Here is a 115,343-nt window from a genome sequence, read left to right as displayed (position 1 = left end):
CAAATGTCCACCATCCAGCTGGACTTCAATCTTCCCGAACGCTTCGAACTGGAATACCAGGCGGCCGACGGAACGCGCCAGCGTCCCGTCATGATCCACCGGGCGCTCTTCGGTTCTGTTGAACGCTTCATGGGTGTGCTCACCGAACACTATGCCGGGGCCTTCCCGGCCTGGCTTGCTCCGGTCCAGGTAGTTGGCATTCCCGTGGCCGAGGCATTCAACGACTACATGTTTGACGTCGTCGGGCAGTTGAAGGCTGCAGGCATCCGTGCCGAGGTGGACATTTCCTCGGATCGCTTCCCGAAGAAGATCCGTACAGCCAGCAAGGACAAGATTCCCTTTGTATTGATTGCCGGCGGTGAGGATGCCGAAGCGGGCGCCGTGTCATTCCGGTTCAGGGACGGCAGCCAGGATAACGGTGTTCCCGTGGAAGAAGCGGTCCGCAGGATAGTCGACGCCGTAAAGAACCGCGAGAGCTGACGGAACGGAAAAGTGACGGTGCAGGAGAACACAGGCGCGGCAGCTGACCTTCCGGGCGACGCAGACGTAACCGATGATTTCGGACTCGCAGGCGTTCCGGATGCGTTTCAGCGCCTGTGGACTCCCCACCGCATGGCCTACATCAAGGGCGGGCAGGATCAATTCAAGAACAAGGATGACTGCCCGTTCTGTGTAGGGCCGACCCGCTCTGACGAGGAATCGCTCATCGTCCACCGGGGAAAGACCTGCTACGTGGTGCTCAACCTGTTCCCGTACAACCCGGGCCACCTGCTGATTTGCCCCTACCGCCACGTCCCCGACTACACGGATATTACGGTGGAAGAGACAGCGGAGTTCGCTGATCTTACCCAGACCGCCATGCGTGTGCTCCGGAAGGTTTCGAATCCCAGCGGTTTCAACCTGGGCATGAACCAAGGTGTTACCGGCGGGGCGGGCATCGCTGCCCATCTTCACCAGCACGTAGTTCCGCGCTGGGGCGGGGACGGCAATTTCTTCCCCATCATCGCCCAGACCAAAGCCATCACGCAGACCTTGGACGAGGTCCGGAAACTAGTGGCCGAAGCCTGGCCGGGGGAGTCGAATGCTCAATAGGCATGCGCGCGGCTTCTTCACTTCACTCTTTACCCCTTTGGCGCGCTGGCTCCTGAGGATCGGCGTGTCACCTGACGCGGTCACTATTGCGGGCACCGCCGGCGTCATCCTGGGCGGACTCATCCTCTACCCCTTGGGCCACTTGTGGTGGGGTTCTGTGGTGGTTGCGTTCTTCGCTTTCTCGGACGTCGTGGACGGCATCATGGCCCGGCTGCAAGGCAGAAGCGGCGGTTGGGGAAACTTTCTTGATTCCACGTTGGACCGCCTGGCCGACGGCGCCATTTTCGCGGGCCTCACTATCTGGTTCTTCACCGGAGGCAAGGACACCGCAATCGGGACGGCCGCCGTCGTCTGCCTTGTCCTCGGCATGGTTGTCTCTTACGCGAGGGCCAAAGCCGAATCACTTGGCTACCACGCCAGCGTTGGGATTGCAGAACGGGCCGAACGACTCGCATCGGTCCTGTTGATTGCCGGGCTCACGGGCCTGGGACTTCCACCCGTGGTGCTGTTTGCAACCCTGGTCCTGCTGGCACTGGCCAGCGTTGTCACGGTAGTCCAAAGAATGGCTACAGTCCGCAAGCAGGCCATGGCAGAGGCCGAGGGAACTGGCATCTGACCAGAGTCGGCTCCCGCCGATTGTGCAGGTGTCCTACCACACCCCTGTTTGTTGCCCTGCAAGGCGGTAATGAATGTACTGCCGCCATGCAACGTGCGACTACTATTACTAGTACTTGGTCACCTTGACCTGAAACCCGGTGTGCGCTGAACGCGGTCGTGTGCTGCGCGTGCCTCCGGCAAGAAGGTCGTTTATCTACCCATAGGGGTTTTTGTGTCTACACCAGATGTAAGCAACGAAGCCGGTTCGTCCGCGAACAGCGTCACGGGCAGCAGCCGCGTTAAGCGGGGCATGGCTGAGATGCTCAAGGGCGGCGTCATCATGGACGTCGTTAACGTCGAGCAGGCCCGCATCGCCGAGGATGCCGGTGCGGTCGCCGTGATGGCGCTTGAGCGTGTCCCGGCTGATATCCGCGCCCAGGGTGGCGTGTCCCGCATGTCCGATCCGGACATGATCGATCAGATCATCGCTGCCGTGTCCATCCCGGTGATGGCCAAGGCCCGTATCGGCCACTTCGTCGAAGCCCAGGTCCTGCAGTCCCTCGGTGTTGACTACATCGATGAGTCCGAGGTCCTGACCCCGGCGGACTACATCAACCACATCGACAAGTGGAACTTCACTGTTCCGTTCGTCTGTGGTGCCACCAACCTGGGTGAGGCGTTGCGTCGCATCAACGAGGGCGCGGCGATGATCCGGTCCAAGGGCGAAGCCGGTACCGGGGATGTTTCCAACGCCACCGGTCACATGCGCAAGATCCGTTCGGAGATCGCCAAGCTCGCCGCCCTTCCCGAGGACGAGCTGTATGTTGCGGCCAAGGAACTTCAGGCCCCGTACGAGCTGGTCAAGGAGATCGCTGCCACGGGCAAGCTTCCGGTGGTGTTGTTCACTGCCGGTGGCATCGCGACTCCGGCTGATGCTGCGATGATGATGCAGCTCGGCGCCGATGGCGTGTTCGTCGGTTCGGGTATCTTCAAGTCCGGCAACCCGGCAGAGCGTGCCGCCGCCGTCGTCAAGGCCACCACGTTCTACGATGACCCCGATGTTATTGCCAAGGTCTCCCGCGGCCTGGGCGAAGCGATGGTGGGCATCAACGTCGACGAAATCCCGCAGCCCCACCGCCTCGCAGAGCGCGGCTGGTAACAGCTAACCGTACGGCGGCGGCCGGCCACCCCCCAAGGGTGGTCGGCCGCCGTCGTTCCTAGTCGAGGCCGCGGCGCTTCAGGAGTGGTGCCAGTTCGGCGTCGCGTCCGCGGAACAAGCGGAATGACTCCAGAGGGTCACGGCTGTTGCCCCGGGAGAGCAGTTCGGACCTGAACCGGTCACCGTTGGCGCGGGTCAACCCGCCGTTTTCCTTGAACCATTCCACCGTGTCCGCATCGAGGACCTCACTCCAGATGTACGAGTAGTACCCGGCTGCGTAGCCCGCTCCGGCGAAGATGTGCTGGAAATAGCCGCTGCGGTAACGCGGCGGGATCAAAGGGTGGGCAATGGATGCCTCGGCAAGAGCCTTGGCTTCGAACGCCAGGACATCCCCGGGTACGTCGGCTTGGGAAAGCACATGCCAGGAAAGGTCAAGCAAAGCGGCGCCCAGGTATTCTGTCGTCGCGAAGCCTTCGCCCCACAACAATGAGTCGTTGAGCTTATCCACGATGACTTGGGGGAGCGCTTCCCCGCTGCTGTGGTGCCGGGCGTAGTTGGCCAGGACCTCTGGCCACATGATCCACATTTCGTTGACCTGCGACGGGTATTCCACAAAGTCCCGGGGCACGGATGTCCCGGAGAAGCGTGAGTACGTAACACTGGAGAACAGGCCGTGCAGCGCATGGCCGAATTCGTGGAACACTGTCCGGACCTCATCCAGCGACAACAGCGTGGGCTCGCCTGGAGCGGGCTTGGTGATGTTGAGGTTGTTGATCACCACGGGGCGCGTACCCAGGAGGCTGGATTGTTCAACGAGGGAGTTCATCCACGCCCCGCCACGTTTGCTCTCCCTGGTGTAGTAGTCGCCAAGGAAGAGGCCGAGGCCAGTCCCGTCTTCGTCGCGGACTTCCCACACGCGCACGTCGGGATGGTATCCCTCGAGGTCTTCGCGTTCATGGAACGTAATGCCATACAACTGGGTGGCAGCGTGGAAGACGCCGTCGTTCAGCACGCTTTCCAGGGCGAAGTAGGGGCGGATCGCCTGCTCGTCCACCTGGAATTTTTCCTTCCGGACCCGGGCTGAGTAGTAGGCCCAGTCCCACGGCTCGAGGTGATGTCCCGCGGTTCCGGCCAGGGCGTCGGCCTCGGCTTGTGCGTTGCGGACGGCTGCGGGTGCCAACCGGCGCAGCATGGCCTGGACATCGCTGAAGTCCGGCGCGGTCTGTTGGTCCACCACGAGTTCGGCAAAGTTGGCGAAGCCGAGCAGGGCCGCCTTTTCCGCACGCAACCGCACGGTCGCCGTCACAATTTCCCGCACGTCCAGTGGTCCGCCATCAGTGCCGCGCGACAGGGACGCTTCAAACAAACGACGGCGGATGGTCCGGTTTTCGAGGGACGCGAGAGCGGGCTGGTTGCTGGGTTGGATCAAGGTGAGGAGGTACTTGCCGTCGTGACCGGCGGCCTTCGCAGCTTCAGCGGCTCCTGCGACGTCCTCTTCCGGCAGACCGGCAAGGTCGGCCGGGTTGTCGAGAAGCAGGGCGGAGGCTTTCATGGCTTCCTTGGTCCGCTGGCCGAATTCAGTGCCCAGCCGGGAGAGTTCGGCGTTGACTGTACGGAGCCGGTCCTGTCCGGCGTCATCGAGCTGGATGCCGGATTGGCGGAACTCCTTGAGGTATTCCTGCACAAGCCGGACGGACTCAGCATCGAGGCCGTCGACGTCGATGGCAGAGAAGCGTTCGTAGAGGCCGCGGTTCATGTATACGGCGTCCTGGTGGGCCGAAAACCTGGGGGAAAGTTCAGTTTCAAGCGCCTTGATGTCATCGCCCGCATCCGCTGAGACGAGGGTGAAGAAGGCCGCTGCTGCCCTGTTCAGGAGAAGGCCGGAGCGCTCCATTGCCACCGCTGTGTTCAGGAAGGTGGCAGGGTCCGGATTGCCGGTGATCGCGTCTATCTCCTCGAGGTGAGCTGCTAGCCCGGCCTCCACTGCCTCGGCATAGTGGGCCGCAGAGATGTGCGCAAAGGGCGGCAGTCCGTACGGCAGGGGGCTGGGGTCAAGCAGGGGATTGGTCATGAAGTGACTCTTTCACGTAAGAATCGTGTCCTCAAGAGCGGCACGCCTGCTTCGGCACGACTTCGCCGTAGGATGAAAATCATGGGGAATCTCACATCTGCGACGAGATGGATCCGGCTTCGCCGATTGGCAGCGCCTGCCATAGTGGTCGCCCTTGCGATGACCCTTGGCGCCTGTGGCGTCGTAGCCGAGAACACAGATCCGGACCGGAGCACCGCAGCAACGTCGCCCGCGGCGGAGTCGCCGATGCCCACACGTACGCCCGCTCCGAATCCAACTCCAGGCAAGGGACCTGCCTGCCCTGAACTCCGCTGTACCTCCATCACCGTGACGGGCGACATGCTGGTCCACACCCAGTTATGGCAGCAGGCAAGGGCAGACGCCGCCGCCGCTGGCTTGCCCGGCTACACCTTCGTCCCGCTCCTCGAAGGACAGCGGCGCTACGTCAACAGCAGCGACCTCGCCATCTGCCACCAGGAGACTCCGGTGGCAACGCCCGAAGGGCCTTTCTCGGCCTACCCGTCGTTCAATGTACCGCCGCAGATTGTCACCGCTTCGAAGGACATTGGCTACCAGGCCTGCACCACCGCGAGCAACCACACCATTGACCGCGGCACTGAGGGTCTGCTCAGGACCCTTGATGCCCTCGATGCCGCAGGGCTGAAGCACACCGGTTCCTACCGGACGGAGGCTGCCTCCAAGGATATCCTGATGCTCCAGACCGACGCGGCCAAGGTCGCGGTCATCATCGGAACCTATGGCCACAACGGACAGATTCCGGAATACCCCTGGCTTGTGGACGAACTCGACCCTGCAACCATGATTGCCAAGGCAACCCAAGCCAGGGCCCTCGGTGCTGACATTGTCCTGGGAGTCATGCACGCGGGTGACGAATACGCGAGCGAACCCAATGCCCAACAGCAGGATGTGGCGCATGCACTCGTGGACAGCGGGCAGTTCACCATGATCTATGGGCATCACACCCACTCCGTGCTGCCCATCGAGAACTACAAAGGCACCTGGATCGTGTACGGGCTAGGCAACGGCATCACGGAATTGTCACCGTGGTACGTGGTCAACAACGAAGGGCTGCTGGTCAGGGCACAGTTCAGCCAAAACGCTGCAGGCACCTGGACTGCCTCCGACCTCGCGTGGGCGCCCTCGGTGATTGTCCGGGACCCCTACCGTTGGTGTTCAGTGGCCAGCGATGCCCCGCAAGGCGTGTGTGCCACACCCGCGGCCGACGCCGAAACCCGCCAGAGGACCCAAACCGTTGTCGAATCCATGGGCGCAGCCAGTGCAGGTGCACATGAACTGCTGATCACCAAGGAGAAATAGCCCCTAGCGGGGACGGCGGGCGGCGTGTTCCCGCGCGAGGCGGGCGTAGTCGTCGTCGGGCGATCCCGGCACGAAAGTGCCGAACTTGCGCTCCGCAGCCGTGCGGATCAGGAAGTCGGCGATGGCCGGGTTCTTTGGCAGCAATGAACCGTGCAGGTAGCTGGCCACGACGTTGTTGTACCTGGCGCCCTCATGGCCGTCCTTGCTGTTGTTGCCCGCACCTTTGGTCACTGTCCCCAGAGGTTGTACGCCAGGACCCAAGGTGGTCTGACCGCTGTGGTTCTCGTAGCCCATGATGTCGCCGAATTCGGCGGACTTCATGATCACGTTGCCGATGAGGCGTTCATCCGTACCCTGGGTTTCGACATCCAGAATCCCGATCCCGGGGATAGTGGGTCCGGTGCTGGTCTTGAAGAACTTTCCAAAGAGCTGGTAAAGGCCGCAGATCACCAACATTGGGGCGCCGTTGTCGGCCAGCTCCCTCAACTGCTCCGCGCGCGCCTGAAGGTCATCCTGGATGACAAGTTGGCCGCTGTCCTGCCCGCCGCCGCCCACAATGATGTCGACGTCGTCCGGGAAATCATCTCCCACGTTGTACTCCAGCAGCTCCGGCGTGTAGCCATGCCACTTGATCCGTTGCTTCAGCACCAGGGCGTTGCCCCAGTCGCCGTAGATGTTCATTTCGCGCGGGTACAGCTGGAGGACGCGGATAGTGCCCTTGGTGGACTGGACGCTCTCCTCCGGTGAATGGGCGGTGGGCTGGGTTTCCGAGGTCATGAGACCACCTCAACTATGGTGATTTTGGCGAGTTCGCGGCGGATGGCCAGCATTGATGTGTACGTGCAGAAAATGCGCTTGGGCTTGCCGCGGGAGCCGTCGATAAAGGTCCGAAGTGCTGCTGTTATATCCGGCTCCACGGCGCCGAAGGGCACGTCGTCGTACTGCAGCCGGAGGGCCATGTCGTAGGCCCTGACCCCCGTAAGAACCTCTACTCCGCCTTCGCGCAGGGACTCGAACTCCACGTCCCACAGCCACGACATGTCCCTGCCGTCGGCATAGTTGTCGTTGATCGCGATCATGGTTGCGTAGCCGCCGGCCGGGAACGACTTCAGGCCGAGCCGGAAACCGCTGGGATTCTTTACCAGCACGAGTTCGAGCGGTTGGCCATCCACCGTGAGGCTTTCACCGCGTCCGAATGCAGGGGCGACGTCGCCAAGGGCTTTGACGAGCTTTGGGGTGTCAATGGGGCCGGTTCCCAGAACTGCGCGGGTCAGCGACAACGCCGCGGCAGCGTTGAAGATGTTGTAAACGCCGCGCAGCTTCATGGTTGTGGTCACGGTCTTGCCGTCGAACTCAAAGTCTGCGTCCTGGGCACCTACCCGGCGAAGCACGACGTCGGCATCCGGCAAGTCGACTGCCTCACCGGACGCTGCGGCCACGGACGTGCCGGACGGGGAGGGCCCACTGCCTGTTCGCATTTCGTCGTCGTTCGGGAAGGTGCTGCGGAGTGACTCGTCCAGACCGAAGTACCGCACCTCGGGGTGATGAACGGCATCGAGGCTGTTGACGATGTTGGCTATCCGCGCAACGCGGGGGTCTTCCCGGTTCAGGACGACGGTGTCGGTGGTCTTGGATGCAATGTGCTCCAGGAGTCGGGCCGTTTTGTCGATCTCGCCGAACCGGTCCAGCTGATCCCTGAGGACATTCAGCAGCAGGCTGTAACGGGGAGGAACCTTGTTAACGAAGTGGACGGCATGTGCTTCGTCGAGTTCAAGAATGGCGATATCGGCGTCAAGCCGTCCCCGCCAATCGACCTCTCCGAGCAGGGACGCAGCTACTCCGCGGGTGAAGTTGCTGCCCGAACGGTTCGTGAAGACCTTCAGGCCCTGGCTTTCGAGGAGTTCCACCACCATCTTGGTAGTTGTGGTCTTGCCATTGGTGCCGCTGACAACGGCGACACCGTGCGGCAGTGACGCCAGCGTTCGCTGCATGAACCGGGGGTCGATCTTCTCGACCACAAGCCCGGGAAACGCCGACCCGCCGCCCCGCAGCCGGGACAGAGTGCGGACCAGCTTGCCGAGGGGAACGCTGAAGGAAAGCATGCTCTGTAATATATCCCAGACGCGGCATGGAACCCGGGTCGCCTCAGGTCGCAGAGCACTGACCGAAGCCGGCTGTGCGGGCGGGAGCACTATGATGGTCCAATGACCAACCCCCTTTCCGACGCTTCGTCACGCGTGGGTACAGGCCTCCGGATCGGCGTCCTGGCACTCCAGGGCGATTTCCGTGAGCACATTCATGCCGTCGAGTCCGCTGGAGCTGTAGGCGTGGGTATCCGCCGGCCTGCCGAGCTGGACGGGATCGACGGCCTGATCATCCCCGGTGGCGAATCCACCACCATCGACAAACTGTCCCGGATCTTTGAACTCCGTGATCCCATCCAAAAGCGGATAGCCGACGGCCTTCCGGTCTACGGGTCCTGCGCGGGCATGATTCTGCTGGCCGAAGAGATCGCAGACCCTGCCACCGACCTGCAGGGAAACCCGCAACAGACGTTCGGCGGCCTGGATATCACCGTTCGCCGCAACGCTTTCGGACGGCAACGGGAATCCTTCGAAACGGACCTCGATTTCAAGGGACTGGAGTTCAGCGCCGACGAGGACGGAGTGGACCCTGTCCATGCCGTGTTCATCCGCGGACCTTGGGTTGAGCGGGTAGGTCCTGGAGTAGACGTCCTGGCACAGGTCGATCCTGACCATGCCGGCCACACCGCCGCTTTGCATGGAGTGGCTAGAATTGTTGCAGTGCGCTCCGGCCATTTGCTGGCCACCTCCTTCCACCCGGAAGTGACAGGGGAGAAGCGTGTGCATGAACTCTTTATTCGAATGATCAGAGGAGAAGCGTAAAGCATGTCAGGCCACTCCAAATGGGCGACCACCAAGCACAAAAAAGCCATCATTGACAGCAGGCGTGCAAAGTCGTTCGCAAAACTGATCAAGAACATCGAAGTTGCTGCCCGCATGGGTGGACCGGACCTGGCCGGCAACCCGGGCCTGGAACTCGCCGTTACCAAGGCCAAGAAGACATCGGTGCCCAACGACAACATCGACCGCGCCATCAAGCGTGGCGCCGGCCTCACCGGCGAGGTCGTCGACTACACCGAGATCATGTACGAAGCCCGCGGACCGCAGGGCTCGGCCTTGTTGATCGAGTGCCTTACCGACAACAAGAACCGTGCGGCCTCCGAGGTGCGCCTGGCCATCTCGCGCAACGGCGGGACCATCGCAGACCCGGGATCCGTCAGCTACTTGTTCGCCCGCAAGGGCGTGGTGGTTCTGCCGAAGAACGGTCTCAGCGAAGACGACATCCTGATGGCCGTCCTGGACGCCGGTGCGGAGGAGGTCAAGGACAGCGGGGACAACTGGGAGATCCATTCCGAACCCTCGGACCTCCAGGCCATCCGTGATGCCCTCAAGGAAGCCGGGATCGACTACGAAACCGACGAAGCAGAGTTCGTTCCCTCCATGCAGGTGGAGCTGGACGTCGATGGTGCCAAGAAGTTCATGAAGCTCGTCGACGCGCTCGAGGACCTGGACGATGTCCAGAACGTCTACAGCAACGCGGACTTCAGCGAGGAAGTGCAGGCTGCCCTCGACGCCGAGTAGGCGTGGCAGCACTCGATTTTGATGACAAACAGGAAGGCCCGGACTTGACTCTTCGCGTATTGGGAGTCGATCCGGGCCTTACCCGTTGCGGTATCGGTGTAGTAGACATCGAGCGGAACCGGCGGGCCACCATGGTCGCCGTCGGAGTGGTGGGTACGTCCGCTGAACTAACGCTGGACAAGCGCCTGCTGGTCATAGCCCACGCCATCGATGAGTGGCTTGACCTGCACAAGCCGGACGTCGTCGCCGTCGAACGGGTTTTCTCCCAGATGAACGTCAGCACTGTCATGGGCGTTGCGCAGGCCTCCGGGGTCGTCATTGCCGCCGCGGCCCGCCGCGGCATCCCTGTGGCGTTGCACACCCCGTCGGAAGTAAAAGCCGCGGTGACCGGCAGCGGTACAGCCAACAAGGACGCAGTGACCAAGCTGGTGACCAAGATCCTGCGTCTGGACGCCCCGCCCAAGCCGGCAGACGCCGCGGACGCACTCGCGTTGGCTTTGACGCATGCCTGGCGTGCAGGCAACGGAATGGGTGCTGCGTCCGGCACCGGATCCCTGACGCCGGCGCAAAAAGCATGGGCAGACGCCGAAGCGAAAGCGCGCCGCAAGCGGTGATTGCCGGCTGCGCTTGCTAGGGTATTCGTAGATATGTTCGGATAGTCCGCTTTAGCCGCAATAACGCCGCAATAACTCAGGAGCCGGGTCTTGATCAGTTTTCTTCGTGGAACCGTTGCCCACGTTGGTTTGTCCACCGCCGTCATTGACCTCAACGGTGCCGGCATGAGCGTCTACGCCACACCACAGACCTTGAGCCACCTCCACGTGGGCACTGAAGCCAAACTTTTTACCTCCATGATCGTCCGGGAAGACTCCCTCACGTTGTTCGGCTTCGCGGACGACGACGAACGCGAAGTTTTCGATGTCCTGCTTAGTGTCAGCGGGGTCGGCCCGCGTTTGGCCCTCGCTGTTCTGGCGGTGCACGAGCCCGAAGCCATCCGCGTCGCGGCGCATACCGGCGACAGCAAGGCCTTCACCAAGGTGCCGGGCATCGGACCCAAGGTTGCGGGCAGGATTGTCCTTGAACTTGCCGGGAAGCTGGTCCCGCACGGTACCGGAAGTGGTGCTGCTCCGGAATCCGCCATCAAGGCTGAGTGGAAGCCGCAGGTTGTTGCTGCGATGACCAGCCTGGGATGGTCGGAGAAGGACGCCACCGGAAGCATCGACAAAGCCATGGCTGATTCGCCCGAACTTGTGGAGGCCGGCAACGTCGCGCAGATCCTCCGGGCCACCCTGCGTTGGCTTGGCCAGGACGGCGCACGCGCCGGTAACCGCGTAGGCTCCCGTGGCTGAGCAGTCACTGGTCAGCGGGGGAGAGGAGCCGGAAGAGCGGGTCATTGAGGCCGCGCTCCGTCCGAAGAACCTGCATGACTTCGTGGGCCAGCACCGGGTCCGCAAACAACTTGCCTTGGTACTCGAGGCGTCCAAAATGCGTGGACGCAGTGCCGATCACGTGCTCATGTCCGGTCCACCGGGCCTGGGCAAGACCACCTTGGCCATGATCATCGCGGCGGAAATGAACGCGCCGCTGCGTATCAGCAGCGGTCCGGCCATTCAGCATGCAGGTGACCTGGCGGCCATCCTTTCCTCCTTGTCGGAGGGCGAGGTGCTGTTCCTTGACGAAATCCACCGTATGTCCAGGCCGGCAGAAGAAATGCTCTACATGGCCATGGAGGATTTTCGTGTGGACATCGTGGTCGGAAAGGGTGCCGGCGCTACCGCCATCCCTCTGGAGCTGCCGCCCTTCACCCTGGTGGGTGCCACCACGCGGGCAGGGCTTCTCCCCGGCCCGTTGAGGGACCGTTTCGGTTTCACCGGGCACCTCGAGTTCTATTCCGTGGCTGAACTTGAGCTTGTCCTCCGCCGGTCGGCCGGTTTGCTGGACCTCAAGGTCAATTCGGCCGGGTTCACGGAAATAGCAGGCAGGTCACGCGGTACACCGCGTATCGCCAACCGGCTGCTTCGCCGGGTCCGCGACTGGGCTTTGGTCCACGGTATTGATCAGATCGACGCCCGGTCAGCGTCCGCTGCATTGGATATGTATGAGGTGGACCAGCGCGGCCTCGACCGCTTGGACCGTTCCGTCCTGGAAGCCCTGATCACCAAGTTCAACGGCGGCCCCGTGGGACTATCCACCCTGGCGATCGCTGTTGGTGAAGAACCGGAGACTGTCGAGACAGTGGCGGAGCCGTTCCTGGTGCGGGAAGGGCTGCTGGGGCGGACGCCGAGGGGCCGGATCGCCATGGCTTCGGCCTGGACCCACCTGGGGTACGCGGTACCGACCGGCGTGTTCGGACAAGAGACGCTTGCGCTCTTTGACGAGGACGAAAACCACGCCGAAAGCATCGATACAGCCGGTTAACACGCTGTGTTCAGCTTTTCCCTCTAGACTGGTATGACGCTCGGCACGTTCGAGTCCTTGATCCATGCGCCAGCCTCGCGGATCTGCCAGGGACGTTGCCGTGGACCAAAACGTAAGTACAGAACGGAACTTCCCTGTGGATCCAATGACCATATTGCTGTTCGTCATGGTTGGACTTTTTGTCTTCATGATGTTCCGCCGCAACAAGAAGACCCAGCAGCAGCAGGCTGAGATGCAGTCCAAGTTCGCTCCGGGCGTCGACGTCATGACCAGCTTCGGCCTTTTCGGCCGGATCGTGTCCATCGACGAAGCGGAAAACAAGGTCGTTATCGAGCTTTCGCCGGGCAACCAGGCCACAGTCCACCGCCAGGCTGTCACCAAGGTGGTTGAGGCTGCTCCTGAGGAAGCCCCGGTGGTTCCTGATGACGCTTCTTCCTTGACCGTTGCGGGTACTGAAACCCCTTCGGCAGTCGAGACTCCGGAAGAGACCATCGCGCGCCTCAACAAAGAGGACAAGAAGGACAACTAGCACCGTCAGTCGCGGCATCACCGCGCAAGGAAACTTCTACGGCAGCGGAGAGCCGCCGGCAGACGCTTACCAGCTTCCGCCGGCGGCTGTCCGGCGATAACAGGAAGATCGATAATGGCACGGACCGGCCCCAAAAACTCAGCCCGCAGGGTGCTGACCTGGCTTGGAGCAATTTTCGTTGTACTCACCGCTGTCCTGGCTGGCGGGGTGATGACCGGCCATGCGAGCTGGGCGCCCAAGCTCGCATTGGACCTCGAAGGTGGAACCCAGATGATCCTGGCACCCCGGGTGGAGGGTGCAAGCGACATCAATGAGGAGCAGCTGAACCAGGCTGTGGCGATCATCCGCCAGCGTGTTGACGGTTCCGGCGTCGCCGAGGCCGAGATCAGCACGCAGTCCGGCCGCAATGTGGTGGTCAGCCTGCCGGGCACTCCCTCAAAGGAGACCCGGGACCTCATCCAGGCATCCGCGGACATGAACTTCCGCCCCGTTATCGCCGCTGGTGACCCCGCCGCCGTTCCCGCAGAACAGCGGACACCGGATGACAAGCTGCCCAAGCCGACCGCAGAGCCGGCCAACGCCAGCGACAACAACTGGGTCACGGGCGATGTCGTCAAGGAATTCGAAGCGCTGGATTGCGTCAATCCCTCCACGGAGAAGCGCGACCGCTCCGATCCAGCCAAGCCGCTGGTGGCCTGTGAGCCTGCCACGGATAAGACTCCCGCCGTCAAGTACATTCTTGGCCCGGTAGAGGTCAAGGGCCAGGACATCAGCGATTCCACCTTCTCCCAGGTTCAGGGTGCACAGGGTTCGGTGACCAACTCCTGGGGTGTGAACATCGTCTTCAACGGTGACGCCACTGCGAAGTTCAAGGCAGTCACCGAACGACTCAACCAGTTCTATGTGGCCGCACAGGCGCAAGGCACGGAAGACCCGAAGTCCCAGTTCGCCATTGTCCTCGATGACAAAGTGATTTCAGCACCGCGTGCCCTTGCCGTCATCACCGACGGAAAGCCGCAGATCACCGGCAACTTCACCCAAGCCAGTGCCAAGGCCCTGTCCGACCAGCTGCGCTACGGTGCCCTCCCGATCAGTTTCGAGATCCAGTCCCAGGAGCAAATCTCGGCCACCCTTGGCGGGGACCAGCTCCGTCTTGGCTTGCTTGCCGGCATGATCGGCTTGCTGCTGGTGGTTGTCTACTCGCTCTTCCAGTACCGGGCTTTGGGACTCGTTACCATCGCTTCCCTGGTAGTGGCCGGGTTGCTGACGTACCTTGCCATCGCAATCCTCGGCTGGACCGAGAACTACAGGTTGTCCCTGGCAGGTGTCGCAGGTCTGATTGTGGCTATCGGTCAGACCGCCGACTCGTTCATCGTCTACTTCGAACGTATCCGTGACGAACTGCGCGACGGGCGCGGACTGGTGTCCGCCGTCGAGAACGGCTGGAAGCGCGCCAAGCGCACGGTCCTGGCTTCCAAAGCCGTCAACCTTCTGGCCGCGCTGGTCCTGTACTTCGTGGCTGTCGGAAACGTCCGTGGCTTTGCCTTTACCTTGGGCCTGACGGCCCTTGCCGACCTCCTTGTTGTGTTCATGTTCACGCACCCGATGCTGCAGGTCCTGGCCCGTACCAAGTTCTTCGGCGAAGGACACCGGTTCTCCGGACTGTCGCCCGACCGTCTGGGTGCGGTACCGCTGTACCGGGGGGCCGGACGGCTCCGGACCCCGGATGACAAGCCGACGCCGGTCCGCCCCCGCAACGCCGGGGCGGCCGCTGAAGCGGAACGACGCATGACCATCGCCGAACGGCGGCTTGCCGCGAAGGGCCAACTGACTGGTTCTTCCAACGGCAGCAAGGAGGAGAAGTAATGACTACGAGCTTCGCAACCTTCGGCCATGAGCTCTACACGGGCAAACGTTCCTACAACTTTGTCAATTCAAAGAAGATCTGGTTCATCATCGCGGCCGTCGCCGTGGCGTTGTCCATCCTGATCCCGGTGGTCAAGGGTGGCTTCAACCTCGGTATCGAATTCCGCGGCGGTTCGGAGTTCACGGTTTCAAACGTGAGCACCACAGACGCAGCGCTGGGGGAGCGGGCAGTCCACGAGGTCGTGCCTGATGCCATTCCGCGTGTCGCAAACGTGGCCGGCAACACCATGCGCATCCAGACGGACCAGCTGACCGATGACGAGACCAACCGCATCAAGGACGGGCTCACAAGCGCCTATGGTGTGACGGAGAACGAAGTCACCTCCAACTTCGTCGGACCGACCTGGGGCCAGGATGTGACCCGTCAGGCCCTCATCGGCCTGGTGGTCTTCGTCGGTTTGGCCGCGGTCCTCATGGCCCTGTATTTCAGGACCTGGAAGATGTCCTTGTCGGCCCTCGTCGGCATGCTCGTCACGATGTTCACCACTGCGGGCGTCTACGCCCTGAGCGATTTCGAAGTGACGCCGTCGGCGATTATCGGCTTCCTCACCGTCCTGAGCTACTCGCTCTACGACACCGTCGTGGTCTTCGACAAGATCCGCGAAAACACGTCGGACATCACAACGTCCACCCGCCGTACCTTCGGCGAAGAGGTCAACCTGGCCGTCAACCAAACCCTGGTCCGATCCATCAACACCATGATGGTGGCTGTCCTTCCGGTGGCCGCGATCCTCTTCATTGGGGCAGGACTCCTGGGCGCGGGCACCCTGCGCGACCTGTCGCTGGCCTTGTTTGTGGGTATCCTCATTGGCACCGCGGCAACCATCTTCATCGCGGCCCCGCTCTACGCCTGGCTGCGCCAGGGTGAGCCCGAGCTCGTCAAGCAGGCCAAGAAGGTAGCCCACCGACGCGCCGAAGCCACCGTTTAGGCGGCAACGGAGCTGTATTTGTCCAAGGGAGCCGGTCACCGCCACAGTGCGGTGGCCGGCTCTTTGACTTGCCGGCCCGATCGTCATGTGCTGTCCAGTTGCAGAAGCATTCGCTTCCGGGAATAGACTGGGAGAATTAAATCGGTTGTGAGGGGTACTTCTGTGGAAGAACGTGCGACGTCGGCACCACCGGCGGGCGGGGAAGACGACCGCAAAGCTGTGGCGGTCCCTGTAACGGGCGTGCCCGCCCGGGCCTCCGGAGCAGTGCCGGTGGACATGCCGGGAGCCCGTCCCACGTTTCCGGGCCGGCGGGAACGCACGCGTTCGCGCCTCGCGCGCCTGACCGGGCGGGGCGTAGCTCCGTACTCTCCGATCCTCGAGCCGCTGTTGCGGACCGTCAGGGCCAACAACCCCAAAGAAGATTTTGACCTGATCCAACGGGCGTTCGCAGTCGCCGAGCGCAGCCACCAGGGACAGAAGCGCAAGAGCGGTGATCCTTACATCACCCACCCGGTGGCCGTGGCGACCATCCTGGCTGAACTTGGCATGACAGGCACCACGTTGGCCGCTGCCCTCCTCCATGACACCGTGGAGGACACTCCATACACCCTGGCGGACCTGACACGGGATTTTGGCCCTGAGGTTGCCATGCTGGTGGACGGCGTTACCAAGTTGGACAAGGTCAGCTTTGGCGAGGCAGCCCAGTCTGAGACCGTCCGCAAAATGGTCGTGGCCATGGCCAAGGACATTCGGGTCCTCATGATCAAGCTGGCCGACCGCCTGCACAATGCACGCACTTGGCGCTTCGTTTCAGCCGAGTCTTCCTCCCGCAAGGCACGTGAAACGCTGGAGATCTTTGCCCCGCTGGCTCATCGCCTGGGCATGAACACCATCAAGTGGGAGCTTGAGGACCTGTCGTTCGCAGCCCTCTACCCCAAGGTGTACGAGGAAATCGTCCGGATGGTGGGGGACCGCACGCCGGAGCGCGAGAAGAGCCTGAGCGTCATCCGGAACCAGATCGCCGACGATCTCCGGACTGCCAGGATCAAAGCGACCATCACGGGCCGTCCCAAGCACTACTACTCCATCTACCAGAAGATGATCGTCAGGGATAAGGATTTCGACGACATCAACGACCTCATGGGCGTCCGGGTGCTGGTGGACTCCGTCCGCGACTGTTACGCGGCCCTTGGCACCCTGCATTCGCGCTGGAACCCGCTGCCAGGCAGGTTCAAGGACTACATCGCGATGCCGAAGTTCAACATGTACCAATCTCTGCACACCACGGTGATCGGTCCGGGCGGCAAGCCTGTTGAGATCCAGATCCGCACGCACGAGATGCACCGCCGCGCAGAGTATGGCGTGGCCGCCCACTGGAAGTACAAGGACCAGCCCAACCGGACGGCACAGGGCCCGGGCAGCCCGCGCGACGGCGACATGGGCTGGCTTCGTTCCCTGGTGGACTGGCAGCAGGAGACCTCCGATCCGGGCGAGTTCCTGGATTCCCTGCGTTACGAGATCAACGCCCGCGAAGTCTTCGTTTTCACACCCAAGGGCGAAGTCATGGCGCTGCCAGCGGGTTCAACCCCTGTGGACTTTGCGTACGCCGTCCACACGGAAGTGGGACACCGCACCATCGGTGCACGGGTTAACGGCAAACTGGTGCCGCTGAACAGTGAACTGAACCATGGCGACTGGGTGGAGATCTTCACCTCCAAGGCCGAAGGTGCCGGTCCGAGCCAGGATTGGCAGCACTTCGTCAAATCCGCGCGTGCCCGCAACAAGATCAGGCAGTGGTTCACCAAGGAGCGTCGCGAAGAAGCGATCGACCGCGGCAAGGACATGCTCACCCGCGCCATGCGGAAGCAGAACCTTCCCCTGCAAAGGCTCATGACCCATGATGCTTTGTCTTCCGTCGCCGAGGATTTCCACTACGTCGACATCTCCGGACTGTATGCGGGCGTTGGTGACGGTCATACCTCGGCCCAGTCAGTCATGGAAAAGCTCATGGAGCAGTTGGGCGGCCATGAGACTCCGGATGAGGATCTTGACGAAGTCAGCATCCCGACCCAGGTAGCGAAGTCCAAATTCTCGGACTCTGGCGTCATCGTCAGGGGCGTGGGCGACGTATGGGTCAAGCTGGCCCGGTGCTGCACACCTGTGCCTCCGGATCCCATCCTTGGCTTCGTGACGCGCGGTTCCGGTGTCTCCGTGCACCGGACAGACTGCACCAATGTCTCGGGGCTGCGTGACCAGCCTGACAGGATCGTCGACGTCGAATGGGCACCTACGCAGTCCAGCGTGTTCCTGGTGGAGATCCAGGTCGAAGCACTGGACCGCAAATCGCTCCTTTCGGATGTGACGCGGATCCTCTCGGAGAACCACGTCAACATCCTTGCTGCATCGGTCCACACGTCCAGCGACAGGGTGGCGATCTCGAAGTTTGCCTTCGAGATGGGTGATCCCAAGTACCTTCACCACGTGTTGAATGCTGTGCGCCGCATTGACGGTGTTTTCGACGTCTACCGCACCACGGGTAACCGCCGCCGGAGCTAGCGGTTTGCTGCTAGCCGATAGCATTTGCCGGCATCAACTGTGCCAGGGTGGCCAGGGCGCGCTTCTTGTGGGGGACCCGGGGAGCTGCCTCGACTGCCAGGACAAGAAGTCTTAGCCGTACGCCCAGTTCCTGTCTGTCCAGGAGCCGACGCAGCACCGGCAGGGCACGTTCAGACTCGACGTGGAGCGCAATGTCCGCCGCGGTACGCAGCGGGGTGCTCACCAGCATCCCGCCGAGACTGACGACATCCATCTGCCCCAGCCGTACTTCATGGAGGCTGCAGGGCAGGGTGCCGCGAAGGCTGGAAATGCGGTGCTTGGCATCCACAAGCAGGGACAACTTCTCCGGCGGTTTGGCACAGCCATAGATCCAGGCGGCAGTGAGCCTGCCGGCCACAACTTTGGTGCGGATACGTTCAGGCACGCTCAGTGCGGCTGCGCGGGCGCGCAGCCGGTGGGTGATGGCCACACCAGGGGAGGAATAGTTCTTGCCGTAGAGGGGCATCAGGATGCCGTCGAACGCCATGCCCTGCAGTTCATTCCACGTGAAGATGCGGCCAGGGGCATAGAGCTCCGGAATAACCGGGTCCAGCAATTGCGGGGATGTGAGAGCGGGGACCATCCACCGATCATTTCGTGGGGCCCCCTACGAGTACAGGCTCCGATCCGGCTATGTGGATAACCGGATCGGAGCCTGCAACAGCGTCAGAAGGAATTATGCGAGGTCGCTGGCCGAACGCTGGATCTGGTCGAGCCAGGCCTGGCGTGCTTCCAAAGCTTCACGAGCAGCCTTGATGCGTCGCTGGTCGCCGGCCTTTTCAGCCTTGTCAAGGTCGTCCTTGAGGCCCGCGATGGCTGCTTCGAGCTGCGTCAGGGCACTGTTCGTGCGTGCCTTGGTTTCCGGGTTGCTCCGGCGCCACTTCTCTTCCTCGGCTTCACGGACAGCATCCTCCACCTTGCGAAGGCCTGCCTCGATCCGGCCCATGTCAGCACGCGGGACCTTGCCGGCATCTTCCCAGCGATCACGGATGGACTGGAGGGCCTTCTTGGCGGCGTTGAGGTCCTTGATGGGCAGCAAGCCCTGGGCCTCGACCACGAGTTGTTCCTTGACGGCCAGATTCGCTGTGTATTCCTGGTCAATCTGGTCATTGGCGGCCTGGCGATTGCTGAAGAAGACATCCTGGGCGGCACGGAAGCGGCCCCACAAGGCGTCGTCATCCTTGCGGCTGGCGCGCGGGGTGGCCTTCCACTGGTCCATCAGCCTGCGGTATTCACCGGCGGCGTAGCCCCAGTCAGTGGACGAGGAAAGAGCCTCGGCCTCTGCGATCAGGGCCTCTTTGGCGGACTTGGCAGCAGAATTGTTGCTGTCCAGCTGGGAGAAGTAGGCGCGGCGGTGGCGGTCGAAAACGGTGCGGGCCGAGCGGAAGCGCTTCCAAAGTGCGTCCTCGTTGCTGCGGCCGAGCCGGACGCCGCTCTTCTGTGCGGACTTCCAGGATTCGAACAGCTCGTTCATCCGCGCGCTGGAGGTCTTCCATTGGATCTGCGCAGGATCCTGACCGGCAATGGTCTCCGCCTCGGCCACGATGGCCTCCCGCGCGGCAAGCTCACTGGCCCGAACGGCCTCGTGGGCAGCCTTCTCAGACTTCTCCAATTCCACGATCTGCGTTGACAGGGCATCCAGGCGGGCCTCGGCGGAACGGATATCGCCCACCATGTTGCGCTCGGCCAATTGCTCGCGCAGGTGCGTGACCGTCTTCTGCATGTCTGTTGCCGGCGCCTTGGACTCCACCCGGTGCTCCAGGAGGACTACCTGGGCGATGACGTCGTCGAACTTCCGGGCGAAATAGCCCAGGGCTTCGTCAGGGCTGACTCCCGGGTACTGTCCGACGGCGATTTCCTCACCATCGAGCGTGAGGAAGACGTGGCCGTCGCCTTCTGCCCGTCCCCACTTTGCTGCTTCTGCCAGCGACGCGGCAGATACTGCGGGTGCGGCAGGAACAACAGCAGCGGGTGCCTTGGGGCGTGCCGCAAAAGCCGCGGGCGACGGCGCTGCCGACGGCGCGGGGCGGGGTGCCGCGGGTTCATTGGGAGCCGAAGCGGGGGTTGCTTCGGGGGAAGCGCCGGCATCCGTGGCTTCGATCACCTCGACCGCTTCATCGTTGGCCACTGCTGCTGTTTCGTCGGATTTCTGACTGTCTGTCACCGCTAAAAGTCTTTCGCTTGGAGGGACTGCTAAGGCAATGCACCCCGGGCCTGGGCCCGGGGCTGGTTACTTCAGAGAAAACGAGTCTATCGTGACAGGTGCCACAGGGGCGCCGTCGCTGCTGTTTCCGCCGGCTTTGAGGCCGGCAGCGGCGATCTTCGTCACGACGTCCAACCCGCTGGTGACCTTGCCAACAACGGTGTATCCGCCAGCCGTGTCGGCTGGGATGGTGGTGTCCTTATAGACAATGAAGAACTGGTGCCCGTTGCCGTAGGCATTGTTGCCCGTACGGGCGACGGCGATGGTTCCGGCAGGGTACTTGTTGTCTGCCGGCGTGTTTTCGAGTGGACCCCAGCGATAGTTGGGGTCGTCTGCGCCGTCCTCTGATTTAGCGCCGCACTGCAGGAGGCCAAAGGTCTCGGAAGTGGTCAGCCGGTGGCAGTTGGCCCCTGTGTAGTAACCGGCATCAGCGAGCGACTTCAGGACAGCAGCCGCCTGCGGTGCCGCTGTACCGTTCAATTCGACTCCCACGACGCCGCTGTTCAAGGCAAGCTCGCCCGTGAACGTTTTGCCGGCTGCTGTATCCGGGCTGGGAATGTCGGCACCGTTGGACGCTGCCGGGGATGCCGACGGCGAATTCAGGCCCGCCTCTGCGGCAGCGAACTCGTCTTCCGTGGGGTTGGAGCTGAAGACGGTCAGCTGGAGCACCACGGCAAGGACCACGGAGGCAGCACCGGCGCCGATGGCAATGATGTTGTCGCGTTTGCGGCGCTTTCCCTGTTCCTGCCGCAGGGCGCGCTTGGCTTCCATTTGCCTGATGCGACGTTTCGCTTCGCGGTCATCCCGCGACCTTGTTGCCAAGAGTCCTCCTGATTGTGTCCGCTTCGGATGGCTGCCGACAGGAACCCGGCATGCTGCATTAGATGTGCACGCGCGGAAAGCATAAACTGGCTGCCGCACATAGTTTATGCATGACCGGCTGGACGCCCGCCCTCTAAACGCCGAACGGGCGTTTAAAGCATGGCGCCGAGGCCCGGGTCAGCTTTCTTCGAGGAGACAATTCCACCATGGCACGTACCGCCTCCCTGTCCGGATTCCCCGAGTGGCTTCCCCAGGAACGGTTGGTGGAACTCCATGTGCTGGATACGCTCCGGAAGACATTCGAGTTGCATGGTTTCTCTTCCATTGAGACACGCGCGGTCGAAACGGTCGGCCAGTTGCTCCGCAAGGGCGAGATCGATAAAGAGGTCTATGGCCTGAGCCGTCTCCAGGATGATGAGGGCGAGGCTGCGAAGCAGGGCAGTTCCGATAAGTCCGACCCCAACGCGCTTGCACTGCACTTCGATCTGACCGTTCCGTTTGCGCGCTATGTCGTGGAAAACGCCGGGTATCTGGCTTTCCCGTTCCGCCGCTACCAGATCCAGAAAGTGTGGCGCGGTGAACGCCCCCAGGAAGGCAGGGCCCGCGAGTTCACCCAGGCTGATATCGATGTGGTAGGCGACGGCGAACTGCCGTTCCGCTATGACGTTGAGATTGCGCTGGTCATCGCTGAGGCCCTGAGCGCCCTTCCCATTCCGGACTTCCGGCTCCGGATCAACAACAGGAAGCTGGCCGAGGGTTTCTATCGCGGCATTGGCCTGACGGACACCGCCGGCGTGCTGCGCAGCATCGACAAACTGGAAAAAATCGGTGCCGACAAGGTAGCCGGTTTGCTCAAGTCTGAGCTCGGCGCCACGGATGAGCAGGCGGCCCTGGCCCTGCAACTCGCCACGATCCGCACCGAGGACACCTCCTTCGTCGAACAGGTCCGCGCACTCGGGGTGAAGGATGACCTCCTCGAAGAAGGCCTGAGCGAGCTTCAACAGGTCATCGAAGCAGCCGTTCAGCGTGCCCCGGGCAAGGTGGTCGCTGACCTGAGCATTGCCCGTGGCCTGGATTACTACACCGGCACCGTCGTCGAGACCGTCCTTGTGGGACACGAGCAGCTCGGTTCGATCTGTTCCGGCGGCCGATATGATGCCCTGGCGAGCAAGGGCAACCGCAAGTTCCCCGGCGTCGGGCTTTCGATCGGCGTGACGCGCCTGGTGTCCCGCATCCTCAGCCAGGAACTTGCCACGGCCTCACGCGCTGCGCCGACTGCAGTGCTGGTTGCTTTGAATAGCGACGACAGCTGGTCTGCGGCCCAGGACATCGCGGCCCAGTTGCGTGGCCGCGGCATCGCTACCGAGGTCGCAGCCAAGGCCGAGAAGTTCGGCAAGCAGATCAAGTTCGCCGACCGGCGCGGCATCCCCTTCGTCTGGTTCACCGATAACGACGGAAAACATCAGGTCAAGGACATCCGTTCCGGCGAGCAGGTTGATGCCGATCCCACGACCTGGACTCCTCCGGAGGAAGACCTCCATGTCCGGGTGACCACGGCCTGATCCGACCATAGCTTCTCCCGCCCTTGGCGGGAGCCGCGGCCGGGGCGGGTAAACTCGGACGGGACCGCCTTTGCAGCGGTCCTTCTAAATTTCATGCTGAAAGGAATGCTGTGCTGCGCACACATGACCTCGGATCACTTCGTTCCGAGCACATTGGACAAACCGTTACCCTTGCCGGCTGGGTGGGCCGGCGCCGTGATCACGGTGGCGTTGCATTCGTTGACCTGCGCGACGCGTCCGGCGTTGCCCAAGTGGTTGTCCGTGAGGAGGAGGTCTTCCACGGCCTCCGGAACGAGTACGTCCTCCAGGTGACGGGCACGGTCAACAAGCGTCCCGAAGGCAACGAAAACCCTGCCCTGGCGACGGGTGAAATTGAGGTCATCGCCGACAACGTGGTTATCCTCAACACTTCCGAGCCCCTTCCGTTCCAGATCGACGAGCACGTTGAGGTTGGCGAGGAAGCACGTCTCAAGCACCGCTACCTCGACCTCCGCCGCCCCGGCCCCGCACGCAACATGCGCCTCCGTTCGGAAGCCAACCGCGTAGCGCGTGAGCTCCTCCACCAGCGGGGTTACGTCGAGATCGAAACACCCACGCTGACGCGTTCGACGCCGGAAGGCGCCCGTGACTTCGTTGTTCCGGCCCGCTTGGCCCCGGGTTCCTGGTACGCCCTCCCGCAGTCGCCGCAGCTTTTCAAACAGCTTCTCCAGGTGGGTGGCTTCGAGAAGTACTACCAAATCGCCCGCTGTTACCGCGATGAGGACTTCCGCGCAGACCGCCAGCCGGAGTTCACCCAGCTGGACATCGAAGCCAGCTTCGTGGACCAGGACGACGTCATTGAACTCGGCGAAGCAATCGTCAAAGCACTGTGGCAGCTGATCGACGTCGAAATCCCTACGCCGATCCGCCGCATGACGTACCTGGACGCCATGGCCAAGTACGGCTCCGACAAGCCGGACCTGCGTTTCGGTGTTGAGCTGACTGAACTGACCGACTTCTTCAAGGACACCAACTTCGGCGTCTTCAAGGCCCCTTACGTTGGTGCTGTCGTGATGCCGGGCGGCGCGTCCCAGCCACGCCGTACCCTGGACGGCTGGCAGGAATTTGCCAAGCAGCGCGGTCACAAGGGCTTGGCCTACGTGCTCTACAAGGAAGACGGCGAACTGGCCGGTCCGGTCGCCAAGAACCTCACCGAAACCGAGCGTGCAGGCCTGGCGGACGCTGTTGGTGCGAAACCGGGAGACTGCATCTTCTTCGCAGCCGGCGAGAAGTCTGCCGCCCGGGCACTGCTCGGTGCCGCGCGCGTTGAGATCGGGCACCGTACCGGCCTCATCGATCCCAACGACTGGGCCTTCGTATGGATCGTGGACGCCCCGATGTTCGAGCCGGCCGCCGCTGCTGTCGCTTCCGGTGACGTGGCAGTTGGCGGTGGCCAGTGGACAGCAGTGCACCACGCCTTCACCTCGCCCAAGCCCGAATTCCTGGACACGTTCGACAAGGACCCGGAGTCGGCCCTGTCCTACGCCTACGACATCGTCTGCAACGGCAACGAAATCGGCGGCGGTTCCATCCGTATCCACGACCGGGCCGTGCAGGAACGGGTGTTCCAGCTCATGGGCCTGGACAAGGAAGACGCTGAGACGAAGTTCGGCTTCCTCCTGGAGGGCTTCAAGTACGGCGCACCTCCCCACGGCGGAATGGCGCTCGGCTGGGACCGCGTCGTCGCGTTGCTCGCCGGTGTGGAGTCCATCCGCGACGTCATCGCCTTCCCGAAGTCGGGCAACGGCTATGACCCGCTGACTGCTGCGCCTGCTCCGATCACGGCGCAGCAGCGCAAGGAAGCAGGCGTCGACTTCAAGCCGGAGGCCAAACCTGCGGCCAAGCCGGCAACCGCGTCCGAGTAAAGTCCTGGCCAAAAGGCTCTCCACCATGGTGGGGGGCCTTTTGGTGTTCGTGCCACAATTTCCCGCATATGAGAGGTGCCGCAGATGATGGAGCAAGCACTCCTTGAAGACCTCATGGATAAGGCCTGGCCTGCCCTTGACCGGGAGGAGACGGGGGAGTGGGTGCTGCGCGCTTCGGAGGGAGTGACGCAACGGGCAAACTCAGTGTGGCCCAGGGTGTCCGTCCAGACCGGACACGACGGCATTAGCCGGTCGGTCCAGGCCGCCGCGCGCTGGTACCGGGACCGGCGGCTTCCCCTGATCTTCCAGGTCTTCAACGATCCCCGCAGCGAAGCCCTCAATACCGTCCTGGACGAGCAGCGCTTCACCCGGCAGTCAGAAACCAGGATCATGGTCAGGGACGCTGCCGGGACATCCGCGGCTGCCCCCGGGCCCGCCGTGGAACTCAACGACCATCCCACCCGGGAATGGTTGGACCTGTGGTGGTCGGTGGATGGCCGCGGCGGCGAGGCAGAGCTGTCGGTCGCCCACAGAATCCTTGCCGCCTGCCCCTCGCTCTACGCCCTGCTGAGGGACGACGACGGCGTTCCCGCCGCCGTCGGGCGTCTCGCCTTGGTGGACGGCTGGGGCGGTATCTACAGCATGGCGACATCGCCGGCGCACCGCAGGCGTGGATACGCGACAAGGATTCTGGATGCGTTGTTGCGCGCCGGAAGCCAACGGCGACTCGAAGGGTTCTGGCTGCTGGTTACCGCGGCCAATCAGGGAGCCCGGGACCTCTACTTGCAGGCGGGTTTTACTGACCAGGGTGGCTATCTTTATCGTCAGGCGCCGCTGAAACGAGCGCCCGGCGGCTGCTGAGGCGGTTGCTGAACAGGTGCATCCGACACCGTAATCCGGACGGAGCAGGCGTCAGCTGCAGCTTTTGGCAGTACGGCTGACTTCGGTTCCTGTACATCCAGGAAGGTGAGCCTTGTCCGGCCGGCAACTGCCTTGAGGGATGCGTGGGCGAGGACCTGGTCCACCAATGTCCGGTCACCGCCGGGAACGATGTACTCAATCCTGTGGCCGGAGAAGATCCGTGCGGCGTGTTCCGCCGTGGTTTTGGCGTCGATAAAGCGCGAACCGCTTTTCGAGGCCAAGATGGTGGAACCGCTGGCAGCAGCCAGGGCGTAGCCACCCCTCCGGACCAGCAGCAGCCCGAGACCGCGCTCCTGGGTTGCGAGCGAGGCGAGCCGGTCCAGCTCTGTCGCCCCGCGCCCCGGCCTGCCGTCAGCCGGCCACGGCGGTCGCAGCAGGGCCTCACTTCCGTCGGCCGCCCGCAGCAGCAAGCCGCCGTCGTCCAGGTCTTCCTCAACCGGGCCGTGGCTTGAGGCGAACCGGGCCACCCACCCCTGCAGCCTTTCCCCGGGCACTAAGGCGGTCCTGCTGCCGCCCCTGCGTTGCGGGGCCGATGCTGGGCGGTGCACGTCGATGTCTCCTTTGCTGGAACTATGAGTAGCCTATCCATGTGGAAGATCTCTTTGGTGCCGGCGCAGTGGACGACGACGAGTCGGAGGAGCAGCCTGCCGCAGGGGGACCCTCGGACGCCAACTGGATGGCGTCCCAACGCAGTCCGCTGGCGGTGCGGATGCGGCCACGGACCTTGGACGACGTTGTGGGACAGCAGCACCTGCTCGGGCATGGTTCCCCGCTCCGGCAACTGGCGGCCGGCGCGGAGGCTGCCGGTCCGGCCGGCCCCAGCTCGGTGATCCTTTGGGGGCCGCCTGGAACAGGAAAGACCACCCTGGCGCATGTGATCGCCCGCGGTCCCGGCCGGAAGTTTGTTGAGTTGTCTGCGATCACCGCCGGCGTCAAAGACGTACGCCGGGTCATGGACGAGGCCCTGACGGCCCGTGACCTGTACAAGAAGACCACTGTCCTGTTCCTGGACGAGATCCACCGCTTCAACAAGGCCCAACAGGATGCCCTCCTGCCGGGGGTTGAGAACCGCTGGGTCGTGCTGGTGGCAGCAACCACGGAAAACCCGTCCTTCTCGGTGGTCTCGCCCCTGTTGTCGCGTTCGCTGCTGCTGACGCTGAAGCCGCTGACTGACGATGACATCTCGGGACTGCTGCAGAGGGCAGTGTCCGACGCCCGCGGACTCGCAGGCCGCGTTGAGCTCAGCCCGGAAGCGCTGGATCATCTCGTGCGGCTGTCCGGAGGCGACGCCCGGCGTGCGTTGACGGCATTGGAAGCCGCTGCCGGGGTAGCTTTCGGTGACTCAACCGCCGTCGACGACCCGGCCGCCGTCGAAGGCGAAGCGCCGGACGCCGCGGTGCTGGTGGAACTCCGCCACACGGAACGGGCCTTGGACGCTGCGGCGGTGCGCTATGACCGCGCGGGGGACCAGCACTATGACGTCGCCAGCGCGTTCATCAAGTCCATCCGCGGCTCGGATGTGGATGCGGCACTGCACTATCTGGCCCGGATGCTCGAAGCCGGGGAGGACCCGCGCTTCGTGGCCCGACGGATCGTGATCTCCGCCGCCGAGGACATCGGCATGGCCGACCCCACCGCATTGCAGACCGCCGTGGCAGCGGCGCAGGCAGTGCAGTTGATCGGCATGCCTGAGGGCCGCATTGTGCTGGCCGAGGCCGTGGTGCACCTTGCAACGGCGCCTAAATCCAACGCCGCCTACATGGGCTTGAACAAAGCGGTGGCGGATGTGCGTGCAGGCTATGGCGGCGGCATTCCGATGCATTTGCGGGATGCCCACTATCCCGGTGCCAAGCAACTGGGCCACGGCACCAGCTACAAATACGCCCACGATGAGCCGCACGGGATAGCCACCCAGCAGTACCCGCCGGACGACCTCGTCGGCAAGGACTACTACCAGCCCACCAACAACGGCGCGGAGCGGGATATTGCGGCCAGGTTGGAGCGGCTCCGGAAGATCGTCCGCGGCGAGTAGCGGAGGCGGGGCGGTTCCAACGCCCGTGGTAGGATTGATCCTTGTCTGGCATGACCCGACGCCAAATCCCTTGAAGATTTCTTCAACGGTGCTGCGCGCCCGGGCCAGTAGCAAGAGGCAGCGGTTGGCCGATGCTCTCCCTGATGGAGGCCAGTAACACAGATACACCGCAGTAATTGGAAGGACACAAGTGGCTAACAACACTCGTGCTCGCCGTACCGCACGCCTTTCGCGTGCACTCGGCATTGCTCTGACCCCTAAGGCCGCCAAGTACATGGAGCGCCGCCCGTACGGCCCCGGTGAGCACGGCCGTGCCCGCAAGAAGCAGGACTCCGACTACGCCGTACGTCTGCGCGAAAAGCAGCGTCTGCGCGCCCAGTACGGTATCCGCGAAGCCCAGATGACCCGTGCCTTCGAAGAAGCACGCCGCACCAAGGGCCTGACCGGTGAAAACCTGGTCGAGCTGCTCGAAATGCGTCTGGACGCCCTCGTGCTCCGTGCAGGCTTTGCCCGCACCATCGCACAGGCACGCCAGCTCGTCGTGCACCGCCACATCATGGTTGACGGCGTCCGCGTGGACCGCCCGTCCTTCCGCGTTGGCGAAGGCCAGCTCATCCACGTTCACAGCCGCTCCGAGGTCATGGCACCGTTCCAGGTCGCCGCTGCGGGTGCACACGTCCTGAACAACGTGCCCGCATACCTGGACGTCAAGATCGACGCCCTGCAGGCACGCCTGGTTCGTCGCCCGAAGCGCTCTGAGGTCCCCGTGATCTGCGAAGAGCAGCTCGTCGTCGAATTCTACGCTCGCTAAATTCAAGCAGCACAGACAAAGAAGCCCGTGGCAACCGCCGCGGGCTTCTTTGTCTATAAGGTACCGGGCCACTATAGGTAAGGTACTGGGGGAGGCCTTGGCCAAAGCCGCGATGCGGCTGGTGCAAGGCAGCGCAACGATCCTAGGAGAAGTGTTCTATGTCTGGTGGCGACATTGCCGGTCTCATCGCAGCAGGAGTCTTCGCGCTCCTGGTTCTGCTGTTGGCTGTGCCCATTCTGAAGTTGGGCGGCGTTTTCGATGAGGTCCGCACCTCCATCCGTTCCATCAGCGACGGCGCCACGCCTTTGATGGACGAAGTGACTGCCACGGTCACTACCACCAACCAGCAGCTGAAGAAGGTCGATGGCATCGCCTCCAACGTCTCGGACGCGTCAGCCAACATCTCCGCGCTGTCCTCGCTCGTGGCCGCCACGGTTGGGTCGCCGCTGATCAAGGTGGCTGCTTTCAGCTACGGAGTCCGCTCGGCTTTCGCCGCACGCCGGACCCCTTCCTCCGGCCGTCGCAGCCGCTGAATCAACGGGAGACCATAAACCGATGAAGAGAATTGTTTGGATGGGCATTGGCGTCGCAATCGGCGTCATCGCCTTCCGTAAGATCACCGAGGCACAGGCAAACCTGGGCCCCGAAGGTTTGAACCGTGCGGTTGGCCGGATGGCTGACGGGCTGTTCGACTTCGCCGACGCAGTGCGGACCGGCATGCACCAGCGGGAAGAGGATCTCCGCGCAGCGCTTGGAATTGACGACGCCGTAGCAGGCGGACGGTAGCGGAGCGGTTCGCTCCCAGGCCCTCAACAGGGCAGAATGGAAAGCTGCGGAACGGCACCAGCCGGTACCGCGCACATCGTGTGCAGTGAATTGAGAAGGGTAAGTAATCAGCTAATGAAGTCGCAGGAGATCACCAAGCGCTGGGTGGACTTTTTTGTCAGCAAGGGCCACACCGCCGTTCCCTCCGCGTCGCTCGTTTCCAGCGACCCGTCACTTCTCTTCACTGTGGCCGGAATGGTGCCGTTCATTCCCTACCTGACCGCCCGCGAAGAGCCGCCCTACAGCCGTGCCACGAGCGTCCAGAAGTGCATCCGCACCGGTGACATCGAGGAGGTAGGCAAGACTGCCCGCCACGGAACGTTCTTCCAGATGTGCGGCAACTTTTCCTTTGGTGATTACTTCAAGGAAGATGCCATCAAGTTCGCCTTCGAACTGCTCACCACCAGCGTGGACGACGGCGGTTACGGACTGCCTGCCGAGCGCCTCTGGGTGACGGTCTACGAAGAGGACGACGAAGCCAAGGAACTGTGGCTCAAGAACACCGGCATCCCGGCTGAGCGTATCCAGCGCATGGGCAAGGCTGACAACTACTGGTCCACCGGGCAGCCCGGCCCCGCCGGCCCATGCTCGGAAATCTACTACGACCGCGGCCCGGCGTACGGCATCGAAGGCGGCCCGCTGGCCGACGAAACCCGGTACATCGAAATCTGGAACCTTGTGTTCATGCAGTACCAGATCGAAAACGTCCGTTCCAAGGTGGACTTCGACATCGTCGGCGAGCTGCCGAAGAAGAACATCGACACCGGCCTGGGCATGGAGCGCCTGGCGATGATCCTCCAGGGCGTCGAGAACATGTACGAGACCGACCAGGTCCGCCCGGTCATCGACAAAGCTGCCGAACTGTCCGGCCGCGAGTACACCTCGGCCGAGTCGCCGGAGGACCCGCACCACACCGATGACGTCCGCATGCGCGTCGTCGCGGACCACATCCGGTCCGCCCTGATGCTCATTGCCGATGGTGTGGCGCCGTCCAACGAAGGCCGTGGCTACGTGCTGCGCCGCCTCATCCGCCGGGCTGTGCGCGCCATGCGCCTCCTCGGTGTCGAGAAGGCATGCCTTCCTGACCTTCTTCCCGCCTCCCGCGACGCCATGAAGGGCGTTTACCCGGTGGTGGAAACCGACTTCGCGCGCATCAGCCGCATTGCTTACGCCGAGGAGAAGGCCTTCCTCCGCACCATTGCTTCGGGAACGGCCCGCCTGGAAGACGCTGTGGCCGAATCGAAAGCTGCAGGAGTTCCGTTGTCCGGCGCCGATGCCTTCGCGCTGCACGACACCTACGGCTTCCCGATCGACCTGACCTTGGAAATGGCCGAAGAAGCCGGCCTCAAGGTTGATGAGGCAGGCTTCCGCGCGCTCATGCTTGAACAGCGCCAGCGCGCACAGGCTGATGCCAAGGGCAAGAAGGGCGGCCACGCCGACCTCAGCGCCTACCAGGAGCTTCTCGGCAAGGGTGAGACCGTCTTTACGGGCTACGACGAACTTGAGGGCGAAGCAAAGGTCCGGGGCATCGTCAGCGCAGGCCGTGCTGTCGCACATGCCTCCACGGGTGACGAAATTGAGCTTGTCCTCAACGAAACCCCGTTCTACGCCGAAGCAGGCGGCCAGTCAGCAGACACCGGCCTCATCACCGGTGACGGCTTCGTGGTGGAGGTCCTTGACGTCCAGCGTCCCATCAAGGGCCTGAGCGTCCACAAGGCCATCGTCCGCGAGGGTGAGATTGCCTCCGACGCACTGGTGCGGGCCGCCGTCGACCGTGAACGCCGCCACGCCGCAGAGCAGGCCCACACCGGAACGCATATTGTCCATGCCGCCCTCCACCAGATCCTTGGGCCCGAAGCTACCCAGCGCGGCTCCTACAACAAGGCCGGCTACCTGCGCTTCGACTTCGCCTGGGGTGAGGGCCTCAGCCCCGCCACGCGTTCCGAGATTGAAGAAGTCTCCAACATCGCCATCCGGAACAACTACCGCGTTGACACCAAGGTGATGGGCCTGGCAGAGGCCAAGGCGCTGGGCGCCATGGCCCTCTTCGGCGAGAACTACGGCAGCGAGGTACGGGTCGTCGAGATCGACGGCGCCTGGTCACGTGAGTTGTGCGGTGGCACCCACGTATCCAACACCTCCCTCATCGGCAGCCTTTCGCTGCTGGGCGAGCAGTCCGTTGGTTCGGGAAACCGGCGCGTCGAGGCCTTCGTGGGCCTGGACGCGTTCCGTCACCTTGCCGCGGAGCGCGCACTGGTGACTGAACTGACCGAGCTTTTGAAGGTCCCGTCCGGCCAGCTTGCCGATCGCATCTCGAGCACGCTGAACAAGCTCAAGGCCACGGAGAAGGAACTCGACCGCCTCCGCAAGGAACAGCTCACGGCAGCGGCCGCCAACCTCGTCGGAACGGCAAAGGACGCAGCCGGCGTGCGCGTAGTTGCCCATGACGCCGGCCAGGTGGGCGGCGCAGATGACCTGCGGAACCTTGCCCTGGACCTGCGCAGCCGTCTCGGTTCGGACGCCGCGGCAGTGGCCGTTGCCGGGGTCAGTAACGATCGCCCGGTCATCCTCATCGCCACCAACGAAGCCGCCCGCGAGGCCGGAGTGAAGGCCGGTGCGCTGGTCCGCCTGGCTGCAGGCATCCTCGGTGGCGGTGGTGGCGGCAAGGACGACGTCGCTCAAGGCGGTGGCACCGACGCTGCGAAGGTCTCTGAGGCCCTCACAGCGGTGGTGGACGCGATTGCCAAGCGCTGACGGTGTCCGCCCGTACTAACGATGACGTCTACCCCCGGGGTATCAAGCTGGGGGTAGACGTCGGTACCGTCAGGGTCGGCCTTGCCCAGTGCGATCCTGACGGCATTCTCGCCACGCCGTTCAAGACGGTAGGGCGCGATGCCAAAAAGAACTCCGATGTCCGTTTGGTGGTCAAACACGCCGCTGAGCTGCCTGCGGTGCAAATATTTGTGGGCCTTCCCCGCACCATGAAGGGGGAGGAGCGCGGCTCCGCGGCCATGGCTGCCGAGTACGCATTGCTCCTTGTGGAAGAGCTGGCCCGCGCCGGTCTGGACATTCCCGTGAACCTCGTCGATGAGCGGCTTTCCACTGTTACGGCACACCGCAACCTGCACGAAGCTGGCATGAGCAGCAGGAATCACCGTAAAGTGGTTGATCAGGTTGCTGCTGCTGGAATACTCCAGCACGCGATCGACATGCAAAAAGCCAGAGGAACGGACATCGGCCGCCGAGTGCAGGCACCGGCGGAGTCCGAAAAGCCCAGCAGTGCCCCAACGCTGCAGGCTGCCTCAGGCAGTGAACCCGATACTTCAACGAGGGGACTGCAACTGTGAGCCCGGTCAACAACGACCCCTCCAGCGGTACCGCCGGCGGCGGCATGCCGCTGACCCGCAAAGAGCTGCGGGCGCGGGAACGATTCCTCGCCACGCAGAACCACAACGTCGTACCCGTTCCCGAAGCGACCCCCGGCGAAGATTCCTTGTCGGTCGAAACAGAGGCGGAACTTCCACGTCCCGTTCCTGCTGTTCCAGCTCCACGCGTCCCCGAAGCGCCGCCGGCATCTGCAGCCCCGCCTGCCGCCAACCCTCCGGCTGCAGCCGCCCCGCCGGCAGCACCTGCCGCCCCGCCGGTACCCGCCCAGAAGCCGGTAGCCGAGCTTCAGAATGAGCGCGGGAATGCCGAGCATGATGACGTGGTGCACGCGCCGGTCACCCCCGAAGCAGCCCCTGCGCCCCAAGAACACGCACCGGACCATGAGCCTGCACAGGACCACGAGCCTGCGCCGGACCATGAGCCTGGGTCGATCGACCATGACGGGTTCGACCACCCCCATGCCGGGCATGGTGAAGGGGAACTGGTCCACGCTGAGCATTCCGCGTTACCCCTCGAGGCCCATGAGTACGCCGAGCATGACGCGCACTACGGCGTAGCAGCCCATGATGGCTTTCACGACGGGCTGCACCCGGATGAGCTCCATCACGACGTACTCCATCACGACGAGCTCCACCACGATGAACTCCACCACGACGATCATCCCCACGAGTTGTTGGCGCCTGCAGTGACCACGGCGGCGGCCAAAGCCGCCGCGAAGAAGGCGCGCCGCCGTCGTCGTGTCCTTGCCCTCCTCCTGACGCTGGGAGTGTTCGTCGCTGCCATCGCCGTTGGCGCGCAGTTCCTGAAGCCCTTGCTGGGAATGGACAAGGTTACCGACTACCCGGGACCCGGCACGGGTTCCGTCGTCGTCACGGTGCCCCAAGGCTCTGGACCCAAAGCTGTAGCCAACGACCTCGTGCAGAAACATGTTGTGGCGGACGCCGATTCGTTCGTCAAGGAGTTCGCGAGCCAGGGCGGCGAGTTGTCGCCAGGTGACTTTACGTTCCGGACTGAGATGAAGAACTCGGACGCCGTTGCGGTCCTGGTGAACAAGGACACGTCCAAGGTCATGTACTTCGCGTTGAGCGCTGGATTGCGTATCACCGAGTCCCTGGAAGCCATTTCCAAGGGCTCAGGCATTCCGATGGAGCAGCTCAACGCCCTCAACCAGGCTCCTGGACAGTTCGGCGTTCCGGCCAAGGCCAAGAACCTCGAAGGCTTCCTGGCACCGGGGGAGTATCGCTTTGAACTCGGCACTTCCGCCAAGGACATCATCCAAAAGCTTGTCACCACCACTTTGGATGAACTCAAAGCCCAAGGAATCACCGATCCCGCCAAGCAGTACGACACCGTGACCATCGCCAGCATCGTGCAGGCGGAGGGCGGACAGGCGGACTACGGAAACGTCGCGGGCGCCATCTACAACAGGCTCAAGCCCAACAACGTCGAAACCAGCGGGCTCATCCAATCCGACGCCACGGTAACCTACGGGCTGGGCAGGAAGTCCTTCCATGTCACGGAAGAAGAAAAGGCTGACAAGTCCAACCCGTACAACACGTACGCAAATGTGGGTCTGCCGGTGGGTCCCATCGGTTCTCCGGGCAAGACCGCGATCGATGCCGCGGCCAAGCCGACGCCCAACGACTACATGTACTGGGTAACGATCAACCTGGATACCAAGGAGACCAAGTTCTCCAAGACGCTGGCTGAGCACAACACCTATGTTGAGCAATACAACGCATGGTGCCAGGCCAACGCGGGACGGTGTGTGTGAGTCGTCGGGCTGCGGTCCTTGGCCATCCGATCTCCCACTCGAAGTCTCCGGCGCTGCATACTGCTGCCTACGCCAAGCTGGGTGTGGACATCGGGTACTCTGCCATCGATGTCACCGTTGCCGGCCTTCCGGCCTTCATGGAATCGCTCCGTGCAGAAGACTCCTGGTGTGGCCTGTCCGTAACCATGCCGCTGAAGTCGGCCATGGTCCGTGAAGTCGATGAGGTCCGGGGCGCCGGCGCCCTGTTGGGCGTCATCAACACAGTCGTTTTCGAGTACGACGGCGGCGCGGTGCGTCGGGCGGGATACAACACAGACGTCGCGGGCATCGTGGAGTCGGTCAGGTATGCCGGCGTAGCCACCACCCCGCACGCCGCCATCCTCGGTGGTGGCGGTACTTCCGCTGCTGCGGTCGCCGCCGTCCATGAACTTGGCGCGGACCACGTGGACGTCTTCGTCCGCGACGCCGGTCGTGCCGGTGACGCCGAAGCCGCCGCGGCCGCCGTCGGGATCTCCCTCTCCGTCAGGCCGCTGACGGAGGCCGCCACGGCTGTAGCGGGCACGGACCTGGTGATATCGACCTTCCCGCCCCGCGCAGCTGACGATTTGGCCGAGGAACTGGCGGCACTGCCGGGAACCGGGGCCGGTGTCCTGCTGGATGTCGCCTACGATCCTTGGCCAAGCCGCATTGCGGAAGCCTGGCGCGGCCACGGGGGAGCGGTAGTCCCGGGGCTGGAGATGCTGATGTACCAGGCGGCAGAGCAGATACGGCTCTTCAGCGGCTGTGACGTTGATACCGCCGTCATAGATGTGATGTGCGACTCAGTCGGGCTTCCCCGGCGGGTGTTCTAGAGGCCCTACATGGCAGGATTGGTTATATGTTGCGTTGGTTGACTGCCGGTGAATCCCACGGTCCGGCTCTGATCGGAATTGTTGAAGGCGTGCCTGCCGGTGTTGAACTCACCAGCGGGCAAATTCGTGACGCGCTGGCGCGTCGCCGCCTCGGCTACGGACGTGGCGCCCGCATGAAGTTTGAACAGGACGAGGTCACCATCATGGGTGGCGTCCGGCACGGGCTCACCCAGGGTGGGCCGGTAGCCATCCAGGTTGGAAACACCGAATGGCCCAAGTGGGAGCAGATCATGTCTGCCGATCCGGTGGACCCGGAGGTCCTCGCCGACCAGGCCCGTAACGCCCCTTTGACCCGTCCCCGCCCCGGGCACGCGGACTTCACGGGTATGCAGAAGTACGGCTTCGACGAAGCCCGTCCGGTGCTTGAACGCGCCAGTGCACGGGAGACTGCCACCCGCGTTGCCCTCGGCACCGTCGCTGCGCAGTTCCTGAAGCAGCTGGGCGTGGAACTGGTGAGCCACACTGTGTCGATTGCCAGCGTCACCGTTCCTGAAGGCAAGCCGTTGCCCGGACCCCGGGACGTGCTGGCCCTCGACGCCGACCCCCTTCGTTGTTTTGACCGCGAGACATCCAACGCGATGGTCGCCGAGGTGGATGCAGCCCACAAGGAAGGCGAAACCCTCGGCGGCGTGGTTGAAGTACTTGCGTACGGCCTGCCGCCCGGACTGGGCAGCTACGTCCACTGGGACCGCCGTCTTGACTCGCGGCTTGCTGCTGCGCTTATGGGCATCCAGGCCATCAAGGGCGTTGAAGTCGGCGACGGGTTCCTTACGGCTGCCCGCCGCGGCTCGGCAGCCCACGATGAAATCGTCAAGGACGACGACGGCCGGATTGTCCGCCAGACCAACCGTGCCGGTGGCATCGAAGGCGGCATGAGTATCGGGGAAGTGCTGCGTGTTCGTGCAGCCATGAAACCGATCGCTACTGTTCCGCGCGCACTGCGCACCATCGACGTGAGCACGGGCGAGCCTGCCAAGGCGCACCACCAGCGTTCCGATGTTTGTGCTGTTCCCGCCGCCGGTGTCGTTGCCGAAGCCATGGTTGCCCTGGTTCTCGCGGAGGCTGTTGCCGAGAAGTTCGGTGGCGATTCCGTGGCGGAGACCCAGCGGAACCTGCAAAGCTATCTTGACAGCATTCCGGCCACCTTGGACTCGGTCGGCCGGTAGTGGTCCGCTCTGTCCTGGATGGCTGCTCCGCCCGTCCCGTTGTTTTGGTGGGGCCCATGGCTGTTGGCAAGTCGGCCATAGGCCAGCAGTTGGCCCAGCAGCTTGGTCTTCCGTTCGTGGACACCGACGCAGTGGTGGTTGCTGCCCATGGGAGCATTGCGGACATCTTCGCAGGACGCGGCGAGCACGCCTTCCGGGAAATCGAAGCCAGGGCAGTGGCGAAATCGATCGAGTCCGCCAAAGCACAGCCAGCGATCATTTCCCTGGGCGGCGGAGCAGTCCTTGATTCCGGAACCCAGCAACTGCTGGGGGAGTGCACCGTGGTTTACCTGGAATGCGACGCGGAAACCGTGGCGGACCGGATCGCGCGAAACACGGGAAGGCCCTTGCTGCAGGGGGACGCAATGGCCCGGTGGGAAGCACTCTTTGCCACCAGGCGTCCCGTCTACGAACGGCTCGCAGACATCGTCATGGATGTGCGTTCAGGATCCGTGGCGGAAATCGGCCTCCATTTGGAGGAACGGCTGCGCCAGCATGCAGCCTTGAAAGAGGAAGTTGAAAAGTGAGCAACGAAGCAACTGTCATCAAGGTGACCGGCCAGTCAGTCAACGAAAACTACGACGTCGTGGTGGGCCGTGGCCTGTTGCAGACCCTTCCCGAAAAACTCGGTGAACGCGTCCGACGGGTCCTGGTCATCCACCCGCGGGCCCTTCGGCTGACGGGCGACACCGTTCGCGACGAGCTGGAGAGCGCCGGATTCACCGCGCTTACGGCCGAAATCCCGGACGCGGAGGAAGGCAAGCACATCCAGGTTGCCGCGTTCTGCTGGCAAGTGCTGGGCCAGAATGACTTCACCCGTTCGGACGCCATTGTGGCTGTCGGCGGCGGCGCTGTCACCGATCTCGCGGGCTTCGTGGCAGCCACCTGGCTGCGCGGTGTCAAGGTCATCCACATGCCCACGAGCCTCCTGGGAATGGTGGACGCCTCGGTTGGAGGCAAGACGGGCATCAACACCGCCGAGGGCAAGAACCTCGTGGGGTCATTCCACCCGCCGGCTGCCGTCCTGGCCGATCTGGATACTCTCCAGACTTTGCCGAAGAACGAGCTCATCTCCGGCATGGCGGAAGTCATCAAATGCGGATTCATCGCCGATCCCGCGATCCTCGAACTGATCGAGAAGAACACGGACGCCGTGATGGATCCCGGTTCCGATGTCGTCCGCGAACTCATTGAACGCGCCATCGCTGTCAAGGCCAATGTCGTATCCCAGGACCTCAAGGAATCCGGCCTGCGCGAAATCCTGAACTACGGCCACACCCTTGGCCATGCCATCGAACTGGTGGAGCGGTATTCCTGGCGCCACGGTGCTGCCGTTGCCGTGGGCATGATGTTCGCTGCCGAGTTGTCCCGCAGTGTCGGCCGTCTGTCGGATGCCGATGCCGACCGGCACCGCACCATCCTCGAAAGCCTTGGCCTGCCCATTACCTACCGAAGGGACCGCTGGCAGGGTTTGCTGGACGGTATGCGCCGGGATAAAAAGTCCCGTGGTGACCTCCTCCGCTTTGTCGTCCTCGACGGAGTGGCCAAGCCCGGCATCCTGGATGTCCCCGATACTTCCCTTCTCTTTGCTGCCTATCAGGAGATCGCATCATGACGATTGCCTTGCGCGAAGGGGTCAGTGACTGGCCAACAGCCGGGTTCCCCGGTGTCCGGATGAACCCGGACACACTCCTGCCCGTGGTGGTCAATGAGGAAGTCATGGAGACTGCTCTCGCGGCTTCGGATGATCCCGCGGACCGGATCATGGCCCTCCTGCTTGAAAACCAGCCAAAAGAGGCAGCTGAACTTCTGGCAGAGGCCCGCTATAAGGATCCTGAGTCCTTCCGGCTCAGGATCTTTGAGGCCGAAGTCCACCGTGCCACCAACCGCCATGACCGTGCCGTCCAACTGTTCCGCCACCTGCTGCACGAGGTCCAGGGAACGTCCAAGGAAGCAGTAGTACGCCAGTATCTTGGCCGCGCCTACTTCGTGGGCGGCAACGCGTTGGCCGCAGCCGAGGAGTTCTCCAGGGCACTTGACCTGAGGGTGGCCATGGCCGCCGATGCGGCACTGATCTACTCGTCCGCTGTGGCCCTGCAACGGGCCCGGGATGTCCTGGAAGTTGCTTCCTGAGAGCTGCCTGTAACGCTGCCCGCAAGGTCATGCCGCATTTGCCGGTAGAATGGTTTTTGGATTTTTGATAAATACGCGCTGGCGCGCCGAAAGGCACGCCTGCTTGGCATAGATAGCTGGCAGCTAGAACCAGTGCGATTAACCAGAGGATACGAGTGGCAACCACAAACGACATCAAGAACGGGACCGTACTGAAGCTCGAGGGCCAGCTCTGGAACATCATCGAGTTCCAGCACGTCAAGCCGGGCAAGGGCGGTGCCTTTGTCCGCACCAAAATGCGCAACGTCATGTCCGGCAAGGTGGTCGACAAGACCTTCAACGCCGGCCTGAAGATCGAAACCGCAACGGTTGACCGCCGCGACTACCAGTACCTGTACCAGGATGGCGAAGACTTCGTCTTCATGGACACCCAGGACTACGACCAGATCACCGTTTCCGGTGCAACAGTCGGCGACGCCACCAACTTCATGCTCGAGAACCAGATGGTGAACATCGCCATCCACGAAGGCACTCCGCTGTACATCGAGCTGCCCCCGAGTGTCGTTCTCGAAATCACCTACACCGAGCCCGGCCTGCAGGGCGACCGCTCCTCCGCCGGAACCAAGCCGGCTACGGTGGAAACCGGCTACGAGATCCAGGTGCCGCTGTTCGTTGAGCAGGGAACCAAGGTCAAGGTCGACACCCGCGATGGCAGCTACCTGGGCCGGGTCAACGACTAGTGAGCGCACGCGGTAAAGCCCGTAGCAGGGCCTTGGAAGTACTTTTCGAAGCGGAGCAGCGCTCAGTTTCGGCTTTCGATGCAATGACAGCGCGTCGGGAGAAGACAGACCTCGTCATCAACCCCTACACGGTGGAAATAGTGGAGGGTGTTGTCTCCATGCAGGCAACCATTGATGAGTTCCTGGAGACCTACGCACAAGGCTGGACCTTGGAGCGCATGCCCTCCGTTGACCGCATCATTCTTCGTATCGGTGCGTGGGAACTTCTCTACAATGATGAAGTTCCGGACGGAGTGGCCGTAAGCGAAGCCGTGGCCCTCGCCAAGACGATGTCCACTGATGAGTCCCCGGCCTTCATCAATGGCTTGCTGGGCCGTCTGCAGAAGCTCAAGCCGTCGCTGCTGGCCTAGCCGGTAGGGCAGTATTCGAAAATGGACCCTCCTCCCCGGAAAACCGGAGAGGAGGGTCCATTTTTTCGGGCAAATACCGGAACTGCCCCGGGACCTAATGGAGGACAGCGGCCCTCAGTGCGGGGATGAGCCGGAGGTGTTCGATTTCGTCGTGTTGGTGCACGGGGACGTCGCGGCCACTGAGTATCCGTTGGCGTGTGAAAGCCAACGCGGTTGCCCCCTTGATGAATGCCTTCATCTGCCCGCCCCGGCCCCTCGATGCAGCCCAGCGAAGTGCCTGGCGCCTGCCCCGGGAGGTAGCCAGCATCTCCACCTCTGCCGGCGTGAACCAGCCGGCGCGGGCGTATTCCAGAAGCCGTTGACGGGTCAGCTTTCCCTCGGCGACGCGAAGCAGGATCACGCCGACGACGGCAACCAGGAAGATTGGTACCTGCACTGCGAAGTACTCCACCAGGAAGTTCTGCCCCATGCTGTTCCAGCGGTTGTGCAGGAACATTGCCGGCAGCAGGCCGATGAAGAAGGCCAGGACCGCATATCCTGAGTGCCATTTCCTGGCAGCGAATCCCATGATCAAACCGGTCGTGCCCGTGAATACTGCGTGGGCAAAGGGAGACATGACGCCACGAAGGATGAAAATGCGTACCAAATCGGTCCCGGGATCAGTGGAAGAAGCGATTTCGCGCCCGAAGTAGAGGATGTTCTCAGTGAAAGCGAACCCCGCCGCAATGGTGAACGCGAACACCACGCCATCCACGGGACCGTCGAAGTACTTGCGGGCTGCCAGGATCAGGACCAGGAGTCCCAGTGACTTCGTGAATTCCTCCACGATCGGGGCCTGGACCGTCGCCATGAAATAGGCGAAGGCCTCTTCGCTCCCGGTGGGAGCGGCAAGCGCGAAAAGCGGTTGGATCAACAGCGTGCCGGCTATGGAAACGGCCGCACCCCACGTAAAGGCGAACCAGAGCAGCCGCGGCGGTTCGGGCTCCCACCGGTCTATGACGCGCACCGTCAACAGGACGATGGACAGTGGGATCAATGAGACCAGGAAGCCGATGATGAACCCTGCGATCCCCGTATTTCCCAAGAGGAACGGCACTACCAACAGAAGACTACCCAGGGCCAGGACGGTGCCGACGATCAGCAAGGGAAGGGTGCCCCAGCTCCGGCGTGCAGGCCGTGCCGGTGGCGTGGCCCAGTTTTGCTGTGGCAGGGACGCCGGGTTTCCCGGGGCTGCCTGGTAGTTTCCCGGCTGAACGCGACCGATCCACGTGGGGTTGGCACCTGGCTCCAGGTAAGGCCTTGGATAAGGATGTCCGCCGTGCTGACCGGGCTGGTTCATGCTCATGAGAAAGAGCCTATTCCACGCTCGGAAATGTGAGCTTAAACTCACCCACCTGCCAAGGACCCGCGCGGTCGTCCCATGGCCGCTGTGATACTTTTGGAGAGCAAATATTCCTTTTTTAATTCCGTCCCGTGAGGCGGGGAAAGGGGAGACGAGCGATGACTGAAGTCACTTCTGCGCACGTGCCGTCGCGGGTTGTCCTCAACCAGGCGGATATCGATCGTGCGCTTACTCGTATCGCCCACGAGATCCTCGAAGCCAACAAAGGCTCGCAGGACCTGGTTCTGTTGGGCATTCCCAGCCGCGGTTATCCGCTGGCCGTGCGGCTCGCCAATAAGATCGCCGCAGCCGACCCCACGGTTAACGCCGGGGCCATTGTCGGCCAGCTGGACGTCACCATGTTCCGTGACGACCTCTCCCACCAGCCCACCCGGCCTCCGCACCACACCCGGCTTCCGCTGTCCGGCATCGACAACAAGGTTGTTGTGCTCATTGACGACGTCCTCTACTCGGGACGCACCATCCGTGCAGCCCTGGACGCCCTTGTCGATCTCGGCCGTCCACGCATCGTCCGCCTTGCGGTCCTGGTAGACAGGGGCCACCGCGAACTTCCCATCCGCGCCGACCACGTGGGTAAGAACCTGCCGACCTCCTCTGCGGAAAAAGTCCGGGTACACCTCGAGGAAACTGATTCCGTAGATGGCACACCCGTCAACGAGGTAGTAATCGAGGCGGGCAAGTGAAGCACCTTCTTTCCACGGAAAACCTGGTCGCATCCGACGCCATCCGCATCCTGGACACCGCGGAAGAGATGTCCGAAGTGGGGGACCGCGAGGTCAAGAAGCTCCCCGCGCTCCGCGGCCGCACCGTAGTGAACCTATTCTTCGAGGACTCCACGCGAACCCGGATCTCCTTTGAAGCGGCGGCCAAGCGCTTGTCCGCCGATGTCATCAACTTCGCAGCCAAGGGATCCTCCGTATCCAAGGGCGAGTCCCTCAAGGACACCGCGCAGACCCTCGCGGCCATGGGCGCGGACGCCGTCGTCATCCGCCACTGGGCTTCGGGCGCGCCGCACCGCCTGGCCGCTACGGACTGGATCGATGCCGCGGTGATCAACGCCGGCGACGGTACTCACGAGCACCCGACACAGGCACTTTTGGACGCCTTCACCATGCGCAGGCACTGGTCGAAGCTCAACGGAGTCGCATCCACGGGAGCGGACCTGGCAGGCATGCGGGTCGCCATTGCGGGGGACGTGCTGCACTCGCGCGTGGCCCGCTCCAACGTCTGGCTGCTGAAGACCCTGGGTGCCGAGGTCACCTTGGTTGCGCCACCCACCCTGCTGCCCATCGGCGTCGAGCACTGGCCCTGCAAGGTCAGCTACAACCTGGACGAAACGCTCCAGTCCGGTATTGACGCCATGATGATGCTGCGCGTCCAGGGTGAGCGGATGAACGCCTCGTTCTTCCCGTCCACCCGTGAATATTCGCGCCGCTGGGGCTTCGACGACGCCCGCCTCCGCGCCTTGGATGACCTGGGCATGAAGGACACCATCATCATGCACCCCGGCCCCATGAACCGTGGCCTGGAGATTTCATCCGCCGCCGCCGACTCGCCCCGTTCCACCGTGCTTGCGCAGGTACGAAACGGCGTTTCGGTCCGCATGGCGGCCCTGTACCTGCTGCTGTCCGGAGATACCCGCGAAGCAGCCCCACTGAACATTGTCACACCGGCTTTCGCAAGCCCGTCCAGCAAGGAGAGCAACTGATGGCCGAGAACACTTACTTGATCCGCGGGGCCGCCGTCCTCGGTGGCGAGGCCCAGGACCTGCTGATCCGAGACGGCGTAATTGCCGCCCGGGGTGCGGACCTTTCCGATGAGGGCGCCACCGTGATCGACGGCAAGGGCCTGGTGGCCCTGCCGGGCATGGTGGACGTCCACACGCACCTGCGTGAACCCGGTCGCGAGGACGCCGAAACAGTGGAGACCGGCACCCGGGCTGCTGCCCTCGGTGGCTTTACGGCCGTCCACGCCATGGCCAACAGCAACCCCGTGGCTGACACCGCCGGTGTCGTCGAGCAGGTCCACAGCCTGGGCCGTGCGTCCGGCTGGGTCGATGTGCGTCCTGTCGGCGCAGTCACCGTGGGTTTGGCCGGCGAGCAGCTCGCCGAGCTTGGCGCCATGGCCGACTCCCGCGCGCAGGTGCGGATGTTCTCCGACGACGGCATCTGCGTTCACGACCCGGTACTCATGCGCCGCGCGCTTGAGTACGTCAAAGCGTTCGACGGCGTCGTGGCCCAGCACGCGCAGGAACCCCGCCTTACCGCCGGGGCACAGATGAACGAGGGCACAGTCTCCGCAGTCCTGGGACTGACCGGCTGGCCGGCCGTTGCCGAGGAAAGCATCATTGCCCGAGACGTCCTGCTTACCCAGCACGTCGGGTCCCGGCTGCATGTGTGCCACGTTTCCACTGCCGGGTCTGTTGAGATCGTGCGCTGGGCGAAGGCCCGTGGCATCAACGTCACCGCCGAAGTGACCCCGCACCACTTGCTCCTGACGGACGAATTGGTCCGCAGCTACGACCCCGTCTACAAGGTCAACCCGCCGCTGCGCACGGATGCCGATGTGCAGGCCCTGCGTGAAGGACTGGCCGACGGCACCATCGACGTCGTCGGAACCGACCACGCCCCGCACCCCAGCGAGCACAAGGAGTGCGAGTGGGCGCAGGCGGCCATGGGCATGACGGGCCTTGAAACGGCGCTCTCGGTGGTTCAGGAAACCATGATCGAAACCGGCCTCATGACCTGGGCCGACTTCGCAAGGGTCACCTCGTTCACCCCCGCCGTCATCGGCCGCGTGGCCGACCAAGGCCGTCCGCTGGAAGTTGGCGAGCCGGCCAACGTCATCCTGGTGGACCCGGCTGCGCGTTGGACGGTCGACCCCCATAAGATGGCAACCATGGGCCGCAATTCACCGTTCAAGGGCAAAGAGCTGCCCGGATCCGTGGTGGCTACCTTCTTCAAGGGCCACCCCACGGTCCTCGACGGCCGGCTCAACACGCCCTACCAGCACCCGGCAGTCAGCAACTGATGAGCAACCAGACATTGACTGTGCTCACCACGGTGCCGCTGATCGTTGCCGTACTGGTGATGATCTGGCTCGGGTGGCGGAACCGGCTGAGGCGACAAGCCGACGTCGAACGTCTGCCTGCGGTGCCGGAACAGCTGACGCCGGCGAGCGTCGTCGCTGATGGCCAGTACGTGACCACCACGACGGCGGGCGACTGGCTCGACCGCATAGCGGCCCAGGGCCTGGGCATCCGGACCAACGCGGAACTGAGCATCCACGCCGAAGGCGTGTTGTTCGACCGCTCCGGTGCCGCCCCCGTCTTCATCCCGCGGCGGTCCCTCGTGGACAGCCGCGAAGCCAACGGCATGGCCGGGAAGTTCGTCGAAAAAGACGGCCTCCTTGTCATCAGCTGGAGGCTTGGCGCCCGGGAACTCGATACCGGATTCCGGTCCCGGCACTCAGCCGACAAGAAGCTCCTCCTTGAAGCCCTCCAGGAATTGATCTCCGCAGCCCCTCAGGCAGATGCCGATAGTGGAAAGTAATAAAGTGACGGAAAGTAACGCAGCCACCAAAACCACCCCCTCCGCAGCAGTACTGGTGCTCGAAGACGGCCGCATGTTCCGCGGCCGCAGCTACGGCGCCCAGGGAACCGCACTGGGAGAGGCCGTCTTCGCCACCGGCATGACCGGCTACCAGGAGACCATCACCGACCCCTCGTACGCCCGCCAGCTGGTCGTCCAGACTGCGCCGCACATCGGCAACACCGGGGTCAACAGCGAAGACGCTGAATCCCGCCGCATCTGGGTGGCCGGGTACATTGTCCGTGATGCCGCGCGCCGGCCTTCCAACTGGCGCTCGGAGCGAAGCCTGGACGAGGAACTCGTCGAACAGGGCATCGTGGGCATCCAGGGCGTGGACACCCGTGCCATCACGCGCCACCTCCGCGAGCACAAGACCATGCGGGCCGGTATCTTCTCCGGCGAGGCCGCCCGGGCCACCGACAAGGAATTGTTGGACGCCGTCCTGGCCAGCGCGCCCATGGAGGGCGCAGCCCTTGCCGAGGAAGTCTCCATCGACGAGGCCTACGTGGTCGAACCCAAGGACCACGGCTGGGAAGGCGAACCCCGCTTCTCCATCGCCGCTGTGGACCTCGGCATCAAGGCAATGACTCCCGTGCGTTTCGCCGAGCGCGGCGTGCGCGTGCACGTCCTGCCTGCCACGTCCACGCTTGAGGACGTGAACGCGGTCAAGCCCGATGGCTTCTTCATGTCCAACGGCCCCGGCGACCCCGCCACTGCCGACCACCAGGTTTCCCTGCTGCGTTCGGTGCTGGACGAGAAGCTGCCGTACTTCGGAATCTGCTTCGGCAACCAGATCCTGGGCCGCGCCCTGGGCTTTGGCACGTACAAGCTCCGCTATGGCCACCGCGGCATCAACCAGCCCGTGATGGACCGCCGTACCGGGAAGGTGGAAATCACCTCCCAGAACCACGGCTTCGCAGTGGACGCGCCGCTGAACGGATCCACGGTGGCGCCGGAGGAGCGTTACGGCCGTGTGGAGGTCAGCCACGTCTCGCTGAACGACGACGTCGTCGAAGGCCTCGCCTGCCTCGACATCCCGGCCTTCTCGGTCCAGTACCACCCGGAGGCAGCCGCCGGCCCGCACGACGCCGCGTACCTCTTCGACCGCTTCATCGACCTCATGGCCGATACCAAAGCCGCCGCTCCCGCAAAGAACAACGACTCCAAGACTGAGGACAAGAAGTAATGCCCAAGCGTACAGATCTCAAGAGCGTCCTTGTCATCGGTTCCGGTCCTATCGTCATTGGCCAGGCGGCCGAGTTCGACTACTCCGGCACCCAGGCCCTCCGGGTCCTGAAGGAGGAGGGCCTCCGGGTCATCCTGGTCAACTCGAACCCGGCCACCATCATGACGGACCCCGAGTTCGCCGATGCCACCTACGTTGAACCCATCACCCCTGAGGTGGTGGAGAAGATCATCGCCAAGGAGCGCCCGGACGCCATCCTGCCCACCCTTGGTGGCCAGACGGCCCTGAACACGGCCATCGCCCTGGATAAGAACGGCGTACTGGAGAAGTACAACGTCGAACTCATCGGTGCCAACATCGCCGCCATCGAACTCGGCGAGGACCGCGAGAAGTTCAAGGGCGTCGTGGAGCGTTGCGGCGCCGAGTCGGCACGCAGCCACATCATCCACACCATGGATGAAGCTTTCAAGGCAGCCGAAGACCTGGGCTACCCCATGGTGGTCCGGCCGTCCTTCACCATGGGCGGGCTGGGTTCCGGCCTCGCGTACAACGAGGACGACCTCCGCCGCATCGTCGGCCAGGGCCTCCAGTACAGCCCCACCACCGAGGTCCTGCTTGAGGAGAGCATCCTCGGCTGGAAAGAATACGAACTCGAGATGATGCGCGACAAGAACGACAACGTCGTTGTCGTCTGTTCCATCGAGAACTTCGACCCCGTCGGTGTGCACACCGGCGACTCCATCACGGTTGCTCCTGCCTTGACCCTGACGGACCGCGAGTACCAGAAGCTGCGCGACGTCTCCATCGCGGTTATCCGCGAAGTCGGCGTCGACACCGGTGGCTGCAACATCCAGTTCGCCATCGACCCCGCCACGGGCCGTGTGGTGGTCATCGAAATGAACCCGCGCGTTTCCCGCTCCTCGGCGCTGGCCTCGAAGGCAACCGGTTTTGCCATCGCCAAGATCGCCACGAAGCTCTCCCTGGGATACACCCTGGACGAGATTCCGAACGACATCACCCAGAAGACCCCGGCTTCCTTCGAGCCGACCCTTGACTACGTGGTAGTCAAGGTTCCGCGCTTCGCTTTCGAGAAGTTCCCGGCAGCAGACAACACGCTGACCACCACCATGAAGTCGGTGGGCGAAGCGATGGCCATGGGACGCAACTTCACCGAGGCCCTGCAGAAGGCCCTGCGTTCATTGGAGCAGAAGGGCTCCCAGCTGGACTTCAGCTCCGTCCCGGAATACGAAGTGGCAGAGCTCATCGAGAAGGCCAAGCGGCCTACCACGGAGCGTCTGCACCAGGTACAGCGGGCCCTCCTTGGCGGTGCCACCGTTGAGGACCTTTTCGAAGCCACCAAGATCGACCCCTGGTTCCTGGACCAGCTCCAGCTGCTCAATGAGACTGCCCAGGAAATCCGCAAGGCCGGCGTTCTCACCGAGGAAATGCTGCGCAACGCCAAGCGCCACGGCTTCTCCGACGAGCAGATCGGTGCCTTGACGCACAACAACGAGGCCGTGGTCCGCGGTGTTCGCCAGGCCCTGGGCATCCGCCCGGTCTACAAGACGGTGGACACCTGCGCCGCCGAATTCGCCGCCTACACCCCGTACCACTACTCCTCCTACGATGAGGAGGACGAAGTAGGCCTGCACTCCAAGCCCTCCGTCATCATCCTCGGCTCCGGCCCCAACCGCATCGGCCAGGGCATCGAGTTCGACTACTCCTGCGTCCACGCTTCCATGGCCTTGCGCAAGGCCGGCTACGAGACCGTCATGGTCAACTGCAACCCGGAGACTGTGTCCACGGACTACGACGTTTCCACGCGTCTGTACTTCGAACCGCTGACCCTTGAGGACGTCCTCGAGGTCATCGCTGCGGAGGAGCGCACGGGCGGCGTCATGGGCGTCTTCGTGCAGCTTGGCGGCCAAACCCCCTTGAAGCTGGCACAGCAGCTTGCCGACGCAGGTGTTCCCATCCTGGGCACCTCGCCGGAAGCGATCGACCTCGCCGAACACCGTGGCGCCTTCGCCCGGGTCCTGGACGAGGCCGGCCTGACCTCCCCGAAGAACGGCACCGCCGTTTCCTTCGAGGACGCCAAGAAGATCGCCGACGAAATCGGCTACCCCGTGCTGGTCCGCCCGTCCTACGTGCTGGGCGGCCGCGGCATGGAGATCGTCTACGACGAAGCAAACCTTTCCCGCTACATCGCGAACGCCACCGAGATCACCCCGGATCACCCGGTCTTGATCGACCGCTTCCTTGAAGACGCGGTGGAGATCGATGTCGATGCCCTCTTCGACGGCACCGACATGTACCTCGGCGGCATCATGGAGCACATCGAAGAGGCCGGTATCCACTCCGGTGACTCCGCGTGTGTCCTGCCTCCGATCACCCTTGGCAACAACGTGATCGAGCGCGTCCGGACGGCAACCCGTGCGATCGCCGAAGGCGTGGGCGTACGTGGCCTCATCAACATCCAGTTCGCCCTTGCCTCCGACGTCCTGTACGTCCTGGAAGCAAACCCCCGCGCCTCCCGTACCGTTCCGTTCGTCTCCAAGGCAACGGGCGTGCAGATGGCCAAGGCCGCTGCCTTGATCGGTACCGGCGTCACCATCAACCAGCTCCGCAGCGCGTACAAGATGCTGCCGGAAAGCGGCGACGGCTCAACGCTGCCGCTGGATGCTCCGGTTGCCGTGAAGGAAGCCGTGCTGCCGTTCAGCCGCTTCCGTACGCCGGAAGGCAAGGTCGTCGACTCCTTGCTCGGCCCGGAAATGCGCTCCACCGGTGAAGTCATGGGTATCGACAAGCACTTCGATACCGCCTTCGCCAAGAGCCAGGCAGCAGCCAACAACGCGCTGCCTACCGAAGGCAAGATCTTCGTTTCCGTGGCCAACCGGGACAAGCGTTCGGTGATCATGGGCGTCAAGCGGCTCTCGGACCTTGGCTTCGAGATCGTCTCCACCGGTGGCACCGCCGACGTCCTGCGCCGCAACGGCATCCAGGCGACTCCGGTCCGCAAGGTTGCCGAGGGAAGCAGCGCCGAAGGTGAGGGAACCATCGCGGACCTCGTAATCGCCGGTGAGATCGACATGGTCTTCAACACGCCTTCCGGTGGCGAAGCCCGCAGCGATGGATACGAACTCCGCGCCGCAGCGACCTCCATCGGCATTCCATGCATCACCACCGTTGCTGAGTTCAACGCGGCAGTTCAGGCGATCGAGGCCCTGCGGACCTATGAATGGTCGGTGACCAGCCTGCAGGAGCACGCAGCCAACCTGTCGGCAGCCATGGAAGCCGCACATGCCTGAGACTGCAGCATCACAGCAGGCGCAGCAGCCGGTCCGGGAGTCTTTCGGCTCCCGGCTGGCTGCCGCCATGGCCTCCCGCGGTCCGCTGTGCGTCGGGATTGATCCGCACCCGCAGCTCCTGGCGGACTGGGGTTTGAACGACGACGTCGAGGGGCTGGAGCGCTTCTCGCTCTCGGTGGTTGAGGCGGTGGCTTCCCTCGCTGCCGCGGTGAAGCCGCAGGTGGCGCTGTACGAACGCCACGGTTCGGCCGGCATGGCTGTGCTGGAACGAACGCTTGCGGCCTCAGCGGACGCCGGGGTGCTCAGCATTGCTGATGCCAAGCGTGGCGATATCGGTTCCACCATGGCGGCCTACGCGGATGCCTGGCTGCGGGATGGGTCGTCGTTGGCTGCGGATTCGGTGACGTTGAGTCCGTACCTGGGATTTGAGTCGCTGCGTCCCGCCCTGGATCTTGCAGCCCGGAACGGCCGGGGGGTGTTCGTGCTTGCGCTGACATCGAACCCCGAGGGAAAGTCGGTTCAGCACGTCGGAGGCGAACACTCCGTGGCCCGCAGGATCGTGGCCGCAGCCGCTGCGGAGAACCAGCGTTATGAGGGTGCACTGGGATCGGTGGGCCTGGTGGTCGGTGCCACTATCGGCTCGGCCCTGACAGATCTGGGCATCGAGCTTGGCCCGGTCCGCGGAGCTATCCTTGCGCCGGGACTCGGAGCCCAGGGCGCGACGCCTGCCGACCTCCGTGCGACCTTCGCTGACGCGTATCCGCAGGTCCTGGCCACCTCCAGCCGGGGAATCCTGGCAGCAGGTCCGTCCATTCCGGCTTTGCGCGCCGCAGCCGGGGAGACCCTGGCCGGGCTTCGTTCCTGAGGCAACGCGGGGTCACTTTTGGCCCATGATGGGGCTGACTACCGGCCATAAGTGACCCCGCGTTGGTCCAACGCATTGCGCAACTGCGCCCCTGGCGGTAGGTTCAGGATCAGTCGCGTGATCTGCATCACAAACTCGATCTGACAGGGGTTCGGCAGTGGGCCTGAAAGAGCTGACACCGCAAGAGCGTGCCGATGCGTTGGAAAAGGCTGCCAAGGCCCGGGCCGTGCGGGCCGCGGCCAAGGAGCGGCTGAAGCGTGGAGAAGTGAGCATCGCGGAGTTGATCTCCTCAGGCGCCACTGACGAAGCGATCGCGCGCATGCGTGTGGTGGAGTTGCTGGAAGCCCTGCCGGGGATTGGTCCCGTCCGGGCGGCCGGGATCATGGCGGATATCGGCATTGCCGGATCCCGGCGTATCAGGGGGTTGGGAATCCACCAGGCCCGGGCGCTGGTAGATTTTATGGATACCCAACAAAGCGTTTGACGCATCTCCCCGAAGGAATCCGTGAGCAAGAATCCTGGACTGACCGTCCTTGCAGGCCCCACTGCCGTTGGCAAAGGAACCGTATCCACGTACATCAGGGACAACTATCCAGAGGTTTGGCTTTCGGTTTCAGCCACCACCAGGGCCGCCCGTCCGGGTGAAAAGGATGGTGTCCATTACTTCTTCAAGTCAGCCGAAGAGTTCGATGCCCTGGTAGCCGACGGCGAACTGCTGGAGTGGGCCGTAGTTCACGGCCAGAACCGCTACGGCACCCTTCGCAGCACCGTCAACGCTGCGATCGCCGAAGGTAAGTCCGTCCTCCTCGAGATCGACCTCCAGGGGGCGCGGCAGGTCAAGGCGGCTGTGCCCGACGCCAACTTCGTCTTCCTGGCCCCGCCCAGCTGGGACGAAATGGTCCGCCGGCTGGTTGGCCGCGGCACGGAAACCGCGGAGGAACAGCAGCGGAGGCTGGAAACCGCTAAACTGGAACTTGCTGCTGAACCGGAGTTTGACCACACCGTCATTAATGACGACGTTCGCCGGGCAGCGGACGAGCTTGTTTCACTCATGGGGCTTACCCCGCACGGGCGCTAAAGCGCCTGTTTGTTGGCCCGCTAGAATTTGGAGAATTCGTGTCCACGAACCTTGAAGGCATCATCAACCCGCCGATCGATTCGCTGCTTGAGGCTGCCGATTCCAAGTACGGCCTGGTGATCTTCGGCGCCAAGCGTGCCCGCCAGATCAACGCTTACTACGCCCAGCTGCACGAGGGCCTGTTCGAGTACGTCGGTCCCTTGGTTGACACCAAGCTGAACGAGAAGTCGCTCTCGATCGCCCTCCGCGAGATCAACGAAGGCCTTCTGGTTTCCACGCCGATCGAGCCCGCAGAATAAAGCAGACTGCCTGTTGACGGAGGTCACGTGCGCATAGTCCTCGGAGTCGGGGGAGGGATTGCAGCCTACAAGGTTGCATCGCTCCTCCGGCTTTTTACTGAAGCCGGCCATCAGGTGACGGTCATTCCCACGGAAGCAGCCACCCGTTTTGTCGGGGTTGCCACGTGGGAGGCCCTCTCCGGCAACCCGGTGAGCAACAGCGTCTTCGACGACGTCGACAAGGTCAACCATGTGCGCCTGGGGCACCAAGCCGACCTGATTGTCATTGCTCCCGCCACCGCCGATCTCCTGGCCCGGGCGGCCACCGGGCAAGCAAACGACCTCCTCACCAACACCCTGCTGATGGCCCATGGCCCGGTACTCTTCGCGCCCGCGATGCACACCGAAATGTGGCAGCACGCGGCGACCCAAGCCAATGTGGAAACGTTGCGCAGCCGGGGAGCAACGGTTCTGGAACCTGCTTCCGGGCGACTCACGGGTGCCGATTCGGGTCCGGGCAGGCTCCCGGAGCCGGACGCCATCTTTGCTGCGGCCATTGCCTTGGCAGAGGCCTCCGGTACGTCGGATAGTGCCCCACCGACGTCGGCGACGCACGCATCACTCGTGGGCAGGACAGTTACGATTTCCGCCGGTGGAACCAGGGAAGCCCTGGACCCGGTCAGGTTCCTGGGCAACCGTTCCTCGGGCAAGCAGGGCGCTGCCTTGGCCGCCGCTGCCTTGGCCGCCGGCGCCAAAGTCCGTTTCCTGGCCGCGCACATGGACGTAGAGCCGCCGGCCGGCGTCGAGCTTGTCCGCGTTGAGTCAGCCCTGGAACTGCGCGAGGCCGCGCTGAAAGCAGCAGTGGATTCCGACGTCGTCATCATGGCTGCGGCGGTTGCGGATTTCCGTCCGGCTGAGGTTTCGGACACAAAAATCAAGAAGGTCGACGGCGAGGACGCACCTGTTGTGCGCCTGGTCCGGAATCCTGACATCCTGCGCGAGCTTGTCCAGAGGCGGACCGCTGAAGGCGGCCGGCAGTTGATTGTCGGCTTTGCGGCGGAAACCGGGGACGCGCAGGGCGATGTACTGGAGCATGCGGCAGCCAAACTCAAACGCAAGGGCTGCGACCTCCTCGTTGTCAATCAGGTGGGTGTTGGCCGGGTCTTCGGGCAGGACGACAACTCTGTGGTCATCCTTTCCGGCCATGGCGCTGAGCCGCAGTCCGCTGCCGGGTCCAAGACAGACGTCGCCGCCGCAGTGATTGACCGGGTTGGCGCCGAACTCGCACAGGTCTTCCCGGCCATGTGACTGAGCCCACGCCTGAATTCTTCGCAAAGGGACACACGGCAGATCACGTGATCCCGCAACCCAGTAAGGTGGTCGAGTGACTTTACCGCTGCACCATGAACACCATGGCACCCCGTCCAAGCTCCGCCTCTTCACTTCCGAGTCGGTTACTGAAGGGCACCCGGACAAGATCTGCGACCAGATCAGCGACTCCATTCTTGACGCGTTGCTGGCCGCGGATCCTGAATCCCGCGTGGCCGTTGAGACCATGGCCACAACCGGCTTGGTGCATGTGGCCGGCGAGGTCACCACTGATGCTTACGTCGAAATTCCGCAGATCGTCCGTGAGACCATACTCGGAATCGGCTATGACTCCTCGGCCAACGGTTTCGACGGCGCCCGCTGTGGCGTTTCGGTCTCGATCGGCCAGCAGTCCAACGACATCGCGGGCGGGGTCTTCAACTCGCTTGAGGCCCGTGAAGGACGCCAGGAGGACGACTACGACCTCCAGGGTGCCGGCGACCAAGGCATCATGTTCGGTTACGCCAGCGATGAAACGGCGTCCTACATGCCGACTCCCATCTGGTTGGCGCACCGCCTTTCGGAGCGTCTGACCGAAGTCCGCAAGAACGGCGAACTTGCCTACCTGCGGCCCGACGGCAAGACCCAGGTGACGGTAGGGTACGACGGCGACCGGCCGGTTTCCGTTGAAACCGTTGTGATCTCCAGCCAGCACGCTGAGGAAGCAAGCCTAGATCAGCTCCGCGCGGACCTCGCAAGCTACGTCATCGAACCCGTGCTGGCAGCGTCAAACCTTGACCTCTCCCGCACGGCCAACATCCTGAACCCTGCAGGCGCTTTCGTCATCGGCGGCCCCGTCGGGGATGCCGGTCTGACCGGGCGCAAGATCATCGTGGACACCTACGGCGGATTCTCCCGCCACGGTGGCGGTGCGTTCTCCGGCAAGGATCCGTCGAAGGTGGACCGTTCTGCTGCCTACGCCATGCGTTGGGTCGCCAAGAACGTCGTGGCTGCCGGTCTTGCCAAGCGCGCCGAGATCCAGATCGCCTACGCCATTGGCCAGGCCCGGCCCGTGGGTACCTACGTTGAGACCTTCGGCACGGAGACTGTGGACCCTGCCCGCATCAGCGAAGCGATCGACGAACTCTTTGATCTCCGTCCCCGCGCCATCATCGATGCCCTGGACCTCAAGCGGCCCATCTACGCCAAGACTGCTGCACACGGCCACTTCGGACGGGATGAGCCCGACTTCACCTGGGAGCGGCTGGACCGCGTTGCGGACCTGAAGGAATACTTCAACGCCTGATGTGTCCCGCGGACTGCCTCGATGTTGTTTTGTCGGTGGTTCGTGATTGGCTTTAGCCAGAGAGATGCCCGCAGCGGGTCAATCCCGCTGCGGGCATCTCTCGTTGACAGTGAAGCGGTCTTCCGTGTGATGAGTTGGAGGTGACGGGCATGGCAGCACACGATGTCCAGCCATCGTTGCTCCAACCCTCGCTGTTGCAGGGTTTCCCCGACCGGATGCCGGCCAATGGACCTCCGCTGGCTGCGTCGAATCCGGTAGCGCGCGTCATCCTGGAGTCATCCCTGCCCCATTTGGACAGGCCCTTTGACTACAGCGTTCCCGCCGAACTCGCTGATGCGGCTTCTCCAGGCGTCCGGGTGAAGGTGAAGTTCAACGGCCAGGAACTCAACGGCTACATCATCGAGCGCCGGGGGTCCTCGGATGCGGCCCACCCGCTCATAGCCTTGCATAAGGTTGTGTCCCCGGTAGCGGTCCTGACCCCAGCCGTCTCCGAGTTGGCGGCCACCGTGGCTGCACGCTACGCAGGTACCCTGAGCGACGTTCTCCGGACAGCTGTGCCTCCCCGTGTGGCCAAGGTGGAGAAGGAACTTCTGGCCGGGGATTTGGACGCCGATGTCGCGGAGCTGAAGCCGTTCACGGACGCTCACGCCTGGGCGGCGTACTCCAACGGCAAGTCCTATCTGCAGCACCTCGCCAGTGGCGGTTCGCCCAAGGCTGTCCTGACGGCCCTCCAGGGTTTCGGAGCGGCTGGCTGGGCGGCCCTGGTCGCATCAGCTGTAGCCACAGTCCGCTCCTCCGGACGGGGCGCGGTGGTGGTGGTTCCGGACTACCGCGACCTTGAGCAGTTGGAGTCCGCCCTGGCCAAGGTCCTGCCGTCGTCTGACGTAGCCAGGCTCACCGCGGACGATGGGCAAACGCCCCGTTACCGGAATTTCCTGCGGCTCCTGAGCGGTGCGGCCGGGGTGGCTATCGGCACCCGCTCTGCTGCCTACGCACCGGTCAAGGATCTGGGCCTGGTGGTGTGCTGGGATGACGGCGACGACCTCCACATCGAGCAACGCGCTCCCTACGCCCATTCCCGTGAGGTGTTGTTGCTCCGGGCCGAGCAGGAGGGCGCGGCTTGCCTCATGGCCTCCCACAGCCGCAGCACAGAGTTGCAGCGACTGGTGGAAATGCAGTGGGCGGCGCCGATCGAAGCGCCCCGCACCACAGTCCGCTCCACGGTGCCGCGCGTCCTCAACACCGCTGACAGCTTTGAGCAGGAACGCGACCCCCTGGCCCGGATCGCCCGTTTGCCGGGTGCGGCATGGCGGGCGGCCAAAGAAGGCCTGGAGCGCGGCCCCGTCCTGGTGCAAGTGGCCCGCGCGGGATACGCGCCGTCCTTGGTGTGTGAGACATGCCGTGAGCTGGCCCGCTGCAACGCCTGCCAGGGGCCGTTGGCGGTCTCCAGCAGTTCGGCCATGCCGGCGTGCCGCTGGTGCTCCACACCGGCTCCTCAGTGGCGCTGCACGCACTGCAACGGAACCAGGCTGCGCCGGGGAGCCGCAGGTGTCATGAGGACCGCGGAGGAGCTGGGCCGGGCGTTCCCCGGCAAGCCGGTGGTCACCTCGTCCGGCGAGAACATCAAAGCCATGGTCCCCGATACTCCTGCCTTGGTGGTGGCCACGGTCGGCGCAGAGCCGGTTGCTCCCGCCGGATATGCCGCAGCCCTGTTGCTCGACGGCAATTCCTTGCTTCGACGGGAAAACCTGCGTGCGGGGGAGGACACCGTTCGCCGCTGGTTCAATGCCGCTTCCCTCGTGAAGCCTTCCGGCCAAGGCGGACTGGTAGTGATCACCGCGGATGACACCGCGGCCACGGGCGCACTTTTGCGCTGGGACGCTGCAGGATATGCCTCCAGGGAGCTCGCGTTGCGCAGAGAGCTCCAGCTACCGCCCGCGGTCCGAGTGGCTTCCGTCACCGGCTCAAGGGCCGACGTCGGGCATTTCTCCGAGGCTTTCGAGGCCAGCGCTCCGCTGGCCTCCGGCGCCAAACTCCGCAGCGCTGGACCGGCCCCGGTGCAATTGTTCACCGGCACGTCCCCCTCTGCGGCCGAAGAAGCCGATGCTGATGTCAGGACGCTGTACTTCATTCCGTATGCCGAAGCCGCAGAAACGACTCGCGCCATGCGTGCTGTCAAAGCCGCGAACGCTGCCAAGCGCACGGCCGGGCCGGTGCAGCTGCGCCTGGACGGTGTCGACGTCCTCTAGGCGCCAAGGTGCCGGACTCAGTACAACCGAGACTTGCGCCGGCGCAGGTTGACGACTTCTTCAGCCGCGGCGAGAAGTTGCCGTGCCGACTCGTCCCAGTTGAACTTCGATGCCCGTTCCACCGAAATGCGGGACCGCTGCTGCCACAATTCCCCGTCACCGAGGGCGGTTACTGCAGCAGAGAAGTCAGTGGGCGATTCAGGATCAACGTAACTGACGGCCTCGCCACCGACCTCCCTGAAGATCGGGATATCGCTGGCAATCACCGGGGTACCGAGGGCCATGGCCTCCACCAGCGGCAGCCCGTATCCTTCAGCGCGCGAAAGGCTGATCAGTGCGGTTGCCCGGAGCAGGAGGTCGTCGTATTCGGCGTCGGTTACACCGTTGTGGAAGATGACCTTGGCGCCGGCGGGAACGATGGCTTCCAGTTCTGCCCGGCGGTCCGCAGTGATGCGGCTCAACAGGTGCAACGTAAATTCCGGCAACCCGGCCATTCCCCGGATCATGGTTTCCACGTTCTTGTAGGGCATGAACGAGCCCATGTACAGCAGGGTCTTGTCGGCACCTGCTGCCGGATCCCGTGGTGTTTGTCCTGGCTGCGGAGCATTACCCACAATCCGGACCGGCCGCTTGGTCAGCCTGTATTTGGCCATCAGGGCTTCGGTGGTGTGGCTGATGGTGGCGACGATATCGGCCCGGTTCAAGAGCAACCGTTGGGGCCAGAAAGCCTTGTGGTACAGCCGCCACAGGAGGCGGACCGGGGCGGGAAGGAAACCCGGGGGAGCGGGGTGTTCGTAGTAGATGAGGTCGTGGAGGGTGAGAACCAGTCCGTACTTGCGCCCCAACGTGCCCATGGTCTGCATCGGGCAGACCACCACATCGGCGCCCAGGGGGTTGACCTTCCGGGCAACGAACAGCTCCAGTGGGGAAAGGGGGCTGTTGACCATCACATACGGAACGTCAGGCAGCAGGGCGAGTTGGCGCTTGTCGCTGACCAGCATGGTGACGTCCGCGAGTTTTGACGTGGCGGCTATGAGGCTGGAACCGTAGCGGCTGATGCCATCGTGGTGGTCCGTTCTGGTAAAGCGGGCGTCGATGACAATTTTCACGCGGGGTGTTCCTCCAGGAAGGTGCGGATCGCTGCTGCTGCGGGGGCCGGGGTTTCGTAGTGGATCAAATGCCCGACGTCGGGAATCACTTCCAGCGTTGCGTCCGGCAGCCGCTCCATCAGCTTGTGCTGGTTCGGAAGGGTGGCGATCTCATCCTTTTCCCCGGCGACGAGAAGGACCGGGAGCTTCAGTTGTTCGGCTACTTCTGCTACGTTGCCCGAGACCGACGCCTTGAAGGATTCGAGCAGGCTTTTCCTGTCCGCGAAGGCGCTGAAGTAGGCATCGTGCTGGCCGTGGATGAAGCGGCGGAGTGCTTTGTCCTTGGTCTTTGCCATGGTGATGCTCATGACGCGGACGATCAAGCGGTTTCGGAGGACAGCGAGTCCCACTCGGCGGGGAAGCCTGGCGGATGCCTGGTAGTACAGCACGGCAAGCTTGGTCATGATGCCCTTGGGACCTTCCAGGGCCGGAGCGGCAATGGGGTTGATCAGGATCAACGGGTAGATGGCTTCGGGATGCGAAGCAGCGAAGTGGCTGGCCACGATCGAACCGAAGGAGTGGCCCAGCAGGACGGTCCTGGGACCCAAGCCGAGCGCGGTCATGAAGCTGGAGATGAATTGCCCGTAGCGCTCAACGGTGTGTTCATCATCCACGAACGGCTCCGAGCTTCCGAACGCCGGCAGGTCGGGCATAATGATGCGCATTTCCGGAAGCTGGTCCACTACGCGCAATAGACCGTGATGGTCTCCCCTGAAGCCATGGATGACCAGGATGGTGCGGGTCGTGGACGTGGCCTTGGCTGGTTCGTACGTCCAGTAGGCGACCGTGCTGCCGTCGACTTCGATATCCGAAGCGGTAGTCCGTCCGGCGAGGGCTTCACTGAAGAATCCATTGGGGGCCTGCGAGCCCTCGGGGGAGTGCGCGGTGTCCACTTTTTGCATGGAGGTATTCCCTAGTTCACGTTGTCCGGGTGTGAGCCGGTTCGATGGTGTCGTTCGAGTCCTGCCATGCCGTCCATGTCGGAGGGATCCAGCTCAAAATCGAATACGTTGAAGTTTTCCTTGATCCGTCCCGCAGAGCTCGCTTTGGGGATGACGAGGTTTCCCAGTTGGAGATGCCACCGGATGATGACCTGGGCAGGAGTTTTTCCATGCTTTTCGGCGAGCGAGATGATGGCAGGGTCGGCCAGGACCTGCCCGCGGCCGAGGGGACTCCACGCCTCAGTGGCTATTCCCAGCTGCTGGTGGAGTGTCCGTAATCTGCTTTGCTGCAGCCAGGGGTGCAGCTCGATCTGGTTTACTGCCGGGACGACTTCGGCTTTTTGCATCAGTTCGTCGAGATGGCCGGGCTGGAAGTTCGATACCCCGATCGCCCTTACTTTGCCCTCGCGATAGCGGGTTTCCAACGCCTTGTATGTCTCCGTAAAAAGTCCGCGTCCGGCGCACGGCCAGTGGATGAGGTAAAGATCCACGTAGTCAAGCCCGAGGTTCGCAATCGAGGTGTCGAAGGCCCGGAGTGTGGACTCATAGCCTTGGTCGTCGTTCCAGACCTTGGTGGTCACGAACAGGTCCTCACGGGAAAGGGCGTGCACGGATTCCCCTGAACCACCCGTGCCGCCGTTCGCCCGGGCAGCATCGCCAATGGCGCCGCCGAGCGCTCGGCCGACGCCCACCTCATTGCCGTACATCGCTGCTGTGTCGAAACGCCGGTAGCCCTCGCCCAGAGCGGTCGCAACCAAAGCTTCGGCGTCTTTGGGCGGTACCTTGTAGAGCCCGTATCCCAAGCGTTCCATTTGTACGCCGTTGTTCAATGTCAGCCGGACCGGGAATCTCATAGCAAAGACTCTACCCATTTCCTGCACGAATGCTTCAGGAGTGGCCATTGAAACTGACCAGGCGTCGCGCGGAAGCTTCGTCCAGGATGAGGTCGGTGGCCAAACCCGCAGCCAGGGCTCCCTGCAATCCGTTGATCTTGGAGGCGCCCGACACCACGCAGATCCTGCGCCGGACCTGCCGCAACTGTTCGTGGCTGGGTCCTGTGGAGCGCTCGTTCAGCGTGATGCCGTCCGAGGAGCCGTCACTCCGGAAGAACACAGTCGCCACGTCGCCCACCACGTCGTCCGCTGCCAGCATGGAGAGGTCGCGTTCATCCAGGTAGCCGCCGGCATACACGTGGCTCGGGTAGTCCGAATCAACGGATCCGACTCCGAAAATAGCTATGCTCATGCGTGCCTGCAGATCAAGGATTCTTTGAACGCTGCGCTCATTCCACATGGCGGTCTTCGTGGCGGCGTGGTCGAAAAAGGCGGGAACCGGGAACTGTTCAACCCTCGCTCCGTAGGCACTGCCGAAGCGCCGCATGATGTCGCTGGCGTAGGTAATGCCGGTCGTTTGCATGTTTCCGGCACCGTTGAGCTGGACCACGATACTGTCATGGGTCACCTTGCGGGTGAGGTGACGGCTGACGGCGCTGAGCGTGGCGCCCCAGGCAACGCCGATGATTGCATTCGAATCCACCAAGGGCCCTATGGTCCTGGCAGCCTGCATGGCGACGCGGTCCAAGGTCTCCGCTTCATTCAAGGTGTCCAGCACCGGAACGACGTGGACGTCCACGCCGTACTGGTTCCTGATCTGGCTCTCAAGCTCAGGACCGGTATCGAACGGACTTCGAATCTGGACCTGCACCAGGCCTGTCTCGCGGGCTGAGGACAACAGCCGGGACACTGTGGACCGGGACGTCCGCAGCTCGCGGGCGATCGCATCCATGGTCAGATCCTGCAGGTAGTACATCTGTGCAGCCCGGAGCGCATCCGAGTGACGTGATCGTGCCATCTCATTTCCTTACTGCACGTTTGTGCAAATAGCTTGACTCCATTTTCCACCTTCGCAAGATTAGTGGTGAACGGTGCAGCAGCGAGTGGCGCGGCGCACGAACCAAGCCCAAGGGAGCAGTTTTGGGACACAACAGGAATTCCGGTACTTCACAGCACGCACAGCAGCGTGACTCCGTCGTTGCACTGCAGGAGCGGCCCACGGCGAAGGTCCTCATTATCGGCGGTGGCATCAATGGTGTCGGAACGTTCCGCGACCTCGCGCTCCAGGGCGTCGACGTCGCCCTTGTTGAACGCGGTGATTTCTGCCAAGGCGCCAGCGGCGCTTCCTCCCACATGATCCACGGCGGCATCCGCTATCTCGAGAACGGCGAATTCCGCCTGGTCCAGGAATCCGTGGTCGAACGCAACCGACTCCTGCGCATCGCCCCGCACTACGTCAAGCCGTTGCAGACCACCATCCCGATCTTCAGCACTTTCTCCGGCATCCTTTCCGCGCCCACGCGTTTCCTTACCCACAAACAGGGCAAGCCCAAGGAGCGCGGCGCGTTCCTCATCAAGGTGGGCCTGAGCATGTACGACTTCTTCTCCCGCGACGGTGGCAGCGTTCCGCGCCACCAGTTCCGCGGCCGGACAAAGGCCTTGGCTGAACTTCCCAAGCTGCACTCCGGAATCAAGTACGCAGCCACCTACTTTGATGCATCAGTCCACAACCCCGAGCGTCTGACCCTGGACGTCCTGCAGGACGGCGAGAAGGCCGGCCGCGGGGGTGGGCTTCCCGGAGGCACTGCCCGCGCCAGCAACTACGTCTCGCTCGTATCCATGGGTACCAACGGGGTCCGGCTCCGTGACGAGCTGACCGGCAAGGAATTCGACTTCCAGGCAGACGTCATCGTCAACACCACCGGCGCATGGGTTGACCTCACCAACCAGGCCATGGGCGCTGTGAGCAAGTTCATGGGCGGCACCAAGGGTTCCCACATTGTCCTGGACCACCCCGAACTCCTTGCCGCGTGCAACGGCCGGGAGATCTTCTTCGAGCACACCGACGGCCGCATTGTGCTGATCTACCCGATGGGAGACCGCGTGCTGGTCGGTACCACCGATGTCGACGCCGACATGTCCGAAGACGCCGTCTGCACGGAAGAAGAAATCGACTACTTCTTCGACCTCGTTGGCCATGTGTTCCCCACCATCAAGGTGGAGCGTGACCAGATCGTCTACAGCTTCGCCGGCGTTCGTCCCTTGCCCCGCCACGATGAAACCCAGCCGGGTTTCGTTTCCCGGGACTACCGCATCGAACGTAACGTCCGCACCGGTGACGACGCCGTGACAACACCAGGCGGCAAGGCCGCCGTCGTACTCAGCCTGGTAGGCGGCAAGTGGACAACCTTCCGTGCGTTGGCTGAACACATGACCAATGATGTCCTCCGCGAACTGGGCATGGAGCGCAAAGTCTCGACGGCGAAACTCGCCATCGGCGGAGGTGCCGGCTTCCCGGATACGGAACAGGGCGAACAGGAATGGATCAAGAATCACATGGGCCCGGGCCTGGATGCCGACCGGGTTGCCGTCCTGCTGACCCGTTACGGGACTCGTGCGGAAGAGGTCATTGAGTACCTCAACGCCGGCCAGGATCAGCCGCTGCGGTCAACCCGCGAACTCAGCGTTCGCGAACTGGCCTTCATGGCCGAGCACGAGCAGATCGGGCACCTGGTCGATGTCCTGATCCGACGGACGTCACTTGCCTTCCGTGGCCTGGTGACCGGGGAGCTTCTCAATGAGATCGCCGCGGCCCTTGCCGAGCCGCTTGGCTGGGATGCAGCAACCCGTGAAGCCGAAATCCAGCACGCGCAGGATGTCCTGCAACGCTTCCACAAGGTTGACGTCCACAGCCTGGTGGCCTGAGGCCGGCAGCGGAAACAGCTTGACCGTCCCGGAGCGCGGCAGGGACGGAATGGGGTAGGTGGGCCCGACAGGGGCCCACCACACCGGGGCGGTTCCGGAGACAACGGAACCGTCCCAACAGCCTCTTCACCCGCGATGAGGCTGACAACAGAAAATAGAGGAGTCAAAGATGTCTCTTGGAATTGTTTTCCTTTCCGAAGTATTCGGAACCATGATGCTCACCCTGCTGGGTTGTGGCGTCGTGGCCAACGTTGCGCTCAAAGGCACCAAGGGCAACAACGCTGGATTCTTGATGGTGACGTGGGGCTGGGGTATTGCGGTCTTCGCGGGCGTTTTCGTGGCCGCCAAGTCCGGTGCGCACCTGAACCCGGCAGTCACCTTGGGCCTGTTGGTCAATGGAAAGGCGGAGTACGCGCCCGACGTGGCCGTAACGTTCGGCTCGACCCTGACCTATTTCGGCGGTGAACTGCTTGGTGCTTTCCTTGGCGCGGTGGTCTGCTGGCTCGCCTACAAGCAGCACTTCGATGAAGAGCCCTTGGCGGCAAACAAGTTGGGCACTTTCTCCACCGGCCCGGCCATCCGCTCCACCCCCTGGAACCTCATCACCGAAATCATCGGCACGTTCGTCCTGGTCTTTGTCATCCTGACCTTCGGAGGAACCCCCTCCGGCCTCGGCCCGCTGGCCGTAGCGCTGCTCGTTGTTGGTATCGGCGTGTCCCTCGGCGGTCCCACCGGTTACGCCATCAACCCCGCACGTGACCTCGGCCCCCGCATCGCACACGCCGTCCTTCCCATCAAGGGCAAGGGCTCCAGCGACTGGGCGTACTCCTGGATTCCGGTGGTTGGACCGTTGGTTGGCGGTACCTTGGCCGGGCTCGTTGGGCTGCTGGTACCCGGCATCATGCCTGCGCTTGCAGGCTGACCCTGCCCACAACAATCTCCCTTATCCGCACACTTCAGACCATCACTGATTAACCAACAACACCAGACAAGGACGTCACCATGAATCAATACGTCATCGCCATTGATCAGGGCACCACCAGCTCGCGCGCCATCGTCTTCGACCACTCGGGCAACATTGTGTCCACCGGCCAAATGGAACACGAGCAGATCTTCCCGCAGGCGGGCTGGGTTGAGCACAACCCCGCAGAGATCTGGAACAACACGCGCGAGGTCATCGCCTCAGCACTGTCAAAGGCGAACCTGACGCGGCACGACATTGCCGCCGTCGGCATTACCAACCAGCGTGAAACCGCGGTTGTCTGGGACAAAAACACCGGTGAGGCCGTCTACAATGCGATTGTCTGGCAGGACACCCGCACCCAGCCGATCGTTGACGAGCTGGCACAGGACGGCGGGCTTGAGCGGTTCAAGCAGAAGGTTGGCCTTCCCCTGGCCACATACTTCTCCGGAACCAAGATCAAGTGGATTCTGGACAACGTCGACGGTGCCCGTGAAAAAGCCGAGGCAGGCGACCTTCTCTTCGGGAACACCGACGCGTGGGTCCTCTGGAACCTGACCGGCGGTGTCGACGGCGGCGTGCACGTCACGGACGTCACCAACGCTTCCCGGACCCTGTTCATGGACCTTGAAACATTGCAGTGGGACCAGGAGATCCTGGACGTCTTCGGTGTTCCGGCTTCCATGATGCCCACCATCAAGTCCTCCTCCGAGGTCTACGGCCATGTCCACACCTCGCAGTTGCTCCGCGAGACCCCCGTGGCCGGAATCCTGGGCGACCAGCAGGCAGCTACCTTCGGTCAGGCGGCATTCCAGGCCGGTGAAGCGAAGAACACCTACGGCACGGGCTGCTTCCTGATCTTCAACACCGGCGAGGACATTGTCCACTCCAAGAACGGTCTTCTCACCACCCTCGGCTACAAGCTGGGTGACGCCAAGCCGCACTACGCCCTCGAGGGTTCCATCGCCGTCACCGGTTCCTTGATCCAGTGGCTTCGCGACAACCTGGGCATGATCAGCTCCGCGCCGGAAGTTGAGGAACTCGCCGCCGCGGTGAAGGACAACGGAGGCGTCTACATCGTTCCTGCGTTCTCCGGCCTCTTCGCCCCCTACTGGCGTGCGGATGCGCGTGGCGCCATCGTTGGCCTGACACGTTTCGCCAACAAGGGCCACATCGCCCGTGCGGCGCTGGAAGCCACCGCCTTCCAGACCCGTGAGGTGCTCGACGCCGTCAACGCCGACTCGGGCGTTCCGCTCACCGAGCTTAAGGTCGACGGCGGCATGGTCGCCAACGAGGCACTCATGCAGTTCCAGGCGGACATTCTCGGCGTGCCTGTGGTTCGCCCGAAGGTCGTCGAAACCACGGCTCTCGGTGCTGCCTATGCGGCCGGTCTGGCTGTCGGCTTCTGGAAGGACCTGGGCGAACTGAGCGCCAACTGGAACGAAGACAAGCGCTGGGAGCCGCAGTTGCCGGCAGAGGAGCAGGAGCGCCAGCTGCGTCTCTGGAAGAAGGCAGTCACCAAGTCCATGGACTGGGTCGACGAGGACGTTAAGTAGCCTGACCTGACGTTGACGGCAGCCGCGCCTGCCCCGCCCGCTTCGCGGTGCCCACCACACCCGGGCGAGGCGCGGCTGCCGTCAACTCAACCATCAGTCCTGTAAGCCGCTCGATGCGACTTGGGAGTTTGATCGTGCGCTATTGTAGATCTATGCGTGCGATCCTTCTGCTTAGCTAGCCGCCCGGCTTTCAACAGCCGTGCGGCCGCCCCTCCATTGTTGAGGGGCTTTTGTGTGTCCGGGGGTATCCGGGACCGCAGCAGGAGGTAATACCGCCATCGAAGAACAGAAGAGGGCAGCAGTGAGCGTTCAGCCGGAGACAGAGACCGGAACAGCACAGACAGCCGCAGCCGAAGCGCCTGAAGAAGGCGTCTACAGCTTCGCTGCGATGGAAGCCAAGTGGCCGCAGGTCTGGGAAGACCTCAAAGTCTTCACGCCTGCCGACGACGGCTCGCGTGAACGCCGCTACGTTCTGGACATGTTCCCCTACCCCTCGGGCGACCTTCACATGGGCCACGCCGAAGCGTTCGCCATGGGCGACGTCGTCGCCCGTTACCTGCGCCAGAAGGGCTTCGACGTCCTGCACCCGATCGGTTGGGACTCCTTCGGCCTGCCCGCCGAGAATGCGGCCATCAAGCGCAACGCGCACCCCAGCGAGTGGACGTACGCGAACATTGAGACCCAGGCGGCGTCGTTCAAGCGATACGCCATCTCGGCTGACTGGTCGCGGCGCATCCACACCTCCGACCCTGAGTACTACCGGTGGACCCAGTGGCTGTTCAAGCGCTTCTACGAGCGCGGCCTGGCATACCGCAAGGACTCTCCGGTCAACTGGTGCCCCAAGGACCTCACTGTCCTGGCCAACGAGCAGGTCGTCAATGGCGCTTGTGAACGTTGCGGCACGCCGGTCACCAAGAAGTCCCTGAATCAGTGGTACTTCAAGATCACCGACTACGCCGACCGCCTGCTGGAAGACATGGACCAGTTGCAGGGCCATTGGCCCGAGCGCGTGCTGGCCATGCAGCGCAACTGGATCGGCCGGTCCGAAGGCGCACATGTCAGGTTCGTCATCGAAGCCACGGACGACCGGGCTGAGCGCGAAGTCACCGTGTTCACCACCCGTCCCGATACTCTCTACGGCGCAACGTTCTTCGTCGTTGCAGCTGACGCGCATCTGGCGCTGGATCTGGTGACCCCGGAACAGCACGACGAACTCATGGCCTACCGCGAGAAGGTCAAGGCCCTGTCCGAAATCGAGCGCCAGTCCACCGAGCGTGAGAAGACCGGCGTCTTCACAGGCCGTTACGCGATCAACCCGCTCAACGGTGAGAAGCTCCCTGTCTGGGCTGCGGACTACGTGCTGGCCGACTACGGCACCGGGGCGATCATGGCCGTGCCCGCGCACGATCAGCGTGACCTCGACTTCGCCAAGGCCTTCAACCTCCCGGTGCGCGCCGTCCTGGAAACCGGGGGCGAAGACCCCGCTGAGACCGGTGTGGCCACCGCCGGCGAAGGCAAGCTCAAGAATTCGGGTGAGCTGGATGGGCTCTCCAAGGCCGAAGCCATCCCCGCTGCCATCCAGATCCTGGAAAAGCTGGGAACCGGCGAAAAGTTCGTCAACTTCCGGTTGCGTGACTGGCTGCTGAGTCGCCAGCGTTTCTGGGGCACGCCCATCCCGATCATCCACTGTGGTGAATGCGGCGAGGTACCCGTGCCCGATGACCAGCTGCCGGTCAGGCTGCCCGATAACCTGCGAGGCGAAGCTCTGGCCCCGAAGGGGACCTCTCCGCTGGCCGCCGCCGTCGAATGGGTCAACGTTGAATGCCCCAACTGCGGCCGCGCCGCCCAGCGTGACACTGACACCATGGACACTTTCGTGGATTCGTCCTGGTACTTCCTGCGCTTCGTTTCCCCCGACTACACCGAGGGCCCGTTTGATCCCGAGAAGATCAACGAGTGGATGCCCGTGGGCCAGTACGTGGGCGGTGTGGAGCACGCCATCCTGCACCTGCTGTACGCCAGGTTCTTCACCAAGGTCATCAAGGACATTGGACTGATCGAGGCCAACGAGCCGTTCTCTGCGCTGCTGAACCAGGGCCAGGTGCTCAACGGCGGCAAAGCCATGAGCAAGTCGCTCGGCAACGGCGTGGACCTGGGCGAGCAATTGGACAAGTTCGGTGTCGACGCCGTCCGCCTCACCATGGTCTTTGCCTCCCCACCAGAAGACGACGTCGACTGGGCGGATGTTTCGCCGTCAGGCTCAGCGAAGTTCCTGGCCCGCGCCTGGCGCCTCGGCCAGGACGTCAGCAGCGAGCCCGGCGTCGACCCGGCCACTGGTGACCGCTCCCTGCGGACCGTGACGCACAAGACCATCGCCGATGCCGCTGAACTGCTGGACAACAACAAGTTCAACGTCGTTGTGGCCCGCCTGATGGAGTTGGTCAATGCCACGCGCAAGACCATTGACTCCGGTGCAGGCGCTGCGGACCCCGCTGTCCGGGAGGCCGTGGAGGCTGTTGCTGTCATTCTGAGCCTGTTCGCTCCGTACACCGCCGAGGACCTCTGGAACACCCTGGGACACCCGGCATCCGTGGCGAACGCCGGTTGGCCCGCCCACGACGAAGCACTGCTGGTGCAGGACACCGTCACCGCCGTGGTCCAGGTCCAGGGCAAGGTCCGGGACCGCTTGGAAGTCTCCCCGGACATTGCCGAAGACGAGCTGCGTGAACTGGCCTTGGCTTCGGAGAATGTTCAGCGGGCATTGGACGGCCGCGGCATCCGTACTGTGATTGTGCGTGCACCTAAACTGGTGAACATCGTTCCTGCCTAGCAGGGACTGTGAGGCCGCCGGCACTGTGCCGGCGGCCGGCCATCATCTATGGAGGTTGCGTGCCTGAGCGAGAACCACCGGCTTGGATATGGCTCAAGGAAAGAGTGGCGCGTCTTCGGCAACCGGCGGCGCCGGTTACCGCCGTCGATCAGCCGCTTGCCGCCGTCGTCAGGACTGCTGTCGTCACCGATTCCGCGGCCGCGTTGCCCGCCGAGTGGGTTTCCGCTTTTACCGCTGACGGTCGTTTGGCTGTTGTTCCCATGCCTGTGATGGTCGGCAATGAAATTTACGGCGAGGGCGAAGACGACATCACCCGGACATTGTCGCTGGCACTTGCTTCGGGAGCTTCCGTCAAAACCTCCCGGCCATCACCGGGCCAGTTCGAGCAGGCGTACTTGGCAGCCCAGCGGCGCGGTTTTGAGGCTGTGGTCTCCATTCACATTTCGTCCGAACTCTCGGGGACGGTGGACGCCGCCAAGCTGGCCGCTGAACGTGTCTCGATACCGGTCGAAATTGTGGACTCCCGCACTGTCGGCATGGCTCAGGGAATGGGCGTCCAAAGCGCGGTCGTTGCCGCAGCGGACGGGCGCGGACCGGCCGAAGTCCGCGGCTTCGCGGAACAGCGCATGGAACGCACCAAGGTGTACTTCTACGTTCCAAGCCTGGAACAGCTGCGGCGGGGTGGCCGTATAGGGGCGGCAGCGTCCCTCTTGGGGACAGTTCTGGCTATCAAACCCATCCTGGCGGTCGACGGCGGCAAGATCGTGCCGCTCGAAAAAGTACGTTCCGCCGTTCGCGCCATAGCCCGCCTCGAAGAAATTGTCGCCGCCGACGTAGCGTCCAGGCCGGCCGGACAGCAACGTTTGGCGGTCCACCACTTTGGAAACCAGATCGAGGCCGAAGGCTTGGCAGCCCGTCTGAACGAGACCTGCCCGGACTGCCCGGCACCCCAAATCAGTGCTTTGCCGGCTGTCTTGGCCGCGCATGCCGGGCTCGGAGTTCTTGCGGTCATCGTGGGGGAGAGCAGTACTCCGGCGGGCTGAGCCTGGACCTCCGGATTCAGCCTCATGGACTGGATGAGGGTAGTGCGCCGGCGTGCCTGGTCTGCTTGCATCTGAGCGCAGCCACTTATCCACATAGCCATGGAAGCTCGTCCACGTGCCGCGCCGCCGACCGTAGGCTCGATTCATGCCACGCCGGAGCCGGGACCTGTCCCCAGATGCCGCAGCGCAGGCCGCGCGGGAACGGTTCGCCGCACGGATGATCCCAGACCACAGCAGTCGGCCGCTGCTGGATCTATCCGGTGATTCAGGCGCAGAAACAGATGATCTGGCGTCACTCTTCGCAGGCGAGGCAAATTCGCTTCCGGCTGTCGCCCGGCTGCGTTGGCGGACATCGTGGAGGGTAGCTGCGCTGGTTGCCGTGGTGGCGGCCGTGCTCATGGCGTGGTTTCTCTGGCGACTCGCGGACGGTCGGGCAACGTCTGAGCCCCTGGGTCCCTCCGTATCCGCCGGCCGCTCAGATGGTCCTGATGCCGTAGATCCTCCGGCCGAAGGCGTGCAGCCCGCAGAAGTTGCTGCTCCGCCTGCGCAAGGTGGGCCAGGAGTGGTCATGGTGCACGTTGCCGGTGCGGTGGGTAAGCCCGGTGTCGTCTCATTGCCTCAGGGGAGTCGCGTCTTCCAAGCCATCGATGCGGCTGGCGGGGCGGCGCCCGGCGCCGACCTTACCGCCCTCAATCTGGCGGAAGTCCTCACCGACGGAATCAAGGTGTACATACCCGTTGTCGGAGAGACACCCCCTCAGAGCTCGCCGGTTGCGGGTGCTGGCGCAGTTTCCGGAGCGGCCAGTGGAACAGCCGGTCCTGCCGCGGCAGGTGCCAAGGTCAACATCAACACAGCCTCGCTGGAGGAACTCGGGACATTGCCCAGGGTCGGACCGGTAACAGCCCAACGCATCCTGGACTGGCGGAAAGAGCACGGAGCATTCACGTCCGTGGATGAACTTGACGCTGTGGACGGCATAGGGCCCAAGCTTATGGAGTCACTGAAGGATCTTGTGACGGTGCAAGGTGGCTGACGCCGGCGCCGGAGCGGGGTCGGCCGGACGTACTGACCTCAGGTTGGTTCCTACTGCAGCCACTGCGTGGGGAGCGGCGTTCGCAGGCACCTTCAATGAGGCTGTTTCGTCCTGGGCTGCGGCAGGTTTCCTGTTGATCGCAGGCGCGGTCTTGCTGTTCAGTGGGCGGCAGCGGCGGTGCGCCGGGGTGCGGGCCCGGACAATGCCCGCCACTTTTGCTTTGGCATGTTTCTTCGGGGCCACAGTTGCGGTCCATTGTGCAGCCATGGCAGTCCAACGGGAGGAGGGACCGCTGGCGCAGGCGGCTGCGGACCATGACGGAGTCGCCATCGAGATACGGATTACGGGAAGCCCGGCCGCATCGATGGCACCTGGCCAGTCCGGAGGGAACAGGTGGACTGTGACAGCCGAATTGTTGGCCGTAACGGCGAAGAGCACTGTTGCGCGGGGGACGGCGGATGTCCTGATCGCCGGCGGCGATGGTTGGGACAAGGTACAAGCGGGCCAAGTGGTCAGAACCACCGGGACCCTCAAGGAAGCCCGCGACGGCCAGGGCCAGGATGCGCTCCTGTCGGCGTCCTCGTGGCCGGTGGTGCTCGACTCCCAACCCGATGTCCGGCAATCCGCCAGCGAGCTTAAGCATGGCTTCAGTGCCGCGACAAGGTGGTTGCCTCCCGATGCAGCCGGGCTGTTGCCAGGCATGGTCACGGGAGACACAAGTGCCTTGCCGGAGAGTCTCGAAACAGACATGAAAACGACAGGGATGACACATCTGACAGCTGTCAGTGGTGCCAATTGCAGCCTCGTTCTGGGAGCATTCATTCTGCTGGCCCGGTCACTTCGGCTATCTCGCCCGTTGGCGGCCGCCATTGCTGCATGTGGCCTGGCTGGGTTCGTCCTCATGGTCGGTCCTGACCCGAGCGTCGTGCGTGCCGCCGTCATGGGAGCTGTAGGGTTGGCCGCCATGGTGGGCGGCCTTCGGGGGCGTTCCCTGACGTTCCTTTGCGTCGCCACAGCGATTCTGTTGCTTCTTGACCCGACCATGGCAGCGAACGCGGGATTTCTCCTGTCCGTACTGGCAACGCTCGGGATAGTACTCCTGGCCAGCCGCCTTGCTTCCTGGATACCCTCGCGCGTTCCCCGATGGATGGCTGCCGGAGTGGCCGTTCCGTTCTCCGCCCAGCTGCTATGCGGGCCCGTCATTGTGGCACTTCAGCCACAATTTACTCCGTATGCCCTCATCGCCAATGTCGTGGCCGGTCCTTTGGTTGCCCCAGTGACCATCATGGGAACGCTCGCTGTGCCGTTGGCGGTGATGGCGCCTTGGTTGGCAGTGGTGCCCGTCGCGGTGGCTGGCGGATGTGCGGCCACTGTTGCGGGAGTGGCCAGGTTCTTCGCGGGTTTGCCCGGCGCAACAATGCCTTGGGCCGAAGGCCAGGCCGGTGTCGCCGCCATGGTGCTGTGCTCGGGCGTCAGCATTACGCTGGTCTGGATGGTCCTGCAATCGGAACGGGTTCTGGTGCGGGTTGTGGCTTTGCATGCCGGGGTGGAGCTGTTCCTGGACCGCATGTCAGGGCGCAGGCATGGCAGACTTGATATCTGCAAGGAATCATCCGGAAGGAAACACCAGTGGCTGCTGCCCAAAACACCCGGGCCAAGAACGCCGCGGCGAACACCGTCAGCTGGCGGGACGCAAGCCCGGCCGCCGTAGTACTGATCACCGGGCCGGAAGAATACCTTGGTATCCGTGCCATGGATCGGATCCGCACGCAGGTGCGGACTGCCACGCCGGACGTGGAACTCAGCCGTCTCAACGCCGGCTCCTACGAGGCAGGGACGCTGGCGATGACAGTGACTCCGTCCCTCTTCGGGGAAGGCAAGCTCATTGAGGTCGAGGGCCTCGAAGCCATGAATGACGCGTTCCTGGCGGATGGCCTAACGTATCTTCAGCACCCTGACCAGGACGTCGTCCTTGTTCTTCGCCACGGCGGTGGAGTACGCGGTAAGAAGCTGCTTGATGCCGCGAAGGCCGGGGGATGGCCCGTCATCGACTGCCAGCCCCTGAAGAAGGACTCGGACAAGACCGCCTTCGTTGTCTCGGAGTTCAAGGCGGGCGGACGCCGCATTGAAGGCGAAGCCGTCCAGGCCCTGGTAAACGCGGTCGGTGCCAATCTTTCAGAGCTCGCATCAGCGTGCGGCCAGCTCATTGCCGATGCTACTACTGCCGTGACGGCAGAGACCGTGGAACGTTACTACGGAGGGCGGGTTGAAGCCACAGCCTTTAAGGTGGCAGATGCTGCCATGGCAGGCAACGGGCCAGTAGCACTTTCCACTCTCCGGCATGCCCTGGCCACCGGCGTCGATCCCGTTCCTCTCGTAGCTGCCCTGGCAGCCAAACTTCGGACCCTCGCCAAAGTAGCCGGGGCCAACGGGTCTTCAGCCACCATCGCCAGGAATCTGGGAATGCAGCCATGGCTGGTGGAACAGGCCCAACGTGACGTTCGCCGGTGGACCCCCGAAGGCCTCATCCGTTCCATCCAGGTCATTGCCGAGGCGGATGCCCAGGTGAAGGGCGAATCGCGTGATCCCGTGTACGCAGTGGAGCATGCGGTAACGGTAATCGCCACGTCAGCCAGTCGTCGCTGAAGTCGGCCTAAGAAGTACCCGCCGGAGAAATGCCGGCCGTTAAACCCAAAGGCCGGCACCCAATGGGTGCCGGCCTTTTGATCAGCTCAGTCGAACTGGAAAAACCTTAGAGTGCGTTGACCTTCTTGGAGATCGCCGACTTGCGGTTTGCAGCGTTGTTCTTGTGAATAACGCCCTTGCTGACAGCCTTGTCCAGCTTGCGGCTGGCAGCAACAAGTGCAGTTCCAGCAGCATCCTTGTCAGCAGACTCAACGGCGGTGTTGACGGCGCGGATGGCCGTCTTCAGCTCGGACTTGACAGCGTTGTTACGCAGGCGAGCCTTCTCGTTGGTGAGGATGCGCTTCTTCTGGGACTTGATATTAGCCACGTATGAACTCTCTTTTTAATGCGGAAATGGTCTAGAGGGTTTTCAGGTTGGCCATCGACTGAGCGGCGTGGGGATGCCTATGGCAGCCAACCATGAGTGGCCGTCGACCTGCACGGACACACAGCTATAAAGGATAGCAGATACTCACGGATAACGGAGACCCGCAGTTCAGCGCACGCTTTGATAGGCCCTGAGGCTCCGTGAAACGTCCTGGAATTGCCGCTTGCCCAAGACCGCGCCTTCACGCCGCACGGCCCGGGGGTCCAAGCGGATGATGCGCTGTACATTGACCTCGCTGGGCCGGCCCTGTCGGTCCCAAGGGCCGGCGCCAATGTCGACGTAGCCATCCGCGCGTGCTCCGTTGTCGTGGTCTTTCGAGGTCAACATCAACCCAAGCAACCATTCTCCGTCCCGCCCGATAAGAAGAACGGGGCGGTCTTTGCCCTGCGAGTGGTCCTCTTCATAGGGGACCCAGCCCCACACAATTTCGCCAGGATCCGGCCTGCCGTCCGGCTTGGGGGAGTAGCTGGGCTTGACGGCTCCGCGGAAGTCGCCGGGGTAGCGGCCCGGTGACTGCCCGACGGCGGTACGCCGGGTGGGTTTGCCCGCCGTCGCCGATGGCGCGGCCGGCTTGGAGCTGCCGCCTCGCAGCGCCTTGAGTGAACGCAATAGAAATTTCCCCAGGGGGCGCACGTCAAAAGCCATAGGAACACGCTACATCCGACGTCGCCGGACAGCAGGGCGCGCGATGTACGGCGAAGCGCCGGTTCGTGGGAGACTAGAGGATCAGATGCGCGGCATGTTCGGGCTGGCTTATGCCCAGTCCGGGTAATTGCCGTGTGAGTGTCGACAGTAAGGATCCTGCGTGTCTCCCATGGCCCGCACCGCACCGGTGCCCGCCGCAACAGATCCGGCCATCATCCGGAACTTCTGCATCATTGCCCACATTGACCACGGTAAATCCACCCTGGCCGACCGCATGCTGCAGTTCACCGGCGTCGTTAAGCAACGCGACATGAAGGCCCAGTATCTGGATCGCATGGATATTGAGCGCGAACGCGGTATCACCATCAAGTCCCAGGCTGTCCGCATGCCTTGGGAACTGGACGGCACCAGCTATGCCCTGAACATGATCGACACTCCGGGTCACGTCGACTTCACCTACGAGGTTTCCCGGTCCCTGGCAGCCTGCGAGGGCGCGGTTCTGCTGGTCGACGCGGCACAGGGCATCGAGGCCCAAACCCTTGCCAACCTGTACCTGGCGATGGAAAACAACCTGACCATCATTCCGGTCCTGAACAAGATCGACCTCCCTGCGGCCCAGCCCGAGAAATACGCGGCTGAGCTCGCCAACCTCATCGGTGGGGACCCGGAGGACGTTCTGAAGGTTTCCGGCAAGACGGGCGTGGGCGTCGAAGCGCTCCTGGACAAGATCGTCCGCGATTTGCCTTCCCCCGTAGGCGATCCTGACGCTCCCGCCCGGGCCATGATCTTCGACTCGGTCTATGACACCTACCGGGGCGTCGTGACTTATGTCCGTGTTGTGGATGGCATGCTGCATCCCCGCGAACGTATCCAGATGATGTCTACCCGTGCAACGCACGAGCTTCTCGAAATCGGTGTGAGTTCCCCGGAGCCCACGCCCTCCAAGGGCTTGGGCGTTGGCGAAGTGGGCTACCTGATCACCGGCGTGAAAGATGTCCGTCAATCCAAGGTCGGCGACACCGTCACCAACCTGGCCAAGCCGGCGTCGGAATCCCTCAGCGGTTACGCAGATGCCAAGCCGATGGTCTTCTCGGGCCTGTACCCCTTGGATGGCACGGATTATCCGGTCCTTCGCGATGCGCTCGAAAAGCTCATGCTCAACGACGCAGCCCTGGTGTACGAGCCCGAGACCTCCGCTGCGCTGGGCTTCGGTTTCCGTGTGGGCTTCCTGGGGCTTCTGCACCTTGAAATCACGCGTGAGCGCCTCGAGCGTGAATACAACCTGGACCTCATTTCCACTGCTCCGAACGTGGAGTACGAGGTCACTCTGGAAGACAAGCGCGTCGTCCACGTCACCAACCCCAGCGAGTACCCCACAGGCAAGATCTCCGAGGTCCGCGAGCCGATGGTCTCTGCCACGGTCCTGGCGCCCAACGAGTTCGTTGGCGCAATCATGGAACTGTGCCAGAGCCGCCGCGGCCAGATGAAGGGCATGGATTACCTGTCCGAGGACCGCGTGGAGCTCCGATACTGGATCCCGCTGGCCGAGATCGTGTTCGACTTCTTCGACCTCCTGAAGTCCAAGACCCGCGGTTACGCCTCGCTGGACTGGAAGGCCGACGGCGAACAGGTCGCCGACCTCGTCAAGGTCGACATCCTGCTACAAGGTGAACAAGTGGATGCGTTCAGCGCCATCACCCACCGAGACAAGGCCTACGCCTACGGTGTGATGATGACCGGAAAGCTCCGCGAACTTATTCCCAGGCAGCAGTTCGAAGTGCCCATCCAGGCAGCCATTGGCTCCCGCATCATCGCCCGTGAGAGCATCCGTGCCATCCGCAAGGACGTTCTTGCCAAGTGCTACGGCGGTGACATCACGCGTAAGCGCAAGCTGCTCGAAAAGCAAAAAGAAGGCAAGAAGCGCATGAAGATGGTGGGCCGCGTTGAGGTTCCCCAGGAGGCCTTCATCGCAGCACTGACGACCGACGAGTCCAAGGACAAGGCCAAGAAGTAAATGCCCAGCGTCCTTCCTTTGGGCGATCCGGCACCTGCGGATGGATTATTGCCACCGCAGGTGCTGGACGACGTCGAACAACGCAAATTCGGGCTCTACGTGCACATTCCGTTTTGTGCCGTACGGTGTGGCTATTGCGACTTCAACACGTACACCGCCACGGAGCTCGGCGGGGGAGCGTCGCAGGATGCCTATGCTTCCACGGCTGTTTCCGAAGTCGCTTTCGCGGCGACGACCCTTGAGGCCTCTGGCCTTCCGCATCGTCCACTAAGCACAGTATTTTTTGGTGGCGGTACGCCCACGCTCCTGCCTGCGGAGGATCTCGCAGAGATCCTGCGCGCCGCCGTCGGCTACTGGGGCCTGGAGCCCGGCGCTGAGGTGACCACCGAGGCCAATCCCGACTCTGTAACACCCGAATCCTTGAAGGTGCTTGCCGACGCGGGCTTCACCCGCGTGTCCTTCGGCATGCAGTCTGCGGTTCCGCACGTGCTGAAAGTGCTGGACCGCACCCACACTCCCAGCCGGGTGCCGCTGGTGGTGCAATGGGCCCGCGAAGCAGGCCTCTCCGTCAGCCTGGACCTTATCTACGGGACACCAGGGGAGTCCATGGAGGACTGGGAGTTCTCACTCAAGACGGCGCTCTCGTACGGGCCGGACCACATCAGCGCCTACGCATTGATAGTCGAGGATGGCACCAAACTTGCCGCGCAGATCAAGCGTGGCCAGGTGCCCGGAATCGACGACGACGACCACGCCGCAAAGTATGAACTGGCGGACAAGATGATCTCCTCGGCCGGCTTGAACTGGTACGAAGTCAGCAACTGGTCGAGGACTCCGGATCAGGCGTGCAAGCACAACCTCGCGTATTGGCGCGGAGACGATTGGTGGGGAATCGGCCCCGGCGCGCACTCACACGTGGGCGGTGTCCGGTGGTGGAACGTCAAACAACCCACGGCCTACGCATCACGATTGGGGGCAGGGACCTCACCTGCCGCAGGGCGCGAAACCCTCGACGCCGGCACCCGGGAAGTCGAGCGGATCATGCTGGAGGCGCGGCTCGGAACGGGCCTTGCCGTAGATGCCCTGGATGCGATTGGGCGCCACGCGATGGCGGGCCTCATTGCTGACGAACTGGTTGATCCGGTTCAGGCATTCAAGGGACGACTGGTTCTTACCCTTAAGGGCAGGTTGCTCGCAGATGCCGTAGTCCGCAGGATCCTGCCGGACTGACCTTCGCCTGGGACTGACAGCCCGGTACCGTACCCCCCGGACCCCCCGGATTCATCGGGCGGATCGGGGTCCTACTTGATCCAGCGCAGGTTGAAACGGTAGCGGTGGGGCTGGCCGTGGTTGACCCGGATGCCCGCTGAAACAGAGAAGCACGTCAGTGCCACCCAGATACCCGTGGCAATGACGGCAAAAATGTTTCCCACCACCGGCAGCAGGACAAGGATGTTGGCCAAGACGGCGGCAATGGTGGGAGGCAACGTGAAATTCAGTGCCTCCTTGGATTCCTGCGCTGTGAACGGCCCGCGGTCGCGGAAAATCAGGTAGATCAGGAGAGCCGGCAAGCATCCAAGGATGCCGCCGAAGTGGGCCAAAGTGGCCCACTGCCTGTCCTCGCTGGCTGTCAACGGGAGTGCGTTGGCAGGGGCGCCATGGTACTGGGGCCGGCCTGCGGCGCTGCCCGGTTCTTCAGGAGCGTTATCTGCCACGGTGTCTTCCCTTTGCTTTAAATGCTTTAAAGATGCTGCTGTGTTGCTGTCCAAGAATACCGGGCCGCGCGTCCTTCCCGGGACCAACGCCCCGGAAGCATGCCGGATCCTGATGATCCGGACCGTGGACTACGGGACGGTGAGGAAGTCGATGACTTCTTCCACACGCCCCAACAACGATGCCTCAAGGTCCGCATAGCTGTGCACTGCGCCCAGCAGGCGCTGCCAGCCCAGCCCGATGTCCTCCGCTGTTTCGTGGGGCCAACCGAAGGCCGTGAGAATCCCGGTCTTCCAATCAGTGCCGCGGGCAACGGCAGGCCATTGCTCGATGCCCAGGACCTTCGGCCGGATGGCCTGCCACACGTCCACATAAGGGTGGCCCACGATCAGGACGTTGCCTGCAGCGCCGGGGACAGTCATGGCCTCGGCTGCGATCCGGGACTCCTTTGAGCCCGCCACGAGGTGGTCCACCAGGATGCCAAGGCGGCGGCCGGGACCGGGTCGGAAGTCGGCAATGGCGGACTTGAGGTCGTCCACGCCGTGGAGCGGTTCCACCACAATTCCTTCAACACGGAGGTCGTCACCCCAGACTTTCTCCACGAGTTCAGCGTCGTGCTTGCCCTCCACCCAGATGCGGCTGGCCTTCGCGACCTGCGCCCGTTGCCCCTGGACCTTTACCGAACCCGAGGCCGTGCGATTCGCCTGAACCGCTGAAGCGGGCCGGCGAGGGGCCGGAGGCATCAACCTGATCGCTTGTCCTTCGAGAAGGAATCCGTACCCGAGTTGGAACGACTTCGTTTTACCGCGCCTGTCCTCGAGCGACACGATGTGCATGCCACCGGTCTTTTCCACCCGGGTGACTTCGCCCACCCATCCTGACTGGACGTCTTCGAGGACCATGCCGCGTTGCACCGGCACCTCAGGGAGCTGGCGTTTGGCTGGAGCGGTCAGGTCCTGCGGGCCCCAATTGTCGAAAGCCAAGGAATTCCTACCTCTGTGGTGATGTGAAAGGGGACAGGGGCGGGTTGCCGTCCGCCGGTATCGGGACGCCGCCCTGGATGCAGTCCTCGGACGGTTTCAATGCTAACAACGTGGTGGCTCATACTAGACTTGTTAGCACTTGGGCATGTTGAGTGCTAAGTGTGCGGTGATCCATTGGAGGTCCCGCGGGGACCGGTCCCATGGACCATGGCAGTCGTCAGGAGGTGTAGCAATGAGTGAGCCACGCAAATTGGAAGTGCTGCGTGCCATCGTTGAGGATTACGTGCATTCCCGGGAGCCGGTGGGATCGAAAGCCCTCGTTGAGCGTCATCACCTGGGTGTTTCCAGTGCCACCATCCGCAATGACATGGCTGTCCTGGAAGAAGAAGGTCTCATTGCCGCCCCGCATACCAGCGCCGGCCGAATCCCCACTGACAAGGGCTATCGCCTGTTCGTTGACCGCATCTCCCAGGTCAAGCCGTTGTCCGCCGCCGAGCGTCGGGCAATTCATTCGCTGCTTGAAGGACCCGACGACGTCGATGACATTCTTGAGCGCACAGTACGGCTCCTCTCCCAGCTGACCAACCAGGTCGCCGTCGTGCAGTATCCCCACTCGCACCGCGCATTGGTCCGCCACGCGGAGTTCGTTCTGCTGGCCCCCAAACAGGTGCTGGTGGTCCTCATTGCGGACACCGGGAGCGTCGTGCAAAAAGTCATCGACGCCGGTTCGGACGTGGGGAACGAGGCTTTGATGTTGTTGAGGTCACGATTCCTTGGCAGCATCGCCGGCACCCAGCTGGCACTCCTGCCGCAGGTGTTACCGTCGGTGGTGGCCCTTTGCCCGCCGGATCTTCGTGCCCTCGCCCAAAGGCTGGCCAATGGCTTGGAATCCCTGAGCGACACCAGCCGTGAGGAACGCATTCTGATGGCCGGTACGGCCAACCTCGCACGTTCCAACGTTGACTTCCCGCTAAGCATCGGTCCCGTGCTTGAGGCCCTTGAGGAACAAGTTGTCATGCTCCGGTTGTTGTCGGACATGGGAGACGATCCCCGGGGCGTGACAGTCAGCATTGGCCGGGAGAATCCGTACGACGGCCTGGCCGAGGCCTCTGTAGTGGCCACCGGCTACGGTTCCGGCGCCAAGGTGGGAATCCTTGGACCGACCCGCATGGACTATCCCACCACCATGGCAGCAGTTCGTGCCGTGGCCCGTTACCTTTCCCGCATTCTCGGCGGCTGAACACCGGCCCGGGAAAACATCCGCAGTACAACCAGGAAGAGATACCGACTTTGAGCAGCCACTATGACGTTTTGGGAGTCTCGCCGGAAGCCACCGGGGAAGAGATCAAAAAGGCGTACCGCAAGTTGGCGCGGAAACTCCACCCGGACGTAAACCCGGGTGAAGATGTCGCGGAGCAGTTCAAGGCCGTGACGCACGCTTACGAAGTGTTGTCAGATCCCCAGAAGCGCCGCGTCTACGATGCCACGGGCAACGAGAACGGCACTGATAACGGCTTCGGCGGCGGCTACGCCGGCCAGGGCTTCGCCTTCCAGGACATCTTCGACACGTTCTTTGGCGGCGGCGGTGGACACGGAGGGCCCGCCTCCCGCGTACGACGTGGCCAGGACGCCCTTATCAGCGTTCGGATCGACCTCAAGGATGCCGTGTTCGGCGTCAACAAGAAGCTTGAAGTGGACACAGCCGTGGTCTGCCCCACCTGCGACGGCAGCTGCTGCCGCCCGGGAACCCACCCTGAACGCTGCGACATCTGTGGTGGCAGCGGCCAGGTTCAGCGCGCCGTCCGCTCCATCCTGGGGCAGGTCATGACCACCGCCCCCTGTGGTTCCTGTGAAGGCTTCGGCACCGTCATCAAGGATCCCTGCAACGAATGCAACGGCCAGGGACGCATCAGGAGCCGCCGTTCGCTCACCATCAAGGTTCCCGCCGGCGTCGCTACCGGTACGCGAATCCAGCTGTCCGGCCAGGGCGAAGCAGGACCCGCAGGTGGTCCGGCCGGTGATCTCTACGTGGAGATCCGCGTCAACAACGATTCCACGTTCGTACGCGAAGGCGACGACCTCCACGCCACCCTCAGCGTGCCCATGACGGCTGCTGCCTTGGGGACCGACGTGCAGCTTGAGACGTTCGACGGCGCACAAGACATCGAAGTGAAGGCAGGCACGCAGTCCGGAGAGGTCATCACCCTTCGTGGCCTCGGCGTAACGCACCTGCGGGGCTACGGCCGCGGCGATCTGAAGGTTCACCTGCATGTGGAAACACCTACCAAACTGGACCATGCACAGGAAGAACTCCTCCAGCAGCTTGCCAAGCTCCGCGGCGAGCAGTTCACCGAAGGAAAACTGGTGGCCAGTGGTGGCATGTTCGCAAAGCTCCGGGACAAGCTCGGTAACCTGTAGCAGTGAGCAACCCCGTTTTCTTTACGCCGGCCGGCAGCCTCAGCCACGTAGCGCCCGGTACTGATTTTGTCTTGCAGGGTCCGGAGGCCCGCCACGCAGTGACGGTGAAGCGCTTGGCCGTCGGTGAATCCGTTGACATCGCCGACGGCGCAGGTGCCCGTCTCACTGGAGTGGTCGCCGAAGCGGCGCCCGGTGCCCTGACGGTCACCGCCACCGACATCGTCTTCGAAGCCCAGCCGGACGTTCGATTGGTACTGGTTCAGGCGTTGGCCAAGGGTGATCGCGACGAGCTCGCAATCGAGACGGCAACGGAACTCGGCATTGATGCCGTGATTCCCTGGCAGTCGGAGCGATCCATCGTGCGCTGGAAAGCGGAGCGGGCAGCCAAGGCGCATGCGAAATGGGAGTCAGTGGTCACCGCGGCTGCAAAACAGGCGCGCAGGGCCTGGGTACCACCAGTCCGCCCGATCGTCGACTCCAGCGGTTTGGTGAAAGCCGTTGCCGAGGCCGACTTGGCCGTCATTCTTCACGAGGACGCCAAAAACCCTCTACGGGAGGTCCTGGAGAGGCTGGATGTCAACGGCGCTTCACCCAGTGAGGTTCTGTTGATCGTGGGGCCTGAGGGCGGGATCTCGCCGCGTGAAGTGACGCGGCTTAGCGATGCAGGGGCCGTGACGGCCCTCTTGGGTCACCATGTCCTGCGGTCGTCGACGGCGGGACCCGCCGCCGTCGTCCTGGCCAGCGACGTCCTCGGTCGCTGGTAGCCGGCGAACGTCGAATCAGGCCACGGTGAACAACCGGGTGTCCGTGCTCGATTCGATGGCCTTGCCGGCATCGTCGACCTCGGTTACCCGCAATTCATATTTTCCGGGTTTCAGTGTCGCGCCGAAGCTGAACAGACCATACTGCCCGGGTTCGCCGGTTGCTTTGGTCTGGCCCGTGAGCAGGCTCGACTTCTCACCCTTGCCGTTGTCCTGAAGGATCTGCCAGCTGATGGGCCGTGAATTGTCCGTGGTGCGCCCGTTGAACTTGATCAAACCAGGGGGCAGGGACACGTCCTCCTGCGGATCGATGATCCACAGCGGCGCCACCAAGGAAGCATCACGCGTCATGGGTTCGCCAAGTTTCACTTGCCCGAACGCCATGTAGTCCTTGTGTCCGTCAACGAGAATGACCACTTGGATCTGCTGTCCGGAGTTGATGAGTCCGGAGGACGATGCCGCGGCCGACGCGGTGTAAACCAGCTGCTGGATGGCCCGTTGCGCCATCCCGGCATCGAGGTTTGAGTTGAAGGCGTCGCGGGACACATCAACGGTGATCACGTTTTTCCCCGAGATGGAGGTCGCCAGGCTTCCTGGTTCCTGCCAGGGCGTGAAGAAGTCGTGATCCAGGGGCTTTTCCGCCATCATGATCCGCAGGGCCGTCGTCACAGGATTGCCGTCACCGGAAATGTCCCGGAACTCACGGTAGAGGTAGACCTCCTCCTTGCTCCGCCCGATCCAGTAGACGGGAATCTTGGTGGACGCCTGCGTCGTTTCCAGTGGTGCGTTGCTCGCAGGGGCGTCCTGGACCGTCATCGGAGGCGAGCTCTGTGTCGCCTGACTGCCCCCTCCGCCGTTGGCGATGCAACCAGTGAGCAGCATGACAGCAAGCATCGCCGGCGCAACGACGGCGGACTTGGTCCGCTTGCGTGCGCCGCTTCCGTTGCTCGCTGGCTCGGTGATGGCGTTTCCTGTCTGACGATGCAAAACGCGGCCGCCTATGGGGCGGGCCGCTGGGGTCGGAACTGCGGGGGCTCGACCACCCGCTATGCCAGCTTGGCACATCGTCGACGGCGTCCGGCCGGGTTTCTGCGGACGCCGGCCAACTGAAACATGATTGATACCGGCTTGATGCCGAGTTGAGACAAAATGTCAGCAGTGCAGCGGCGGCAGTGATCCGGACCATTGGCGAGGTTCATCCCGGGCCGCGCTGGCGTAGGATTGCGTCATACGATCAACCGGAGGAGAACAGGCCGTACGGCCAGCACTATGAGTGAATCTTTGAACGGGCGGCTCAGGACCGGAAACGGGAACCAGTCGACCACCGAGTTCCCGCACACCTTACCGGGCACGCGCACGGAGGTTGTCACCTTCGACAACTCCGACCAGATGGTTCACTCGCTGGGCAGCCACGATGAAGCCCTGCGGTACATCGAGGAACAGTTCCAGGACGTCAACTTCCACGTCCGGGGCAACGAGCTTTCCATGACCGGTCCCGCAACCGTCATTCCCCGCATCATGCGCCTCCTTGAGGAAGTGCGCGGTCTTGTGGCGAAGGGGACATTGGTAACGCCTGATGTGCTCCAGCAGTTGGTGTCCCTCCTGCGGACCCAGTCTGTGCAAAACCCCGCGGACGTCCTGACCCACAACATTCTTTCCAGCCGTGGCAAGACCATCAGGCCCAAGACGCTGAACCAGAAAAACTATGTTGACGCCATTGACGACAACACGGTGATTTTCGGAATTGGCCCTGCAGGTACGGGCAAGACCTACCTGGCCATGGCCAAGGCCGTCCAGGCGCTCCAAATGAAGGAAGTCAGCCGGATCATCCTGACGCGGCCCGCCGTTGAAGCGGGGGAGAGGCTGGGATTCCTTCCAGGCACTCTGAGCGACAAGATCGACCCCTATCTGCGCCCCCTTTACGATGCCCTGCACGACATGATGGATCCGGAATCCATCCCGCGATTGATGGCGGCGGGCACCATCGAAGTGGCTCCGTTGGCCTACATGCGTGGTCGGACCCTCAACGACGCCTTCATCATCCTTGATGAAGCCCAGAACACCACTCCGGAACAGATGAAGATGTTCCTGACCCGGCTTGGCTTTGGCTCCAAAATGGTGGTCACCGGTGACGTCACGCAGATCGACCTGCCCTTCGGAGCAACGTCCGGGCTGCGTATTGTCCGGGAAATCCTGACCGGGATCGACGACGTGAATTTCTCCATCCTCGAGGCCGCAGACGTAGTACGGCACCGCCTGGTGGGCGATATCGTCTCCGCCTACAGCGCGTGGGATGATGCCCACCGCGCAGAGGCAGCACACACACCTAAACGTGGAGAACGTAAATGAGCATTGAAGTCAACAACGAGTCCGGCGTGGCAGTGGATGAAGCGCAGCTGGTGACGTTGTCCCGCTTCATCTTTGAGCGCCTGTATATCCACCCCCAGGCAGAGCTGTCCATCTTGCTGGTGGACGAACCCGCCATGGAGAAACTGCACATTGAGCTGATGGACGAGCCGGGAGCCACCGATGTGCTGTCCGTGCCCATGGACGAACTGACGCCCGGCACCCCGGACAAGCCAACTCCGCAGGGCATGCTTGGAGACATCGCGATCTGCCCGCAGGTGGCTGAAGTGCAGGCCCGCAACGCGGGCCACCCTACGCAGGATGAAATGCTGTTGCTGACCACGCACGGAATCCTCCACCTGCTGGGCTTTGACCACGCCGAGCCCGATGAAAAAGAAGAAATGTTTGGCTTGCAGCGGGAACTGCTGTCTGAATTCCTGGGCAAGGATGCCCCCATGGAGACCATGCAGTGACGTCGATCATTCTGGTCGGCATGGCGCTGGTATTCCTCAGCTTTGTTGCACTGCTGACTGCGGCCGAGGCTGCGTTCAACTTCCTGCCGCGGCATGAGGCCGAACAATCCATTGGCCGGAGCAAAGGCAAGGCCCTGGCCGGCATCCTTGAAAACCCGATCGCCCACATGCGGGCCCTGCGCTTTTGGCGTGTGTGGTTTGAAATGGCAGCGGCAGTGGCCGTCGCGGTTGTCCTCCACAGCCTGCTGGACAACGTCTGGCTCGCCGGGCTTGCGGCAACAGGGATCATGGCCGTGATCGGCTTTGTGCTCGTCGGCGTTTCACCCCGGCAATTGGGACGCGCGCACTCCGGACCCGTGGTGCGTTTCACGGCACCGCTGATCAGGTTCCTGTGCTGGATCCTGGGCCCGATCCCAGGATGGCTGGTGGCGCTTGGCCAAGCAGTAGCCCCGGGCGCTCCCAGCGGTGACGACGCTTTTGTCAGTGAGGAAGAGTTCCGCGAGTTTGTCGACCGTGCGGCAGAGTCGGACATGATCGAAGACAACGAAGCGGAGCTCATCCATTCGGTCTTTGACTTTGGCGACACTTTGGTGCGTTCCGTCATGGTTCCCCGCACGGACATCGTCAGCATCGCTACCGGCGCGGACCTTGAAACTGCCATGGGCTTGTTCCTGAGGTCGGGGTACTCGCGAATCCCTGTCATAGGTGAGAACACGGATCAGATCCGAGGCATTCTGTACCTCAAGGATGTTGCCGCAGCGATGTACCGCGGCGAACCGGGCTTGCAGGCGCACGACGTCGATTCGCTGGCCCGCGATGTCCGATACGTCCCCGAGTCCAAGCCGGTGAGTGATTTGCTGAGGGAACTCCAGCAGGAGTCCACCCACGTGGCCATTGTCATTGATGAATACGGCGGAACCGCCGGCCTGGTGACTTTGGAAGACCTCATTGAGGAAATCGTGGGTGAAATCGTTGACGAATACGATGCCGCAGCGGAGGAAGCCGTCGACCTGGGCGATGGGCAGTACCGGGTGAGTGCGCGAATGAGCATCGATGACCTTGGGGAACTGTTCGATATTGACCTCGACGACGACGAGGTGGACACCGTTGGCGGCCTCCTCGCAAAGGCGCTTGGCCAGGTTCCGATTGTTGGAAGCTCGGTTGAAGTGAACGGCGTGTTCCTTAAGGCAGATAGGCTGGAGGGTCGCCGAAACAGGGTCAGCCATATCATTGCGGCCGCCATGCCAAAGGAAGACACTGACCTTGAAGACCTTCTCGACGACGCCGACTCAACGCAACAGGGAGTTCCACGTGAGCAAGCAAAATAAGAAATTCGACGCCGATAGCGACTTCGGCGGCTTTCACGCGGGGTTCTCGGTGCTGGTGGGCCGGCCGAATGCGGGCAAGTCGACCCTGACCAATGCCTTGGTGGGCCAGAAGGTGGCCATTACCTCGGCCAAACCGCAGACCACGCGTCACACCATCCGCGGTATCGTCCACCGCGAGGACGCACAATTGATCCTCGTGGACACCCCGGGACTTCACCGTCCCCGGACCCTTTTGGGAAAGCGCCTCAACGAGCTTGTCGCCGATACCCTGGCCGAAGTTGATGCCATCGGTTTCTGCTTGCCCGCCAACGAAAAGATCGGCCCCGGCGACAAATTCATCGCAGCCCAGCTGGCCGCCGTCGGGCGCAAGCCGATCGTTGCTTTGGTGACCAAGACAGATCTTGTCGACCGGCAGGCTCTCACGGAGCAGCTGCTCGCTGTCGCAGCGCTCGGCCGTGAGGTTCTGGGTGAACAAGGTTGGGCCGACATCGTTCCGGTGTCAGCTGCTGATGGTTTCCAGGTTTCCACCGTCGCCGACGTCCTGATCAGCCACATGCCTTCCTCCCCGCCGCTTTATCCGGATGGTGAGCTGACAGATGAGCCGGAAGCGGTCATGATCGCTGAGCTCATCCGTGAAGCCGCCTTGGAGGGTGTCCGGGACGAGCTTCCGCACTCCTTGGCAGTTGTGGTGGAGGAAATCGTTCCGCGTGAAGGCCGGTCCGAGGACAACCCGCTCCTGGATGTCCGGGTGAACCTCTATGTCGAGCGTCCCTCGCAGAAGGCCATCATTATTGGCAAGGGCGGAAGCCGTCTGCGCGAAGTGGGAACCAATGCCCGCAAGGGTATTGAAACCTTGCTCGGCACGCGGATCTACCTCGATCTGCACGTTAAAGTCGCCAAGGACTGGCAGCGGGACCCCAAGCAATTGGTCAAACTAGGATTCTAGCCAGCAATGCTGGTTCCGGCGTGGCTCCCGGCCCGATAAGGAACTTCCCAGAAACGGCAACTATGATTGCGGGGATCGAGCTGTTTAAGGAAAGGTAAACCGAATAGTGCGACGTCGTGACGCCCGCCCAGAGGGCACCGGCACCGCAGGCCCCGTTGCGGCACGCCATGGAGCGGATGCTGACGGCACTCCGCGCCATATGAATGAACGCAAGGGACTGCCGCTCTGGTTGAAGATTGTCACCGGTGTGGTCTCGGTTGCCTTGGTTGCCGGCGTCGCCTTCGCTGCTTTCTGGTTCATCCGGCTGCAGACCAACATCACCAAGGCGCCGCTTAGCGCCGCGGAGTCACGTAACGCCGGCGATGCCCTGGCCAACGACAAGACAGACCGCCTGCAGATCCTGATCCTTGGCTCCGATACCCGTGACGGGAAGAACGCCGAGTACGGAAGTACCGAAGACTCCACAGGCTATGGCCACTCGGACGTCATGATGCTGCTGGACATTTCCGCTGACAACAAGCGGGTCAATGTCCTCAGCTTTCCCCGGGATTTGTTGGTGGATGTTCCCCAGTGCACGGACCGCACCAACAACCAGACCTTTCCTGCCCGCAGCGGCGTGATGATCAACGAAGCCATGGCAGAGGCCGGCATCGGCTGTGCCGTGGATACCGTCAATAAACTGACCGGCTTGGAAATCGACCACTTTATGATGGCCGACTTCAACGCCGTCAAGGAACTCTCCCACGCTGTGGGCGGCGTCAATGTGTGCGTGAGTGACCCCGTCTTTGATCCGGACTCCCGGCTCCGCCTGCAGAAGGGCGACTCACTGGTCGAAGGCGAACAGGCCCTGGCTTTCCTGCGCACCAGGCATGCGTTCGGCGATGGCGGAGACCTGGGCCGCATCAAGGGCCAACAGGCATTCCTTTCTTCCCTGACGCGAAAGCTGAAGAGTGAAGGCACTCTGGGCAATCCGCAGCGGCTCCTCCAGATCGCAGACGTTGTCACCCAAAACCTGACTGTTGACGAAGGCCTGGCCTCTGTCCCGTCGCTGCTGACGATTGGTGGCCGCCTCAAAGACATTGATGTGTCCAAGGTGGCTTTTGTGGCCGTTCCCACGCAAGCTGCAGCAGTGGATCCAAACCGGCTGGAACTCGTTGAACCTCAAGCGTCCCAACTCTTCGCAGCACTGCGCGCGGACCTGGACCTGACCACGCCCGGGGCTACATCAACACCCACGCCTTCGGAAACCCCGGCACCCCAGCCCACGGCCACCACGCCTCCGGCGCCCGCCTACGACAAAGCCATCCAGCCTGTCTCTGTGGCCAACGGCAGTGGCGTGGGAACCAGGGCGCAGGAATTGATGACTGTTCTCACGGGCGCTGGATTTACCCAGGCAGTGAGCTACCTGGCCAACCCGGTGGACCAAACCGTGCTCTACTACGGGCAGGGATTTGCCGATGTGGCTGCAGATGTGGCCAAGCTCTACGGCATCCCGGCTGCCCAGGTGCAGGAGGCCCCCGGAGTGGCTGGCGTGCAGCTCTATGTGGGTACCGACTTCACTACCGGTACCGCCTACGGAGCAGCTTCGGTCCCGTCCAACGTGGTCAACCAGACGGCCAGCGACGCCGTGTGCCAGCAGGTGAACCCGCTCTACATCGATCAGTAAGCGAGGATCAGTACCTCAAGAGCCATTGCCGGTTCAAAGCGAAGGCCGGGCCAGTTGCGTAACTGGCCCGGCCGTCGTCGTCCTGCTTCCTACCAGATGCTGACGCGTTCCCCGGGTTCCGCCCACATGCCGTCCGACTCAGCCACTTCGAATGCTTCATGGAATGCATCGAGGTTCTTGGCGATTGCGTTGGTCCGGAACTCGTTGGGGGAGTGGGGGTCCGTGGCAAGCCTGCGGATTGCTTCCTCGGTCCGGATTACCTGACGCCACCCGGCCGCCCAGGACATGAAGAACCGTTGCGGACCGGTGAAGCCATCTATAACTTCCGGTTCCTTGCCATCAAGGCTGAGAAGGTATGCCTTGTAGGCGATGGTGAGGCCGCCCAGATCGCCAATGTTCTCACCCAGGGTGAGTTTGCCGTTCACCTTGTGCTCTGGGGCGGCATACGGTGAGAGAGCATCGAATTGCGCTACCAGCTTGGCGGTGAGTGCTTCGAATGCTGTGCGATCCTCCTCGGTCCACCAATTTCGCAACGCACCGCTGCCATCGAACTGCGATCCCTGGTCGTCGAAGCCATGGCCGATTTCGTGTCCGATCACTGCCCCGATTCCACCGTAGTTCACGGCGTCGTCCGCCTCGGCGGTAAAGAACGGCGGCTGGAGGATTGCCGCCGGGAACACAATCTCATTCAACATCGGGTGGTAGTAGGCGTTGACCGTCTGGGGCGTCATCAGCCACTTCGTCAGGTCGACGGGCTTGCCGATTTCGTCCAGATGGCGGTCAACGTCGGCGTCATGCGCGCGTTCAACATTTCCGAGAAGGTCATTGGGGTCAATCTCCACTGCGGAATAGTCGATCCACTTTTCCGGGAAGCCAATCTTGGGACGGAACGCATCCAACTTCTTGAGGGCTTCCTTCTTCGTCTCCTCACCCATCCAAGCCAAGGAAGAGATGCTCTCGCGGTAGGCCGCAATCAGGTTGGCCACCAAGGATTCCATCCGGGCTTTGTGACCGGGAGGGAAGTGCCGTTCGACGTAGATCTGACCGACTGCCTCACCCAGCGCAGCTTCCACGACGGCGACTCCGCGCTTCCAGCGTTCTTTGTTTTGCGGGGTACCGCTCAGGGTGGTGCCGTAGAAATCGAAGTTTGTGTTCACGAACGCAGACGACAAATAGGGGGCGGCCGAACTGAGGACGCGGAGTGTCAGCCATTCCTTCCAGGCCTGCAATGGTTCGGACTCCAGCAGCCCGGCGGCGCCAGTGAAGAAGTCAGGGGTGCTGACAACGATCTCCCGCCGTTTCGCCGCGTCGACCCGAGCTGCGTTGAACCACGTGTCGAGCAAGGGGAACAACTCTGTGGCCTCTTCCGCAGATTTGAGGTTGTACGTCTTCTGGGGATCCCGGAGCGTGACGTTGTCCCAGTGATGCGACGCCAGTGCCGTCTCAAGCGCGACGACGCGCTGTGCAGCCTCGGCGGCATCGGGAATGGAAGCGAGCGTGAAGAGTTTTTCGATGTAGCTGCTGTACGCCGACACAATGCCGGCGAACTTGTCCTCGCGGTAGTAGGACTCGTCGGGCAAACCCAAGCCGCCCTGCCCGATGTACAGCAGGATTCGTTCCGGGTTCCCGGCATCCGGCGCGGGATAGATGGAGAAGAGGCCGGACACATCCGAACGGAAAAGACGGCCGATCAAAGCCGCCAGGTCCTTGGGAGAGCTCACTGCGCTGACCTCGTCAAGGCGGCCCCGCACGGGTTCGAGTCCCTTTACCTCTGCCGCAGCCTCGTCCATGAAGCTGGCGTAGAGGCCGCCAACCTTTTGTTCAATACCGGTGGCCGATTCGCCCTTGCCGGCGGCTTCTTCGATGATTGCCTTGACTGCGAGTTCGGCCCCATCGCGCAGCGCGGTGAACGTACCTTCCAGCGGCCTGTCATCGGGAATCGTAGTGCTGTTGAGCCACGCGCCGTTGACGTGCTGATAGAGGTCGTCCTGGGGCCGGACGCTGTGGTCGATATTCGAAAGAGTGATCCCCGACTGTGGCACTGTGGCTCCTTGTGTGGACGCTGCAGCTGGTGTTGCCACCGCCGCGGCGTCTGCATAGTGGACGTTGCATGAGGTGTTGCACTGTCATCATACGCACCGTGTTACTGTAATTTTGTGCGTGCGGAAATGCTTCTTCTTAGCTGCCGCGGCGAGGCCTGAAAGCTATCTGACGCTGGGCCATCCTCGCCGCGGAGTTTCGTTGTGTCCGGCTAAGCTTTCATTCAGTTCTTAGAGAAAAGGCCACACGTCATGCGTAATGCACAAAAGCCCTCCGGTATGCCCACCCACCGTTACCTGCCGTTCCAGGACCAGATCACGGTCGAGGTCCCGGACCGCACTTGGCCGGACAAGGTCATCACCAAAGCTCCGCGCTGGTGCGCCGTTGACCTGCGGGACGGCAACCAGGCGCTGATCGACCCGATGAGCCCGGCACGCAAGCTGAAGATGTTCCAGCTGCTGGTCAAGATGGGCTACAAGGAAATCGAGGTCGGCTTCCCGTCGGCATCGCAGACGGACTTCGATTTCGTCCGCCAGCTCATCGAGGGCGGCCACATTCCGGACGACGTCACGATCCAGGTATTGACCCAGGCGCGTGAGCACCTGATTGAACGGACCTACGAGTCATTGGTAGGTGCCAAGCAGGCGATCGTCCACCTGTACAACTCCACCTCCGTATTGCAGCGCCGAGTGGTCTTCAACCAGGACGAAGACGGCATCCTGGATATCGCGCTGCAGGGTGCGCGTTTGTGCAAGAAGTACGAAGAGACGCTGACCGACACGCACATCACCTACGAGTACTCGCCGGAGTCCTTCACGGGAACCGAGCTCGAGTATGCTGCACGCGTTTGCAACGCCATCGCCGACGTCTTTGAGGCCTCAGCCGATAAGCAGGTCATCATCAACCTGCCTGCCACGGTGGAAATGGCTACGCCGAACGTCTATGCCGACTCGATCGAGTGGATGCACCGTAATCTGCACCCGCGCGAAGGCATCATCATTTCGCTCCACCCGCACAATGACCGCGGCACGGGAGTTGCTGCAGCCGAACTCGGTTACCTGGCCGGTGCGGACCGTATTGAGGGGTGCCTCTTCGGCAACGGCGAACGCACTGGCAACGTTGACCTGGTCACGCTGGGGTTGAACATGTTCGTGCAAGGCGTTGACCCCATGATCGATTTCTCCGACATTGATGAAATCCGCCGGACAGTGGAGTACTGCAACCAGTTGCCTGTGCCGGAGCGCTCTCCCTACGGTGGCGATCTCGTCTTCACAGCGTTCTCGGGTTCGCACCAGGACGCCATCAAGAAAGGCTTCGAGGCTCTGGAGAAGGACGCCGCCGCTGCCGGCAAGCCCGTGGATGATTTCACCTGGCAGGTGCCCTACCTGCCGATCGATCCCAAGGACCTGGGTCGCAGCTACGAGGCTGTCATCCGCGTCAACTCCCAGTCCGGCAAGGGTGGCGTTGCCTACTTGCTGAAGAACGAGCACAATTTGGACCTGCCGCGGCGTGCCCAGATCGAGTTCTCGGGAGTTATCCAGCGACGCACGGACGCCGTGGGTGGCGAAGTCAGCGGGTCCCAGTTGTGGCAGATCTTCCAGGATGAGTACCTGCCCTCGGACGAAGAGCAGGCCCAGTGGGGCCGTTATACCTTGGGCAGCGTGAGCACCGAGACCGACGAGTCCGGCGCAATGACCATGAATGCGAACCTGCGGATCGAGGGTACTGAGGTTCGGCGCACCGGGCATGGCAACGGTCCCATTGCGGCCCTGTTGGACATACTGCACCAGGACGGCGTCGATGTCCGGGTTCTCGACTACAGCGAGCACGCGTTGTCGGAAGGCGGCAGCGCCAGTGCCGCCGCGTATGTTGAATGCGCCGTCGGAGAGCGTGTCCTGTGGGGAGTGGGAATTGACCCGAGCACCACAACGTCGTCCCTCAAGGCACTGATCTCGGCTGTGAACAGGGCCGTTCGGGACGCCCAGGCCTAGGCCCCGGCCGTGTGGTGACAGGAAACTCTGTCACCACACGGTCCGGCAACCGTCCCGGGTCCAGGCATAGTGCGAAGATTAGATGTGGCCAATCCATCGTTTGCAGCCCGGTCCTACCGGGACGATGCCGTGGTTCTCCGTACCCACAAGCTGGGCGAGGCGGATCGCATTATTACCTTGCTGACCAAGCACCATGGGCAGGTCCGTGCCGTGGCAAAAGGGGTCCGCAGGACCAGCAGCCGTTTCGGCGCGAGGCTTGAGCCCTTCATGGTGGCCGACCTTCAGCTGGTATCCGGCCGCACGTTGGACATCGTCACCCAAGCAGTGGCGAAAGGTGCCTACGGAAGCAGCATTGCTGCCGACTACGGCAGATTTACGGTGGCTGCCGCCATGACGGAGACAGCAGAAAAGCTGACCGACGCAGACACGGAATCGGGCACGGCCCAATACAACCTTCTGGTAGGTGCGCTGGCGGCCCTGAGCCGTTCGGACCACCCTCCGGAGTTGATCCTGGATTCCTATCTTCTGCGCGCGTTGGCCACGGGAGGCTGGGCCCCCAGCTTCACGGCCTGTGCACGGTGCGGTAAACCGGGACCCCACACAGCATTTGCTGCTCCGGTGGGCGGAATGGTCTGCGGCGACTGCAGGCCACCCGGATCACCGGCGCCGGCGGCTGAGACCGTGGTACTCCTGGGCGCTTTGTTGACAGGCAACTGGGAGGTCGCGGACGTTTCCGACCCGCGGCACCGCAGGGAAGCCGCCGGGCTGGTGGCGAGTTACCTGCAATGGCATTTGGAACGGGCCTTGAAATCACTCAAACACGTGGAGCGAAGCTGACAGTGGCACTTGGAAAGAAAAGCAAGACAACAGCGGCGGTCGTCGCTCCTTACGGGCATCCATCCGGAGCGGTGCCGCCAGCAATTCCAAGTGAGCTTATCCCGCAGCACGTGGCCATCGTCATGGATGGCAATGGCCGATGGGCGAACCAGCGTGGATTGCCACGGATCGAGGGCCACAAGGCCGGCGAACCTGCCCTCCTTGATGTGATGGCCGGAGCCATCGAACTGGGGATCAAGTACGTCAGCGTCTACGCTTTTTCTACAGAGAACTGGCGCCGTTCGCCCGAGGAAGTCCGCTTCCTCATGGGATTTAACAAGGACGTGTTAAGGCGGCAGCGGAACCAGCTGGACGACTGGGGCGTCCGGATCCGGTGGGCCGGCCGGCGGCCGCGGCTTTGGGGTTCGGTCATCAAGGAACTCGAAGAGGCCGAGGAATACACCAAGGGCAATGACACCTGTACCTTGACCATGTGTGTTAATTACGGCGGGCGGGCCGAGATTGCCGATGCCGTATCGGCCATTGCGCAGGACGTCGCAGCCGGCCGCTTGAAGCCTGGCTCTGTCTCGGAGAAGACCATACAGAGGTATCTGGACGAGCCCGATCTCCCGGACGTGGATCTCTTCCTCCGGAGTTCGGGGGAGCAGCGACTGTCCAACTTCCTGCTCTGGCAGTCCGCCTACGCGGAGTTCGTCTTCATGGACACCCTGTGGCCTGATGTGGACCGGCTCACCTTGTGGGACGCCGTCGAAATCTACGCCAAACGGGACAGGCGCTACGGCGGGGCCGTCGATGCTGCCCCGGCAGCGGAATAGCACACGTGGGCTAAATCAATACGGGTAGGCAGCCAGCCAGACGGCGACATCCCGGTACGCCTGCTGCCGGACAGTGCGACGGGACAGGAAGACGTCGTGGAGCGCACCCGGATACCGGAACACTGCTGTCCGCCGGGCAAGGCCGAGAGCACGCCGGGAGGTCTGTTCGACGTCGATGACGGCGTCTGCGCGCATAAGGTCCGAGGTCCATTCCGCCTGAATCCTGGTGCGACCAGACAGGAGAACCAGGACAGGTGCGTCAATGTTCAGCTTGCGCTCCACTGCCGCGTGCCCCGCCAGTACTGCCTTGGTCCAACCGGCGCGAATGGGGAAGGACGTGCGCGGACGCCAGACCGGGTCCAACATCCATTCGCCGTGTGCCTCATTGCTGACGCTCTCCCAGTACGCCGGCATTTCCGGGAAGCGGAAGGGTCGTTTCGGGTCCGTGCGGGCAAAAGGTTCCACCAGGTGCATGGCGATGCTGCGGACGAGGCTGCTGCCCTGGAGTTCCAGCCAGGGGGAGTTAAGTACGAGGGTGCCGACCTTGCCCGGGTTGCGGTCGGCCCAGAGTGCCGCGATCAGCCCGCCAAGGGAGTGGGCAATCACGTGGATCGTAGGCGGAACAGGGTTGTTGGTCCGTTCTGCCACATCTGCTTCAATCGCCCGGAGGGCCGCGGACAGGTCTTCGTCGTAGACACCGAGATCCGAGGTGTAGCCGGGGGTTTGTCCCGGGAGCAGGCTTCTGCCGAATTTGCGGAGGTCCAGGGCATAGAACATAAAACCAGACGCGGTAAGGTACTCGGCCAGCTCGGTTTGGAGGAAGTAGTCTGCCCACCCGTGGAGGTAGAGCACCGCTCGCGGCGCCCCGCCGGACTCGGGCGGAGTACGGCGCTTTCTTTTTGCGAAGGTCGTCAGGAAGTCGAGGATTCCGTGCGGGGCGGTGTCCCCGGTGGGTGGCGAGTGCCGCACCAAGGTGGCTTTGACCGGGCCCTCTTCGTCAGTCCCCAAGGGTAAATCCAGGCTCTCGTAGTTGTGGCCCAGTACATCCTGCCCCCACTGTGTTCCGGCGTTACCTGTAGCCGTCATGCATCCCCCTTCTGTTGGTGTTCCCTGCTGTGGTGTTCCTGGGCCGGGTGTTCCGGCACGGTGGTTTCCGGCACGCTGCCTTGCGGGCCGCCATAGCGCATGTATCCACTGATCCAGCGGCCCAGCCTCGCATAAGCGTCCTGCCGCACTGCAGGTGCCGAAAGGAAGACATCGTGGAGCCCGCCATCAATGCGTTCCAGGGTGACTGTCCGGCCCAGTGCCATGGCCCGGAGGGCGATAATGCCGACATCCAAGACGGCATCGGAGCGACGCATCGATTCCTGCCACACCATGCCATTGGCGCTGGCCGCAGATGTAAGGACCAAGACCGGCATCTGCAGGTTCAACCCTTGCGATACCAGCGCATGGCCCGCGAAGACGGCGCTGAGCCAGCCTGCCCGGACAGGGAAGGCAAGCGGGGGCCGGTACTTCTCGTCCAGCGCCCATTCACCCTCGGCGCTGCTGCTGATGCTCCGGAAGTAGAAGCCTCTCTCCGGCAGCCTCAGTATGGTTTCAGGACGAAGTTTGGCCAAGGGAGCCAGCACAGTGTGGACGGCACGACGAACCAACGAATGACCGTGCATTTCCAGCCATGGACTGTCGAGGACCAGGAACTGAAGTTCGTCCTGGTGCCGGCTTGCCCACAGCGCTGCAATCAATCCGCCGGTTGAGTGTCCCATCAAGGTCAGACTGCCCGGAGGGACGCCGGCACGGTCAGCACGGATGAGTTCCAGGGCTCCGTCGATTTCGGCGTCGTAGTAGGCCAAGTCAGCCACGTAGCCACCCGGGCTGTCCGATCGAAGACTTCGTCCGTGGTTGTGCATGTCAAGGGCATAGAAGTCGTAACCCTGGCCCGCCCAGAACCGGGCCAACTCCGTATTGAAGAAGTAGTCGCTCCAACCGTGCAGGAACAGGACGGCACCATAGGGGGCGTTTCCAGCCCCCGGACCTTCGTGCGGCCGGGCAGGCAGTTCCGCCCTGTGACGGATCAGAGTGGCGCGGCGGACGACGCCGTCAGGCCCTGCCGCCTCAAAACTGCAGGATTGAAAGTCCTTTCCCAGGATGTCAGGGGTCCACTCCATGGCCCTAGCTTAGACACTGGCGGCGGCTTCCCGCCCCGCGGCCCTCCCGCTGAAGAGACAGCCGCCGAGGAAGGTGCCTTCCAGGGCACGGTACCCGTGGATGCCGCCTCCGCCGAACCCCGCCGCCTCGCCGGCAGCGTAGAGGCCCGCTATGGCATGACCGTCATCGTTGAGCACCCTGGACTTCAGATCCGTCTGGAGGCCGCCAAGGCTCTTTCTGGTGAGGACGGACAGGCGGATGGCTATCAAGGGGCCGTGAGTCGGGTCCGTCAGACGGTGCGGGGGCGCGACGCGCATCAATTTATCCGTGGCAAATCGCCGTGCAGCCCTGATTGCCGCGAGTTGGGGGTCCTTTCCCAAGCCGCTGGACACTTGGCGGTCACGTGCTTGGACCAGGGCCTCAAGGGACCCGGCATTGATCAGCTGGTTGCCGGTTAGTTTGTTCATCCCTGCAGCGAGTTCCCGCACCGAGGCGGCCTGGATGAAGTCTTCGCCCTTGTCCAGGAAACGCTGGATGGGGGAGTCGGCGCCGGGTTTCAGGCGTGAAGCCAACAGACGGACATCCTTGCCTGTCAGATCCGGGTTCTGTTCCGATCCGGACAGGGCAAGCTCCTTGAGCGCGATGGTCCGATTAAGGACAAACCAGGAATACCCGTGGTTGGTCGCGACAATGTGGCGCAAAGCGCCCAGCGAATCGAAGCCGGGAAACAGCGGGGCGGGCAGCTGGGCTCCGGTGGCGTCCAGCCACAGGGACGACGGGCCCGGAAGGATGCGGATGCCGTGCTGTGGCCAGACGGGATCATAATTGCGGATTCCCTCCGGGTAGTGCCACATCCTGTCACCGTTGATCAACGAGCCACCCGCTGTCGCTACCGCCGGAAGGAACCCGCCGTCCACTGACGCGGGCACACCGCTGAGCATCTCCGCAGGCGCCTTTCCCCCCGGCCATTGCCGCCTGACAACCTCATGGTTGCCGCCGATCCCTCCGGTGGTCACCACCACCGCCCCCGCATTCACTTCGAAGTCTCCGACGGTGACCCGGGACGATGCCTGACCCCGCACCGCCGTCGACTGTTCCAGGACCTGGCCGGCCACGCCGGTGACCTTTCCCGCCGTCGTCGTCAGGGCTGCGGCGCGGTGCCTGAAGCACATCCGCACCTTTCCCGCGGCCACACCCTCCTGCACTTTGGCCAGGAAGGGTTGGACGAGCGCCGGACCTGTTCCCCACGTGACGTGGAAGCGGGGCACCGTATTGCCATGACCCTGTGGTCCGTAGCCTCCCCGCTCCGCCCACTGGACCAATGGAAAGATGCCGACGCCCAGGCTCCTGAGCCAACTCCTCTTCTCGCCGGCTGCGAAGTTGACATAGGCCTCGGCCCAGGCCCGCGCCTGCGTATCGGCGGGCCGGTCGAAAGCGGCGGAGGCGAACCAGTCAGACAACGCGAGCTCGGTACTGTCCTTGACGCCGAGCCTGCGCTGTTCCGGGGTGTCGACCATGAAGAGGCCGCCGAAGGACCAGTGGGCCTGACCGCCGAGCGAGGCTTCCGGCTCTTGGTCCAGCACGATGACGCTCTTTCCGGCGGCATACGCTGTGGCAGCGGCCACGAGCCCCGACAGGCCGGCGCCGACTACTGCGATGTCGGCAGTCATTGGCTGATGTTCATGATGTGCGTCACTATCTACCGGCGGCATGCGTACATGCTAGCGGCTTCCATGGTCACGGGTTTGGCGAGTTGTCCCGGAACGGCAAAACTAGGATCATGCGTGTTTACCCCACATTCTTCAAGTTGGCCTTTTCCTGGATGGATGCCGAGAAGGCCCACAAGATCGGTTTCCAGGGAATCCGGCTTGCCCACCGTTCGGGCGCCGGTCGGATCCTGGCAAAGCTGACTGCGCCTGATGCCTCCTTGAGGACGGAGGCGTTGGGCCTCACTTTTCCGTCGCCGTTCGGTTTGGCCGCCGGCTTCGACAAGGAAGGCCACGGCATTGAGGCCCTGTCCGAGCTCGGTTTCGGCCATGTGGAAGTTGGCACCATCACCGGTCAAGCTCAGCCGGGCAACGAGAAGCCCCGGCTGTTCCGCCTGATCGAGGACCGCGCTGTTATCAACCGCATGGGATTCAACAACGACGGCGCCGCGGCAGTTGCGCCGCGGCTTAAGTCGGCACGGGCTGCTTTGCAAAGGCAGTACCGTGACACACGGCCAATCATCGGGGTCAACATCGGCAAGACCAAGGTAGTGGAGCTGGAGGACGCCACTGAGGACTACCTGGTGAGTGCAAGGACCCTGGCTCCGGCGGCGGATTATCTGGTGGTCAATGTCAGCTCACCGAACACGCCTGGCCTCCGTCTGTTGCAGAACGTCGAAACCCTCCGCCCGCTCCTGAGGGCCGTCGGCGACGCCGCCGATGAGTCCGCGGGGCGGCATGTGCCGCTGCTCGTCAAGATTGCTCCGGACCTGTCCGATGAAGACATTGACGATGTCGCCCGCCTGGCGCTGGACCTTAAGCTTGATGGCATCATTGCCACCAACACCACGATTTCCAGGGGCGGCCTCATGTCTGATCCCGCAAAGGTTGATGCCCTCGGTGCCGGTGGATTGTCCGGGGCGCCCCTCAAGCAGCGCTCCCTGGAGGTTCTGCGCCGCCTCAAGGAAGCGGTCGGCGATCAGCTCGTTCTCATCGCTGTTGGTGGCGTAGAGACACCCCGCGATGTGCAGGACCGGCTGGATGCCGGAGCAACCTTGGTGCAGGGATACACGGCCTTCCTCTATGAAGGTCCGTTCTGGGTTTCCCGCATCAACAAGGGCCTGGTAAAGCTCCGCAAGCGGTCATCCCGCTAAAGCGCAAAAGCAGGAGACCCCGGACCAATGGTCCGGGGTCTCCTTTTGAATGGTGTGGCTACTAGGCCGGGTACTGCCCGCGCTTCACCTGTGGCTTGGGCAGGCGAAGCTTGCGGAACTGGAGCGCACGCATGCAGCCGTACCAAACGGATCCGCGCTCAACCTCGCCGAATTTTGCTGTCAGCTGTTTGCGGAGCTTGCGCGACAGGATGAACACGTCAACGAAGACTGCGAGGAACATGATCCAGAAGCCGACAAGGACGTAGCTGATGCCGGCGCTGGTGGGCGGAATGATCAGCGAGATCACGACGAACAGCAAAGCTCCGAACATGAGGTATTCGCCCAGGCTGAAACGGGCATCGACGTAGTCGCGCACGTACCGCTTCTGGGGTCCCTTGTCCCGTAGGGGGAGGAACTTCTCGTCACCGGTGTCCAGGGCCTGGCGCATTTTCTGGCGCTGGTCCTGAATTGCCACCCTTTCCGCAGCCTTCGAGGCCTTGCGGTCGGTGGGCACCAGGGGGCGTTTCCGGGCTGCTTCCTGGGCCTTCCGCTTGGGCGTAGGGGTGCCCTTACCGGCACCCGGTCCCGGGGCGGTGGCGTAGGCCTGGTCTACTACTGACTGAGCGCTGGGCTCTTCCTTTTTACGTCCGAACACCCATACAGAATACCCTCGGCGAGGTGGCGCACGTTACCTCGTGGGAGGTTGGCCGGGGTTATGGGTCCGGTCAGCCCGGCCTTGCATCCCGCGGGGGCTTGTTACCCGGAGGTAAAGTGTGGGCCATGACTTCAGCGCATGCGGAGAACCCGCAGAACAAGCAACAGCACTCCGGCGACATCCCGGTCGAGGAACTGGAGAAGGCGGTCAACGAGGCCTTCAACTCCACCATGGATTCCCTGAAGAACCTGGTGTCCATTCCCGGCATTGCATGGCTCAGCTTCGACCCCAATGAACTCGATCGAAGTGCCGAGGCCGTATCTTCCCTGGTACAGGCCGCCGGCATGCCGGACGTCCGTATCCTGAGGTGCAACAAAGCCGACGGTACCCCCGGCGGCCCTGCCGTCGTCGCCCGTCGACCCGCCGCGGACGGCAAGCCCACCATCCTTCTGTACGCCCACCACGACGTACAGCCGCCGGGTAACCGGGATCTGTGGACCTCTGAGCCCTTTATGGCGGAAGAACGGGACGGCCGTCTGTACGGGCGCGGTGCGGCCGATGACAAAGCAGGCATCATGGCCCACCTGGCTGCTTACAGCGCCGTCAGCGAAGTTCTTGGCGAAAAGTTCGGCCTCGGCGTGACCTTCTTCTTCGAGGGCGAGGAAGAGGCGGGCTCGCCCACTTTCCGCACCTTCCTTGAGGAACACCAGGAGCTGCTCCGTTCGGACGTCATCGTGGTGGCCGATTCGAGCAACTGGAAAGTGGGTGTTCCGGCCCTGACTACCAGCCTCCGTGGCTTGGTGGACGGCACGTTCGAAGTCCGCGTCCTGGACCACGCCGTCCACTCAGGGATGTTCGGTGGGCCGGTTCTGGACGCTCCTACGCTTCTGTCACGCCTGATCGCCACACTCCACGACGACGACGGCAACGTGGCAGTCGCCGGGCTGGTGGGGCGTGATGACGTGGTGGTCGACCTCACCGAAGAGGACTACCGCGCCGACGCGTCAGTGCTCGACGGCGTGCGGCTCGCCGGGAGCGGGACCATCGGTTCGCGCCTCTGGACCAAGCCGGCGTTGTCCATCATCGGCATGGATGTACCGGCCGTCGACGTGGCCTCCAACACCTTGATTCCCGCAGCACGTGCCAAATTCAGCATGCGCCTGGCCCCTGGCCAGGACCCCGAAGCTGCCATGGACGCTTTGAAGAACCACGTTGAGTCGAGGGCGCCATTCGGAGCCAAGGTGACATTTACGCCGGGGGAGCGCGGGAACGCCTTCAGCACCGACACGACCTCATCTGCCGCCCGTGTCGCTTTGTGGGCCTTGGAACAGTCCTGGGGCGTGCAGCCGGTGGAAATGGGAATCGGCGGGTCCATTCCCTTCATTGCCGACCTCCTGGAAATGTATCCGGACGTCCAGATCCTGGTGACAGGGGTGGAAGATCCCGATTCCCGCGCGCATAGCGCCAACGAATCCCTCCACATCGGCGACTTCCGCCACGCAGTGTTGGCTGAAGCGTTGATGCTTGCACGTCTGAATGCCGAGGGGCTGGGGGCTTAGTCCCTGTTTAGCCGGGAACAAGGAAATGCTGTCAGTGGTTACGTCTGGAGTTATAGCAAAGCGTCTGCGCGACGTAGCATTAGCTATAACCCGTATGTAATTGGGTAAGGGCAGGCAGCGTCCCGGCGCCGCCTCCAGAAGCTTCATAAGAAGGTAGGCCAATGAGCACTGCAACCAACGAAAACAGCACCGGAACACAGGTCGTCACCAGTGACGAACTGCCCACGCACGAGGTCAATCTGACCGACGTCGCAGCAGGCAAGGTCCGCAGCCTCCTCGAACAGGAAGGGCGCACCGATCTTCGGCTGCGCGTTGCAGTCCAGCCTGGCGGATGCTCCGGCTTGATCTACCAGCTCTACTTTGACGAGCGCATGCTCGACGGAGACGCTGTGCGTGACTACGACGGTGTCGAGGTCATCGTGGACAAGATGAGTGTCCCTTACCTCAGCGGTGCAAGCATCGACTTTGAAGACACCATTTCGAAGCAGGGCTTCACCATTGACAACCCGAACGCCGGCGGGTCTTGCGCCTGCGGTGATTCGTTCCACTGATGTGAGCCATCGCCGCATGTCGGCGCCCCTCCGGGCCGCTTCAAAAGCGTTCGGAGCCACGGCGCTGACATGTGCGCGAAAACCGCCTGATAGCGGTAAGCTCTACATCGGGTAGTAAAACTTTTAGTGTGCCCGGTGAGCCTTCGGCCTGCCGGGAGACAGCAACAAGAGGAAGGGCCGTCTGTGAGTTCGCAGAACCGAACCGGCAGCCGACGCATAAAGATCACCTCGATCACTGGCTTGGCACTCGCCGGCGCGTTGGTTTTGACCGGATGTTCACCAGAGGTAGAGAAGGGTTGGCTGCCTACAGAGCGCGGCACGACCAACCACACTGACCGGATCATGGACCTCTGGGTCAACTCATGGATCGCCGCCTTGGCAGTCGGTATCATCACGTGGGGCCTCCTGGTCTGGTGCATCATTGCTTACCGTCGCCGTAAGGGCACCACGGGATTCCCCAAGCAGCTCAGCTATAACCTGCCGCTCGAGGTCTTCTACTTGACCATCCCGCTGTTCATGGTGCTGGTGTTCTTCTACTTCACCGACCAGGACCAGCGCGCGATCGACGATCGTTCACAGCCTGCAGATGTCGTTGTTGATGTCCGCGGAAAGCAGTGGGCCTGGGACTTCAACTACAAGCAGGGCCAGGTCATCTCCGAGGACCTCCACGAAGCCGGCGTTCAGGCTCACCTGACGGGCGCCGAAGTGGACAAGGAACTGCTCCCCACCCTGTACTTGCCGGTTGGCAAGTCCGTGGACCTGGAGCTGAACTCCCGCGATGTCATTCACTCCTTCTGGGTTCCCGCCTTCCTTCAGAAGCGCGACATGATCCCCGGCAAGACGAACTACATCCGGTTCACTCCCACCAAGGAGGGCACCTTCGATGGAAAGTGCGCCGAACTCTGCGGTGAATATCACTCCGAAATGCTCTTCCGCGTCAAGGTTGTCTCCGAGTCTGAGTTCAAGGCCCACATGGACAAGCTCCGCCAGGATGGCAACACGGGCCTGCTCGGTGCGGAATACGACCGCAATCCGAACCTGAACGAAAAGTAAGGGGAGCGACGTGGCTACTTACACTCAATCCGCCGGGACCCTTGAGGCTCCCGTAGTTCCTAAATCCAAGGGACGCATTGTCGTCAACTGGATCACCTCCACGGACCACAAGACCATCGGGTACATGTACCTCATTGCGTCGTTCGTGTTCTTCTGCCTCGGTGGCGTCATGGCGCTCCTGATCCGTGCAGAACTGTTCGAGCCGGGCATGCAGATCCTGCAGACCAAAGAGCAGTACAACCAGATGTTCACGATGCACGGCACCGTGATGCTGCTGATGTTCGCAACCCCGCTGTTCGCCGGCTTCGCCAACGTCATCATGCCGTTGCAGATTGGTGCCCCGGACGTTGCGTTCCCGCGTCTGAACGCCCTGGCGTTCTGGTTCTTCCTCTTCGGCTCCACCATCGCCGTATCCGGCTTCATCACCCCGCAGGGTGCTGCCAGCTTCGGTTGGTTCGCTTACGCACCGTTGTCGAATACGACATTCAGTCCGGGTGTCGGTGGTGACCTGTGGGTCTTCGGGCTCGCGCTCTCCGGTTTCGGAACCATCCTTGGTGCCGTCAACTTCATCACCACCATCATCTGCATGCGCGCTCCGGGCATGACCATGTGGCGTATGCCGATCTTCACCTGGAACACCCTGGTGACGGCAATCCTCGTCCTCATGGCCTTCCCGCCGCTTGCAGCTGCACTCTTCGCCCTTGGCGCTGACCGCCGCTTTGGTGCCCACATCTTCGATCCCGAAAACGGCGGTGCCGTCCTCTGGCAGCACCTGTTCTGGTTCTTCGGCCACCCCGAGGTGTACATCATCGCCCTGCCGTTCTTCGGTATCGTTTCCGAGATCTTCCCGGTCTTCAGCCGGAAGCCGATTTTCGGTTACAAGGGCCTTGTCTACGCAACCATCGCCATTGCAGCTCTGTCCGTGACCGTGTGGGCCCACCACATGTACGTGACCGGTTCCGTCCTGCTTCCGTTCTTCGCTTTCATGACGATGCTGATCGCAGTACCGACGGGCGTGAAGTTCTTCAACTGGATCGGCACCTTGTGGCAAGGATCCATCACGTTCGAGACGCCTATGCTCTGGAGCATCGGCTTCCTGGTGACGTTCCTCTTCGGTGGCCTGACCGGCATCATCCTGGCATCGCCGCCGCTGGACTTCCACGTTTCCGACTCCTACTTCGTGGTCGCCCACTTCCACTACGTGGTCTTCGGTACCGTCGTGTTCGCCATGTTCGCCGGCTTCTATTTCTGGTGGCCCAAGTGGACCGGCAAGATGCTGAACGAACGTCTCGGGAAGATCCACTTCTGGCTGCTGTTCCTCGGCTTCCACGGCACGTTCCTGATCCAGCACTGGCTGGGTGTTGAAGGTATGCCGCGTCGCTACGCCGACTACATGCCGCAGGACAACTTCACGTGGATGAACCAGTTCTCCACTATTTCCTCCTTCGTCCTGGGCGCTTCGCTGCTGCCGTTCTTCTGGAACGTCTACATCACGTGGCGCAGCAACAAGAAGGTTGAAGTAGATGACCCGTGGGGCTTTGGTGCTTCGCTGGAATGGGCAACCTCGTGCCCGCCGCCGCGCCACAACTTCACTTCCTTGCCCCGTATTCGCTCCGAACGCCCGGCCCTGGATCTCCACCACCCGGAGTTGGCCCAGGTGCACACCGCCGAGGCTCCGTCACCCGCAGCAGCAGTTCTGGGTAACGCCGACCAGAGGGACGTCAGCAAATGAAAATTGAATCGTGGCTCTTCGGAGCCGGAGTCTTCTTCTTCGTACCCGTAGCGATTGCGTACGGCTTCCTGACCGAATGGTCCGAGTGGGTTGGCGTGCTCGGCATCCTGCTCGTAGGTGGCCTCGCAGGCATGATCGGTGCTTACCTTGGCTTCACAGGCAAGCGCATCGGAATGCGCCCGGAGGACCGTCCTGACGCAGAGATCCACGAGGGTGCGGGGGAGCAGGGTCACTTCAGCCCCTGGAGCTGGTGGCCCCTGGTTCTTGGCCTCTCGTGTGCAGGTGGATTCCTCGGCTTGGCCGTAGGTTTCTGGGTAACCTACGTGGCCGGTGGCCTGGCCATCGTTGCCTTGATCGGCTGGGTCTTCGAATACAGCCGCGGCGACCACGCCCACTAGCAGTTCCAGAACGGCAATAAGGATGGGCCCTACCGAAAGGTGGGGCCCATCCTTATTTGTGTATTCAGGGTTCTTTTCCGCGTGCGGCATCCCCGTGTGATGGGTGGTCCGCGCGCAACGTAGCCTCAGCGGGCCTCAGGAGCCTCCAGGACGGAGGAAAGAGCAGCAAGGGCATTCCGTGCCGTCCAGAGAGTCTGAGAGTCCGTGAGCGCATCGGGGGCGACCTCAAGAAGAACTTCACATCCGTGGCCGAAGTCCTCTGTCATGACCTCGAGCAGAGATCGGGCGTCGACTGGCTTGCCGTCTGTCTTCCGGATTGTCACGGGCAGTCCTGTCTCCGTGACGGCACGGACAAAGACTGCTGCCGCGCGGGCATGAAGGCCGATCTCAGCGGCGACTAAGGCTTTCTGCTGCGGCAAGCCAGCTCCTTTGCTACGGCGGTTTACTCCGCCAGGAAATGATCCATACAAGAGTAGCCGCCATCCCGTGAAGCCCACCAGTTCAATGCCCGCTGGTCTAGACCTGTGGCTGTCTGTCTTATCCTTGAAACATGACTCAATTGCTGGATTTCTGCTGTGGCTGACGCAGCCGGCATTGCTGGCGAGATTGACCGTTCCAGCAGCACGCCCATCTATATTCAATTGCGTGAAATCCTTCGTACCTTCATTGGGCAGTCGTGTCCGCCGGGTTCGGCCCTTCCTTCCGAACGGGATCTCTCGGAGCGCTTTGGCCTTGCACGCATGACTGTTCGACAGGCAATCGATGCGCTGGTCGGCGAAGAAGTCATAGAGCGCGTCGTAGGCTTGGGAACTTTCGTGAGGAAGCCCAAGCTGGACCTTCAGGTGAAGCTGACCTCCTACAGTGAGGAAATGCAGCGGCGCGGCATGGTCCCGGCCGCCAAGGTTCTGAGTTTTGAACAGATTGGAGCCAGTGCGTTTCTGGCGCGGGAACTGCAGCTCGACGAGGGAACGCCCCTGGTTCGGTTCCGGCGGCTTCTCCTGGCCGATAACGAGCCCATGAGCGTGGACGAGAACTTTATTCCGGCACACCGCGTTCCAGGACTTCTCGATGAGGCCCCGCCAACGTCGCTGTACAACGTTCTGAGCGAACGGTATGGCCTGGTCATGGAGTGGGGCGAGGACATGATCGAGGCAACGGCTGCGTCACCGTCCACTGCAAGGTTGCTGAACGTGGACGTCGGATCGCCGCTGCTGAAGATCCAGCGCCATGCCTTCGTTGCGCGCGCAATGGTGGACTATTCCGTCTCCTACTACCGTGCGGACAGGTACAAGCTGTGGGTTCCCTTGCAGCGGCCCGGAGTGCGTCCTACGCGCAACTATGCATCGGGATACCGGACCACTCAGTAGAGCTTGCCCGGCGCGCCGTCGGGTGGCTGTCGGGTGGGCCTCGGGTGGCTGTCGGGTGGGCCTCCGCACCATCGGTGTGGGACTGGACATCCGACCCCTTCCAGCGTTCTTTGAGATCCAACAACAGAAGGGGCACAGTCCGCATGGACTGTGCCCCTTCTGTTGTCGAGGTCCGGGCCGTTAGTGGCTCAGGCTCTTTTGCTCGTCGGCCGCTTCGATGGCCTCGTGGTGGCCATGTGCGTGCGCGGCTTCAAGTTCCGCAGGCGTTGCCGGAGCAACGCGGTCTTCGAAGAACCAGCGGGAAAGCGCTGCACGGCGCTTTTCCTTGCGGGTTACTACGCCATGCTCGTTCGGCTGCGCCGGCAGGGGAGCCGGTGATTCGAAGCCTACGAGCTTGTAGCGCTTGTACTCGTCCAGGGGTGCGTGGACTTCGATGAACTCGCCGTGCGGGAGCCGAACGATACGTCCGGTTTCGCGACCGTGGAGTGCAATTTCGCGGTCCTTGCGCTGGAGAGCCAGGGCAATTCGCTTGGTGACGATGAAGGCGATGATCGGGCCGATGAAGAACAGCGTCCGCAACCAGTACGTCACGTCATTCAGTGACACGTGGAAGTGAGTGGCAATGAGGTCCGAGCCGGCCGCGGCCCACATAACGCAGTACCAAGTGAAACCGGCCACGCCGATCGCAGTGCGGGTGGGTGCATTGCGGGGGCGGTCCAGAACGTGGTGTTCACGGTTGTCCTTGGTGACCCAGCGTTCGATCCATGGGTACATGAACAGAACGGTGAAGATGATTCCCGCAGGAACCAGGGCCGGAAGAAGCACGTTCAGCGTGAGCGTGTGTCCAAAGACGATCCACTCGAAGTGGAAGTTGTTGATGACACCCGGCATAAGGCGAAGGGCGCCGTCGACGAATCCGATGTACCAGTCAGGCTGGGTGCCGGCCGAGACAGGGGAGGGGTCGTAAGGCCCGTAGTTCCAGATCGGGTTGATGGTGAACGCAGCCGCCATGAGCGCCAGAACACCGAACACGATGAAGAAGAAGCCACCGGCCTTGGCCGCGTAAACCGGGCCGAGGGGGTAACCGACGACGTTGCCGTCGTTGCGGCCCGGGCCAGGGTACTGCGTGTGCTTGTGGACAACCACCATGAAGAGGTGGATCACGATCATCAGCAGGATGAGGGCGGGCACCAGGAGGATGTGAAGCACATACAGGCGGCCGATGATGGCCGTACCCGGGAACTCCCCACCGAAGAGGAAGAAGGAGATGTACGTTCCGATGACCGGAATCGACTTGATCACGCCGTCGATGATGCGCAGGCCGTTACCGGACAGCAGGTCATCGGGGAGGGAGTAACCGGTGAAGCCGGCAGCCATGGCGAGGATCAGCAGGACGCCGCCTACAACCCAGTTCATTTCGCGGGGCTTGCGGAAAGCGCCCGTGAAGAAGACACGCAGCATGTGAACGCCGAGGGATGCCACGAACAGCAGTGCTGCCCAGTGGTGTACTTGGCGCATGAAGAGACCGCCACGGACATCAAACGAGATGTTCAGCGACGAGTTGTAGGCAACAGACATTTCGACGTTGTACAACGGCGTGTAGGAACCCTGGTAGTGGGTTTCTGCCATGGACGGATCGAAGAAGAAGGTCAGGAAGGTACCCGACATCAGCAGGATGACGAAGGAATACAGCGCCACCTCACCGAACATGAACGACCAGTGGTCAGGGAAGACCTTCCGGCCGAACTCGCGCAAGATGCCGGAGCCGCCAACACGCTCGTCTACAAAGTTGGTGAAACTACCAACCTTGGTCTTCGGAACGAAGGGGGCTTCAGCTGTTGATGAGGCGCTCATGCTCGTCACGCTCCCAGTAACTCGGTCCTACAGGTTCTCTGAAGTCGCTGGTAGCGACGAGGTAGCCCTCTGCATCAACCGCGATAGGCAGCTGGGGAAGCGGACGGCTGGCCGGCCCGAAGATGACCTTGCATTCCTGCGTGAGGTCAAAGGTGGACTGGTGGCACGGGCACAGAAGGTGGTGCGTCTGCTGCTCGTAAAGAGCGACAGGGCATCCGACGTGCGTGCAGATCTTGGAGTAAGCAACGATTCCGTTGTAGCTCCAGCTCTCGCGTCCCTCGGAAGGATTCAGCGAGTTCGGGTCCAGACGCATCAAGAGGACAACGGCCTTGGCCTTCTCGTTCAACTTGCCCTCGTGGAGCTCGTTGAGGCCCTCGGGGATAACGTGGAAGGCCGAGCCGATGGTGACATCCGAGGCCTTGATGGGTGTGCCATCGGGGTCGCGGGTCAGGCGCTTGAGCTTGCCGCCCTCCGGAGCCCACATGGTGTGCGCCAGAGCCTTGTCAGGACGTGGACCCAAGTCGCCAAAGATGGCAAGAGCGGGCAGGGGAGCCAAAGCGACAGCACCAAGAAGGGTGTTGCGGATCAGCGGGCGGCGCTTGATGCCGGTCTCCTCGACGATGTCGTCGACGATGCGCACAGCTGCCTGGCGGTCCTCTTCGGTACGGATAGCGTGGCGCTCTTCAGAGACTTCGTGATCGGGCATCAGGGCCTTGGCCCAGTGCACGATGCCGGTGCCGATACCGAGCATCGCGAAGGCCGTGCCGAGGCCCAGAAGAAGGTTCTGGGTGCGGATGGTTGCAATGGTGGTGTCGTCGCCAAGGTCAATGGCGAAGTACGCCACCAGGAAGACCAGCGTTCCGATGACGGAGGTGCCAAACAGAATGGCTACCTGACGCTCGGCGCGCTTTGCGGCTACCGGGTCCGTGTCAGCCAGGCGCAAACGATGCGGAGGGAGTCCAGGATCCTGGAACTTCTCCACCTCATTCTGACCAGCCGTAGCTACGGTGCCCGAGTGGTTCGGACTGCCGTCACTATGGTTGCCCATAATTCGCCTCATCCTTCTCTCGTTGTCTCGGCCGGGGCCGAGTTATTTTCAGTTTCAAACTGCTGATCGTGCAGCAGAAGTTTTCGTTGCTTCGCGATCAGGACGTGCGGGACGTCAGCCAGATCGTGAATGCGATGATGACACCCAAGCCGGCAACCCACACGAACAGGCCTTCGGAGACCGGGCCGAGGGATCCAAGGTCAGCGCCACCCGGCGAACCATTGGCTTCAATGGTCTTCAGGAAGGTGATGATGTCGCGCTTGTCTTCAGGGGTGACGTTCGAGTCGTTGAACACGGGCATGTTCTGCGGGCCCGTGGCCATTGCCTCATAAATGTGCTGTGAGCTGACGCCTGCAAGAGCCGGAGCGAACTTGCCTCGTGTCAGGGCTCCACCAGCAGCAGCTGCGTTGTGGCACATGGCGCAGTTGACGCGGAAGAGTTCGCCACCCTTGGCAGCGTCTCCCTTGCCATCGAGGAGGTGTTCCTCGGGAATGGCCGGACCTGCGCCGAGGGATGCAACGTAGGCAGAGAGCTGCTTGGTCTGCTCTTCATTGAACTGGGCGGGCTTCTGCTGGGCCTGCGGGCCGTTCATCTGCATGGGCATACGACCGGTACCAACCTGGAAGTCAACCGCAGCAGCACCCACGCCGACCAGCGAGGGGCCGTCCTGGGTTCCGCTGGCACCCATGCCGTGGCAGGTGGCGCAGTTGGCGGCGAAAAGCTTGCCGCCTTCTTCTACGTCACTGGCGCTGTAGCTTGTGGTGTCGGCCTTGGCCTGGTTGACAGATGTGGCAACGGCGTACAGCCCACCAGTGAGGAGGAGGCCCATCAATAGCAGCGCTATGGCTGCCAGTGGGTGACGTCGCTTCTGCGAGAGTGCCTTCACGTGGTGGTTCCTTTATTCGATCCTGCGTCGGCTCCGTGAGCCGCTTCTTGAAATTCTGCCTCTTGTAGAAAAAGAGTCAAGCCGGGCTTACTTGAGGACGTAGATGACCAGGAAGAGGCCAATCCAAACAACGTCAACGAAGTGCCAGTAGTACGAGGTGACGATTGCCGACGTCGCTTCAAAGTGTCCGAACTTCTTGGCCGCAAACGCACGGCCGATGATGAACAGGAAAGCGATCAGGCCGCCGATGACGTGGAGGCCGTGGAAGCCCGTGGTCATGTAGAAGGCGGAGCCGTAGGCATTGGAGGACAGGGATACGTGCTCGGATACGAGCATGGCGTATTCCGTCGTCTGCCCGGCAACGAAGAAGGCACCCATGATGAAGGTGAGGGTAAACCATTCGGTCATGCCCCAGCGGGTGAACTGCAAGAGCCCGCCGGTGCGGCGGGGTTCGAGCCGCTCGGCGGCAAAGACGCCCATCTGGCAAGTAAAGGAACTTGCCACAAGGACGATGGTGTTGACGAGCGCAAACGGGAAGTTGAGCTTGGCCGTCTCCTCGGCCCACATCAGTCCTGATGTGGAGCGCAGGGTGAAGTACATGGCAAAGAGGCCGGCGAAGAACATCAACTCACTGGACAGCCAAACTACGGTTCCAACAGAAACCAAGTTAGGGCGGTTCAGCGTCGGGTGCGCCGGGGTACTGGGGGCATGGGTCGCAGATGTCACAAGGACATTATGTCTGTAAAAGTCCAGAGTTCCCAATGCAAACCACCGATTCGGGAGACTTTTTCTACAAAGACGCGAAATCGCGCGGAAAAGTTCCCGGCGTGGTTCACATTGGTCATCGGCGTGGCTGGCTCGATAGCATCAGGGAGTGACTTCTCCGGCATCGGCACCTGCAGCCAGCAATACCTGGCCAGGGCTCATCTCAGCACTGATCAACGGCGACGACCTTGCAGTGGACAACACAGCGTGGGCCATGAACACGATCATGTCCGGAGAAGCTACTCCATCGCAGATTGCAGGCTTCCTGGTGGCCTTGCGGGCCAAGGGCGAGACCGTTGAGGAGCTTGCTGGTCTGGTGGAGGCCATGGTCCAGCATGCCAATCCCATTTCGATCTCGGGTGAAAAGCTGGACATCGTTGGAACCGGCGGGGACCGCCTCAACACTGTGAATATCTCCACAATGGCGGCACTGGTGGCTGCGGGCGCCGGAGCCAAGGTTGTAAAGCACGGCAACCGGGCTGCTTCATCGACCTCGGGCTCGGCGGATGTCCTGGAGGCACTCGGTGTGCGCCTGGATCTGTCCATCGACCAGGTGGCGCGCAACGCGGAAGAGGCCGGAATCACGTTCTGCTTTGCTCAAGTCTTCCACCCCTCGTTCAGGCACACGGCAGTCCCTCGGCGGGAATTGGCCGTTCCTACGGCGTTCAACTTCCTGGGTCCCATGACCAACCCCGCACATGTCCAGGCATCTGCCGTGGGCGTGGCAAATGCGCGGATGGCGCCCCTTGTTGCCGGCGTGCTGGCCCGCCGCGGTAGCCGCGGCCTTGTCTTCCGTGGAGATGACGGGCTTGATGAACTTACGCCAACGGGGCCATCCACGGTGTGGGAGATCAGGGACGGTTCCGTGACAGAAGAGGTGTTCACACCTGCCGAGCTCGGTATCAAACCGTCCACCGTAGCGGACCTCCGTGGTGGGGACGCCACGGTGAATGCTGGCGTCGTCCGGGAAGTGCTTGACGGCAAGCCCGGTCCCGTCAGGGACGCGGTGCTCCTCAACGCAGCTGCAGGGTTGGTGGCATTCGATCTCCACGCTGACGGAAGCCTGCTGGACCGGATGCGGGCTGCCTTCGGCAGGGCAACTGAGTCGATTGATTCCGGGTTGGCTGCCGGAGTGCTGGCCAAATGGACGGCCCTCAGCCAAAGCTGATTTGGCTCACGTTCTTCCCGTGCGCAGGCTCAGTCCTTATTCGAAGCCGAGGGCAAATGCGGCGTCAAGGTCATGCTGTGAGTAGGCGCGGAACGCGATGTGCGTGGTGGTATGGACCACTGAAGGCACCTTGGACAAGCGATCTGCAATGACGTCCGCGAGATCCTCGTGCTTGGACACCCGGGCAACAGCGATGAGGTCCCATTCGCCGGTGACTGAATAGACCTCGCTGATGCCTTGGATGGCCGAGATTTGTTCGGCGGTTTCCGGGATGCGCGAGGCATCGGTCTTGATCAGGACAAAAGCGGTGATCACGTGGGGCCTTTCCGGAAAAGCATCGTTGCGGACGCTCCCCAGCCTAGTGCATGTGCTGGTTGGAGGATCGGATCAGGCTCGGCGTTGCCGGCTTGCCGACACCCGACGGACCAACGCACTCACCGCACGGAAGCCAAGCAGGAAAACACCCAGGCTGATCAGCGCAACAATGACAAACGGCAGGACGACGGTTTGTCCCGTCACGGCCCTCAACATCATGCCGACGATCACGGCCGCGAGCCACACTGCCACGCCGGATGGCCAGACGGCGAACGGCGCACGCCACACCCGCAGGACAAGCCAGCCGAGCAACGCGCCTACCAGGAACGGCCATGCTGTGATGAAGGCGCCGGAAATAATGTCTCCGCGGGCATGGGCGTCACGGCCGATCGCAGCGAACACGAGAATCAGCAGAAGATCGGCGGCCGCGGCTGTAAGCCAGGATTTCGAGGTTGAAAGCATGATCCTGACAATATCGGGGGAGGAGGGCCACCGCGAAGTTGAGCGTTCCCCGAAAGTCGGTGTGCGGTGGACACTTGCGTGTAGTGCACCGCTGAGGCGACGATGACCGGGAGGGGCCGACAGCAGCCCCCGCTCCGGGAGGTCGAATGAAACTGCTCCAGGTGGCCCAGCACGCCGGCGATCTGCAGCGGGCAGCTGCCTTCTACTCGGCACTGTTGGGCTCGGAACCGAAGGCGCTGTTCGACCCTCCCGGACTTCTGTTTTTCGATGTTGGCGGCGTGCGGCTGCTTTTGGAGGAGGCCGCGCCCTCATCCCTCTTGTATCTGGAGGTAGGTGACCTCCACGGCTTGGTGTCAGGTCTTAAGGAGCGCGGCGTCCGGGTCATATCTGAACCCCACATGATTTTCGCCCACGAAGACGACCTTTTGGGTCCTGCGGAGTCGGAGGAGTGGATGGCGTTCATCGAGGACAGCGAAGGCAATACGGTCGGGCTGGTCAGTCGGGTCAGGCCGGCGGGCGACTGACCTGGATTGGATGGTGCGCCCCCTGTTGCGACACTGTGCGTTGGGCGTGCCAGTCTCCACCCGCCGTCGGGCATTGTTTGGACGAAACGGGGCTATTAGCCTCGTGTGGGGACGATCGGTTCCCAAGACCTTTGGAAGGTTGGCAGGATGCAGAAGATTTCCACTTGTTTGTGGTTCGACGGCCAAGCGGGGGAGGCAGCGGAGTTCTACACGTCGACGTTCGCAAATGCGTCCATGGGGCAGCCAACGCCGGGTCCCGATGGCACGGTCATCATGGTCGGATTCGAAATCGGGGGCCGGGAGTTCATGGCATTGAACGGAAGGCCGGGACTTGGCTTCACCGAGGCCATCTCCTTGGTTGTGAACTGCGAAAACCAAGATGAGGTGGATCGATACTGGGACGCGCTGGTTGATGGGGGAGAGGAGGGCCGGTGCGGGTGGCTCAAAGACAAGTTCGGTGTCTCCTGGCAAATCATCCCGACCGCAATGCCCGAGTTTTTGAACGGTCAGGATGAGGCCGGATCCCGCCGTGCCATGGAGGCCATGATGACGATGGGAAAACTTGACCTGGCGGTGCTGAAAAAGGCCTACGACGGCGACTAGAAAGTTTGGGGGACAGGCGCCTCTGGGCGCTGTTAGCATTGCCGCACGGTGACGTGCGCACCCTTCATAACCATGAGGAGAACTGACTGATGACCACCCGCCTCAATCCATACATCTCGTTCCTCGACAACGCCAGGGACGCAATCAATTTCTATGAGTCTGTCTTCGGCGGCGAATTGACTCTTAGCACCTTCGGGGACTTCCAGGCCAGCCAAGACCCTGCGGAAGCCGATAAGGTCATGCACGCCCAATTGACGACGCCGAACGGCCTGACGCTGATGGCGGCAGATACGCCCAACGGCATGGAGTACAACCCGGGTAACAACATGTCTGTCTCCTTGAGTGGTGAAGCTGCGGACGAAGCGGAGCTGCGCGGCTACTGGGAGAAACTTGTCGACGGCGGCACGGTCACCGTGCCGCTCGAGAGCGCTCCGTGGGGCGACACCTTCGGCATGTGCGTGGACAGGTTTGGCATCGCATGGTTGGTCAACATCGCCGGGGAACAACAGGCCCAATAGCGCCACTCTCCATGCCCGCTACGGCCATGCCGTAGCGGGACGCGACAGGGATGCCCGTCCGGATAACCGGACGGGCATCCTTTTTGATTGCTGCTCCGGATGCGACTGACTCGCTTGTCACATAGTCAGTTGATAAAGTCACGAAAGTCGCAGGGTTGTCATAAACGAGACAACACTGTCAAGTAAATAACGGGCTAACTCCTTGTAACTGAGGCACCTGAAGCTTGTTTGGATAGTCCCGCGGTGATAGCGTTTCGCTGGCTGGACATATGGGGGATTCGGCAAGCATTTGGCTAAGACTTTTAGCGGCCCAATCATCACTTGAAATTCTTCATTAACCCAGGGGAAGCAAATGAGAAGAACTATTGCGACAATTGTGCTCGCAGGAACTGTCATGTTCGCTGGAGCCACGTCCTCCATGGCCAGTACCTACCCGGCGCCCGGCAATGAGCAGGGAACCGTTTCGGACGGCACGATCGATCGTGGTGAAACGATCACCTTTTCCGGCGGCGGATACATCCCAGGCGAGACTGTCAACGTTAGTTTCGAGAAGAGAGGTGGCCCGCGGGGGAGCGCCCCAGCCAACTTCGGCGTCATCGCCGACGGCAATGGCACCATCTCCACAAACATAACCTTCGACAACGCCGGCAATTACATGATTTCCGCCGTCGGTGCCACATCCGGCAATATTCGTTCGGCGCGCGTGGCAGTGAATAACGGCAACCACGGACGCGGAAATAATGGCAATGGCAAGGGCGGCTCTGATTTCGTTGCTGTCTCCAGTGTTACTGATGCTGGAGCGGCAGTTGGTGTGGCGGACTCGAGTGCCGACTCCGGCATGGTCATATGGGGGCTGGTTGGTGCCGGTGTGCTGGCGGCGGGCGCGGCGTCCGTGGTGGTCGTGCGTCGTCGTGCGGGTACCGGTACGACAGATTAGAAGACTTTCATAACGCGGGGTGGGTGTTCCTTGAGGGATCACCCACCCTGATCACTTTCAACATTGGAGTGAATTCCCGTTTTGATTTTTTTTGCGTTCATGCGAAGACCATC

Annotated in this window: 107 protein-coding genes (1 of these 107 only partly in view); 77 read left to right on the top strand and 30 right to left on the bottom strand. The window is 62.6% G+C overall.

Annotated features, from left to right (window positions below; all coding sequences use genetic code 11):
• The 4 genes from thrS to pdxS all read left to right on the top strand — a co-directional run.
• Window positions 1–480, top strand: the end of a protein-coding gene (gene thrS, locus HMI60_RS03990) for a threonine--tRNA ligase (RefSeq protein WP_055975978.1). 1,530 nt of this gene lie to the left of the window's left edge; 480 of the gene's 2,010 nt are visible here — the last part of the coding sequence; its start codon lies off the left edge, out of view; it ends in the stop codon at window positions 478–480.
• Between the two features lie 18 nt (window positions 481–498).
• On the top strand, window positions 499–1,092 hold the full coding sequence (locus HMI60_RS03985) for an HIT domain-containing protein (RefSeq protein WP_026267169.1): 594 nt from the start codon (window positions 499–501) through the stop codon (window positions 1,090–1,092).
• Window positions 1,082–1,708 carry a phosphatidylinositol phosphate synthase gene (gene pgsA, locus HMI60_RS03980; protein WP_026267168.1) on the top strand — a complete coding sequence of 209 codons (627 nt, stop codon included), beginning with the start codon at window positions 1,082–1,084 and terminating at the stop codon, window positions 1,706–1,708. Before HMI60_RS03985 ends, pgsA begins: the two co-directional genes overlap by 11 nt.
• 213 nt (window positions 1,709–1,921) lie before the next feature.
• The gene (gene pdxS, locus HMI60_RS03975) at window positions 1,922–2,848 is read left to right on the top strand and encodes a pyridoxal 5'-phosphate synthase lyase subunit PdxS (RefSeq protein WP_020608520.1); all 927 of its coding nucleotides are present in this window, start codon (window positions 1,922–1,924) and stop codon (window positions 2,846–2,848) included.
• A gap of 58 nt (window positions 2,849–2,906) precedes the next feature.
• On the opposite strand, the gene HMI60_RS03970 is transcribed toward pdxS, so the two are convergent.
• Window positions 2,907–4,919, bottom strand: coding sequence for a M3 family metallopeptidase (locus HMI60_RS03970; RefSeq protein WP_193590601.1), 2,013 nt, complete (start codon window positions 4,917–4,919; stop codon window positions 2,907–2,909).
• Window positions 4,920–4,991: 72 nt separating this feature from the next.
• Here HMI60_RS03970 and HMI60_RS03965 point away from each other — a divergent pair, with 72 nt between their 5' ends.
• Window positions 4,992–6,257, top strand: coding sequence for a CapA family protein (locus HMI60_RS03965; RefSeq protein WP_193590600.1), 1,266 nt, complete (start codon window positions 4,992–4,994; stop codon window positions 6,255–6,257).
• A gap of 3 nt (window positions 6,258–6,260) precedes the next feature.
• On the opposite strand, the gene HMI60_RS03960 is transcribed toward HMI60_RS03965, so the two are convergent.
• Together HMI60_RS03960 and HMI60_RS03955 are read right to left on the bottom strand one after the other, a co-directional pair.
• A complete protein-coding gene (locus tag HMI60_RS03960; RefSeq protein ID WP_064722214.1) occupies window positions 6,261–7,034 on the bottom strand; it encodes a type 1 glutamine amidotransferase in 774 nt (257 codons plus the stop codon).
• Window positions 7,031–8,359, bottom strand: coding sequence for a Mur ligase family protein (locus tag HMI60_RS03955; protein WP_079581376.1), 1,329 nt, complete (start codon window positions 8,357–8,359; stop codon window positions 7,031–7,033). The genes HMI60_RS03960 and HMI60_RS03955 overlap by 4 nt, the downstream gene beginning before the upstream one ends.
• Before the next feature lie 102 nt (window positions 8,360–8,461).
• Between HMI60_RS03955 and pdxT the strand changes: the two genes are divergently transcribed.
• From pdxT to HMI60_RS03910, 9 genes are all read left to right on the top strand, one after another.
• Complete coding sequence (pdxT, locus tag HMI60_RS03950) at window positions 8,462–9,163, top strand: pyridoxal 5'-phosphate synthase glutaminase subunit PdxT (RefSeq protein WP_018777763.1); 702 nt, start codon at window positions 8,462–8,464, stop codon at window positions 9,161–9,163.
• Window positions 9,164–9,166: 3 nt separating this feature from the next.
• Complete coding sequence (locus HMI60_RS03945; protein ID WP_018777762.1) at window positions 9,167–9,922, top strand: YebC/PmpR family DNA-binding transcriptional regulator; 756 nt, start codon at window positions 9,167–9,169, stop codon at window positions 9,920–9,922.
• A gap of 44 nt (window positions 9,923–9,966) precedes the next feature.
• Window positions 9,967–10,536, top strand: coding sequence for a crossover junction endodeoxyribonuclease RuvC (gene ruvC / locus HMI60_RS03940; protein WP_064722285.1), 570 nt, complete (start codon window positions 9,967–9,969; stop codon window positions 10,534–10,536).
• A 90-nt stretch (window positions 10,537–10,626) separates the two neighbouring features.
• On the top strand, window positions 10,627–11,271 hold the full coding sequence (ruvA, locus tag HMI60_RS03935) for a Holliday junction branch migration protein RuvA (RefSeq protein WP_018777760.1): 645 nt from the start codon (window positions 10,627–10,629) through the stop codon (window positions 11,269–11,271).
• Complete coding sequence (gene ruvB, locus HMI60_RS03930) at window positions 11,264–12,340, top strand: Holliday junction branch migration DNA helicase RuvB (protein ID WP_018777759.1); 1,077 nt, start codon at window positions 11,264–11,266, stop codon at window positions 12,338–12,340. The genes ruvA and ruvB overlap by 8 nt, the downstream gene beginning before the upstream one ends.
• A 145-nt stretch (window positions 12,341–12,485) precedes the next feature.
• Complete coding sequence (gene yajC / locus HMI60_RS03925) at window positions 12,486–12,869, top strand: preprotein translocase subunit YajC (protein ID WP_193590599.1); 384 nt, start codon at window positions 12,486–12,488, stop codon at window positions 12,867–12,869.
• A 114-nt stretch (window positions 12,870–12,983) separates the two neighbouring features.
• Entirely contained in the window at window positions 12,984–14,735 is a 1,752-nt protein-coding gene (gene secD, locus HMI60_RS03920) for a protein translocase subunit SecD (protein ID WP_055975962.1), read from the top strand.
• Complete coding sequence (gene secF, locus HMI60_RS03915) at window positions 14,735–15,724, top strand: protein translocase subunit SecF (protein ID WP_018777756.1); 990 nt, start codon at window positions 14,735–14,737, stop codon at window positions 15,722–15,724. Before secD ends, secF begins: the two co-directional genes overlap by 1 nt.
• Before the next feature lie 162 nt (window positions 15,725–15,886).
• Entirely contained in the window at window positions 15,887–18,280 is a 2,394-nt protein-coding gene (locus HMI60_RS03910) for a bifunctional (p)ppGpp synthetase/guanosine-3',5'-bis(diphosphate) 3'-pyrophosphohydrolase (RefSeq protein ID WP_018777755.1), read from the top strand.
• A gap of 10 nt (window positions 18,281–18,290) precedes the next feature.
• Here HMI60_RS03910 and HMI60_RS03905 read toward each other — a convergent pair whose 3' ends face one another.
• The 3 genes from HMI60_RS03905 to HMI60_RS03895 all read right to left on the bottom strand — a co-directional run bounded on the left by HMI60_RS03905 (window position 18,291) and on the right by HMI60_RS03895 (window position 21,344).
• A complete protein-coding gene (locus HMI60_RS03905; protein ID WP_110504694.1) occupies window positions 18,291–18,902 on the bottom strand; it encodes a hypothetical protein in 612 nt (203 codons plus the stop codon).
• A 93-nt stretch (window positions 18,903–18,995) separates the two neighbouring features.
• The gene (locus HMI60_RS03900) at window positions 18,996–20,483 is read right to left on the bottom strand and encodes a DUF349 domain-containing protein (RefSeq protein WP_018777753.1); all 1,488 of its coding nucleotides are present in this window, start codon (window positions 20,481–20,483) and stop codon (window positions 18,996–18,998) included.
• A 66-nt stretch (window positions 20,484–20,549) separates the two neighbouring features.
• Window positions 20,550–21,344 carry a peptidylprolyl isomerase gene (locus tag HMI60_RS03895; RefSeq protein WP_026267165.1) on the bottom strand — a complete coding sequence of 265 codons (795 nt, stop codon included), beginning with the start codon at window positions 21,342–21,344 and terminating at the stop codon, window positions 20,550–20,552.
• A 206-nt stretch (window positions 21,345–21,550) separates the two neighbouring features.
• Here HMI60_RS03895 and hisS point away from each other — a divergent pair, with 206 nt between their 5' ends.
• The 3 genes from hisS to HMI60_RS03880 all read left to right on the top strand — a co-directional run bounded on the left by hisS (window position 21,551) and on the right by HMI60_RS03880 (window position 25,671).
• Window positions 21,551–22,906 (top strand): histidine--tRNA ligase, encoded by a 1,356-nt coding sequence (gene hisS, locus HMI60_RS03890; RefSeq protein ID WP_193590598.1) that lies wholly within the window; start codon window positions 21,551–21,553, stop codon window positions 22,904–22,906.
• Window positions 22,907–23,016: 110 nt separating this feature from the next.
• On the top strand, window positions 23,017–24,810 hold the full coding sequence (gene aspS, locus HMI60_RS03885) for an aspartate--tRNA ligase (protein WP_018777750.1): 1,794 nt from the start codon (window positions 23,017–23,019) through the stop codon (window positions 24,808–24,810).
• An 84-nt stretch (window positions 24,811–24,894) separates the two neighbouring features.
• Entirely contained in the window at window positions 24,895–25,671 is a 777-nt protein-coding gene (locus HMI60_RS03880) for a GNAT family N-acetyltransferase (RefSeq protein WP_064722209.1), read from the top strand.
• Here HMI60_RS03880 and HMI60_RS03875 read toward each other — a convergent pair.
• Window positions 25,635–26,279 (bottom strand): Vms1/Ankzf1 family peptidyl-tRNA hydrolase, encoded by a 645-nt coding sequence (locus tag HMI60_RS03875; RefSeq protein WP_193590597.1) that lies wholly within the window; start codon window positions 26,277–26,279, stop codon window positions 25,635–25,637. The genes HMI60_RS03880 and HMI60_RS03875 overlap by 37 nt on opposite strands.
• Before the next feature lie 41 nt (window positions 26,280–26,320).
• Between HMI60_RS03875 and HMI60_RS03870 the strand changes: the two genes are divergently transcribed.
• From HMI60_RS03870 to nusB, 14 genes are all read left to right on the top strand, one after another.
• A complete protein-coding gene (locus HMI60_RS03870; RefSeq protein WP_018777747.1) occupies window positions 26,321–27,763 on the top strand; it encodes a replication-associated recombination protein A in 1,443 nt (480 codons plus the stop codon).
• A 190-nt stretch (window positions 27,764–27,953) separates the two neighbouring features.
• Complete coding sequence (rpsD, locus tag HMI60_RS03865) at window positions 27,954–28,574, top strand: 30S ribosomal protein S4 (protein WP_018777746.1); 621 nt, start codon at window positions 27,954–27,956, stop codon at window positions 28,572–28,574.
• 158 nt (window positions 28,575–28,732) lie between these two features.
• Window positions 28,733–29,107, top strand: a complete 375-nt coding sequence (locus tag HMI60_RS03860) for a DUF948 domain-containing protein (RefSeq protein ID WP_018777745.1) — start codon at window positions 28,733–28,735, stop codon at window positions 29,105–29,107.
• 22 nt (window positions 29,108–29,129) lie between these two features.
• Entirely contained in the window at window positions 29,130–29,360 is a 231-nt protein-coding gene (locus tag HMI60_RS03855; protein WP_193590596.1) for a hypothetical protein, read from the top strand.
• Window positions 29,361–29,474: 114 nt separating this feature from the next.
• Window positions 29,475–32,153 (top strand): alanine--tRNA ligase, encoded by a 2,679-nt coding sequence (gene alaS / locus HMI60_RS03850; protein WP_018777743.1) that lies wholly within the window; start codon window positions 29,475–29,477, stop codon window positions 32,151–32,153.
• Window positions 32,154–32,155: 2 nt separating this feature from the next.
• On the top strand, window positions 32,156–32,746 hold the full coding sequence (gene ruvX, locus HMI60_RS03845; RefSeq protein ID WP_018777742.1) for a Holliday junction resolvase RuvX: 591 nt from the start codon (window positions 32,156–32,158) through the stop codon (window positions 32,744–32,746).
• Window positions 32,743–34,560: an endolytic transglycosylase MltG gene (mltG, locus tag HMI60_RS03840; RefSeq protein WP_193590595.1), complete on the top strand. Its 1,818-nt coding sequence runs from the start codon at window positions 32,743–32,745 to the stop codon at window positions 34,558–34,560. The genes ruvX and mltG overlap by 4 nt, the downstream gene beginning before the upstream one ends.
• A complete protein-coding gene (locus HMI60_RS03835) occupies window positions 34,557–35,411 on the top strand; it encodes a shikimate dehydrogenase (protein ID WP_055975941.1) in 855 nt (284 codons plus the stop codon). The genes mltG and HMI60_RS03835 overlap by 4 nt, the downstream gene beginning before the upstream one ends.
• Window positions 35,412–35,437: 26 nt before the next feature.
• On the top strand, window positions 35,438–36,637 hold the full coding sequence (gene aroC, locus HMI60_RS03830) for a chorismate synthase (protein ID WP_018777739.1): 1,200 nt from the start codon (window positions 35,438–35,440) through the stop codon (window positions 36,635–36,637).
• A complete protein-coding gene (locus tag HMI60_RS03825) occupies window positions 36,637–37,203 on the top strand; it encodes a shikimate kinase (protein WP_079581387.1) in 567 nt (188 codons plus the stop codon). The genes aroC and HMI60_RS03825 overlap by 1 nt, the downstream gene beginning before the upstream one ends.
• Window positions 37,200–38,291: a 3-dehydroquinate synthase gene (gene aroB / locus HMI60_RS03820; protein ID WP_018777737.1), complete on the top strand. Its 1,092-nt coding sequence runs from the start codon at window positions 37,200–37,202 to the stop codon at window positions 38,289–38,291. Before HMI60_RS03825 ends, aroB begins: the two co-directional genes overlap by 4 nt.
• Window positions 38,288–38,809: a lipopolysaccharide assembly protein LapB gene (locus HMI60_RS03815; protein ID WP_018777736.1), complete on the top strand. Its 522-nt coding sequence runs from the start codon at window positions 38,288–38,290 to the stop codon at window positions 38,807–38,809. The genes aroB and HMI60_RS03815 overlap by 4 nt, the downstream gene beginning before the upstream one ends.
• 155 nt (window positions 38,810–38,964) lie before the next feature.
• Entirely contained in the window at window positions 38,965–39,528 is a 564-nt protein-coding gene (efp, locus tag HMI60_RS03810) for an elongation factor P (protein WP_011774957.1), read from the top strand.
• On the top strand, window positions 39,528–39,938 hold the full coding sequence (gene nusB, locus HMI60_RS03805) for a transcription antitermination factor NusB (RefSeq protein ID WP_018777735.1): 411 nt from the start codon (window positions 39,528–39,530) through the stop codon (window positions 39,936–39,938). The genes efp and nusB overlap by 1 nt, the downstream gene beginning before the upstream one ends.
• A 94-nt stretch (window positions 39,939–40,032) precedes the next feature.
• Here nusB and HMI60_RS03800 read toward each other — a convergent pair whose 3' ends face one another.
• A complete protein-coding gene (locus tag HMI60_RS03800) occupies window positions 40,033–41,283 on the bottom strand; it encodes a PrsW family intramembrane metalloprotease (protein WP_370584096.1) in 1,251 nt (416 codons plus the stop codon).
• Window positions 41,284–41,438: 155 nt separating this feature from the next.
• Between HMI60_RS03800 and pyrR the strand changes: the two genes are divergently transcribed.
• From pyrR to HMI60_RS03735, 13 genes are all read left to right on the top strand, one after another.
• The gene (gene pyrR, locus HMI60_RS03795; RefSeq protein WP_018777733.1) at window positions 41,439–42,023 is read left to right on the top strand and encodes a bifunctional pyr operon transcriptional regulator/uracil phosphoribosyltransferase PyrR; all 585 of its coding nucleotides are present in this window, start codon (window positions 41,439–41,441) and stop codon (window positions 42,021–42,023) included.
• Entirely contained in the window at window positions 42,020–43,048 is a 1,029-nt protein-coding gene (locus HMI60_RS03790) for an aspartate carbamoyltransferase catalytic subunit (RefSeq protein WP_193590593.1), read from the top strand. The genes pyrR and HMI60_RS03790 overlap by 4 nt, the downstream gene beginning before the upstream one ends.
• Window positions 43,048–44,370, top strand: coding sequence for a dihydroorotase (locus HMI60_RS03785; RefSeq protein WP_055975935.1), 1,323 nt, complete (start codon window positions 43,048–43,050; stop codon window positions 44,368–44,370). The genes HMI60_RS03790 and HMI60_RS03785 overlap by 1 nt, the downstream gene beginning before the upstream one ends.
• Complete coding sequence (locus tag HMI60_RS03780) at window positions 44,370–44,891, top strand: hypothetical protein (protein WP_018777730.1); 522 nt, start codon at window positions 44,370–44,372, stop codon at window positions 44,889–44,891. Before HMI60_RS03785 ends, HMI60_RS03780 begins: the two co-directional genes overlap by 1 nt.
• Complete coding sequence (gene carA, locus HMI60_RS03775) at window positions 44,872–46,116, top strand: glutamine-hydrolyzing carbamoyl-phosphate synthase small subunit (RefSeq protein ID WP_026267162.1); 1,245 nt, start codon at window positions 44,872–44,874, stop codon at window positions 46,114–46,116. The genes HMI60_RS03780 and carA overlap by 20 nt, the downstream gene beginning before the upstream one ends.
• Window positions 46,116–49,424, top strand: a complete 3,309-nt coding sequence (gene carB, locus HMI60_RS03770; protein WP_018777728.1) for a carbamoyl-phosphate synthase large subunit — start codon at window positions 46,116–46,118, stop codon at window positions 49,422–49,424. The genes carA and carB overlap by 1 nt, the downstream gene beginning before the upstream one ends.
• Window positions 49,417–50,289, top strand: a complete 873-nt coding sequence (pyrF, locus tag HMI60_RS03765) for an orotidine-5'-phosphate decarboxylase (protein WP_110504687.1) — start codon at window positions 49,417–49,419, stop codon at window positions 50,287–50,289. Before carB ends, pyrF begins: the two co-directional genes overlap by 8 nt.
• Window positions 50,290–50,446: 157 nt before the next feature.
• Window positions 50,447–50,773, top strand: a complete 327-nt coding sequence (gene mihF / locus HMI60_RS03760; protein WP_039241672.1) for an integration host factor, actinobacterial type — start codon at window positions 50,447–50,449, stop codon at window positions 50,771–50,773.
• Window positions 50,774–50,794: 21 nt separating this feature from the next.
• The gene (gene gmk, locus HMI60_RS03755; RefSeq protein ID WP_018777725.1) at window positions 50,795–51,367 is read left to right on the top strand and encodes a guanylate kinase; all 573 of its coding nucleotides are present in this window, start codon (window positions 50,795–50,797) and stop codon (window positions 51,365–51,367) included.
• A 38-nt stretch (window positions 51,368–51,405) separates the two neighbouring features.
• A complete protein-coding gene (gene rpoZ / locus HMI60_RS03750) occupies window positions 51,406–51,666 on the top strand; it encodes a DNA-directed RNA polymerase subunit omega (protein WP_017197559.1) in 261 nt (86 codons plus the stop codon).
• 27 nt (window positions 51,667–51,693) lie between these two features.
• On the top strand, window positions 51,694–52,953 hold the full coding sequence (gene coaBC, locus HMI60_RS03745; RefSeq protein WP_193590592.1) for a bifunctional phosphopantothenoylcysteine decarboxylase/phosphopantothenate--cysteine ligase CoaBC: 1,260 nt from the start codon (window positions 51,694–51,696) through the stop codon (window positions 52,951–52,953).
• Between the two features lie 76 nt (window positions 52,954–53,029).
• Window positions 53,030–54,259 (top strand): methionine adenosyltransferase, encoded by a 1,230-nt coding sequence (metK, locus tag HMI60_RS03740; RefSeq protein ID WP_039241670.1) that lies wholly within the window; start codon window positions 53,030–53,032, stop codon window positions 54,257–54,259.
• A 149-nt stretch (window positions 54,260–54,408) separates the two neighbouring features.
• The gene (locus tag HMI60_RS03735; RefSeq protein WP_193590591.1) at window positions 54,409–56,508 is read left to right on the top strand and encodes a primosomal protein N'; all 2,100 of its coding nucleotides are present in this window, start codon (window positions 54,409–54,411) and stop codon (window positions 56,506–56,508) included.
• A 17-nt stretch (window positions 56,509–56,525) separates the two neighbouring features.
• Here HMI60_RS03735 and HMI60_RS03730 read toward each other — a convergent pair whose 3' ends face one another.
• The 4 genes from HMI60_RS03730 to HMI60_RS03715 are packed head-to-tail and all read right to left on the bottom strand — an operon-like array spanning window position 56,526 to window position 60,448.
• Complete coding sequence (locus tag HMI60_RS03730) at window positions 56,526–57,617, bottom strand: glycosyltransferase family 1 protein (protein ID WP_039241667.1); 1,092 nt, start codon at window positions 57,615–57,617, stop codon at window positions 56,526–56,528.
• The gene (locus HMI60_RS03725; RefSeq protein ID WP_193590590.1) at window positions 57,614–58,558 is read right to left on the bottom strand and encodes an alpha/beta fold hydrolase; all 945 of its coding nucleotides are present in this window, start codon (window positions 58,556–58,558) and stop codon (window positions 57,614–57,616) included. Before HMI60_RS03725 ends, HMI60_RS03730 begins: the two co-directional genes overlap by 4 nt.
• Before the next feature lie 11 nt (window positions 58,559–58,569).
• Complete coding sequence (locus HMI60_RS03720; RefSeq protein ID WP_193590589.1) at window positions 58,570–59,451, bottom strand: aldo/keto reductase; 882 nt, start codon at window positions 59,449–59,451, stop codon at window positions 58,570–58,572.
• 34 nt (window positions 59,452–59,485) lie between these two features.
• Entirely contained in the window at window positions 59,486–60,448 is a 963-nt protein-coding gene (locus tag HMI60_RS03715) for a sugar-binding transcriptional regulator (protein ID WP_018777718.1), read from the bottom strand.
• A 122-nt stretch (window positions 60,449–60,570) separates the two neighbouring features.
• Here HMI60_RS03715 and HMI60_RS03710 point away from each other — a divergent pair, with 122 nt between their 5' ends.
• From HMI60_RS03710 to HMI60_RS03685, 6 genes are all read left to right on the top strand, one after another.
• Entirely contained in the window at window positions 60,571–62,355 is a 1,785-nt protein-coding gene (locus HMI60_RS03710; RefSeq protein ID WP_193590588.1) for a glycerol-3-phosphate dehydrogenase/oxidase, read from the top strand.
• Between the two features lie 169 nt (window positions 62,356–62,524).
• Window positions 62,525–63,277: an MIP/aquaporin family protein gene (locus HMI60_RS03705; protein WP_018777716.1), complete on the top strand. Its 753-nt coding sequence runs from the start codon at window positions 62,525–62,527 to the stop codon at window positions 63,275–63,277.
• Window positions 63,278–63,357: 80 nt separating this feature from the next.
• Window positions 63,358–64,872 (top strand): glycerol kinase GlpK, encoded by a 1,515-nt coding sequence (glpK, locus tag HMI60_RS03700; RefSeq protein ID WP_055975914.1) that lies wholly within the window; start codon window positions 63,358–63,360, stop codon window positions 64,870–64,872.
• 301 nt (window positions 64,873–65,173) lie between these two features.
• Window positions 65,174–67,702, top strand: a complete 2,529-nt coding sequence (leuS, locus tag HMI60_RS03695; protein ID WP_193590587.1) for a leucine--tRNA ligase — start codon at window positions 65,174–65,176, stop codon at window positions 67,700–67,702.
• Between the two features lie 8 nt (window positions 67,703–67,710).
• The gene (locus HMI60_RS03690; protein WP_193590586.1) at window positions 67,711–68,745 is read left to right on the top strand and encodes a DegV family protein; all 1,035 of its coding nucleotides are present in this window, start codon (window positions 67,711–67,713) and stop codon (window positions 68,743–68,745) included.
• Window positions 68,746–68,890: 145 nt separating this feature from the next.
• Window positions 68,891–69,778, top strand: a complete 888-nt coding sequence (locus HMI60_RS03685) for a helix-hairpin-helix domain-containing protein (RefSeq protein ID WP_193590585.1) — start codon at window positions 68,891–68,893, stop codon at window positions 69,776–69,778.
• Here HMI60_RS03685 and HMI60_RS20995 read toward each other — a convergent pair.
• Window positions 69,743–70,045, bottom strand: a complete 303-nt coding sequence (locus HMI60_RS20995; RefSeq protein ID WP_227453648.1) for a hypothetical protein — start codon at window positions 70,043–70,045, stop codon at window positions 69,743–69,745. The genes HMI60_RS03685 and HMI60_RS20995 overlap by 36 nt on opposite strands.
• Between HMI60_RS20995 and HMI60_RS03680 the strand changes: the two genes are divergently transcribed.
• Both HMI60_RS03680 and holA read left to right on the top strand, forming a co-directional pair.
• Window positions 70,044–71,489 carry a ComEC/Rec2 family competence protein gene (locus HMI60_RS03680; protein ID WP_227453647.1) on the top strand — a complete coding sequence of 482 codons (1,446 nt, stop codon included), beginning with the start codon at window positions 70,044–70,046 and terminating at the stop codon, window positions 71,487–71,489. The genes HMI60_RS20995 and HMI60_RS03680 overlap by 2 nt on opposite strands.
• Window positions 71,408–72,424 (top strand): DNA polymerase III subunit delta, encoded by a 1,017-nt coding sequence (holA, locus tag HMI60_RS03675; RefSeq protein ID WP_193590583.1) that lies wholly within the window; start codon window positions 71,408–71,410, stop codon window positions 72,422–72,424. The genes HMI60_RS03680 and holA overlap by 82 nt, the downstream gene beginning before the upstream one ends.
• A gap of 106 nt (window positions 72,425–72,530) precedes the next feature.
• Here holA and rpsT read toward each other — a convergent pair whose 3' ends face one another.
• Both rpsT and HMI60_RS03665 read right to left on the bottom strand, forming a co-directional pair.
• Window positions 72,531–72,791, bottom strand: a complete 261-nt coding sequence (gene rpsT / locus HMI60_RS03670) for a 30S ribosomal protein S20 (protein WP_011774926.1) — start codon at window positions 72,789–72,791, stop codon at window positions 72,531–72,533.
• A gap of 168 nt (window positions 72,792–72,959) precedes the next feature.
• Window positions 72,960–73,496 (bottom strand): type II toxin-antitoxin system PemK/MazF family toxin, encoded by a 537-nt coding sequence (locus HMI60_RS03665; protein WP_193590582.1) that lies wholly within the window; start codon window positions 73,494–73,496, stop codon window positions 72,960–72,962.
• Between the two features lie 160 nt (window positions 73,497–73,656).
• Between HMI60_RS03665 and lepA the strand changes: the two genes are divergently transcribed.
• Window positions 73,657–75,510: a translation elongation factor 4 gene (lepA, locus tag HMI60_RS03660; protein ID WP_193590581.1), complete on the top strand. Its 1,854-nt coding sequence runs from the start codon at window positions 73,657–73,659 to the stop codon at window positions 75,508–75,510.
• On the top strand, window positions 75,511–76,740 hold the full coding sequence (gene hemW / locus HMI60_RS03655; RefSeq protein WP_193590580.1) for a radical SAM family heme chaperone HemW: 1,230 nt from the start codon (window positions 75,511–75,513) through the stop codon (window positions 76,738–76,740).
• A 71-nt stretch (window positions 76,741–76,811) separates the two neighbouring features.
• On the opposite strand, the gene HMI60_RS03650 is transcribed toward hemW, so the two are convergent.
• Together HMI60_RS03650 and HMI60_RS03645 are read right to left on the bottom strand one after the other, a co-directional pair.
• Window positions 76,812–77,225, bottom strand: coding sequence for a DUF4870 domain-containing protein (locus HMI60_RS03650; protein ID WP_018777707.1), 414 nt, complete (start codon window positions 77,223–77,225; stop codon window positions 76,812–76,814).
• Window positions 77,226–77,354: 129 nt separating this feature from the next.
• Window positions 77,355–78,206, bottom strand: coding sequence for a DUF3097 domain-containing protein (locus tag HMI60_RS03645; RefSeq protein WP_018777706.1), 852 nt, complete (start codon window positions 78,204–78,206; stop codon window positions 77,355–77,357).
• Window positions 78,207–78,438: 232 nt separating this feature from the next.
• Here HMI60_RS03645 and hrcA point away from each other — a divergent pair, with 232 nt between their 5' ends.
• Genes hrcA through HMI60_RS03630 form a run of 3 tightly spaced genes read left to right on the top strand, consistent with a single transcriptional unit; the run spans window position 78,439 to window position 81,388 of the window.
• Window positions 78,439–79,446 carry a heat-inducible transcriptional repressor HrcA gene (hrcA, locus tag HMI60_RS03640; RefSeq protein WP_055975892.1) on the top strand — a complete coding sequence of 336 codons (1,008 nt, stop codon included), beginning with the start codon at window positions 78,439–78,441 and terminating at the stop codon, window positions 79,444–79,446.
• A 50-nt stretch (window positions 79,447–79,496) separates the two neighbouring features.
• Window positions 79,497–80,624, top strand: a complete 1,128-nt coding sequence (dnaJ, locus tag HMI60_RS03635) for a molecular chaperone DnaJ (RefSeq protein WP_055975889.1) — start codon at window positions 79,497–79,499, stop codon at window positions 80,622–80,624.
• Between the two features lie 2 nt (window positions 80,625–80,626).
• The gene (locus tag HMI60_RS03630) at window positions 80,627–81,388 is read left to right on the top strand and encodes a 16S rRNA (uracil(1498)-N(3))-methyltransferase (protein WP_039241329.1); all 762 of its coding nucleotides are present in this window, start codon (window positions 80,627–80,629) and stop codon (window positions 81,386–81,388) included.
• A 15-nt stretch (window positions 81,389–81,403) separates the two neighbouring features.
• Here HMI60_RS03630 and HMI60_RS03625 read toward each other — a convergent pair whose 3' ends face one another.
• On the bottom strand, window positions 81,404–82,279 hold the full coding sequence (locus HMI60_RS03625) for a GerMN domain-containing protein (protein WP_035733628.1): 876 nt from the start codon (window positions 82,277–82,279) through the stop codon (window positions 81,404–81,406).
• Window positions 82,280–82,654: 375 nt separating this feature from the next.
• On the opposite strand from HMI60_RS03625, the gene HMI60_RS03620 reads away from it, so the two are divergent.
• The 5 genes from HMI60_RS03620 to HMI60_RS03600 all read left to right on the top strand — a co-directional run bounded on the left by HMI60_RS03620 (window position 82,655) and on the right by HMI60_RS03600 (window position 88,144).
• The gene (locus HMI60_RS03620; protein ID WP_193590579.1) at window positions 82,655–83,734 is read left to right on the top strand and encodes a PhoH family protein; all 1,080 of its coding nucleotides are present in this window, start codon (window positions 82,655–82,657) and stop codon (window positions 83,732–83,734) included.
• Window positions 83,731–84,204, top strand: coding sequence for an rRNA maturation RNase YbeY (gene ybeY, locus HMI60_RS03615; RefSeq protein ID WP_018777700.1), 474 nt, complete (start codon window positions 83,731–83,733; stop codon window positions 84,202–84,204). The genes HMI60_RS03620 and ybeY overlap by 4 nt, the downstream gene beginning before the upstream one ends.
• A complete protein-coding gene (locus tag HMI60_RS03610; protein ID WP_018777699.1) occupies window positions 84,201–85,532 on the top strand; it encodes a hemolysin family protein in 1,332 nt (443 codons plus the stop codon). The genes ybeY and HMI60_RS03610 overlap by 4 nt, the downstream gene beginning before the upstream one ends.
• The gene (gene era / locus HMI60_RS03605; protein WP_018777698.1) at window positions 85,516–86,478 is read left to right on the top strand and encodes a GTPase Era; all 963 of its coding nucleotides are present in this window, start codon (window positions 85,516–85,518) and stop codon (window positions 86,476–86,478) included. The genes HMI60_RS03610 and era overlap by 17 nt, the downstream gene beginning before the upstream one ends.
• Window positions 86,479–86,584: 106 nt before the next feature.
• Window positions 86,585–88,144: an LCP family protein gene (locus tag HMI60_RS03600; protein WP_039241328.1), complete on the top strand. Its 1,560-nt coding sequence runs from the start codon at window positions 86,585–86,587 to the stop codon at window positions 88,142–88,144.
• Between the two features lie 89 nt (window positions 88,145–88,233).
• Here HMI60_RS03600 and HMI60_RS03595 read toward each other — a convergent pair whose 3' ends face one another.
• Window positions 88,234–90,186: a M13 family metallopeptidase gene (locus HMI60_RS03595; protein ID WP_193590578.1), complete on the bottom strand. Its 1,953-nt coding sequence runs from the start codon at window positions 90,184–90,186 to the stop codon at window positions 88,234–88,236.
• A 249-nt stretch (window positions 90,187–90,435) separates the two neighbouring features.
• On the opposite strand from HMI60_RS03595, the gene leuA reads away from it, so the two are divergent.
• The 3 genes from leuA (at window position 90,436) to HMI60_RS03580 (ending at window position 93,827) form a co-directional block, all read left to right on the top strand.
• Window positions 90,436–92,175: a 2-isopropylmalate synthase gene (gene leuA, locus HMI60_RS03590; protein WP_026267156.1), complete on the top strand. Its 1,740-nt coding sequence runs from the start codon at window positions 90,436–90,438 to the stop codon at window positions 92,173–92,175.
• Between the two features lie 84 nt (window positions 92,176–92,259).
• Window positions 92,260–93,012: a DNA repair protein RecO gene (gene recO, locus HMI60_RS03585; RefSeq protein WP_018777694.1), complete on the top strand. Its 753-nt coding sequence runs from the start codon at window positions 92,260–92,262 to the stop codon at window positions 93,010–93,012.
• Between the two features lie 2 nt (window positions 93,013–93,014).
• The gene (locus HMI60_RS03580; RefSeq protein WP_193590577.1) at window positions 93,015–93,827 is read left to right on the top strand and encodes an isoprenyl transferase; all 813 of its coding nucleotides are present in this window, start codon (window positions 93,015–93,017) and stop codon (window positions 93,825–93,827) included.
• A 15-nt stretch (window positions 93,828–93,842) separates the two neighbouring features.
• Here HMI60_RS03580 and HMI60_RS03575 read toward each other — a convergent pair whose 3' ends face one another.
• From HMI60_RS03575 to HMI60_RS03565, 3 genes are read right to left on the bottom strand one after another with little or no spacing between them, the layout of a single operon-like run.
• The gene (locus tag HMI60_RS03575; protein ID WP_055975883.1) at window positions 93,843–94,913 is read right to left on the bottom strand and encodes an alpha/beta hydrolase; all 1,071 of its coding nucleotides are present in this window, start codon (window positions 94,911–94,913) and stop codon (window positions 93,843–93,845) included.
• Window positions 94,910–95,995, bottom strand: a complete 1,086-nt coding sequence (locus HMI60_RS03570) for an alpha/beta hydrolase (protein ID WP_110504674.1) — start codon at window positions 95,993–95,995, stop codon at window positions 94,910–94,912. Before HMI60_RS03570 ends, HMI60_RS03575 begins: the two co-directional genes overlap by 4 nt.
• 9 nt (window positions 95,996–96,004) lie before the next feature.
• Entirely contained in the window at window positions 96,005–97,645 is a 1,641-nt protein-coding gene (locus HMI60_RS03565; RefSeq protein ID WP_193590576.1) for an FAD-binding dehydrogenase, read from the bottom strand.
• Between the two features lie 110 nt (window positions 97,646–97,755).
• Here HMI60_RS03565 and HMI60_RS03560 point away from each other — a divergent pair, with 110 nt between their 5' ends.
• The gene (locus HMI60_RS03560; RefSeq protein ID WP_039241323.1) at window positions 97,756–98,835 is read left to right on the top strand and encodes a quinone-dependent dihydroorotate dehydrogenase; all 1,080 of its coding nucleotides are present in this window, start codon (window positions 97,756–97,758) and stop codon (window positions 98,833–98,835) included.
• 61 nt (window positions 98,836–98,896) lie between these two features.
• Here the strand turns inward: HMI60_RS03560 and HMI60_RS03555 are convergent, their stop codons facing one another.
• Entirely contained in the window at window positions 98,897–99,490 is a 594-nt protein-coding gene (locus HMI60_RS03555) for a DUF3043 domain-containing protein (RefSeq protein ID WP_039241322.1), read from the bottom strand.
• A 125-nt stretch (window positions 99,491–99,615) separates the two neighbouring features.
• On the opposite strand from HMI60_RS03555, the gene HMI60_RS03550 reads away from it, so the two are divergent.
• From HMI60_RS03550 to HMI60_RS03530, 5 genes are all read left to right on the top strand, one after another.
• Window positions 99,616–101,049 carry a dipeptidase gene (locus HMI60_RS03550; RefSeq protein WP_193590575.1) on the top strand — a complete coding sequence of 478 codons (1,434 nt, stop codon included), beginning with the start codon at window positions 99,616–99,618 and terminating at the stop codon, window positions 101,047–101,049.
• 161 nt (window positions 101,050–101,210) lie between these two features.
• Window positions 101,211–101,600, top strand: a complete 390-nt coding sequence (locus HMI60_RS03545; RefSeq protein WP_018777686.1) for an iron-sulfur cluster assembly accessory protein — start codon at window positions 101,211–101,213, stop codon at window positions 101,598–101,600.
• Window positions 101,601–101,783: 183 nt separating this feature from the next.
• On the top strand, window positions 101,784–102,653 hold the full coding sequence (coxB, locus tag HMI60_RS03540) for a cytochrome c oxidase subunit II (RefSeq protein ID WP_018777685.1): 870 nt from the start codon (window positions 101,784–101,786) through the stop codon (window positions 102,651–102,653).
• 10 nt (window positions 102,654–102,663) lie between these two features.
• Complete coding sequence (ctaD, locus tag HMI60_RS03535; RefSeq protein WP_018777684.1) at window positions 102,664–104,385, top strand: cytochrome c oxidase subunit I; 1,722 nt, start codon at window positions 102,664–102,666, stop codon at window positions 104,383–104,385.
• Window positions 104,382–104,783, top strand: a complete 402-nt coding sequence (locus HMI60_RS03530) for a cytochrome c oxidase subunit 4 (RefSeq protein ID WP_018777683.1) — start codon at window positions 104,382–104,384, stop codon at window positions 104,781–104,783. The genes ctaD and HMI60_RS03530 overlap by 4 nt, the downstream gene beginning before the upstream one ends.
• Window positions 104,784–104,908: 125 nt before the next feature.
• Here HMI60_RS03530 and HMI60_RS03525 read toward each other — a convergent pair whose 3' ends face one another.
• Entirely contained in the window at window positions 104,909–105,202 is a 294-nt protein-coding gene (locus tag HMI60_RS03525) for an HPr family phosphocarrier protein (protein ID WP_018777682.1), read from the bottom strand.
• 156 nt (window positions 105,203–105,358) lie between these two features.
• Here HMI60_RS03525 and HMI60_RS03520 point away from each other — a divergent pair, with 156 nt between their 5' ends.
• Window positions 105,359–106,150, top strand: a complete 792-nt coding sequence (locus HMI60_RS03520) for a GntR family transcriptional regulator (RefSeq protein ID WP_039241320.1) — start codon at window positions 105,359–105,361, stop codon at window positions 106,148–106,150.
• Between the two features lie 180 nt (window positions 106,151–106,330).
• Here the strand turns inward: HMI60_RS03520 and HMI60_RS03515 are convergent, their stop codons facing one another.
• The 4 genes from HMI60_RS03515 to HMI60_RS03500 all read right to left on the bottom strand — a co-directional run bounded on the left by HMI60_RS03515 (window position 106,331) and on the right by HMI60_RS03500 (window position 110,700).
• Entirely contained in the window at window positions 106,331–108,004 is a 1,674-nt protein-coding gene (locus HMI60_RS03515; RefSeq protein WP_018777680.1) for a ubiquinol-cytochrome c reductase cytochrome b subunit, read from the bottom strand.
• Entirely contained in the window at window positions 107,982–109,052 is a 1,071-nt protein-coding gene (locus HMI60_RS03510; protein WP_018777679.1) for a ubiquinol-cytochrome c reductase iron-sulfur subunit, read from the bottom strand. Before HMI60_RS03510 ends, HMI60_RS03515 begins: the two co-directional genes overlap by 23 nt.
• A gap of 97 nt (window positions 109,053–109,149) precedes the next feature.
• Window positions 109,150–109,938 carry a c-type cytochrome gene (locus HMI60_RS03505; RefSeq protein WP_018777678.1) on the bottom strand — a complete coding sequence of 263 codons (789 nt, stop codon included), beginning with the start codon at window positions 109,936–109,938 and terminating at the stop codon, window positions 109,150–109,152.
• Window positions 109,939–110,025: 87 nt separating this feature from the next.
• On the bottom strand, window positions 110,026–110,700 hold the full coding sequence (locus HMI60_RS03500) for a heme-copper oxidase subunit III (protein ID WP_179128356.1): 675 nt from the start codon (window positions 110,698–110,700) through the stop codon (window positions 110,026–110,028).
• A gap of 112 nt (window positions 110,701–110,812) precedes the next feature.
• Between HMI60_RS03500 and trpD the strand changes: the two genes are divergently transcribed.
• Entirely contained in the window at window positions 110,813–111,871 is a 1,059-nt protein-coding gene (trpD, locus tag HMI60_RS03495) for an anthranilate phosphoribosyltransferase (RefSeq protein WP_018777676.1), read from the top strand.
• Between the two features lie 36 nt (window positions 111,872–111,907).
• Here trpD and HMI60_RS03490 read toward each other — a convergent pair whose 3' ends face one another.
• Together HMI60_RS03490 and HMI60_RS03485 are read right to left on the bottom strand one after the other, a co-directional pair.
• On the bottom strand, window positions 111,908–112,186 hold the full coding sequence (locus HMI60_RS03490; RefSeq protein WP_018777675.1) for an Lrp/AsnC family transcriptional regulator: 279 nt from the start codon (window positions 112,184–112,186) through the stop codon (window positions 111,908–111,910).
• Window positions 112,187–112,258: 72 nt separating this feature from the next.
• Window positions 112,259–112,648, bottom strand: coding sequence for a DUF3054 domain-containing protein (locus HMI60_RS03485; protein WP_193590574.1), 390 nt, complete (start codon window positions 112,646–112,648; stop codon window positions 112,259–112,261).
• 146 nt (window positions 112,649–112,794) lie between these two features.
• On the opposite strand from HMI60_RS03485, the gene HMI60_RS03480 reads away from it, so the two are divergent.
• From HMI60_RS03480 to HMI60_RS03465, 4 genes are all read left to right on the top strand, one after another.
• Entirely contained in the window at window positions 112,795–113,172 is a 378-nt protein-coding gene (locus HMI60_RS03480) for a VOC family protein (RefSeq protein ID WP_018777673.1), read from the top strand.
• Window positions 113,173–113,319: 147 nt separating this feature from the next.
• Entirely contained in the window at window positions 113,320–113,775 is a 456-nt protein-coding gene (locus HMI60_RS03475; RefSeq protein ID WP_193590573.1) for a VOC family protein, read from the top strand.
• 89 nt (window positions 113,776–113,864) lie between these two features.
• A complete protein-coding gene (locus tag HMI60_RS03470; RefSeq protein ID WP_039241316.1) occupies window positions 113,865–114,293 on the top strand; it encodes a VOC family protein in 429 nt (142 codons plus the stop codon).
• Window positions 114,294–114,711: 418 nt separating this feature from the next.
• The gene (locus HMI60_RS03465; protein ID WP_227453646.1) at window positions 114,712–115,230 is read left to right on the top strand and encodes a hypothetical protein; all 519 of its coding nucleotides are present in this window, start codon (window positions 114,712–114,714) and stop codon (window positions 115,228–115,230) included.
• The last annotated feature ends 113 nt before the right edge of the window (window positions 115,231–115,343 follow it).

The sequence above is a fragment of the Paenarthrobacter sp. YJN-D genome (assembly GCF_015040335.1).
Taxonomy (GTDB): domain Bacteria; phylum Actinomycetota; class Actinomycetes; order Actinomycetales; family Micrococcaceae; genus Arthrobacter; species Arthrobacter nicotinovorans.
This window is presented reverse-complemented; position numbering and strand designations above follow the sequence as displayed.

What these genes read in the sequence shown, in the direction of transcription:
- pgsA (WP_026267168.1), top strand. Translation starts at nt 1,082, where the DNA reads ATGCTCAATAGGCATGCGCGCGGCTTCTTCACTTCACTCTTTACCCCT.
- HMI60_RS03970 (WP_193590601.1), bottom strand. Translation starts at nt 4,919, where the DNA reads ATGACCAATCCCCTGCTTGACCCCAGCCCCCTGCCGTACGGACTGCCG.
- HMI60_RS03965 (WP_193590600.1), top strand. Translation starts at nt 4,992, where the DNA reads ATGAAAATCATGGGGAATCTCACATCTGCGACGAGATGGATCCGGCTT.
- HMI60_RS03960 (WP_064722214.1), bottom strand. Translation starts at nt 7,034, where the DNA reads ATGACCTCGGAAACCCAGCCCACCGCCCATTCACCGGAGGAGAGCGTC.
- HMI60_RS03955 (WP_079581376.1), bottom strand. Translation starts at nt 8,359, where the DNA reads ATGCTTTCCTTCAGCGTTCCCCTCGGCAAGCTGGTCCGCACTCTGTCC.
- pdxT (WP_018777763.1), top strand. Translation starts at nt 8,462, where the DNA reads ATGACCAACCCCCTTTCCGACGCTTCGTCACGCGTGGGTACAGGCCTC.
- HMI60_RS03945 (WP_018777762.1), top strand. Translation starts at nt 9,167, where the DNA reads ATGTCAGGCCACTCCAAATGGGCGACCACCAAGCACAAAAAAGCCATC.
- yajC (WP_193590599.1), top strand. Translation starts at nt 12,486, where the DNA reads ATGACCATATTGCTGTTCGTCATGGTTGGACTTTTTGTCTTCATGATG.
- secD (WP_055975962.1), top strand. Translation starts at nt 12,984, where the DNA reads ATGGCACGGACCGGCCCCAAAAACTCAGCCCGCAGGGTGCTGACCTGG.
- secF (WP_018777756.1), top strand. Translation starts at nt 14,735, where the DNA reads ATGACTACGAGCTTCGCAACCTTCGGCCATGAGCTCTACACGGGCAAA.
- HMI60_RS03905 (WP_110504694.1), bottom strand. Translation starts at nt 18,902, where the DNA reads ATGGTCCCCGCTCTCACATCCCCGCAATTGCTGGACCCGGTTATTCCG.
- hisS (WP_193590598.1), top strand. Translation starts at nt 21,551, where the DNA reads ATGGCACGTACCGCCTCCCTGTCCGGATTCCCCGAGTGGCTTCCCCAG.
- HMI60_RS03880 (WP_064722209.1), top strand. Translation starts at nt 24,895, where the DNA reads ATGATGGAGCAAGCACTCCTTGAAGACCTCATGGATAAGGCCTGGCCT.
- HMI60_RS03860 (WP_018777745.1), top strand. Translation starts at nt 28,733, where the DNA reads ATGTCTGGTGGCGACATTGCCGGTCTCATCGCAGCAGGAGTCTTCGCG.
- HMI60_RS03855 (WP_193590596.1), top strand. Translation starts at nt 29,130, where the DNA reads ATGAAGAGAATTGTTTGGATGGGCATTGGCGTCGCAATCGGCGTCATC.
- alaS (WP_018777743.1), top strand. Translation starts at nt 29,475, where the DNA reads ATGAAGTCGCAGGAGATCACCAAGCGCTGGGTGGACTTTTTTGTCAGC.
- aroC (WP_018777739.1), top strand. Translation starts at nt 35,438, where the DNA reads ATGTTGCGTTGGTTGACTGCCGGTGAATCCCACGGTCCGGCTCTGATC.
- HMI60_RS03815 (WP_018777736.1), top strand. Translation starts at nt 38,288, where the DNA reads ATGACGATTGCCTTGCGCGAAGGGGTCAGTGACTGGCCAACAGCCGGG.
- HMI60_RS03800 (WP_370584096.1), bottom strand. Translation starts at nt 41,283, where the DNA reads ATGAGCATGAACCAGCCCGGTCAGCACGGCGGACATCCTTATCCAAGG.
- pyrR (WP_018777733.1), top strand. Translation starts at nt 41,439, where the DNA reads ATGACTGAAGTCACTTCTGCGCACGTGCCGTCGCGGGTTGTCCTCAAC.
- HMI60_RS03785 (WP_055975935.1), top strand. Translation starts at nt 43,048, where the DNA reads ATGGCCGAGAACACTTACTTGATCCGCGGGGCCGCCGTCCTCGGTGGC.
- HMI60_RS03780 (WP_018777730.1), top strand. Translation starts at nt 44,370, where the DNA reads ATGAGCAACCAGACATTGACTGTGCTCACCACGGTGCCGCTGATCGTT.
- carA (WP_026267162.1), top strand. Translation starts at nt 44,872, where the DNA reads ATGCCGATAGTGGAAAGTAATAAAGTGACGGAAAGTAACGCAGCCACC.
- carB (WP_018777728.1), top strand. Translation starts at nt 46,116, where the DNA reads ATGCCCAAGCGTACAGATCTCAAGAGCGTCCTTGTCATCGGTTCCGGT.
- pyrF (WP_110504687.1), top strand. Translation starts at nt 49,417, where the DNA reads ATGCCTGAGACTGCAGCATCACAGCAGGCGCAGCAGCCGGTCCGGGAG.
- HMI60_RS03735 (WP_193590591.1), top strand. Translation starts at nt 54,409, where the DNA reads ATGGCAGCACACGATGTCCAGCCATCGTTGCTCCAACCCTCGCTGTTG.
- HMI60_RS03725 (WP_193590590.1), bottom strand. Translation starts at nt 58,558, where the DNA reads ATGCAAAAAGTGGACACCGCGCACTCCCCCGAGGGCTCGCAGGCCCCC.
- HMI60_RS03720 (WP_193590589.1), bottom strand. Translation starts at nt 59,451, where the DNA reads ATGAGATTCCCGGTCCGGCTGACATTGAACAACGGCGTACAAATGGAA.
- HMI60_RS03715 (WP_018777718.1), bottom strand. Translation starts at nt 60,448, where the DNA reads ATGGCACGATCACGTCACTCGGATGCGCTCCGGGCTGCACAGATGTAC.
- HMI60_RS03705 (WP_018777716.1), top strand. Translation starts at nt 62,525, where the DNA reads ATGTCTCTTGGAATTGTTTTCCTTTCCGAAGTATTCGGAACCATGATG.
- glpK (WP_055975914.1), top strand. Translation starts at nt 63,358, where the DNA reads ATGAATCAATACGTCATCGCCATTGATCAGGGCACCACCAGCTCGCGC.
- HMI60_RS03685 (WP_193590585.1), top strand. Translation starts at nt 68,891, where the DNA reads ATGCCACGCCGGAGCCGGGACCTGTCCCCAGATGCCGCAGCGCAGGCC.
- HMI60_RS03680 (WP_227453647.1), top strand. Translation starts at nt 70,044, where the DNA reads ATGGCAGTCCAACGGGAGGAGGGACCGCTGGCGCAGGCGGCTGCGGAC.
- HMI60_RS20995 (WP_227453648.1), bottom strand. Translation starts at nt 70,045, where the DNA reads ATGGCTGCACAATGGACCGCAACTGTGGCCCCGAAGAAACATGCCAAA.
- HMI60_RS03665 (WP_193590582.1), bottom strand. Translation starts at nt 73,496, where the DNA reads ATGGCTTTTGACGTGCGCCCCCTGGGGAAATTTCTATTGCGTTCACTC.
- hemW (WP_193590580.1), top strand. Translation starts at nt 75,511, where the DNA reads ATGCCCAGCGTCCTTCCTTTGGGCGATCCGGCACCTGCGGATGGATTA.
- hrcA (WP_055975892.1), top strand. Translation starts at nt 78,439, where the DNA reads ATGAGTGAGCCACGCAAATTGGAAGTGCTGCGTGCCATCGTTGAGGAT.
- HMI60_RS03625 (WP_035733628.1), bottom strand. Translation starts at nt 82,279, where the DNA reads ATGCTTGCTGTCATGCTGCTCACTGGTTGCATCGCCAACGGCGGAGGG.
- HMI60_RS03620 (WP_193590579.1), top strand. Translation starts at nt 82,655, where the DNA reads ATGAGTGAATCTTTGAACGGGCGGCTCAGGACCGGAAACGGGAACCAG.
- ybeY (WP_018777700.1), top strand. Translation starts at nt 83,731, where the DNA reads ATGAGCATTGAAGTCAACAACGAGTCCGGCGTGGCAGTGGATGAAGCG.
- leuA (WP_026267156.1), top strand. Translation starts at nt 90,436, where the DNA reads ATGCGTAATGCACAAAAGCCCTCCGGTATGCCCACCCACCGTTACCTG.
- HMI60_RS03575 (WP_055975883.1), bottom strand. Translation starts at nt 94,913, where the DNA reads ATGACGGCTACAGGTAACGCCGGAACACAGTGGGGGCAGGATGTACTG.
- HMI60_RS03570 (WP_110504674.1), bottom strand. Translation starts at nt 95,995, where the DNA reads ATGGAGTGGACCCCTGACATCCTGGGAAAGGACTTTCAATCCTGCAGT.
- HMI60_RS03565 (WP_193590576.1), bottom strand. Translation starts at nt 97,645, where the DNA reads ATGACTGCCGACATCGCAGTAGTCGGCGCCGGCCTGTCGGGGCTCGTG.
- HMI60_RS03560 (WP_039241323.1), top strand. Translation starts at nt 97,756, where the DNA reads ATGCGTGTTTACCCCACATTCTTCAAGTTGGCCTTTTCCTGGATGGAT.
- HMI60_RS03550 (WP_193590575.1), top strand. Translation starts at nt 99,616, where the DNA reads ATGACTTCAGCGCATGCGGAGAACCCGCAGAACAAGCAACAGCACTCC.
- HMI60_RS03545 (WP_018777686.1), top strand. Translation starts at nt 101,211, where the DNA reads ATGAGCACTGCAACCAACGAAAACAGCACCGGAACACAGGTCGTCACC.
- HMI60_RS03530 (WP_018777683.1), top strand. Translation starts at nt 104,382, where the DNA reads ATGAAAATTGAATCGTGGCTCTTCGGAGCCGGAGTCTTCTTCTTCGTA.
- HMI60_RS03515 (WP_018777680.1), bottom strand. Translation starts at nt 108,004, where the DNA reads ATGAGCGCCTCATCAACAGCTGAAGCCCCCTTCGTTCCGAAGACCAAG.
- HMI60_RS03510 (WP_018777679.1), bottom strand. Translation starts at nt 109,052, where the DNA reads ATGGGCAACCATAGTGACGGCAGTCCGAACCACTCGGGCACCGTAGCT.
- HMI60_RS03485 (WP_193590574.1), bottom strand. Translation starts at nt 112,648, where the DNA reads ATGCTTTCAACCTCGAAATCCTGGCTTACAGCCGCGGCCGCCGATCTT.
- HMI60_RS03480 (WP_018777673.1), top strand. Translation starts at nt 112,795, where the DNA reads ATGAAACTGCTCCAGGTGGCCCAGCACGCCGGCGATCTGCAGCGGGCA.
- HMI60_RS03475 (WP_193590573.1), top strand. Translation starts at nt 113,320, where the DNA reads ATGCAGAAGATTTCCACTTGTTTGTGGTTCGACGGCCAAGCGGGGGAG.
- HMI60_RS03470 (WP_039241316.1), top strand. Translation starts at nt 113,865, where the DNA reads ATGACCACCCGCCTCAATCCATACATCTCGTTCCTCGACAACGCCAGG.
- HMI60_RS03465 (WP_227453646.1), top strand. Translation starts at nt 114,712, where the DNA reads ATGGCCAGTACCTACCCGGCGCCCGGCAATGAGCAGGGAACCGTTTCG.